This window comes from Aeromonas veronii, from assembly GCF_040215105.1.
GTDB classification, from domain to species: domain Bacteria; phylum Pseudomonadota; class Gammaproteobacteria; order Enterobacterales; family Aeromonadaceae; genus Aeromonas; species Aeromonas veronii_G.
The window spans coordinates 3,253,328-3,367,099 of sequence record NZ_CP157875.1 but is presented as its reverse complement, the minus strand read 5'-3'; the positions used below and the strand labels follow the sequence as shown (position 1 = coordinate 3,367,099).

Below are 113,772 nucleotides of genomic sequence, written 5' to 3'. Positions count from 1 at the left end.
GTGAGCGACATCGACGGCGCCGTCCACGCGATAGTGCAATCCGCCTTTATCACCTCGGGTCAGCGCTGCACCTGCTCGCGCCGCCTGTTCGTGGAGCGTGGCACCCAGGGCGATGCCCTGGTCAAGCGCCTGGTGGACGTGGTCGGCCAGATCCGGGTCGGCCTGTACGATGACGCGGCTCAACCCTTCATGGGGGCCATGATCAGCGAGAAGGCGGCCCTCGGCATGGTGGAGGCGCAGGCCAACCTGCAGCGCCTCGGCGGGATGAGTCTGCTTGCCCTCAAGCACCTGGAAGCGGGTACCGGCTTTGTCTCCCCGGGCATCATAGATGTAACCGCCGTGAGTGACCTGCCGGATGAGGAGTACTTCGGTCCCCTGTTGCAGCTCATCCGCTACGACGACTTCGATGCCGCCATCGAGCAGGCGAATGCCACCAGCTTCGGCCTGTCGGCCGGCCTGCTCGGCGACAGCGAGGCGGACTGGAATCACTTCTTCAAGCGGATCCGCGCCGGTATCGTCAACTGGAACAAGCCCATCACCGGTGCCTCCAGCGCCGCGCCCTTCGGTGGCATCGGCGCCTCCGGCAACCACAGGGCGAGCGCCTACTACGCCGCCGACTACTGTGCGTACCCGGTTGCCTCTGTCGAGGACAGCAAGGCGAGCATGCCGGATCAGCTGTCGCCGGGTTTGACCTTCTAATCACAAAGGGGCACTGAACTGGTGCCCTTGTCTGTACCCGCAATCAAAGGAAAGAGAGATGCAAAAGGATATCGAGACCCTGTTTGACCATCTGTGGGACAACTACATTCAAGTCACCCCCAGTGCTCACAAGGTTCATCAGCTGCTGGGCGGCGGTGCTCCCATCATCAACGATCACGTCGCGTTTCGAACCTACAACCTGCCGGGTCTGGGGCTGGAGAGGCTGGCGGCCCACTTCCGTGCCCTGGGGTACGAGGAGAAGGGCGAGTATGTGTTCAAGGCGAAGAAGCTCTACGCCAAGCACTTCGAACATGCCGATCCGGACGCCCCCAAGGTGTTCATCAGCGAGTTGAAGGTGGAGGAGCTCTCCGAGCCTGTCCAGGCCATCATCCACAGGCTGGTGGCCCAGGTGCCGACGCACCTGACCGATACCCAGGCCTTCCTCTACGCCGGCGCTCCCTGGCAGGTCTCCTGGGCCGATTACCAGACCCTGCTGGCCGAGAGCGAGTATGCGGCCTGGATGGCGGCCTGGGGTTACCGCGCCAACCACTTCACGGTCAATATCAACCGCCTGGCGGACTTCGACACCATCTTGCAAGTGAACGCTGCGCTCAAAGCCGCCGGTTTCGTGCTGAACGGCGTGGGCGGCGAGGTGAAGGGGGACGCCGAGGTGATGCTGGAGCAATCCTCCACCATGGCGGACAAGGCCGATGTCGCTTTCAGCGATGGTGTGCGTCCCATCCCGAGCTGCTTCTACGAGTTTGCCCTGCGCTACCCCCAGGCGGACGGCGTGCTATACCCGGGCTTCGTGGAAGCCTCGGCGGACAAGATTTTCGAATCCACCAACGCCATGTAGCAGTCATTGATGCTAAAAAACGCCCCGGTGGGGCGTTTTTTTATGGCAAAAACCGGGATCAGGCGGGTTGCAGCTCCCCCTCGGTGGCCAGCATGGTGCTCATGCCACCGGCCTTGCCCGCCTGGATGCCGATCAGGGTGTCCTCGAACACCAGACAGTGGGCAGGGTCGGCCCCCAGCTGCTCGGCCACTTTCAGGAAGGTGTCGGGATGGGGCTTGTGATTGACCACGTCGTCCGCGCTCACCACCACCGAGATATAGGCGTCGAGACCGGTGCTCTTGAGGATGCGATCGGCCTGATTGCGCGGCGACCCCGTGCCGATGCCCATGGGGATCTTGCCGTGGTGGCGCTTGACCAGATCCCACATGGCCGGGAAGACGCTGACCTGGTCAATGTGTTCCAGATAGAGCGCAATCTTGCGGCGGGCGAAGGCCTCGACGTCGATCTCCAGCCCATGCTGTTTGGCCAGGATAGCCACTATCTTGCGGGTGGGGATGCCGCCATAGGCGTTGAGAGTCGTTCTGTCGAACGGCAGGCCGAACTCGGCGCTGGTGATCTGCCAGGCATCCAGGTGCTGGGGCATGGAGTCCACCAGGGTGCCATCCATGTCGAAGATGAGGGCGTCGTATTGCTCGAAGTGGTGCTGCTCAGTCATGGGCCTGATTCCTCTTGGGCGAAAATCCCACCCTACCAGATCTGGCGGCCAGATGCCGTCTTTGTGGCCAAAGCGGCCATTTCTTCACACATCTCAGGCCTCTTTACGCCCCGTCTGGGCCTCCAGCTCCTTGCCGAGGAAGTAGTTCAGGAAGGTGCGGATCACCGCGATGATGGCGAGGCGGATCAGCTCCTCCTTGCTCGGCGCCACCGTGGTAGCCAAGATGTCAGCGGCGAGCTGGAACTCCAGCGCCAGGATGAGCCAGCTGCCGAAGCAGAGCCGGATGCGCGGGAAGCCGGGTTCTTGATCCCGCACCCGTGCCGCCAGCCAGAGGGTCTTGCCAAGGCCGATGACCACGCAGGCGATGGAGATGAGCTCCAGCAGCAATTGGAACAACTCGACCCCGTGCATCATGACTTCCCGCAGGCTGGTTATCTCAAGCACGTTCGGCTCCTTATCGATTCAAAAGAGACACTTTTAGCACAATGGCCGGAGGGGGCCAACTCAGAGATGCCGCAGCAAGGTGGCCACCTGGTCGATGGCTTGCCGTGCCGCCGGGCTGATGCCCGCCAGCTGGAAGAAGCCGTGAATGACGCCGAGCTGACGCTGGCAGCTCGCCTCCACGCCGGCCGCGAGCAGGGCGCGGTAGAGTGCCTCCCCCTCATCGCGCAGGGGATCGTACTCGGCGGTGAGGATATGGGGCGGCGGGAGTCGGGCCAGCTCCGGGTGGTGCAGAGGGCTCGCCTCTGGGTGGACGATGGACAGATCCCCCAGATAGGCGCGATAGCCGCTTTGCAGCATGTCGGCGGTGATGAGGTAATCCTCGCCAAAGCGCCGATAGCTCTCGCTCGTCCCGGCGGCGTCGAGCATGGGGTAGATGAGGCAGAGCGCCGCGGGCAGGGGGGCCTGCATGGCCTTGAGGCGCAGCGCCGTGACCAGGGCGAGATGACCGCCGGCACTGTCACCGGCCAGCATCAGGCGGCTGCCTTGTCCGCCCCATTCGGGCAGGCGATCCATGATGGCGAGGGTGGCTGCCAGGGCATCGTCGTGGGCGGCGGGATAGACATGTTCCGGGGCGAGGCGGGTGTGCACTGCAAATACCAGGGCCTGGGCCCGGTTGCACAGCATGCGCAGTTGGCGATCGTGAGTCTCGAACTCCCCGCTCACGAAACAGCCGCCGTGGAAATAGAGGAGGGCGGGGAGAGGGGTGGAGATGTGTTGCTGCGGCCGGTAGAGGCGCACGGCATACCCCTCCTGCTGCCACTCCTCCAGGCTGCCGACCGCCTCCCGTTCGCCCCCGAGCGGCGCCGAGGCGAGATAGCCTTCCCGCCTGGCCTGCCAGCTCAGTTCACTGGCCTTGGGGCGTCCGGCGGCGATGAAGCCATCGACTATCTCGGCGATGGCGGGTTCGAGAGCGGTGTGCATGGGGTCTCCATAATGGCTGTATATAAATACAGTTATTATGTGCCACCCACCGAGGATGGCAAGAGGGGCGCCGTGAGGAGGCTCACAGCGCGGTGATTAAATCAGCTTGAATTCAATTACATAGAGGGGTGGCAGGGCGGGGTAGATGTCCCGGATCACCTGCCTGAGTTCGGTGAGTGTCATGTTCTCCTGACGGGCATGCTCGTCATTTAGCGCCTCGAAGGAGACAGGGCTGACCGAGATGACTTCGATGGCGCCGAAAGGGTTGTGTTCCGGGTTGGTGAAGAGGGTGAGCCGCTGGCCCGGTTGCCAGTGGGCCTCGCTCTCGTCGCGGATGGTGATGGTCTTGCGGCCCGTCTGAATGTCATCCACGAAGCGGCTGAAGAAGGTGAACTCGGGGTAGGGGGCTGTGTGAGCAGGCATGGGATCTCCGGTGAGAGTGAAAAGAGCGGGTCCGCGAGGGCAGACCCGTCAGCAGCACGCATGATACCGCAACCTTATGCCGCAGCCCCGGTTGGCGAGCGTCTGGCGGCCAGCATCCAGAGGCGGGTGCCGTTGGCGGCGACGAACAGCAGGATCAGGTATTCGAGGGACATGGCATAGACCCCCTGGGCGGCGTAGACGCCGATGCTGATGAGGTTGATGGCCACCCAGAGGATCCAGTTCTCCACGTATTTGCGGGTCATCAGGATCTGGGCCACCACGGAGAGCACCGTCATGCAGGCATCCCAGAACGGGAAGGCATCGGGGGAGGGCTCGGGGAGGGCGAGGTCTGCGCCAAACAGGTTGAGCAGGGCGACCGCGGTACGGGCCAGGGCGGCGAACACGGGGTCGATATAGTGGGTGAGCAGGGCGATGGCGATGACGCTCACCAGTACCGTCAGCAGCAGCTTGGGTCTGCTCAGCCAGCGGATCTGCAGGCTCTCCCCCTGGGCGTTGGCAGGGCGGCTCCAGGCGTACCAGCCATAGAGGTTGGCGCAGAAGAAGAACAGCTGCAGCAGCAACAGGCCGTAGAGCTGGATCTGGAAGAAGATGATGGCAAACAGGCTGACATTGATGAGGCCGAACAGGTAGTTGATGGTCTTCTCCTGACTGGCGAGCCAGATGCAGGCCAAGCCGAACAGGGTGCCGATGGCCTCGATCCAGGACATGGCGTAACCCTCGCCAAGGGGGATGGTCACGAGCGTGTGCTGTATGCTGAACCACTCGAATGGGTGCATGGTCATTTCCTTTGCATGGGGGAAGGGCGAAGCCGGCCTATTTTAGTGGGCAAATGCGGGATGCCGCAGGGTTTTTGGCTGTCAATCCCCGCCTGGTATGGTGGCGTGGCAGCCAAGGGGCTGTGCGGGCAGTATTTTTTGCGGTCGCACACGAGCCCTGATATGCGATGATGGGCCCCCCTTTATTGACATGTAACAAATCGGGGGCAGACAAGCTGTGGTCTGATGGGATCGCCCCGGCCAGGCCTGGGTGGAGCTGAACATAAGGAGCGAGTGTGAATTCCGAGCTGATCTGGGTCCTCTGCATGTTGGTGGGCGCCATCTATCTGTTTATTACCAACAAGGTGCGCATGGACGTGGTGGCCCTCTCCATCATCATCCTGTTCGTGCTGAGCGGCACCCTGAGCCTGCCGGAGGCGCTGGCGGGCTTCAGCGATCCCAACGTCATCCTGATCGCCGCCCTGTTCGTGGTGGGGGAGGGGCTGGTGCGCACCGGCATCGCCTACCAGGTGGGGGATGCGCTGGTGAAGGTGGCGGGCAACAGCGAGACCCGGTTGCTGGTGCTCCTGATGGTGGCGGTCGCGACCCTGGGGGCGGTGATGAGCAGCACCGGCGTGGTGGCCATCTTCATCCCCGTGGTGCTGAGCGTGGCAAACCGCATGGGGATCCCGGCCGGACGGCTGATGATGCCGCTGGGGTTTGCCGGCCTCATCAGCGGCATGATGACGCTGGTGGCGACCCCGCCCAACATGGTGGTGAACAGCGAGCTGATGCGCCACGGCATCCAGGGTTTCGGCTTCTTCGGCTTCACCCCCATGGGGGTGCTGGTCCTGGGGCTCGGGGTGCTCTACATGCTGCTGATGCGCAACCGCCTGGTGCGGGGCGGGGAAGAGGGCAAGGGCAAACCGGCGGGGCGCAGCACATTGCGTGACCTCATTCGTGACTACCGGCTGGCCGGGCGAGCCCGCCGCCTGGCGATCCGCCCCGACTCCCCCCTCATCGGTCAGACCTTGGACGAGCTGCAACTGCGGGCCCGCTACGGCGCCAACGTCATCGGACTGGAGCGCTGGCGCAAGTTTCGGCGGGTGATGGTGACCGTCTCCGGCGTCACCGAGTTCCAGGCGAAAGACGTGCTGCTCATCGACATGTCCGATCCCGAGGTGGATATCCGCGAGTTCTGCAGCGAGGCACGGCTCGAGCCCATGATATTGCGGGGGGAATATTTCTCCGATCAGGCGCGGGAGGTGGGCATGGCCGAGGTCTCCCTCATCCCCGAATCCCGCCTGCTCGGCAAGAGCATCCGCGAGGTGGCGTTTCGTACCCATTATGGTTTGAGTGTGGTGGGGATCCGCCGCGGTGGCGAGGCTCTCGCCGGCAAGCTGGTGGACGAGGAGTTGCAGATGGGGGACAGCCTGCTGGTGGTGGGCAACTGGAGTCTGATCCGCCAGTTGCAGGCCAAGGTACGGGACTTTCTGCTACTGGGCTTGCCTGCCGAAGTGGATGAGATGGCGCCCGCCCGCAGTCAGGCGATCCATGCCCTGATCTGCCTCGGCGTCATGATTGCCCTGATGGTGACGGATCCGGTGCCCAACGTCATCGCGGCGCTCATCGCCTGCCTGTTGATGGGCAAGTTCCGCTGCATCGATCTGGAGAGCGCCTACAAGTCCATTCACTGGCCCACCCTGATCCTCATCGTCGGCATGTTGCCCTTTGCCCTGGCGCTGCAAAAGACCGGCGGGGTGGATCTCATCGTCGGCGCCCTCATCAGCGCCGTGGGAGAGATGGGACCAAGGGTGATGCTGGCGAGCCTGTTCGTGCTGTGCGCCGTCATCGGGCTCTTTATCTCCAACACCGCCACCGCCGTGCTGATGGCCCCCATTGCCCTTGGTACGGCGCAGCAGATGGGGGTTTCTCCCTATCCCTTCGCCATGACCATCGCCATCGCCGCATCCGCCGCCTTCATGACGCCGGTCTCGTCACCGGTCAACACCCTGGTGCTGGGCCCTGGCAACTACAAGTTCGTGGATTTCATCCGCATCGGGGTGCCCTTTACCCTGCTGGTGATGGTGGTGAGCGTCATCGCCATCCCCTGGTTCTTCCCGTTCTGACGGGTGAGGGATAAGAGGCGGCCTGCGGGCCGCTTTTTTTATGGCCGGATGGGAGATGGCGGGAGTGGAGGCGCCGCCGATCAGTCGTTGGCGGGCATGGGTTGAGCGCGGGGGCATGAAGCGGGTTGCCGAAAGACGGGCACAAAAAAACCAGCCTGAGCTGGTCTGTTTGGTACTGCTATCAATGGTGCGGAAGGAGAGACTCGAACTCTCACGCCTAAGCGCCAGAACCTAAATCTGGTGCGTCTACCAATTTCGCCACTTCCGCAAAATTAATGGTGGCTATGACGGGATTCGAACCTGTGACCCCCGCATTATGAGTGCGATGCTCTAACCAACTGAGCTACATAGCCGTTGTCATCGACCACCGGAGTGGAAGAGAACAGAAAAATGGCTGGGGTACTAGGATTCGAACCTAGGGATGGCGAGATCAAAACCCGCTGCCTTACCGCTTGGCGATACCCCAACAGCGATGCCCGACAGAGACTGTCCAACATCTTAAAAAATGGCTGGGGTACTAGGATTCGAACCTAGGGATGGCGAGATCAAAACCCGCTGCCTTACCGCTTGGCGATACCCCAACTGAGATGGTGGCTATGACGGGATTCGAACCTGTGACCCCCGCATTATGAGTGCGATGCTCTAACCAACTGAGCTACATAGCCAACCTTGCGTCCAGTGAGTCGTTGCCTCATCACTGTGCGGCCGGAATTATGCGTATCTGGCTCTGGGGCGTCAACCCTTTTTTCCCCTGAAAAACGCAAAAGCAGTGTGTTTGGCGACTTCTTCGCCCGTATTGAACAAAACCCCAACAATTCGCGGATCTTGGCGACCGGCAAGGTGCGCAAAGAGGGGAAATCAGGGGGCGGTCTGGCCCGTTTCGCGAAGGCCTGGTCCGCGTCACAAAGGTGATAACCTGCGCAGTCTGGCGACTAAATATCATCTAAAATCAGCTTGTTGCTTTATTCGACAATCATTTTTGGCCCTTCATCCTCTGTCGCTTGGTACGGCCTCGCCGTTTCGCAGGCAAGCCCCGACGGATGATGAGAAGGCGTCCGGCTCGGCGGAGCCAAACCCCCATAAGAAGAGGTATTCGCTTGTACGACTGCGCCCCTGGATTGAAGAGGTCTGACTCTCTGCTGCCTGCGAAGGGTCGTGCTTTGCGGCCGGGATATGGCGTCACTCTTCTGTGCGTGAGCCTCCTGTGCGCCAGCCTGCTGATGCTGCTGGCGCCAGGGTCATCTCTGGCCGCCGGGCGTGTGCCCGAGCCCCGGGCCGTGGACGACGCGGGCAAGGAGCCGACAGCGGAACAGAAGGAGGCGGGAGCGGAGACGGCCAGTGCCGATGCGCCGTCGCTGATCCGTGGCGACGATGGCAAGCTGGATGTGAGCCGCTTCATCGATCAGGCCTATGGCTTCATGCCGGTGGTGATCCCCATCACCGAACCGGCCCTGGGGCTGGGGGCGGTGGGGGCCCTGGCCTTCATCGACAAACCCGCCCCGGGCAGCGGCTTCAATCGCCCGAATATCACCCTGGTCGGGGGGCTGGGCACCGATCAGGGAACCCGCGGCTATTTCGGCGGCGACCTGCGCTACTGGCTGGACAATCGCCTGAATACCCACGTGGGCGCCATCAAGACCAGCCTGAACCTCGACTACTACGGGGGTGGGCGAGGAGACAGGACGCCCAGATCCTACGCCTATACCCTGGATCTCACCGGCGGCATGGTGCGGGGGCGCTATCGACTGGGGGAGAGCGACAACTGGCTGGGGATGAATTACCTGTTCGCCAATACCCGGGCCACCTTCGACTCACCCATGGCGTGGTTGCAAAACGATCGTGAGCAGCGCATCAGCGGCCTCGGGGCCAGTTTCACCCACGACAGCCGGGACAACATGTTCACCCCGAGAGCGGGCAGCTATCTGGAGGCCAGCGCCACCCGCTTCGCCCCCGGCCTTGGCAGTGACATCGACTTTACCCGCTATGGCCTGACCGCCATTCAATACCTCCCTCTGGCGCACAACGCCAGTCTCGGGATCAATGGCTCCCTGAGTGGCAATGCCGATGATACCCCCTTCTATATGTCCCCTTATGTCTCCCTGCGCGGGGTGCCGGCCATGCGCTATCAGGGGCAGCGGGTGGCACAGGTGGAAGCCGAGCTGCTGTGGCCCATCTGGGATCGCTACAGCCTGGTGGGCTTTGGCGGGGTGGGGAAGGGGTTTGGCGACTCAGGCAGCGCCCTGTTCGACGAGCGCAGCGTGGCGGCGGGGGGCGTCGGCGTGCGCTACGAGATTGCGCGAAAATATGGTCTGCACATGGGGCTGGATCTGGCCTGGAGCCGGGAGGGGGGCGCCGTCTACGTGCAATTTGGCAGCGCCTGGATGCGACCTTGAGGGCGGGAGGATGAACGCCCTGTCATTTTTTCAGCATATTGAACTGCTATTGTGCTATTTTTATTTTCAATCATGTTGAAAAAATTCAGATTACATCATTTCAAAGCGTATGAATGGCCAATGTGGCAGCGTTTTATCCTGCCATAAAAAAAGCCCGTCCAGAGATGGACGGGCTTTTTGCCGCTCGAAGGGGCAGGCCAGCCTGGCGATGCCCCTTGGGATGGCGCTGTCGTCAGACGTTGAACAGGAAGTTCATGATGTCGCCATCCTTGACGATGTAGTCCTTCCCTTCGGCGCGCATCTTGCCCGCTTCCTTGGCGCCTTGCTCACCCTTGTAGGTGATGAAGTCGTCGAAGGCGATGGTCTGGGCACGGATGAAGCCCTTCTCGAAGTCGGTGTGGATCTTGCCGGCGGCCTGGGGGGCGGTGGCACCGACCGGAATGGTCCAGGCGCGCACTTCCTTCACCCCGGCGGTGAAGTAGGTCTGCAGGTTCAGCAGCTCGTAACCGGAGCGGATCACCCGGTTCAGACCCGGCTCTTCGATGCCCAGATCCGCCATGAATTCGGCGCGGTCGGCATCGTCCAGCTCGGCGATATCCGCCTCGATGGCGCAGCAGACCACGACCACCACGGCGTTCTCGGCGGCGGCGATTTCACGCACCTTGTCCAGGAAGGGGTTGTTCTCGAAGCCGTCTTCCGCCACGTTGGCGATGTACATGGTGGGCTTCAAGGTCAGGAAGTTGAGGTGGGCAACGGCGGCCAGCTCTTCCTTGTCCAGCTTCATGCCGCGGATCATCTGGCCGTTTTCCAGGGCCATCTTGATCTTTTCAAGGGTTTCCACTTCCAGCTTGGCATCCTTGTCGCCGCCCTTGGCACGCTTGGACTGACGGTGGATGGCGCGCTCGCAGGCGTCCAGGTCGGACAGGGCCAGCTCGGTATTGATCACCTCGATGTCATCGGCCGGGGAGACCTTGCCCGCGACGTGGATGATGTTCTCGTCTTCGAAGCAGCGCACCACGTGGCCGATGGCCTCGGTTTCGCGGATGTTGGCCAGGAACTGGTTGCCCAGACCCTCACCCTTGGAGGCGCCCGCCACCAGGCCGGCGATGTCCACGAATTCCATGGTGGTCGGCACCACGCGCTGGGGGTTGATGATGGCCGCCAGGGCGTCGAGACGGGGATCCGGCATGGGGACCACACCCGTGTTCGGTTCAATGGTGCAGAACGGGAAGTTGGCGGCTTCGATGCCGGCCTTGGTCAGCGCATTGAACAGGGTGGATTTGCCTACATTGGGCAGGCCCACGATACCGCATTTAAAACCCATGGATTGTTACCTTACGTGATGGATGCTGTGTGAGGGCCGCAGGACCTGCTCACGCTCTTACTGCGAGGCCGTGATCAAGGCTCATGTGCTGCTCGGAATCCTCACGTATATCTATACGCTCCGGTTCCTGTGCTGCGCTTCACCTTGCTGACAACCTCTCGTTACAGAGAGTGAACAGATTCTTAGGCAGCCCTGTCATATTGTGTGACCCTGGCACTTGCCTGGTGTCCGTATTCAGACTTTCTCGGCCTTGAAGCTGTGCAAGCGGTTCATGGCCTTGGTCATGTCTTGTTTGAACAGGATGTCGGTGGCACGCAGGGACTCGTCCAGTGCGGCCTCGATCAGGTTCTGTTCACTGCTGGGGGCCTTGGTCAGCACGAAGCCGGCCACCAGCTCCTTGGCGCCGGGATGACCTATCCCCAGACGCAGGCGGAAGAAATTATTGTTGTTGCCCATCCTGGCGATGATGTCCTTGAGGCCATTGTGGCCGCCATGACCGCCCCCTTGCTTGAACTTGGCGATGCCCGGGGGCAGGTCCAGTTCATCGTGGGCCACCAGGATCTCCTCCGGGGCTATCTGGTAGAAGCGCGCCAGCGCCGCCACGGCCTTGCCGGAGAGGTTCATGTAGGTGTTCGGGATGAGCAGGCGCACATCCTGCCCTTCCACCAGGATGCGGGCGGTGTGGCCGAAGAACTTGGGCTCTTCACGCAGGCTGACGTTGTGCCAGCGGGCCAGCTGCTCCACATACCAGGCCCCCGCATTGTGGCGGGTCTTGGCGTATTCGGGGCCGGGGTTACCCAGCCCGACAATCAGTTTGATTTGATGCGTCACGCTTGATGTCTTCACTCGCTGGTTGCACTGCTGGTCACCATCAACCGATGGCCCAGGGCAATGGGACGCAATATTCTAGCCGCCGAGTGGCGATCACTCAACCAAAGTGCGGACTTGCGGGGGATTTAGGACGAAGCTGCTGGCAAACGGGCCCTGCCGGGCCCGTGTCGCTTGGCGCCTTTGAGACATCACCGGGCTCGCAGCAGGGTGACCGTCTCCTCGCCGAGCGCCGTCAGGGTCGGCCGCTGCGCCTTCACGTATTGCACGAAGGAGGCCGCATCCGTGCCGCAATCCACGTTGCTGGCCTTGCAATCCAAATCCTGCCCCTCGCCGTAGCGGGCACTGAGCTGGGAGCCCGTTTGCTCCACGCGCTGCACGGGGAAGGCGGTGAGCTTGCCATCGACCCAGGCAATGTCCACCCGCTCGGCCTGCTGCGCCTGGGCGCGAGCCAGGGCCTGCCAGCCGTCGTTGCCATTGGCGCTGTAGGCATTGGTCACCACCTTGTAGCGCTGGCTATCCACGACATCCTGCCACTGGCCATCGACGCCCTGCCATTGCAGCTGGGTCAGATTGCCTTGTTTGCCCGCCACCGTTTCGGTGAAGGTGTAGCGCAGGTGCCCGCCATAGGGGAACTTGCCGGCGTGGGCGCTGGGGGCCAGGGTGGCGGTGATGGTCTCGGTCAAGAGGGCCCGCACGTCGGCGCCAGAGAGGGTCAGCACACTGAGGGGGTTCTTGAACGGCAGCAGGGTGAGGGCGGGATCCCCTTGCCGCAGCTCACCGGCGGGCAGGTCGGCGCGCACGCCCCCCACCGCCAGCAGGGCGAAATCCACCGGGCCGCCGGTCAGGGCCTGCACCGCCGGGGTGTTGGCCCAATAGTATTGCCCCTCGGCCACCAGGGAGGCGACGTCCGAGCCGTGGCGATCGCTGCCGTTGTCACCGGGGCGACGGGCATTTTGCAGCGCCGCCGGCAGGGTGGCGATGACGGGGCCAAACGCCTTGTCCAGGGCCGGTTTGAAGTGGCTGTCGATGAGGCCGCGCAGGCGCGGATCCTCGTCCACCGCCACCAGGTTGGGCTGGGCGTCGATAAACTTGCTCGCCTGCTGGCCGCGCTTCTTGTCGAGTGGCTGTTGGCGAGCGGGATCTGCGAAGAAGTCGCGACTCGCCAGCAGCTGGTTCTGACCCTGGCAGCCGATCACCCGGCCCTGACCGTCGAAGCTGATGCGGGCCAGACCGATGGCCTGGGCGTAGGAGCCTGCCTGCACCACGCAGGTGAGGCCGACCCCGTCCGGGTTGGTGACCAGGGCCGCGTATTCCCCGGTGTTGCCCCAGCCGATGTTGGTGAAGTCGCCGAGCAGACTGTGGGAGTGGCCGCCGACGATGGCGTCCAACCCGTTCACCTCGGCGGCGAGCGCCAGATCCCGGGCATTGCCGATGTGGGTCAGGGCGACGATCTGGTGGATCCCCCTGGCTTGCAGCAGATCCACCGTGGCCTGAGCCGCCTCGACCTCCTTGCGAAAATGGAGATTGCCGACGTTGGGGGAGATGTTGGCCATGTCTTCCAGTACCAGCCCCATGACGGCGACCAGCTGCTTGCCCTGGGGCAGGTGGTCGAGATCCGGGACCGGGCTCTTCTGATGGCCTTCAAAGGCATAGACCACGAAGGGCTTGAGGTTGTCGGCCCGGGCGAGATCCTCGTCATCGCTGGCATCCAGGTTGGCGGCCAGCACCGGGAAGTTGACCCCCTGAATGAAGCGGGCCAGCTTCTGGTTGTCGAGATCGAACTCGTGGTTGCCAAGGGCCATGGCATCGAGGCCGAACTGGCTCAGCAGCTCGGCGTTCGCCATCCCCTCGTTGAGTTTGAAGTAGCCGCTGCCCTGCCAGGCGTCGCCGCCGTGCAGCAGCAACAGGGGTTCATTCTTGGCCAGTGCCTCGGCCTGGTAGGCCTTGGCCATGGTGAGCAGGCGCGGGTAGCCGCCGATGCGGGTATAGAGGGTGGCCTCCTCGGCTGACTTGCCGAAGATGGCCCCCTTGAACTCGGCATTGACCGGATCGAACTGGGAGTGGGTGTCGTTCATGTGCGCCAGGGTGAGAGAGAAGAGCGTGCTCTCCTTGTCGGACAGGCAGGCGGAGAGCAGGGCGCAGAGCGGGAAAACGAACAGGAGACGGGGGCACTTCATGGACAATCCTTAACCTGCGGGGCAGGGCAATACCGGGGAGCTAAAAAGACAAAAACCGCCAGTTGGCGGTTTTTGTCACAACGGGGTCTATCAATGCTCAAACATGGCAGAGATGGACTCCTCGTTGCTGATACGGCGAATGGCTTCGGCCAGCACGGTGGACAGGGTCAGTTGCTTGACCTTGCCGACGGCTTTCATCTCGGCGGTGAGCGGGATGGAGTCGGTGATGATCAGCTCATCGATGACCGAATTCTTGATGTTTTCCACGGCGGAGCCGGAGAAGACCGGGTGGGTCGCATAGGCGAACACACGCTTGGCGCCACGCTCTTTCAGCGCTTCGGCCGCCTTGCACAGGGTGCCACCGGTATCGATCATGTCATCGACGATGATGCAGTCGCGACCGGCCACGTCACCGATCAGGTGCATGACCTGGGAGACGTTCGGGCGGGGACGACGCTTGTCGATGATGGCGATGTCGGTGTCATCCAGCAGCTTGGCGATGGCACGGGCACGCACCACGCCGCCGATGTCCGGCGATACAACCACGGGGGATTCGAGATTCTTGGACATCATGTCTTCGAGCAGCACGGGGCTGCCGAACACGTTGTCTACCGGGACATCGAAGAAGCCCTGGATCTGCTCGGCATGCAGGTCAACGGTCAGCACACGGTCCACACCCACGCTGGAGAGGAAGTCGGCGACAACCTTGGCGGTGATGGGTACACGGGCGGAACGGACGCGGCGGTCCTGACGGGCATAACCAAAGTAGGGGATAACGGCAGTGATACGGCCAGCTGAAGCACGACGCAGTGCATCCACCATGACGATCAATTCCATCAGATTGTCATTGGTCGGGGCACAGGTGGATTGAATGATGAAGATATCGCCACCACGTACATTCTCGTTGATCTGTACGCTGATCTCACCGTCGCTAAAGCGACCTACGGCAGCGTTGCCGAGTTTGATAAACAGGCGATCTGCGATCTTCTGGGCTAGTTCCGGCGTTGCGTTACCAGCAAACAGCTTCATGTCAGGCACGGTTTGAAACCTCGGGGTTGCATCCAGTTTGTGGAGGGTCTGTTTGGACCCATATCGTTCTTTGGCAAACGATTCATAGCGATGACGGGCGAGGTCACCACAGGTTGTCAGCGGTCGGGATTGCAGTCAGCTATCGGTGATGGGAGGTCATCGAGGCGAAAACGGGGCGTTTGACGAGAATGCACTCTTCACACTTCCCGGACCGTCATCGATTGCCTGTCTCATTCACCAAGAGAATGGCTGGGGTACTAGGATTCGAACCTAGGGATGGCGAGATCAAAACCCGCTGCCTTACCGCTTGGCGATACCCCAATCACTGACTTGTTGCAAAGTGGCGAAGAGTGGTGATATGTTCTCGCCCTTGGCGACAAACCCATCCCAGCCTTCCGGCACCTTTGCCAACACCTTCCGAGCAGCCTTTTCGTCTTCAAATTGAGCAAAGACGCAGGCTCCAGTGCCCGTCATTCTTGACGGCGCGTATTCTAGCAACCAGCCGAGCGCATTGGCAACCTCGGGGTGGCGCTTTTTCACCAGTGACTCGCAATCGTTTTTCCACTCCCCGTCCAGCAGGTTGTGCAATGCCATCTTGGGGGTATTTCTCGGCAGGTCCGGATCCTGGAACACGGCGGCCGTCGCCACATGGCAATCGGGTTTGAGCACCAGATACCAGGCGCTCGGCACCTCGACCGGTTGCAGTCGCTCACCCACCCCCTCCGCGAAGGCCGCTCGTCCACGCACGAACACCGGTACGTCGGCACCGAGCTGCACGCCAAGCTCCGCCAGTTCATCTTCGCTCAAACCAGCCTGCCAGAGATGATTCAGGGCCGCCAGGGTGGTGGCCGCATCCGACGAGCCGCCGCCGATGCCGCCCCCCATGGGCAGCACCTTCTCCAGCCGGATATGGGCCCCTTGCGGACTTTGCAACCGCGCCTGCAGCAGGCGGGCGGCACGGATGATGAGGTTCTGCTCATCGGGCACCCCCGGGATGGCGGGGCTCAGGGTGAGCAGACTGGTGCCCTCGAGGGGCTCGAACGTAAGCCAGTCGCCGTGACTGAGGAAGATAAACAGGGTCTGCAGCTCGTGATAACCGTCAGCGCGGCGACCATTGACGTGCAGGAAGAGATTCAGCTTGGCGGGAGCGGGCCAGCGGATGGCCTGGTGTCGGGATGGTTGCTCCATCATGGCACCAGATTCCATTGGTTGATCTGCAGCTTGAGGCGGCTGCCCTGACCGGTCATGGTCAGCAGGTGGGGCAGGCGATAGCCGGCCTGATCCCGATAGTCGCCGTAGACGATCTGCCACTGGCCGTCCCGCACCGAGGCCAGGCTGGCGTCGGGGTTGAGTTCAAACTCGGCCTGACCGGGCAGCCCCTTGATCCATTCGGGCAGCCCTTTCACCGGGATGTTCCAGCCGGTGAGCTGGTAGACAAGCGCCTCGGCATCCTCGCTGCGATGAGTCTTGCCGTCGTTGTCGATGAGGGTCACCTCGCCCCGGGTGCGGGAGAGCTCCAGGATATGGGTGCCGATAATGCTGCTGAGATTGAGGCGATAGTCGTCCCCATTCTGCTGCCAGTTGAGGCGGGCGCTGCCTTTCTGCTGGGGGGTGATGATGGCCATCTTGCCAGACAGCTGCCAGTGATCGAGGCGCTCGAGGCGGGCCCGCTCCTGCTGCCAGTTGACCTGATCCCGCTGGGGGGAGGTGGTGGTACAGCCAGCCAGCACCAGCAGGCAGGCGAGAGAGAAGATGCGCAAGAACAAGGTCAGGCTCCGGACAAGGAATTTGCCACAGTATAAGGGGCGGCCGTATCGCTTTTAAAGACTTACCCTTTCTCGTACAATTGACGGCCTTTACACCCTGTGCACGAAATGATCGCCACCCACTCATGAGTCTGCTTGCCCTCGGAATCAACCACAACACCGCCAGTGTCGCCTTGCGGGAGCGGGTCGCCTTTGGCCCGGACTGCATCGATCGCGCCCTGCGTGAGCTGGTGGATCAACCCGGCGTCAGCGAGGCGGTGATCGTCTCCACCTGCAATCGCACCGAGCTCTATTGCAGCCTGGAGCAGGGAGAGGGGGAGCAGGTGCTGCACTGGTTGCAGCGCTTCCACCAGCTGGATGCGGCCGAGGTAGTCTCCGCCATCTACCGCCACCAGGATGAGGAGGCGGTACGTCACCTGATGCGGGTCGCCTGCGGCCTCGACTCCCTGGTGCTGGGGGAACCCCAGATCCTGGGGCAGATCAAGCAGTCCTACGCCCATGCCCAGCAAGCCGAGGCGGTTAAAGGTTCGCTGGAGCGACTGTTCCAGAAATCCTTCTCCGTGGCCAAACGGGTACGCACCGATACCGAGATCGGCGCCAGCGCCGTGTCGGTGGCCTTCGCCGCCGTGAGTCTGGGACGGCGCATCTTCTCCGATCTTTCCCAGACCAAGGTGCTGCTGGTGGGGGCGGGGGAGACCATTGAACTGGTGGCCCGCCATCTGCGCGAGCAGAACGTCACCCAGATGATGGTGGCGAACCGCACCCTGCAGCGGGCCCAGCTGCTGGCTGAGGAGTTCGGTGCCCAGGTGATGACCCTGGAGGAGATCCCGGACTACCTGCACGAGGCGGACATCGTCATCAGCTCCACTGCCAGCCCCTTGCCCATCATCGGCAAGGGCATGGTGGAGCGGGCCCTCAAGGCGCGCCGCTTCAAGCCCATGTTCCTGGTGGATATCGCCGTGCCGCGGGATATCGAGGCGGAAGTGGACGAGCTGCCGGATGCCTATCTCTACACGGTGGACGACCTGCAGGGGATCATCGAGCAGAACCTCGAGACCCGCAAACGGGCCGCCGCCGAGGCCGAGCTCATCGTGCAGGAAGAGCGTGACGACTTCATGGGCTGGTATCGCAGCCTGCACTCGGTGGATCTCATCCGCGATTATCGCCACCAGTCCCAACAGGTGGCCGACGAGGAGCTGCAACGGGCCCTGCTGGCGCTGCAGCAAGGTGAAAATGCCGAGCAGGCCCTCAAGGCCATGGCGCACCGCCTCACCAACAAGTTGATCCACGCCCCGACCCAGGCCCTGCGCCAGGCAGCCGCCCAGGGGGATGTCCACAAGCTGTCCCAGCTGCGTCAGGTGCTGGGATTGTCACAAGAGTCATAGTTGCGGGCTGGCCAGCCGGCCGTCCCGTCCTCCATCGAGAAACCGAGATTTATGAATCCGTCATTGATCAGAAAGCTGGAAGGCCTCATCGAGCGCCACGAAGAAGTACAGGCCCTGCTCGGCGAACCCGGCGTGGCCTCGGATCAGGACAGATACCGTGCCCTGACCCGGGAATATGCCCAGCTCGAAGACATCGTTCACGCCTTCCAGCGCTTCCGCCAGGCCGAAGAGGATCTGGAGACCACCAAGCTGATGCTGGAGGAGGATGACGCCGATCTGCGGGAGATGGCCCAGGAGGAGCTGCCGCTCGCCAAGGCCGCCTTCGAGGAGCAGGAGCAGGCACTGCAGGTGATGCTGTTGCCCAAGGATCCCAAGGATGACAACAACTGTTATCTGGAGATCCGGGCCGGCGCCGGTGGCGACGAGGCGGCCATCTTCGCGGGGGACTTGTTCCGCATGTATTCCCGCTACGCCGAACGCCAGGGCTGGCGCGTCTCCATCGTCAGCTGCAACGACGGCGAGCACGGCGGCTACAAGGAGGTGATCGCCAAGGTGGATGGCGAGCGCGTCTACGGTCGCCTCAAGTTCGAGTCCGGCGGTCACCGGGTGCAGCGGGTGCCGGAAACCGAATCCCAGGGCCGGGTGCACACCTCCGCCTGTACTGTCGCCGTGCTGCCGGAAGTGCCGGAAGCCGAGCAGATCGAAATCAATCCGTCCGAGCTGAAGATCGACACCTTCCGCGCCTCCGGGGCCGGTGGCCAGCACGTCAACAAGACCGACTCCGCCATCCGCATCACCCACCTGCCCACCGGGCTGGTGGTGGAGTGCCAGGACGAGCGCTCCCAGCACAAGAACCGCGCCAAGGCGATGTCGGTGCTCTCTGCCCGTCTGCAGGCGGCCGAGGATGAGCGCCACCGCGCCGCCGAGCAGAGCACCCGTCGCAACCTGGTGGGCTCCGGCGATCGCTCCGAGCGCATCCGTACCTACAACTACCCCCAGGGACGTCTCTCCGAACACCGCATCAATCTGACCTTGTACCGGCTTGGGGAGATCCTGGAGGGGGATCTGGATTGTGTCATCACCCCACTGGTGCAGGAATACCAAGCGGATCAGCTTGCCTCTCTGGCAGACAACAGCTGATGCAAATTCAGCAGGCGAGAACCCACATCATGACGGTATTGGCCGGGGGCGAATCCCCCCGCGCCGATGCCGATGCGCTGCTCTGCCACCTGCTGGGGTGCCGGCGCAGCTACCTGATGACCTGGCCGGAGCGTGAGCTTGATGCCGATCAGCAGGCAACCCTGCAAGGCTGGCTGGAACGGCGCCTGGCCGGGGAACCCATCGCCCATCTCGTCGGCGAGCGGGAGTTCTGGTCCCTGCCGCTGAAAGTGAGCCCGGCGACCCTGATCCCGCGCCCGGACACCGAGGTGCTGGTGGAGCAGGCGCTGGCCCGCCTGCCGGCAGGCCCCTGCGCCGTGCTGGATCTCGGCACCGGCACCGGCGCCATCGCCCTGGCGCTCAAGTCAGAGCGGCCCGATGCCGATGTCTGGGCGGTGGACAGGATGCCGGAGGCGGCGGCCCTGGCCCGCCACAACAGCGCGGCCCTGGGGCTGCCTATCCAGGTGCGGGACGGCAGCTGGTTCGAGCCGCTGCAAGAGGCGCCGCACTTTGCCATGATCGTCTCCAACCCCCCCTATATCGATGGGGCAGATCCCCATCTCGATGAAGGGGACGTACGCTTCGAACCCCGCTCCGCCCTGGTGGCGGACGAGCAGGGGTTGGCGGATATTCGCCTCATCGTGGCGCAGGCAAGGGCCCATCTGCTGCCCGCTGGCTGGCTCTTGCTGGAGCACGGCTGGGAGCAGGGGAACGCGGTGCGTCAACTCCTGCTGCAACAGGGCTACCAGCAGGTAGCCACGGTGCGGGATTACGGGGATAACGACAGGGTGAGCCTGGGGCAGTGGCCCGGTGAAGGGGCACCCGACTCACACATTGGTAAGGAAAAGTGATGTATTTTGCGCTCAAACATCTGCATCTGGTGCTGATCGCGGCGGCGGTGCTGATGTTTATACTGCGGTTTTACTGGGTGCAGACCGGCTCTGGCCGTGCCTACAGCGGTCAGGTCATGAAGCTTGCGGGCTGGTTGAACGGCCTGGTGGTGCTCTCTGGCGTGCTGTTGTGCATGGTGCTGGATCTCAATCCCCTCAACAATGGTACCCCCTGGCTCAGCGAGAAGCTGACCTCAGTCCTGGTGGTGGCGTTCCTGGCCATGATGGCGCTGCGTCTGGCACGCAGCAACGCCATCCGCTGGTTCGCCTTTCTGGGGGCCCTGGGGTGGATCTTCTTTATCGCCAAGCTCGCTGTCCTGAAACAGGCCAGCCTGTTCGGCTAGGAATGACGAAGATGATGCGTGTGGATGAATGGACCGACTTCGAGGCCCATGATCTGGCCGAGCTGGCGCTGTGCGTCAGCGACGAGATCCAGGGCGGTCGTCGGGACGGTGAGGCACAGCTGGCCTGGCTCGACGCCTGGCTCGACGAGGCGATAGCCCCGGGGGACTGCGACGAGGTGCGCCGCCAGCTGCTGGCCGGTTTTTACCAGACCCTGGGCTTTCAGGGGGACTGGCAGGACTATTTCTCGAGCGAAAACTGCGATCTCGCCAAGGTACTGGCGCGGCGCAAGGGTATACCGGTGAGCCTGGGCATCCTCATCATCCAGCTGGGTCGCAAGATTGGCCTGGATGTGGAGGGGATCTGCTTCCCCGGCCACTTCCTGGTGAGTTTTGCCGGCAGCGAAGGGGAGGTCTATGTGGACCCCTTCAATGGCGATGAGCTGAGCCTGCATCGCATCGAGCTGCTGCTGCGCGGCGCCCTCGGCAACCTCGCGACCCTGAGCGACGATCTGCTGCAACCCTCCGGCCAGTGGGAGATCATCGAGCGGCTGCTCAACGTCAGCAAGGGAGCCTTGCTGCGGGAGGAGCGGATGACGGAGGCGCTGCGCTGCAGCGAGCTGCTGCTGCGCATGAAGCCGGGTGATCCGCTGGAAACGCGGGATCGGGGTTTCATCTACGAGCAGCTCGACTGCCCCCGTTTCGCCGCCGACGATTTCGAATACTTTATTGAACAATGCCCGGACGATCCCGTGGCCGACGTGTTGAAGACACAGCTGGCCGCCCTGGATCTGAGCCCCAAGCCCCTCCATTGAGCGCGCTTGGCAACTGAAACAGAAGCACTCATACACCATGCCTCTTCACCTAAGGAAGCCTGAGATGGAACAGAAAAATATCAAGGTCAACGACATCGACGTGGCCAATGACAAGCCGTTCGTGCTGTTTGGCGGCATGAATGTGCTGGAGTCCCGCGACATGGCGATGGCCGTGTGCGAGAAGTATGTCGAGGTGACCACCAAGCTAGGCATTCCCTTCGTGTTCAAGGCGAGCTGGGACAAGGCGAACCGCTCCTCCATCCACTCCTACCGCGGCCCGGGTCTGGAGGAGGGGATGAAGATCTTCCAGGAGCTGAAAGCCACCTTCGGCATGCCGGTCATCTCGGATCTGCACGAAGTGCATCAGGCCAAGCCGGTCGCCGAGGTGGTGGATGTCATCCAGCTGCCCGCCTTCCTGGCGCGCCAGACCGATCTGGTGGAGGCCATGGCCCGCACCGGCAACGTCATCAACATCAAGAAGCCGCAGTTCCTGAGCCCGAGCCAGATGAAGAACATCACCGACAAGTTCGAGGAGTGCGGCAACGATCGCCTGATCCTGTGCGAGCGCGGCGCCAACTTCGGCTACGACAACCTGGTAGTGGACATGCTGGGCCTCGGGGTGATGAAGAAGACCACGGGTGGCTACCCCGTCATCTTCGATGTGACCCACTCCCTGCAGTGCCGGGATCCGCTGGGTGCCGCCTCCGGTGGCCGTCGTGATCAGGTGACCGAGCTGGCCCGTGCCGGCATGGCCGTCGGCCTGGCTGGCCTGTTCATCGAATCCCACCCGGATCCGAAGAGCGCCCGCTGCGATGGCCCGAGCGCCCTGCCGCTGGACAAGCTGGAAGGCTTCCTCAAGCAGATGAAGGCCATCGACGATCTGGTCAAGGGGTTCGAGCCGCTGGATACCTCAGCCTGACGCGCACGCCTTGCCGACAAATGCCCCGCCATGCGGGGCATTTTTATATCCGCGTCATATCAAAAACATCCTCATTAAGGTCTCAAATAAATCATTGACCAGACACTTATGTGTTTCCGTGGTGTTAATGATGTTAAATATATTGTGTGATTGATGTCCCGAAACTGCTTCTTATAACGTGTGAAAGTGCCGCCGTTGGAATGGCGAAATGGCATGAAACGGGCGAGAGGTATTAATTACCTCGCCCCGGATCCTTGCACGCGTTTTTTGCCATCGCCCGTGTCAATTAATTAACAGGACGTTGAGCATGCACAAGAAAATATTAAGCAGCCTCTACTTTCAGGTGATATTGGCCATCACCGTCGGAGTATTGCTGGGACACTTCTACCCGAGCCTGGGCGCCGATATGAAACCCCTTGGCGATGGCTTCGTGAAATTAATCAAGATGATCATCGCCCCGGTGATTTTCTGCACCGTGGTGACCGGGATCGCCGGCATGGAGAGCATGAAGGCGGTCGGCAAGACCGGGGCCATCGCCCTGGTCTATTTCGAGGTGGTGAGCACCCTGGCGCTGGTCATCGGCCTGTGCGTGGTGAATCTGCTGCAGCCCGGGGCCGGCATGAACGTGGATCCGACGTCCCTGGATGCCAGCGCCATCTCGGCCTATGCGGAGCAGGCGAAGTCGCAGGGCATCATTCCCTTCCTGCTGGACGTGATCCCCGCCAGCGTGATCGGTGCCTTCGCCAGCGGCAATATTCTGCAGGTGCTGTTATTTGCGGTGCTGTTTGGCTTCTCTTTGCACCATATCGGCGAGAAGGGAAAACTGATTTTCAATATGGTGGACAGTTTCTCCCAGGTTATTTTCGGGATCATCAACATGATCATGAAATTGGCACCGGTGGGAGCATTTGGCGCCATGGCATTTACCATAGGGAAATATGGCATCGGCTCTCTGGTTCAATTGGGACAATTGATAGCGAGTTTCTATCTGACCTGTTTGCTGTTTATTTTCCTGGTGCTCGGCAGCATTGCCAAAGCCAATGGTTTCAGCATCTTGCGTTTTATCGCCTATATCCGGGAAGAGTTGCTGATCGTGCTCGGCACCTCCTCGTCGGAATCCGTGCTGCCACGCATGCTGGTGAAGATGGAGGCGCTCGGCTGCAAGAAGTCGGTGGTGGGCCTGGTGATCCCGACCGGTTACTCCTTCAACCTGGACGGCACCTCCATCTATTTGACCATGGCGGCGGTGTTCATCGCCCAGGCAACCAATACCCCGCTGGATCTGTTCCACCAGATCACCCTGCTGGTGGTGCTGCTCATCTCCTCCAAGGGGGCGGCCGGGGTTACCGGCAGCGGCTTCATCGTGCTGGCGGCGACCATCTCGGCGGTGGGGCATCTGCCGTTGGCCGGGCTGGCGCTGATCCTCGGGATAGATCGCTTCATGTCGGAGGCGCGGGCCCTGACCAACCTCATTGGCAACGGGGTGGCAACCCTGGTGGTGGCTCGCTATTGCGATCAGCTGGACGAGGGGCAGATGCAGGCGGCGCTGGCCAAGCCTGCTGCGGTACCGGCCGCTACCCCAATGCTCGATCGGCAAGCCTAGGGGCGACGAGGGGCTTTATCGAAACGGGTGTGGATCGCCCATAAAAAAACGGCCCTGATGGGCCGTTTTTCATGGTCACTTGACCGCAGAGGCTATTACAGGCTCTGGGTGAAGGTACGGGTGACCACGTCACGCTGCTGTTCCGGGGTCAGGGCGTTGAAGCGCACTGCATAGCCGGAGACGCGGATGGTCAGCTGCGGGTATTTTTCCGGGTTGGCGATGGCATCTTCCAGGGTTTCGCGGCGCAGCACGTTGACGTTCAGGTGCTGGCCACCTTCCACCACGGGTTCGGTCTGCACCGGCAGTTCACGGTATTCGAATTGACCCAGGTCAGACAGGGACACTTCCTGGTCGGCGGTGAAGCTGTCGCCCTTGGCGCAGATGCAACGGGCCTGTTGCTTCTCTTCGTCCAGCAGCCAGAAAGAGTTCAGCAGAGCGGCGTTGGCGGACTGGGTGATTTGGATGCCCTTGATCATGGTATGACTCCTCATAGGAAGGGGTTTCAATGGTAAGGAGATACCCCTGATGTTTTTAAACCACCTCGGCAGCGGGATGATTTAAAGGGGGCTTGCCTTACACCTTTACTTCGTTGGGGTCATATATACCACGGAGGTAATAATACGAAAATTGATCTAAATCAAAAAATACGTGAATAGCGCCGTGTGAATGACATTAAATAATTGAGTTTAATCAAAAATATATCATTTTTATGATTTCGTAAGATATATGGATTATGCATTTTATATTTCTCAAATCTAGTAATTTAACTACATCTTTTCGGGTTTTTTGTTGCCGGGATGGCGCCCCATCGGGCAAACACGTGGCCAAGGTGGTCAGGGCGCAGGGATGACAGGGCCTATTCGGGCCAAAATCTATCGATATAAAAGATGGTATCTCTTCTTGTCTATCGTTTAACTGGATGGATTTTGGGGCGAAAGAGAGGCGGATCCCTGTCTGGGCGGGGCCTGTGTTGTCCGGCCACGGTTGCGTCCGCACTCCTTGCCCCCTATTCTGGGCCCCTCGTTTGCGTCCGGGGCCTGCGTGTGTGCACGGGGCGCCCTGGACCGGGTATTTGGGGTATTGAAGAGGAGAGTTGCGTGCAGACCTGGACTGATGTGATTGGATCCGAGAAGGAGCAAGACTATTTCAAGGCGACCCTGGCGAGCGTCAGGAGTGAGCGGGAGGCGGGCAAGGTGATTTATCCCCCCGCTACCGAGGTATTCAACGCCTTCAAGCTGACCGAGCTGGACCAGGTCAAGGTGGTGATTTTGGGTCAGGATCCCTATCACGGCCCGAACCAGGCCCACGGCCTCTGCTTCTCCGTGCTGCCCGGGGTGCGCACGCCCCCCTCTCTGGTCAACATCTACAAGGAGATGCAGCGGGATCTGCCAGGATTTGTCACGCCCAACCACGGCTTCCTGGAGTCCTGGGCCACACAGGGCGTCCTGCTGCTCAACACCGTGCTGACGGTGCAGGCCGGCATGGCCCACTCCCATGCACATCTGGGCTGGGAGACCTTCACCGACAGAGTCATCGAGCAGGTCAACGCCAGCTGCCAGGGGGTGGTCTTCCTGCTGTGGGGATCCCATGCCCAGAAGAAGGGGCGCTTCATCGACAGGCAGCGCCACCACGTGCTGAGTGCGCCGCACCCGAGCCCGCTCTCCGCCCATCGCGGCTTCATCGGCTGCGGCCACTTCTCCGAGACCAACCGCCTGCTGGATGCGCAGGGCAAGGCGCCCATCGACTGGCTCTCGGTCTGCTCGGCGCCCAGCGCCGGTTGAGGATGGCCACGGGTCTGTGACGATGGCCGGCGGCTTGGCTGACTGGGTGGCTAGATGCCTGGTGTGAGGTCGGGTCAACGAGGGGAATTGTCTGCGCCAGATTTGATTGAGTGCAAAGTTGGCGCAATAAATGACCGTATACTCGAGCAAGAACCTTCATCTACCGAGCGCAAGGAGTGCCCATGTTATCCAGTTTGCACAAGGATCACCTCAACATCGCCAAGCTGCTGCAGCTGCTCAAGTACAAGCTTGTCGCCATTCGCGGCGAGCAGCCCGTCAGCTACTTCCTGATCCGGGATGTGGTGGACTATCTGCGAGAGGTGTCTGACAAGGTCCATCACCCCAAGGAGGACATGATTTACGACTACTACCTGAAGTACAGGGTGGTGGAGGGGGAGGTGGCGAACCGCCTGCATGAGGAGCACGCCAGGCTGATGGAGGCGGGCACCGAGCTAAAAGAGATGGTGGAGATGATCCTGATGGATGCGGTCATCCCGCTGGATCAGTTTACTACCCGCCTGGAGCAGTTCATCGATCAGCAGGAGGCGCACATGAACTATGAGGAGGGGGTTATCTTCCCTCACCTGCGCAGCTCCCTGACCGAGGATGACTGGCGCCACCTGGAGCAGCTTTGGCACAACAAAGCGGACCATGACCCCCTGTTCGGGGCCGAAGTGAGCCAGCACTTCCAGGCCCTGGCCAAGCAGCTCTCCCAGCCGCTCTCATCCTGAGCCCCGACAGAAACGACAACGCCCCGACTGTTGCGGGGCGTTTTGTTATGGGGTCTCGCTGGCTGCGCGTGGCTCAGAGCTCCAGATCGTCCGAACCTTCATAGGCGATATCGATGGACTGCAACTCCTTTTGCAGGCGGTGCTTGTCTTTGAGCGCCTCGATCTCGCGCCATTTGCGTTTTTTTCCCGATGTCCCGCGGCTACGTGAACCCAGCTCAACGACCTCGTCAAAATCGAAGTTGAACATGTCCATGGCTCCCTCCTTGGTTTTATGGTTGTCACCATCCGTATAACACGGTGACATTGAAAATAAAACGTTTTTGTGACGACCTTGTGACAACTGAATAAGGCCCATAAAAAAACCGGGCAGCCCTTGCGGGAGCCCGGTTTTTTTCGGGGGGATGCGGCGTCAGTCGTCGAGGGGATCGCTCCTGTTTTTCGGTGTGAAAACAGCGACCTGGCGACGAGCGGGGGACGCGCTCCTCCTTACAGACGACCGGCCAGCATGGTTTCCAGCTTGCCCTGATCGACGGCGAACATGCGGATGCCTTCACCCAGCTTCTCGACCGCCATGGCGTCCTGGTTCAGCTCCCAGCGGAATTCGGCTTCGGTCATGGGGGTCGGTTTGGCCTTGCGCTCACCGGTGTAGTTCAGCTTGCGAACCACGGTGCCTTCGGCCTTGCTCAGCTCTTCCAGCAGGGCCGGGCCAATGGTCAGGCGATCGCAACCAGCCAGCTCGAGGATCTCGCCGGTGTTGCGGAAGCTCGCACCCATCACCACGGTCGGGTAGTCGTGCTGTTTGTAGTAGTCGTAGATGGCGGTGACGGAAACCACGCCCGGATCTTCGCTCGCGGTGTAGTCACGGTTGTGCTTGGCCTTGTACCAGTCGAGGATGCGACCGACGAAGGGGGAGATCAGGAAGGCGCCGGCTTCGGCACAGGCACGGGCCTGGGCGAAGGAGAACAGCAGGGTCAGGTTGCATTGGATGCCTTCTTTCTCCAGCACCTCGGCGGCGCGGATCCCTTCCCAGGTGGAGGCCAGCTTGATCAGGATGCGATCATTGCTGATGCCGGCTTCGTTGTAGAGGCGGATCAGCTTGCGGGCCTTGGCGATGCTGGCCTGGGTATCGAAGGAGAGACGGGCATCCACTTCGGTGGAGATGCGACCCGGTACGATTTTTAGCACTTCCAGACCGATGTTGACCGCCAGCTTGTCGCCCGCGTCGATGATTTGCTGTGCCTTGTCCTGGCTCTGGGATTTGGCCCAGCTGATGGCGTCGTCGATCAGTGCCGCATACTCGGGGATCTCGGATGCCTTCAACACCAGGGAGGGGTTGGTGGTGGCATCGATGGGCTGGTAGCGCTTGATGGCTTCGATGTCGCCGGTGTCGGCAACTACCGTGGTCAGGGCTTTCAGCTGGGTCAATTTATCGGCCATAGCAAATATCATCTCTTTATGCGGGAGCGATCCCGGGGTGGCGGGCGTGAGACGGCAGCTCTGAAATTAAATTACAGGATATCGACGGCTCAGGCTCAGAAAAGCACGATGGACAGGGCCCATCGCCATTGCCTGCCTAATTAATACGGATGTGGCGCATCCTGCAATAGGGGGGGGTGTATGCTTCTCGCGCAGTTGTGGCAAGCGAGGTCGAAGATGAGTGCTAACCATCTGATTAATGGTGGTTTTAACGAATTTCATCCTGGCGGGTTGCAGGCTGAATAAATACAAATTTTTTGGTTGATTATCAAATCTGTTAAGTCGGTCACATAAATACTTTCATCAACCACTTGAAATTTTATTACGTGTAAAACGTTTTGCGTTACAGCCGGTTTGGCCCGCCTCCCTGCAGGTAAACGCTTGTCTCCCGCCCACCGCAGCTCAGCTCAGTGCGTCTCTCCCCAAGGGGGAATTGCGACAGGTATCCTTTTGGCGCTAACTTGTCGATGGATGAATTGCACACCAAAATTTGTTGAAAATTTGCGTGCTAAATGAAGCTTTATTGGGTCAAATCGTTCGTTTTTTGTCTTTGTAGTGAACTGAATCACTATTCCGAACCGTCTCCCTATGCTAGATTCCGCCCCTTTAGCGAAAAGCTAATTCCAACATAGACAGAGAGCGGTCAGCGCAGACTGACCATGGATGTGATAACAACAACGAGAGAATTATGGACACCTTGATCGCAATGATTAACGACCTGATGTGGGGAGCCGTGCTCATCTACCTGCTCATCGGGGTCGGGATCTTTTTCACTTTCCGCCTGGGGTTTATCCAGGTTCGCCACTTCGGCCACATGTTCTCGGTACTGCGCAACAGCCGTAAATCCGACAAGGCCGGCATCTCCTCCTTCCAGGCCCTGTGCACCAGTCTGGCGGCACGGGTCGGCACCGGCAACCTGGCTGGTGTGGCCGTCGCCATCTATCTGGGTGGCCCTGGCGCCATCTTCTGGATGTGGCTGATCGCTTTCATCGGCATGGCAACGGCCTTTGTCGAGAGCACCCTGGCCCAGCTCTACAAGGTCAAGGATGAGGACGGCAACTACCGTGGCGGCCCGGCCTACTACATGGAGCGCGGCCTTGGCATGCGCTGGATGGGGGTGGTTTTCTCCCTCTGTCTGTTGCTGGCGTTCGGTCTGGTGTTCAACGCGGTGCAGGCCAATTCCATCAGCCTGGCCATGAACGTGGCCTTCGGCATTCCCGACTGGGTGAGCGGTCTGACCCTGGTGGTCCTCTCCGGTCTCATCATCTTCGGCGGCATTCGCGGCATCGCCCGCTTCGCCGAGCTGGTGGTGCCCTTCATGGCGATGGCCTACATCCTGATGGCGCTGTTCGTGGTGGTGATGAACATCACCGAGCTGCCCCATGTGTTCGCCCTCATCATCAAGTCGGCATTTGGCATCGAGCAGGCGGGGTCTGGCGCCATGGGGTATGCGATCTCCCAGGCGATGATCAACGGCATCAAGCGCGGTCTCTTCTCCAACGAGGCGGGCATGGGCTCGGCGCCGAACGCTGCCGCTACCGCCACTCCCTATCCGCCGCACCCGGCCTCCCAGGGTTATGTGCAGATGCTGGGGGTCTTCCTCGATACCATCGTCATCTGTACCTGTACCGCAGCCATCATCCTGATGTCCGGCCAGTTTGAACCGGGCTCCGGGGTGACCGGGGTCGAGCTGACCCAGCGTGCGCTCTCCTCCCAGATCGGGGGCGGTGGCAACATCTTCATCGCCGCGGCCATCTTCTTCTTCGCCTTCACCTCCATCGTCGCGAACTACTCCTACGCCGAGACCAATCTGGTGTTCCTCGAGCACAACCACAAGGGCGGCCTGATGCTGTTCCGCATGTTCGTGCTGGGCATGGTGATGTTCGGTTCCGTGGGCGAGCTGCCGACCGTGTGGGCGCTGGCGGACGTTTCCATGGGGATGATGGCCATCGTCAACCTGGTGGCCATACTGCTGCTCTCCGGGGTCGCCATCAAGCTGGCCAAGGATTACAACGATCAGCTCAAGCTGGGCCGGTTGCCGACCTTCGATGCCAACAAGTACCCCGAGCTGCGCAGCCAGCTGGAAGAGGGGATCTGGGACAATCCTCCCAAGAACAAGCAGGCCTGAGTGCCGCGCCGTTCAAAGGCAGAATGAACAAGGGGAGCATTGGCTCCCCTTTTTTTACGCTGGCTGGCCGATGGCGGCCCCGATCATCAGGTTCCCCAGACTTCACAGTGAGCACACGCAACCGGTTTAGGATGGTGTCACTGCCTGCCGTCGAGGCGGCAATCCAAACCGATAGAGAGGAGAAGCGCATGGAACAACGACTGGGGATGAACTGGCTGGCCCTGACCAGCTTGCTGTGGGCCGGTCTGGCTCAGGCTGGTACCGGGCAGGAGGCACTCAAGGCCTCGGTGGACGAGGCCATAGCGCCGGTGCTTTCACAGTATCGGATCCCGGGGATGGCGGTAGCCCTGCTCAAGGACGGTCAAACCCATCTCTTCCACTATGGCCTCGCCAACAAGGAGGCGGGTATTCCGGTCGATGAGCAGACCCTGTTCGAGATAGGATCGGTCAGCAAGACGCTCACCGCGACGCTGGGGGCCTATGGGGTCGTCGGTGGCCATTTTGGACTGAATGACCCGGTGAGCACGCTCGATCCTGCCCTCAAGGGCAGCGCCTTTGATCGGGTGACCATGGGGCAGCTTGCCACCTACAGCGCCGGCGGTCTGCCCTTGCAATTCCCGGATGAGGTGAACTCAGATGCCAGCATGCAGGCTTACTATCGACAGTGGTCGCCCGCCTATCCGGCCGGTACCCATCGCCAATATTCCAATCCCAGCATCGGCCTGTTCGGCCATCTGGCGGCTCGCAGCCAGGGGAGCGCCTTCGAGCAACTGATGGAGCAGACCCTGTTGCCCCAGCTTGGTCTCAGCCACACCTATCTCAGGGTACCCGAGGCGGCCATGGCGCACTATGCCTTCGGCTATGACAAGGCTGACAAGGCCATCCGGGTCAATCCCGGCATGCTGGCCGCCGAGGCTTACGGCATCAAGACCTCGGCGCGGGATCTGCTCCGCTTCGTCGAGGCGAATATGGCCGAGGAAAGCAGGGCCGGGACGAACGAGGCCGGGCAGCCGGGCGAGCGGTTGCAGGCCGCCATTTCCCTGACTCACACCGGCCTCTATTCGGTGGGGCCCATGACCCAGGGGCTGGGCTGGGAGATGTATGACTACCCGCTGAGCCTGGAGACCCTGCTGGCTGGCAACAGCAACGACATGGTGTTAAAGCCCCAGCCGGTGACCCCTGTGCTCAAGCCCGCTCCGGCGAAGGCGAGTACCCTCTTCAACAAGACGGGTTCCACCAACGGCTTCGGTGCCTACGTGGCCTTCGTGCCTGCCAGGGGGATAGGCATCGTCATGCTGGCCAATCGTAACTACCCCAACGAGGTGCGCATCCAGACCGCTTACCGGATACTGCAACAGCTGGACAAGTAGAACGCGCAGACAGGTCCCCTTGGGCGAGCGAAGTGAACACGCTGGCGCCCACGGCAAGGTCCCGCGTGTCAACGGGGCACCTCGAGCCCGTGACCGCCGTGCGGGTCGTGGCGCCGGCATCGCAAAGGGGGAGCCACCGGCTCCCCCTTTGTTTTTCAGCTTCAATTGCGTTGCTGCGTTGTGGTTCAGGTCGGACTGGCCGACGTTGTGCCTATGTGAGAGGCCTGACGGCTGAGGCCGGTTGCCGTGACCTCGGGGCGTTGTGGCCTGGCCCCCAGGTATTGCATGATGCCGGCGGCGGCCTGGCGCCCCTCGGCCATGGCGGTCACCACCAGGTCGGCACCCCGGACGGCGTCGCCCCCGGCGAAGATCTGCGGGTTGCTGGTCTGGAAGGCGAAGGGGGCTGCCTGGGAGGTGGCGATCCTGCCCCAGCGATCGAGACGCACCCTCTGGGCTTCGAGCCAGGGCAATGGATGAGGGTTGAAGCCAAAGGCGATCAGCACCGCATCGGCTGGCATCAGGAACTCTGAGCCCTCGATCACCACGGGACGGCGGCGGCCGGCAGCATCGGGGTCTCCCATGCGGGTGCGCTGCATGCGGATACCACAGACGGCACCCTGTTCATCGGTTTCAATGGCAACAGGCTGCACATTGAACTCGAATTCGGCCCCCTCTTCCCTGGCGTTTTTCACCTCCTTGCGCGAACCCGGCATGTTGGCTTCATCCCGGCGATAGGCGCAGGTGACGCGGGTCGCCCCCTGACGCAGCGCCGTGCGCACGCAATCCATGGCGGTGTCGCCGCCTCCCAGTACCACCACCTGTTGGCCTGCGAGATCGAGATAGGGTTCGTCTTGGGGCTGGGGCAACTGCATCAGATGACGGGTGCTGGCCATCAGGTAGGGCAGGGCGGCATGGACGCCCGGCGCCTCTTCGTTGGGAAGGTTGCCTTTCATGGCGCTGTAGGTGCCCACGCCGACGAAGACCGCATCGAATTCGCGCAGCAACCGGGCGAGGTGATCGTGACCCACCTCGACGCCCAGCCGAAACTCGACTCCCATCTCCGTCAGTAGCTTGCGGCGGCGGCTCAGCACCTCCTTGTCGAGTTTGAACGCCGGGATGCCGAAGGTGAGCAGGCCGCCTATCTCCGGATGGCGATCAAACACCACGGGCGAGATGCCGTTGCGCACCAGGATGTCGGCGCACCCCAGCCCGGCAGGCCCAGCCCCTATGATGGCCACCCGCTTGCCGGTCGGTTGCAGATAGGAGAGATCCGGTCGCCAGCCGAGCGCCAGCGCCTGTTCGGTGATGTAGCGCTCGAGCGCCCCGACCGTCATGGATCCCGACTCCTCCTTGAGGGTGCAGGCCCCTTCGCACAGGCGATCCTGGGGGCAGATGCGGCCGGTGATCTCGGGCAGGCTGTTGGTCTGGTGGGAGAGCTCCACTGCCTCCAGGATGCGCCCCTCGCGAGCCAGCTCAATCCAGTGGGGGATCCGGTTGTGCAGGGGACAACGCCATTCGCAGATGCTGTGGTCGCCGCAGCCGAGGCAGCGCTGCCCCTGCTGGCTGGCCTGCTCGGCCGTGTAGGTGGGATAGAGCTCGGTGAAGGTGGTTTTACGTAGATTGAGGGGGATCTTGGCGGGATCGCAGCGAGGGGCGGTACGCGCCAGCTGGTCGCGCTTGTGGTTAAAGGGGGGGGGTCTTTCCCCAGTGGCGCTGCATTGCTGACGTTGCCGACGCAGCCGTGCGAGCGCCGCGTCGTCCATCAGTTGCAGGGCCTCGCTCGGGCAGGCCGCCACGCAGGCCGGACCCTGTTCACGCCCCTCGCACAGGTCGCATTTGTGGGCCACATGGCGTTGGCTGCCAGCCTGGGGGGCCATTCGCATGGCGCCAAACGGGCAGGCGAGCACACAGCTCTTGCAGCCGATGCAGCGCTCGAGGAGCACTTGGACGCCCCCGTTGCGTTGAATGATGGCCCCGCTGGGGCAAGAGGCGGCGCAGGGAGCCTCGTCACAGTGACGGCAGAGGGCGGCGGTGCGCAGCGCCTGATGGCGGATCACCTGAAGGCGAGGGTGAAAGTCGGCGGCAGCGGCGACGTGCTGCTCCCCATTGTGCGCCATCACGCAGGCCACTTCACAGGCGTGGCAGCCGATGCAGCGGCTGGCATCGGCCAGGACAAATTGGTTCATATCTGGATAGGCCTATAAATTAGAAACGCTGTTTTATAGTTTATCCATTATAAAGGAAGGGGAAATGCCAAACCGGGATACGGGCGACAGAATCGTACATGGCGGGAGGAGTGCGACAGGATGTAACACCGGGAGCCTTGGCTCCCGGTGTGGTCAGTATTGTTCTTCCATCCAGGCTTCCAGGATGAGCTGGGCGGAGACCCCGTCCACGCTGCCCTTGTCCAGCGCCTTGTAGCCGCCGCGCTCGAACAGGCGAGCACGGGCGTCGGTGGTGGTGAGGCGCTCGTCCTTGAACTCCACCGGCTTGCCGAAGCGGCCGTGCAGGCGATTGCCGAATTTGCGGGCGCGCACCGTGATCTCCTGCTCGGTTCCATCCATGTTGAGCGGCAGACCCACCACCAGCAGGTCTGGCTGCCACTCCTTGAGCAGCTTCTCGATGTCATCCCAGTTGGGGATGCCGTCGTTGGCCTTGAGGGAACGAAGGGGCTGCGCGGTGCCGGTCAGCTCCTGACCGATGGCGACACCGATACTCTTGGTGCCGTAGTCAAAGCCCATGATGCTGCGTGATGACATGAGAGTCCTCGAAACTGGGGTACATGAATAGGCGTTCTGACTTCCCTGAAAGCAGAGGGAAGTCAGGACGGCCCGGGGGCTTAGCTGTGTCCCACCTGGCTGGAGAGGTGCAACGGATTGATGCCGATGCTGGCGGCGGCTTGTTGCCAGCGCTGGTGGATGGGGGTGTTGAACACCAGATCCGCGTTGGGGGGGATCACCAGCCAGGCGCCATCCACCAGCTCCTGTTCGAGCTGACCTGCGCTCCAGCCGGCGTAACCCAGGGCTACCAGCCAGTGGCTGGGGGCCTCGTCGGTACCGAGCGTCTCCAGGATGTCCTTGGAGGTGGTGACCATCATCTCGTCGCTCACCTGCAGGGTGGAGCTGAAACCGGGGCGGAAGCTGTGCAGCACGAAGCCTCGATCCGCGTGAACCGGCCCCCCCTGCAGCACCGGCTGCTTCATCTGGGTGGTGTCGGGGGGATTGAGCTTGAGCTTGGTCAGCATGGTATCCAGGGACATGTCGACCGGAATATTGACCACCAGCCCCATGGCCCCCTCGCTGCTGTGCTCGCACAGGTAGACGAGAGAACGTTCGAAGTAGGCATCCGTCAGGCTCGGCATGGCGAGCAGGTAGTGATTTTGCAGTGTTTGCATAGATATCAAATAGTGCAAAGGTATTTGGGGTGATTATGGCAGTTAGGGGCGGTGGGCAAAACCGCTTTTTCACGGCAAGGGCCAGCGTGGCCGAAAGCCTGTGTCCTGGCGCAATGAACACAGGGGCCGCGCGGGCCCCTGTTAGGTGGGAGATCCCTTACTTGCCGAGGCGACGCTCGATGGCGTCCATCAGCATGCCGGTGATGGAGACGTCGAAGGCCGCCTCAATTTCGCGGATGCAGGTCGGGCTGGTGACGTTAATCTCGGTCAGCCGATCGCCGATGATATCCAGACCGACGAAGATGAGGCCCTTCTCTTTCAGGGTGGGCCCGACGGCGCGGGCGATGGCCCAGTCCGCTTCGCTCAAGGGGCGCGCCTCGCCGCGGCCACCGGCCGCCAGGTTGCCACGGGTCTCCCCTTGCGCCGGGATGCGGGCCAGACAATAGGGAACCGGTTCACCGTCCACCACCAGCACCCGCTTGTCGCCGTCCTTGATGGCGGGCAGATAGGTCTGGGCCATGCAGTACTGGCTGCCGTGCTCGGTGAGCGTCTCGATGATGACGCCGACGTTGGCATCATCTTCCTTCATGCGGAAGATGGAGGCGCCACCCATGCCGTCAAGGGGTTTGAGGATCACATCCTTGTGCTGGGCGTGGAAGGCACGCAGCTTGTCGGCGCGACGGGTCACGAGGGTGGTGGGGGTGTGCTCGGCAAACCAGGCGGTGTAGAGCTTCTCGTTGGCGTCACGCAGGCTCTGGGGCTTGTTGACGATGAGGGTACCCTCGTCCTCGGCCCGCTCCAGCATGTAGGTGGCGTAGATGAACTCGGTGTCGAACGGCGGATCCTTGCGCATCAGGATCACGTCCAGGGTGGAGAGGGGCTGATCCACCACCTCGCCCAGTTCGAACCAGTTGGCGTAGTCGTACTGCACCTTGAGGGGGCGCATGGTGCCGAAGGCGCGGCCCGCCTCCATGTAGAGATCCGACATCTCCAGATAGAAGAGCTCGTAGCCGCGTTTTTGTGCCTCTTCGAGCATGGCGAAGCTGGAGTCTTTCTTGATGTTGATGGCCGAAATGGGGTCCATCACGATGCCGAGTTTGATGCTCATCCGAAATTCCTTCTGTGGCTCGATTGGGTTGTAGGGGCGATTAGCGAAGCGTAATCGGCCGTTTGAGGCTGCAATCGTTCGATGATGCCGCCACGCGGCTTATCGACGCTGCCCGATGGCATTAGGCGAGATCGCCAAAGCGGCACTGCAGCGCCGTGATGGCGGTCAGGGCGGCGGTTTCGGTGCGCAGCACCCGTGGCCCCAGCAACATCTCCTTGAACTCTTCCTGCACGGTACGGGCGATCTCATCGCTAGACAAGCCCCCTTCCGGGCCGATCAGCAGGCGCACGCCATGTTCGGGTACCGGCAAGGTGTTGATGCTGTATTCGGCGCGCGGGTGCAGGTTGAGCTTGAGCTCTTTCGTCTCTTCCGCCAGCCAGGCATCCAGCTCCATGGGCATGCGCACCTCGGGCACCACGTTGCGGCCGCACTGCTCGCAGGCGCTGATCACCACCTTCTGCCACTGCTCGCGCTTCTTCTCCAGCCGATCCGCCGGCAGCTTGACGCCGCAGCGCTCGGAGAAGAGCGGGGTGATGCAGGTGACGCCGAGCTCCACGGATTTCTGGATGGTGAAGTCCATCTTGTCGCCACGGCTGATCACCTGGCCCAGATGAATGGCGAGCGGTGACTCCACCGACTGGGTCTCGCAACTGTCGATATGCACTTCCACCGATTTCTTGCCGACGCTGGCGATGGTGGCGGGGTATTGGTGGCCGTCGCCATTGAACAGCTCGAGGGGTTGGCCCGGCTGCATGCGCAGCACCCGGCCGATGTGGTTGGCGCCGTCTTCCGACAGGGCCAGGGTCTGACCGACCTGCAGGGAGGCCGGCTCATAGATACGTGGAATGCGCATGCTGTCTATTTGTCTCTTGGCTGACGCTTGAATGGTTCAGTCTGCTGTCAAACAGCCATTTCATGGTTCAAATGAATCAATAAATCATCATTAGGTAGCATGAAACAGGGTTGTAGATGGCGCCATGAGCCCGCTGGCAGCCGGTCGCGCCCGGAGGGCACCACGGCTGACGAGGGAGGGCCTGGCCCTCCCCGCTAGATGGGGTCACTGGCACTGCTTTTCAATAAAGGGATTGGTATTGCCCTGCAGCTTGCCGATGCGGCGGTTGCGCTCGCACTCCCAGCGATCCGCCGGGTACTGCCTGTCCCAGGCTTCGAACAGTTTACGCTGCTGCGCCGCCAGACGCAGCCCGTACTGCTCCCCCATGTAGAGGTAGGCGCGAGCGATCTGGCCGCGCACTGGCCCCTTGGGCGGCTGCACCTGGCGGGTCTTGAAGTCCACCAGCATCTGGCACTTGCCGTACTGGTTCGGCTTGCCGTTCCAGTCGGAGAAGCCGTAGTTGGCTCTGTCGCCGTTCACCTCGCCGATGGCGGGGAAGAGGTTGTGCATGTCGCCCTCCATCCTGTTGAACTCATCGCTCTTGCCGCAGTTCTTGCGCCCGCCGTCCTGCCAGCACTGCAACTGATGACCGAACTCCCAGGCGGGCACCACGTGCTCCCACTCGATGCGGGCGGCGCGATTGGCCTGCTTGCGGGGCAGGTAGCCACAGCTCTCCCAGTCCGGCGCCATCTTCTTGCCGTTGAACTTGATGTTGCAACCGCAATAGAAGGTGCTGGGATGGCTCTGGTAGAGCTTGACGAGATCCTGCTTGGCGGCGCGGAAGGTCTGGGCTTCCTGGGCCTGGAGCGGGGCGCTGATCAGCAGGGTGAGACCGAGGGAGAGCAGGGGCAGATGAAAAGCAAGCTGGGGGCGAGACATGGGGATCCTTGAAAATGAAACGATGAAGCGACGCCGGGCACCCTATCACAGAGATGCGCCACGGGTTGACTCAATCCGTACCCGGTTGATGCATCAGCGGCTGGCGACAGCGGCGGCAGTGGTAACGGGCCTCCCCGCGCATCACCTTGTTGTGACGGCGAATGGAGAGCTGATGCTGCTGGCAGGCGCAGGCATAGGGCTGGGTATTCTGGTTCAGCACCGTGAGATCGAAGTTGTGGGTGGTTCTGGGTTCGAGGTTGAACACCTCCCGCATCACCGACTGCCACTGGCGGCCGTGGGGCAGCACCCGGCTCTTTCCGCGCCCCTCTCCCCAGAGGGCATAGACCAGCAGATGCGCCACCTCGTGGGGCACCACCTCGTCCATGAAGGCCTGCTGGTTGGCCTGATAGAGGGCGGGGTTGAAGCGCAGCTCCCAGGTCTGCAGCCGCGCCGACCCCGCCGCCCGGCCCCGCATATTGCAGTGGATGCGCGGGCGAGGAAAGGCACGGCCGAGGCGTGCCTCGGCCTGCGTGAAGCAGGCGTCGACCCGCTCGGCGAGCAGGGCATCGGGGGAGGGGAGGGCCGTCATGGGCAATCCTGTCGGTCGGCGGATAAGCAAAAGGGGAGCCAGGCTCCCCTTTTATCACAGGCTCATGCCTTGGGACATTACAGACCGGCGACGTCGCGCAGCAGGGCGGCCTTGTCGGTCTTCTCCCAAGGGAACTCGTCGCGGCCGAAGTGGCCATAGGCGGCGGTTGCCTGGTAGATGGGACGCTTGAGATCCAGCATCTCGATGAGGCCGTAGGGGCGCAGCTCGAAGTGCTCGCGTACCAGTTTCACCAGCAGCTCCTCGGCGACCTTGCCGGTGCCGAAGGTCTCGACGCTGATGGAGGTCGGCTCGGCCACGCCGATGGCGTAGGAGACCTGCACTTCACATCGATCCGCGAGGCCGGCGGCGACGATGTTCTTGGCCACGTAGCGGGCGGCGTAGGCGGCGGAGCGGTCAACCTTGGAGGGGTCTTTGCCGGAGAAGGCGCCACCACCGTGACGGGCCATGCCGCCGTAGGTATCGACGATGATCTTGCGACCGGTCAGACCGCAGTCACCCATGGGGCCGCCGATGACGAAGCGGCCGGTCGGGTTGATGAAGAACTTGGTGTCCTTGGTGATCCACTCGGTCGGCAGCACCGGCTTGATGATCTCTTCGCGCACCGCTTCCACCAGATCGGTGTGGCTGATGGAGTCGCAATGCTGGGTGGAGAGTACCACGGCATCCACACCCAGGATCTTGCCTGCGTCGTCGTAGGCGAAGGTCAGCTGGCTCTTGGCATCCGGACGCAGCCACGGCAGGGTGCCGTTCTTGCGTACTTCGGCCTGGCGCTTGACCAGCAGGTGGGAGTAGGTGATGGGGGCGGGCATCAGCACGTCGGTTTCGTTGGTGGCGTAACCGAACATCAGGCCCTGGTCACCGGCGCCCTGCTCGTACGGATCGGTACGGTCAACACCCTGGTTGATGTCCGGGGACTGTTTGCCGATGGCGTTCAGCACGGCGCAGGAGTCGGCGTCGAAGCCCATGTCGGAGTGGGTGTAACCAATCTCGCGCACGGTGTCGCGCACGATCTGCTCGATGTCGACCCAGGCAGAGGTGGTCACTTCACCGGCCACCATCACCATGCCGGTCTTGACCAGGGTCTCACAGGCGACGCGCGCCTTGGTGTCCTGTACCAGGATGGCGTCCAGGACCGCATCGGAGATCTGGTCGGCGATTTTATCGGGATGGCCTTCGGAGACCGACTCGGAAGTAAACAGCTTTGCCATGTTTGGTTCTCAATCGTATGGGGTTATCGCCGCGGCCATAACCGGAAAATGACAGGTAATCTGTAGAGGTATCTACATCTGGACGTCTATTTTAATTAGCCCCATGGGTGATTGCCAGCACTATTTTGGTTTGGCGCCGCCCGAGTCGGCATCTACCCCATTCGGGGGGAGGGGAGGGCCGAATTGAATCGTTTTCCTGGCCAAGAAAAGCGATTGTGCTCCCAAAGCGGCTTTATTCGCCCAGATAACATTTGCACGCCGCGCGCCCTGCTGGGACAATAACGCGCCTTATTCTTGGCCATCAAATGAAGCAATCGCAGGAGATACAGATGCCTTCTCGTAAAGAGCTTGCCAATGCCATTCGTGCATTGAGTATGGATGCCGTTCAAAAAGCCAACTCCGGTCACCCGGGCGCCCCCATGGGAATGGCAGACATCGCCGAAGTGCTGTGGCGCGGCCACCTCAAGCACAACCCGAACAACCCCAAGTGGGCCGATCGCGACCGTTTCATTCTCTCCAACGGCCACGGTTCCATGCTGCTGTACTCCCTGCTGCACCTCTCCGGTTACGATCTCTCCATCGATGACCTGAAGAACTTCCGTCAACTGCACTCTCGCACCCCGGGTCACCCGGAGTACGGTTATGCGCCTGGCATCGAAACCACCACTGGCCCGCTGGGTCAGGGCATCACCAATGCCGTGGGCATGGCGATCGCCGAGAAGGCCATGGCCGAGCAGTTCAACCAGCCGGGTCACGACATCGTCGACCACTACACCTACGCCTTCATGGGCGACGGCTGCCTGATGGAAGGCATCTCCCACGAGGCATGCTCCCTGGCCGGCACCCTGCAGCTCGGCAAGCTCATCGCCTTCTGGGATGACAACGGCATCTCCATCGACGGTCACGTCGAAGGCTGGTTCACCGATGACACCCCCAAGCGCTTCGAAGCCTATGGCTGGCACGTCATCCCGGCCGTGGACGGTCACAGCCCGGAAGCCATCAATGCCGCCATCGAGGCCGCCAAGGCCGAGACCGGCAAGCCGACCCTGATCTGCTGCCGCACCATCATCGGTTACGGTTCTCCGAACAAGTCCGGCTCCCACGATTGCCACGGTTCACCGCTCGGCAACGACGAGATCGCCGCCGCCCGTGCCTTCCTGAAGTGGGATCACGCGCCGTTCGTCATCCCGTCTGACATCGCCGCCGAGTGGAATGCCCAGGAGAAGGGCACCAAGCTGGAAGCCGACTGGGCTGCCAAGTTTGCCGCCTATGAAGCCGCGCACCCGACCCTGGCTGCCGAGTTCAAGCGTCGTACCACTGGCGAGCTGCCGGCCAACTGGGCCGCAGAATCCGCCAAGATCATCGAAGCCCTGCAAGCCAACCCGGCCAAGATCGCTACCCGTAAGGCCTCCCAGAATGCCCTGGAAGCCTTCGGCAAACTGCTGCCCGAGTTCATGGGCGGCTCCGCGGATCTGGCGCCGTCCAACCTGACCATGTGGTCCGGTTCCAAGTCCCTGACCAATGACGACGCCTCCGGCAACTACATCCACTACGGTGTGCGCGAGTTCGGCATGTCCGCCATCATGAACGGCATCGCCCTGCACGGTGGCTTCATTCCTTACGGCGCGACCTTCCTGATGTTCATGGAATACGCTCGCAACGCCCTGCGCATGGCCGCCCTGATGAAGCAGCGCGCCATCTTCGTTTACACCCACGACTCCATCGGTCTGGGTGAAGATGGCCCGACTCACCAGCCGGTCGAGCAGATCGCCTCCCTGCGTCTGACCCCGAACATGAGCACCTGGCGTCCCTGTGACCAGGTGGAGTCCGCAGTAGCCTGGAAGCACGCCATCGAGCGCACCGACGGCCCGACTTCCCTGATCTTCTCCCGCCAGAACCTGGCCCAGATGGACCGTACCGCCCAGCAGCTGGCCGACGTCGCCAAGGGGGGTTATGTGCTGAAGGATTGTGCCGGTACCCCGGAAATCATCCTGATCGCCACCGGTTCCGAAGTGGAGCTGGCCGTGGCGGCCTACGTTGAGCTGACCGCCAAGGGTCGTGCCGTGCGCGTGGTCTCCCTGCCGGCCACCGACGTGTTCGATGCCCAGTCCGCCGAGTACAAGGAATCCGTGCTGCCGTCCTCCGTGACCAAGCGCGTCGCCATCGAAGCGGGCATCGCCGACTACTGGTACAAGTACGTGGGCCTGAACGGCAAGATCATCGGCATGCACACCTTCGGTGAGTCCGCACCGGCCGAGCTCTTGTTCAAGGAATTCGGCTTTACCGTGGAAAACGTGGTTGCGACCGCAGAGTCCCTGTAACAGCCCCTGTAATCGCTGAACATTGGGCCGCCTGGGCCCAATAGCCAGAACGATAAAACGCCCTCCATCGCAAGATGGGGGGCGTTTTTTATGATGCTAAAAGAAAGTACTGCGAGATATTTAGTGAAATAAAGAAACATCAGATAGTGTGACCGAGATCTTTATTAAATGAATACATATGAGTACTATGTATTTCCACTTTCCCCTGGTTCAGCTTAATGATGAATGGACAATTTCATTCCTGATACTCTAGTGATTAGCGAGCATTTAAGTGAGTGTGAATTTTTATAAAGCGCTTCTTAAATGAACGTTTAGTCGAAAGGGAAAATCGTTTTCTCTAGGAGAAGAGACTTGCATGTCACAATATAAACCCAATCATATATCACTTAAAGTGCGCCTAATATGTCTATTTATAATGTTGGTGTGCATAGCGTACGGTATTGCTGAGTTGGCTAATGGGTATACATACATCCCAGCTAAAAGAGGTGGGTTCTTTATATCTGGGATCCCAACATTAATTATCGCAATAGCGTCATTCTTGTTCTGCATTGTTGCAGCATTAACTATCATAGACCACTATGATAAAAGAAATAATGAAAAAGTTTACTCAATGAGTAAAGGGGCTATATTCCAAACTGCATTATACATGTTCCTGGGGGCACCAGTTGTTGGGATATTAGAGACGGTATTATTAAGGAATGGGATAGATATATTTCCTAAGTTTCATGGTTTTGCTGAGACCTTTTCATACCACAAGCCAGGTATGCAGGAATTGCTTATATATGTAACCCCTATTTCAGATAATGCTCTTTATATTATAGGTGGGGCGTGCTGCTTAGTATTAATCAGCGAGCCCCTCGAAAAATATCATGAAGGGAAATATAAATCGCTGTGTCCTATATTGGGCGGTATTGCGATGATAGGGTTTGGAGTCTTCGTTCTATCTATATCATTGGAGGAGTTACTGTTAGGGCAGGCTGGTGTTGGAAAAGGTCATGCTTATGCTGTTACAGCTATGGATGACCCTGCGAAATTCAATGCGGTCTTACTCACCGGGTTCATAGTCGGAGGGATGTTATTCTTTTTTGGCTGCATTGGTCTCATGGGCTCCTTGATTAAAAAAATGAGGATGTCTCGGCGTAACAAGAGTCAACCCAATGACCCACTCTTTAGATAGCGCAATAAAAAAGACCGGCATATAGCCGGTCTTTTTATTATTTAGGATATGTCTTACACCTGCGGCGGAGTACTTTCCGCATTGGACATCACGGCGTCCATCTGCACCAGGGCGCCGGCGGGCAGCTCGCTCACGCCGATCACGGTGCGGGCGGGGTGATAGCCCGGGAAGTATTGGCTATAGATGGCGTTGACCGCGTCCAGATCCTCGATGTTCTTCAGCTGGATATTGACCTTGACGATATCGTCCATCACATGGCCGATGCTCTCCACAATCGCCTTGATATGGCCGAGACACTGGGCGGTCTGCTCACGAACGCAGCCGGTCAGCACCTTGCCGGTGGCCATATCCAGCGGCAGCTGGCCCGCGATATGGTTGTAGTGGGAGAAGGCGACGGTCTGGGTGTGCATTGCGCTGCGCGGGGCCTTGTCGGTGTTGCGGGCGCGGATCACCAGGTTGTGTCTGTCTTCCACCAGCTGCGGCGGGGTGCCGTCACCGTGGGAGATGACCGCATCCATCTGCACCAGGGCGCCCATGGGCAGGGCGGAGGCGGCTATCACCGAGCGGGCCGGCAGGTAGGCGACGGCGCGGGCGATGGCGGAGTCCGGGAAGAAGGTGCGGTAGACCTCGTCGACGGCGTCGATATCCGCAAGGTTTTGCAGATAGACGGTGACCTTGACGATGTCATCGAACGGCACATCGATGCCTTCAAGCACGGCCTTGATATGGGCCAGGCACTGGGCGGCCTGCGCCTTGATGCCACCCTCGACCAACTTGCCCGATGCCATGTCGATGGGCAGTTGTGCGCCGATATTGTTGTAGTGGGAGAAGGCGACGGTCTGGGTCGAAAGCGGATCCTGCGGCACCTTGTCGCTGTTGCGGGCGAGTTTGACCAGGGGGCAGGGATCTTGCGGGAAGGTGCCTTCCCCGTTGGAGATGATGGCATCCATCTGCACCAGGGCGTTCATCGGCAGGGCGGCCACGGCGAGCACGGTGCGGGTCGGCACATAGCTTGGGAAGAATTCCGCATACACGGCATTGACCGCGTCCAGATCGGCGATCTCCTTGAGGAAGACGGTGACTTTCACCGTGTCATCCATCACATGGCCGATGCTCTCGACGATGGCCTTGATATTGGTGAGGCACTGTCTGGCCTGATCCCTGATATCACCACCGATCATCTTGCCGGTTTGGGGATCGACGGGCAGCTGGGCCGAAATATTGTTGTAGTGGGAGAAGGCCACGGTCTGGGTGTAGGGGCCCAGTTGCTGGGGAGCGTGTTCGGTATTTCTTGCCGCCTTGATAATGATGCCACTCATAGGATGTTCCTCTTCTAAATATTCATTATTGAGATAGGTAGGATCCTGACCAGGGATTGCCGGACGGCGGCCATCCTGGGTCGCCCAATATATTGGCGAGCCCGTTTCGATGAACAACCATCAACGACAACCTTTCCTCGGTTATTGCGGCAATCCACCAGGCAGAGGGATTGGATAAGAGAGGGTTGGTTTGGATTATTTCAGACGGGTGGATTCTAGGAGTGCGTCTGGCCGCGATGCAAACCGGGATCTCAATTCTATGAGATGGCTCAACGCTCTGAAATATCGCCAGATTGCGCATTGATGCACGATAAAAGAGGGTGAAACTCTCCTGAACTAGCATGTTCGACGATGCAGGCCCGCAGGGATTGGGGTTTCATGCTGTCTTGGTGGCCGGTTTCTGTGAATAACAGGTTAAAAATATTCATGCCCTTGCAGATAATAGAATATATGGTGCATGACTATGCATTTCAGCCATCTGACGGGGGCTATCTCGGCGAGGAGAAATATGCTAGCCAGTCACGGCGCCGCCGTTATCACGTCATGCCCTGAAATAGGATTCACCGCTTCTGCATGAGATATTGATGGATGGCGCGCCAATGCCCGATATTCATCGCCCAATATGGAATATATTTTCCGGCCCGCTGGCCGGATATGACCACGAGATACGAATGCCGGCGATACATGTCCGGGGTTGTCACTTTTCGGCAAGAGGGCAACTGGATCTGGCGTCTGCCATGGCGTATCAATAGAGGCTGCTCCGGTGTGGCTGACATCGGCCACCCGAGTGTTTGCCATCCCCTTGTCAAGGAGTTCATTTCATGGAAATCGTCATCGACAGGCTCGACGGCCCCGAGATCGCCGCTTTTTTGCAGGCCCATCTGGATGACATGCGCGCCGTCTCGCCGCCAGAGAGCAAGCATGCGCTGGATCTCGACGGGCTCAGGGCGCCGGCCATCACCTTCTGGTCCGCCTATGACGAGCAGACCCTGGTAGGCTGCGGCGCCATCAAGGAGCTTGACGCCGACGGCGGGGAGATCAAATCCATGCGGGTGCACGGCGCAGCCAGGGGCAGGGGAGTGGGTTCGGCCATCTTGCAGCACCTGATTGCCATCGCGCGGGGCAGGGGCTATCGCACGCTGAAGCTGGAAACCGGCGCCATGGCCTTCTTCACCCCGGCCCATGGCCTCTATCGCAAGCACGGCTTTGTGGACTGCGAGCCCTTCGGGGATTACCAGCCAGATCCCAACAGCCTGTTTATGGCATTAACCATCGAACAGTGACGGTGATGCACGCCATGTCGTCTGCCATGGTGATAAAAGGCAGTGTTTATCGCTGATTGGGTTAAAAAAATTGATATGAACCGCTCCCTCCTCTATGGCCTCGTCTGGTGGTCGGTGTTGTTGCCCACCGCCCTGATGAGCCCCATTTTCCTGCTGATGGGGTTGGCGGCCCTAGTTGGCATGGGCCGCGAGGGGGGAACCACCTCCCTGCTGCTGGGCGCCGCCTTGCTGCTCGGTTGCCTCGGTCTGTTGACGCTCTCCCGTCTTGACCGCCACTTTCGGCTGGGGGCGCCGCTGGGCCATCTCCATTGGTCGCTGGCAGGGCTGTTGGCCGGCACGATAGCCTCGCTATCCCTGCTGTGGCTGCTGCCGGGGCAGTGGCTCTCCCTCTGGCCCCTGCTCGCGGTGGCCTATTTCCTCGCTCGCCTGCTGAGGCGCTGACGCCGATCCAGGGTGGCATCCGGGCGTGGCTCCCTTCATCTGATCAGCCCGTGTGGGGCCAACGGATCCGCTCACAGGACGCGGTCGACAGGCCATCCAGTTCACACTTTTTGACTAAAAAGTTAATAAGTGACTCAAATGGGAGGGGGGTCGCTTTTTGAACTTGTTATTAATCATAATATTAGCTGTGCCGCTAGCACCCCCGACGAGGCGACTGGACGCACAGGTAGAGACTCTCCAGCAGCGGCGCCCGTGATCATCATGAGCTGACTGTGGAGGATTTATGCTGGGTTATATATTGGGTGATATGTACTGTCGAACCTGTACCCTCAGGCCGCCCCCCCGTCTTGGCAAACATTTCCCCCTGGCGCCGGATTACCAGCTGCGTGGCCGTGCCGGTGCCGCCATCATGACCATGGAGACCCTGCTCGATACCCCCTATCCCCAGAAGAAGTACAGATCCCTGGTCTATGGCGCCTTTATCGAGCGTCAGCGCCGTCTGTTTGCCGAACATGTGGTCATCGCCCAGATGGAGGGCAGCCAGGATCTGGAGGTCGCCATCGATCTCTCCTTCATCAGCACGGCGGTGCCCATCGGCCTGCTCGCCATCTCGGAGGAGATTGCCCTGCTGACGACCCCGCGTCCCACCAAAACCCATCCTCACCACGATGTGCTGTGCCAGGTGCTCGACTGCACCGCCATGCTGATGTTCTATGCCAAGGTCATTCGCCAGCGCAACGCCGTGCTGGAGAACATCGGCCACCAGTTTGGCTTTGGACCCGAGCCCGAGCTGGTGGCCCGGGTCGGCAACGGGGGGGAAGAGGACTACGTGGATTTCATGGTCAACATCATGACCTGCATCGCCCACTCGGGCTCCCTCAAAGACGCGCTGGAGAACGGCATCAAGATGGGGCTGCGCGAGCCCGCCTTCTTCTGCATCGTCGGCGCCCTGGCCAGCACCCTCTGGGGGGTGCCCAAGCCCTGGGCCTATCAGGTGTCCCTGTTTATCCAGCGCCATCATCCCCATTATCTGCAGATCCTGCAGCGGGGTGAGGCCAGGGTCGGCCGCACCGAGATCAACCTGGTGCCCCCGAAGCCCCCGCTCTGCGCGCCGGTCAAGCGCCAGGTGAGCCGCTTCCTGAGGTGGGCCTTCTAGGGGAGGCCCTCATACGGAGAGTGGCTGTTCTGGGCCATATAGGGGGGACTCTATGAGGTGCTTGCTCCCTGCGGTTGCAACGCCGGGGCCGCTCGCTTGTCCAGCAGGCTGGAGATGATGGCGAGCACCAAGGCTCCCATCGACAGGGCCCCCCCCGCCCAGTTGGGCGCAGTGAAGCCAAGACCGAATGCGATCACCATGCCACCCAGCCAGGCTCCCAGTGCATTGCCCAGGTTGAACAATCCGATATTGACGGCAGAAGCCAGGGTCGGGGCGCCTGCGGCCTTGGCCTTGTCCATCACCAGCTTTTGGATAGGAGAGACGGTGGCAAAGCCAAAGGCCGCCATCAGGAAGATACAGATGATGGATGCGATCTGACTGGTTGCAACAAAATGGAAAACGAAGAGCACGATGGCCTGGGCCAGCAAGGTGGCATAGAGCATCGGCATCAGCGCACGATCGGCATATCGTCCACCCAACCAGTTGCCCACGAAGAGACCAAAGCCAAATACCATCAGCAGCTAGGTCAGGGCCTCTTCCGAGAAACCGGCAGTCTCGGTCATCATCGGCGCTATATAGGTGATCGAGGTGAAGAAGGCGGCAGGTCCGAGAATGGTGATACCCATGGCCAGCAAGACCTTGGCGTTGCCAAAGGCGGCGAATTCATGAGTGATGCTCCGGGCTTCTGGCTTGGGTGTACCAGGGATCAGTGCCAGAACGGCGATGAAGGTTATCACCCCGATTGCGGTGATGGTGTAGAAGGTTACCTGCCATGAGAACAGTTGACTAAGCCAGGTGCCTGCAGGAACCCCTACCAGATTCGCGACCGTCAAGCCCGAGAACATGAAGGCTATTGCCCTTACGCGTTTTTCTTTCGGCACCATTTCTGAGGCAAGCACCGAACCTATCCCGAAGAATGCCCCATGGGTCAAGGAGGTAATGAGGCGCCCGATGATGGCGACCTGAAAGGTGGGGGCTATGGCCGTGACCAGGTTGCCAATGACGAAGAGCAGGGCCAGGAAGGCCAGCATGTTCTTCTTTGACGTTCTTCTCCCGGCGATAATGAGCAAGGGGGCCCCAACAAAGACCCCCAGGGCGTAGCTGGTCGCCAGATTGGCGGCAACAGGAATGGTGACGTCAAAGTCGACCGCGATGGCGGGCAGCAAACCGGCAATGACGAATTCAGTGGTACCAATACCGAAGGCTCCGACGACGAGGGCCCAAAGTGCGAGAGGCATAAACTTTCCTATGGCTAAAAATGTCTGAGTGGCGCATGTTATGGTTAATTTAATTAGGAAATAAATCTGAAATGCCTAACAAAAATGAAGAAACGAACGCCATTAAGCAGATAAGGCACTTGCCTGCGAAATTGGATGAGGTGGACCGAAAGTTATTAGGCCTGCTGTCGGTGGACAGCGCTCGCAGTTATGTCGATCTGGGTGAAGAGCTGCATTTGTCTGCGCCGGCCGTCCATGACAGGGTCAAGCGTCTGAAACGGGATGGCGTCATCAAAGCAACAGTAGCGAAGATCGACGGATGCAAGGTTGGGCGAACCCTCCTGGCCTTTGTGCTGGTCAACACCAAGAACGTGGTCAGTACCAAGCGGCTGCTGAGCCTGGGGAGCCTGCCCGAAATTGAAGAGATGCACACGGTCGCTGGCGATAGTGGAGTGATGCTCAAGGTGCGGGTGCGTGAAACCGAGGGGCTGGAAGAACTGCTGGGCAAGATCCAGGACATCGAGGGTGTTGATGGCACCCGAAGCTACATCGTCTTGTCCACCTTTGTGGAGCGTGGCCCGGACGCCTCCCTGTAGTGCTCTGGTCCAGTTTGCTGAGCTCAGGCCGCGATGCGGCCTCTATGGAGGCCCCCACCCGCAGTGTCACTGGCATGAATGGGTCTGCTCCATCTGGCGCCAGGCATACAAACAAGCCCGATCAGGTGCACCTGATCGGGCTTGCTCTATTCGAAGAGATGGGATTCGGTGACTCGTCTCAGGCGGGATAGAGGGCGCCCAATACAGTGGGACGGCTGGCGCCGGTGACCGCGGGCAGATTGCCCGGCTCGCGGTGAATGAAGCGCTTTGCCAGCCAGGCGAAGGCGGCTCCTTCCACCCAGTCGGGGGCGAGCCCGAGCGTTGTCGTGCTGGCAATGCGCCACTGGGGCAGGAGCGCGGCGAGTTCGGCCAGCAGCGGGTCGTTGTGGGCGCCGCCGCCGCAGACGAAGAGCTCGGCCTGACCATGTGCCTTGTCCAGCGCAGGCAACTGGTGAGCGACGCTGTGGCTGGTCAATGCCTGCAGGGTGCGCTGCACATCGGCAGGGGCATGGTTCTGACCCGCCAGCGTGCCGTCCAGCCACTCGAGGGTGAACATCTCCCGCCCCGTGCTCTTGGGCCAGGGGGCGGCGAAGTAGGGGTGGCTCAGCAACTGCGCGAGCAAGGTCGGGAGCAGGGTACCGCTGGCGCCCCATTGGCCGCCTGCGTCGTAGTCGCCACCTTGGGGGTGATGGCGGCGATACCAACCATCGAGCAGGGTGTTGGCGGGGCCGGTATCGAAGCCGTAGACCCCAGCGCCGTCAGCTGCGCCCGGCAGTACCGAGATATTGGCGATGCCGCCGAGGTTCAGCACCACCCGCTGGGCCCCCGGACTGGCGAAGAGCGCCTGATGGAAGGCGGGCACCAGGGGCGCGCCCTGGCCGCCGAGGGCCATGTCGGCGGTGCGAAAATCACTGATGACGTCGATGTCGGTGAGGGCCGCCAACAGGGCCGCGTTGCCGATTTGCAGGGTAAAGCCGAGCTGGGGGCGATGGCGGATGGTCTGGCCGTGGGAGCCGATGGCGCGAATGTCGGCGGGGCTGAGCCCGGCCTTGGTGAGCAGCGCCTGGGTGGCAGCGGCAAACTCCCGCGCCACTAGGTTGTCCGCCACTCCCATGCGATCGATCTCCTGCTCACCCGGAGTACAGAGGGCATGCAGCTCGCGGGCGGTGTCGGCGGGCCAGGGGTGGCAGAGGGCCGACTCGACTCGCAGCCTGTCGCCATTCGCTTCGATCAGCACCGCATCGATGCCATCCAGGCTGGTGCCCGACATCAATCCGATATAACGCTCACTCATTCCACGCTCCTTGGCCCGCCATCAGGGCTAGATGTCGTCATTGTCCTGCTTGTGCTGCGCCAGCTGCAGCTCGCCACCGTCGAGTTTGGCGAGCTGGGGCCGACTCTCGGCCTTGAAGTTGGCCAGTGCCCGGCCGCTGAGGGTCTCTGCCTGAGGCAGGGTCAGGGTACGGGGATTCTTGTGCACGCCCCCCACCACGAATTCATAGTGCAGGTGCGGGCCCGTGACCCGACCGGTGCCGCCCAGAAGACCGATGGTCTGTCCCTGCTTGACCCGCTGGCCCTTGTTCACCGTGCGCTTGGAGAGGTGCAGGTACTTGGTCACATAGTTGCCGGCGTGCTTGATGAAGACATAGTTGCCGTTGAACTGGTTGTAACCGGCCGCCACCACGCTGCCGCTGCCCGCCGCCATGATGGGGGTGCCCACCGGCGCCACATAGTCGATGCCATTGTGGGGGCGTACCTTGCCGGTGACCGGATGCAGGCGACGCGGATTGAAGTTGGAGCTGATGTATTTGAAGTTGACCGGCGCGCGCAGGAAGCTCTTGCGCATCGCCTTGCCTTCCGGGGTGTAGTAGTTGCCATCCTCGTTCAAGATGGCGCGGTAGATGGCCCCCTGGTTGATGAACTCGGCGGCCAGGATATCACCGGAGGCGACCCGCTCGTCATCTTGATACTTGTCCTGATAGACCACCCGAAAGCTGTCCCCCGGCTGCAAGTCCTGGGCGAAGTCGATGTCCCAGCCGAAGATGGCGGCGAGATCCATGATCTGATCCTCGGTCATGCCGGCTTCGGCGGCGGCGCCCCAGAAGCTGGAGCGGATTTCGCCGCTGGCTATCTGCTCGCGGGTGTCGAGTTCGAGTTTGACCGGCCTTGCCACGAAACCTTCGGCCTTGCGGCTCACCTTGAGGGCTTGCTCCAGGCTGTGGGGGTAATAGAGGCTGTGCAGCTCGCCGCTGCGGGTGAGCTTGAAGGTGAGTTCCTGACCCGGTTGCAGCATGCGCAGGGTGTTGGCCTCATCGAGCTGATCGATGAGATGCAGATCCGTGGTGCTCAGGCCGAGGCGCTGGAAGATCACCCCCATGTTGTCACCCCGGCGCACCTTGACCTGGCGGGTGACATAGCTCGGCTTGGGGGGCTGCAGTGCCAATGCCTGGGGCTGGGCTTCCCCCTCGCTGAGGGCTGCGGTGTCGAGGGCGGGCGCCTCATCGACCCGGGTCGCCACCGCCTGTTCGCTTGGCCAGGCTGCCAGCATCATCACCATGATGCTCAGGATCAGCACCATCTTGCGGTGCCAGGTAGGAAGAGAGTTGAAGGCGTTCCAAATAATCATCGAGGCAGCAGGTCGAGAGGAGAAAGAGTGGCAGATTTTACAGCCTTTCCAATTGGCCCGCCATTCCAGTAATATGTCTGGCCCTGTGGAATCGTGATTGGAGAGTCAAAAAATGTCCCAGCTCGAGGTGGCGCTAGCCGAGATCAAGCGCGGAGCGGAAGAAATTCTGGTGGAAGAAGAACTGGTCGCCAAGTTGAAGGAAGGGCGTCCGCTGCGCATCAAGCTGGGGATGGATCCGACGGCTCCCGACATTCACCTCGGCCACACCGTGATCCTCAACAAGTTGAAGACCTTCCAGGATCTGGGGCACGAGATCATCCTGCTGATCGGCGACTTCACCGCCATGGTGGGGGACCCTTCTGGCAAGAACGCCACCCGTCCGCCGCTCTCCGAAGAGGCCATCAAGCATAACGCCCTCACCTATGCGGAGCAGGCGTTCAAGATCCTGGATCCCGCCAAGACCCGCATCGAGTACAACTCCACCTGGCTGAGCGAGCTCGGCGCGACCGGCATGATCAAGCTGGCGGCCAAGCAGACCGTGGCCCGCATGATGGAGCGCGACGACTTCAAGAAGCGCTATTCCGGCGGCCAGTCCATCGCCATTCACGAATTCCTCTACCCGCTGCTGCAAGGCTATGACTCGGTCGCGCTGAAAGCGGACGTGGAGCTCGGCGGTACCGATCAGAAGTTCAACCTGCTGATGGGCCGCGAGCTGCAAAAAGACGCCGGCATGGCCACCCAGTGCGTGCTGATGATGCCGCTGCTGGTGGGCCTGGACGGCGTCAAGAAGATGTCCAAGTCCGCCGCCAACTACATCGGCGTGCACGATGCCCCGGGTGAGATGTTCGGCAAGATCATGTCCATCACCGACGATCTGATGTGGAACTACTACGAGCTGCTCTCCTTCCGCCCGCTCACCGAGATCGACGGTTTCAAAGCCGGCATTGCCGCCGGTACCCTGAACCCGCGCGACGTGAAGATCTGGCTGGCCAAGGAGATCATCACCCGCTATCACGACGCCGCGGCGGCCGAAGCGGCCCACGAAGACTTCACCCAGCGCTTCTCCAAGAACGCTATCCCGGACGAGATGCCGGAGGTCGAGCTGGCCCTGGAAGGGGAAGGCCTGCCCATCGCCAACCTGCTCAAAGAGGCCGGTCTGGTGGAGACCACCTCGGAGGCGCTGCGCATGATCAAGCAGGGCGCGGTTAAAGTTGACGGCGACAAGCTGGACGATGGCAAGGCGCTGATCGGTGCTGGCACCGCCGTCTATCAGGTCGGCAAGCGCAAGTTTGCCCGAGTCACCGTCAAGTAAGAGCGACCCTGCTGATAAAAAAGGCCTCCATCCGGAGGCCTTTTTGTTGGCTGATGATCGCTTGGGATCAGCCCTCTTTTTTCAGGAAGTTGCGATAGAGCATGTAGAGGTGGGCCGAGCTCCAGCTGAAGTTGCTGGCACCCTGCATGGCGCCGGTTTCCGGGTTGTAGTTCTCGCGGATGGGGCCGCTGCCCGCCAGCCCCTCGGCATTGGCAAACAGCTTGTTGACCAGCGCCTGGGCATCGCTGCGATAGCCGTAGTTCTCCAGCCCCTTCACCCCGAAGTAGAACTGATCCAGCCAGACCCGGCCACGCCAGTAGATGTTGGGGTCATAGGCCGGGTTGGTCAGCGCCGCCGTGCCGAGCGGCACCTTGGTGTTGAACTCGCCGCTGCTCAGCATCACTTCGCGCACCCGCGTCGCTTTTTCTTTATCCGCCACCTCGGCCCAGAGCGGGCTCCAGCCTTCCGGGCCACGGCCGCGGGCAGTCAGCAGCTTGCCGACGCAGCCGTTGGCGTCCGCCACGTCCCCTTGATGGATCTGGCGATCGTAATAGAAGCCGGAGGCCTCATCGAACAGGCAGGTATTGATGTAACCGGCGAGCTGGGTGGCGCCTTCGCGGTAGCGGCTCGCCTCGTCCGGCTTGCCGAGCAGGTCCGCCATGTCCGCCAGGATGCGCTTCTCCTTGGCGAGGAAGGCGTTGAGCTCCACCGACTCCTGATCGATGGAGAAGCCGATGAGGCTGCCGTCATCCTCGTGGTTCTCGAAAAAGGCGACGTTCCAGTCCTGGCGAGCCTTGGCCAGATCCCCGCCATAGGTCTTGTCGGCGTAGCGCTGCAACTGATCTTGCTCGATGAAGCCGAAGCGGGCAGCGTTGTCCATGCCGGATTCCCAGCCGGCCCCGTGCTGGGCGCCGATGTCCATGTCGCTGTAACCGCCGACGCTCAATACCTGCTGGTAGAGCGGCATGCCGGCGCAGGCGTACCAGCCATCTCCCTCGGCAGTGCAGCTCGACAGGTCAATCCCGGCTGGCACGCTGGTGTACTGCACCTTGAAGGTGATATTGCCGAACTCGTCGTTGTGCTCGACGTGGCGGGTGGCGCCGTATTCGATGATGCCGTTGTGGTTGTTGTCCCGCGCCCGATACCACCAGTCGTGGTAGGCCTGGATCTTCGGGTACATCTCGGCGATGAAGGCCTTGTCCTGGGTCGCGCTGTAAACCTCCCAGATGGCCCAGGCGGAGAGGGGCGGCTTGGTGTCCCGCTCGTTCCAGTTGCCGCCGTCACCGCCCCGATCGGCGAGCTTGTTGTAGAAGACGGCGTCGATCACCATGCCGGCGTCCTGGGGACGTACCGGATCATCGGGCTGAATTTGGTAGTCATACATAGCCCGCACGTTGTTCTTGGCCACCTCAGGGTTGAAGTGGGCCATGGCGTAGACCTGTTTCCAGCTGTCCCAGGCCCAGATGCCGTCAAACCAGCGGGCGGTGTTGGACGGCGTCACCCCGTCGTGCAGGATGGCCCCGGCCGAGGAGCGCCAGTTGCCGTTGAGGGTCTCCATCGCCTTGACCGCGATGCGACGCTCGGACTCACTGATCCCCTGATTGGAGAGGCCGCGCGCCAGATACCCTTCCCAGCGGTGGATGGAGTCGTCGAAATAGCGGGTGGGGTTGGCTAGCAGGGCCTGGCGGCTCTGCTCGAAGCGGCTTGCCTCATCGCTCGAGTGCACATAGCTCTGCAGGGTGAAGAGATCCTGCTGGCCCTTGGCGGCCAGGGTGAGGCTGGCCTCGCTCACATAGCCAAGTGCCTTCTCATCCAGGGTGGTGCGGGTCGGCAGGGTGCGATCGATGCGATAACGGGCGCTGCCGCTTTGCATCATGTTCCAGGTGCTGCGCAGCTCGCCGAACTGGAACTCGACCCCCTGTTCGTTCTGGCTGATGGTGCGAGTCCAGTCCGGGTACTGCTCGGCCACCGTTTTCTTGGCATCCCACTGCTGGAGCAGTTCACCCTGCCAGCTGAGGTTGAGGGTCAGCGGCGCGTCCTGGTTGTTGATGAGGCGGGTGCGAACCAGCGCCGTGCGGGCATCGCCGTAGCGCAGCTCCAGCTCCAGGGTGAAGGGTTCGAACTCGAAGCGCTGGATGAGTGCTCCCGGGATGGCGTGGATGTCGTGCTTGCTGGCGGCGGTGAGCGGATATTGGCGGCCGTCCTCATCGCTCAAGGTCAGCTTGTCCAATTCGCTTGCGAAGAACAGGCTGTACTCCTCGGCGATCACCATGGGGCCGGTGAAGCCGCCCCATTCGTTTTCGCTGGCGGGCAGCAGGAAGCCGTGCCAGGCCCCCAGATCCAGCAGCGGGTTGTACTTGAGATTGGCGTAGCTGTCGAAGTCGCGGAACTGGAGCGGGGTGCCGCTGCGGTCGATCACATCCTGATACTGGCTGGCCAGGGTCGGGGTGGCTGTGGTCGGGGCACTGGAATCATTGCCGTTGCAGGCGGTGAGGCCAAACAGGGCGACGCCGAGGGCGATGGAAAGTAAACTTTTACGAAACATCGAAGCACTCCAATTACGTTTTTGTAGGTTAAAGAAGGTGTTTTTTTATCTTATTTTTAGTGAAATCGTTTGCGCTGGTCATTTTAGGGCAAAGAGTCGGGAAGTTTTGGCGCTGCGTCACACTTCTCAAGCGGGACTGTGTGAGGTGGATCACCTGGTTACATGCTGTTACAGAATAGTTATTTTAGTAACTGTTTTACTCTCGGCGTGTAGCCAAGAGAGGATGAGCAGGCCGACATGGGTAGGGAGAGGGGCAAAACGGCAGGGTGAAGCGGGGGTGAGGGGAAAGCGGAAAACGTCCCGGAGAGGGACTGAAGCCATAAAAAAAACCGGCCTCGAGGAGGCCGGCTTTGATATCTTGCTGCGAGACGATCGTGCTGCTTAGCGCAGGATCATCTGATCGCGACCCGGGCCTACGGAGACCATGGGCACAGGAACACCCAGCAGAGCTTCGATACGCAGCACATAGTGCTGGGCTGCCTTGGGCAGGTCTTCGAACTTGCGGATGTGGGAGATGTCTTCGCTCCAGGCTTCCATGGACTCGTACACCGGCTTGAGACCGGCAGTCTGTGGCCAGATCGGGTTCTCGGTGTGGGCACCTTCGTAGGCGACGCAGATCTTCAGATCCGGCATGCCGGAGAGGCAGTCCAGCTTGGTCAGGGCGATCTCGTTGGCCGCCTGGATCTCCAGACCCTGCTTGGTGGCGACCGCATCGAAGTAGCCGATGTCACGGGGACGGCCGGTGGTGGCGCCGAACTCGTTGGCAAACTTGCGGAACTCTTCCTGATTCTCCATGGCGGTGATCAGGGTGCCGGTACCGACCGAGGTGCTGAACGCCTTGGCCACGGCGATGACGCGCTCGGGGCGCAGGGCCGGCAGACCGCCACCGATACCGGCGTAGGCGCCGGAAACGTGGGAGGAGGTCACCCAGGGGTATTCGCCGTAGATGAGGTCACGGCCGGCGCCCAGCTGGGCTTCGAACAGCAGGGTGCCGTTCTGGGCCTGGATCGCCTTGAGCGGCTCGCTGACGTTGCAGATGGCATCGCGCCAGGAGGCGGACACTTCCAGCAGCCAGTCGGCCATCTCCTGGGCGGTCTGCTTGAACTCGAAGCTCGGGTAGAGGGCTTTGAGCTGCGGCAGTTTCCAGTCGAGGAAGAACTGGATGCGCTCGACCAGTACGTCCGGCTGTTTCAGCCAGCCGACCAGAATCGCCTTTTTCATGACCCGATCACCGTAAGCCGGGGCAATGCCCTGACGGGTGGAGCCATAGGCACCGTCACCCAGACGTACTTCTTCCAAAGTGTCTTCCAGGGCGTGGATCGGCAGGCAGAAGGTGGCTCTGTCGGAGATGGCGAGCTTGGGAGTCACGCCGGCGGCCTTCACTTCGGCCAGTTCCTTGGTGAGGGGCTCGGGGCTGATGACCATGCCAGGGCCGAGGACAACCAGGCAATCCGGGTTGAAGACGCCGCTCGGCAGCTGGTGCAGCTTGAAGGTGCCGAGATCGTTGACCACGGTGTGGCCGGCGTTGTTGCCGCCCTGGAAGCGGATGCTGGCGGCGGATTCACCGGCCAGATAATCGACGATGCGGCCCTTGCCTTCATCACCCCAGTTAGCACCTACGACTACGATAGACGACATGACTCATTCTCCTAAGACGTTAGGCGTTCATCCTAGGAGGCCGGGGTGGATTAGAAAAATTAATTATCTTTATAGTTCCAATAAGGAAGGCATATAATCCAGGTCACTTTATCGGCAATGCCCGTCAGGACGCACCTCGTGCGTCAACGGCAAACGAGAGCGACCCATGCTGGATATCCACTGGTTGAATACCTTCGTCACCCTGGCCCGTCTGCAGCACTTCGGCCAGACCGCCACCGAATTGCACATGACCCAGCCCAATGTCAGCCTGCACCTCAAGAACCTGGAGCAGGCGACCCGGGTCAAGCTCATCGAGCGCAGCCCCTTTCGCCTCACCCAGGCGGGGGAGCGATTGCTGCAAAGCGCCGAGCGCGCCATCAACGAGTTGCAGCTCTGCCAGTCCGATCTCAATGCCCTGAACCAGCACAGCCAGGGCACCCTGGCCATCGCCGCCAGCGACATTCTGTCACGGCTCTTGCTGATCCAGCCGTTCCAGCGCTTCAAGCAGACCTTCCCGGGCATCGATCTCACCCTGTTCAACACCACCTCGGATCAGGCTGCCGAGCTGGTCAAGACGGGGCGGGCGGATCTTGGCTTCGTGATGGCGCAAAAGCGCAGCGAGCCGCTGTCCTATACCGAGCTGCAACAGGTGACCTGGTGCGCCCTGGGGGACGGGCTGGCACGCTGGCAGGCCCGTAGCCAGGCCGGTGAGAGCGATCCGCAGGACGAACCCACCCTCATCTTGCTGGGCCACGACACCCGTACCCGGGCGCTGATCGACCCTTCCCTGCCCCTGCTGGGGCTGCCGAGTTGCCGCATCATGGAGGTGGGCAGCGTGGATGCCCAGCTCGACTGGGCGGAGGCGGGCTTCGGGGTGGCCATAGTGCCGGACTTCTCCCTCCACCCGCGCCTCAAGCTGAGCGCCCCCGTCACCCGGCTGACCGACTTCCCCGGCACCAGCCTGGGGTATGTGGTGCGCCAGAATCAGGTGCTCTCCCGGGCCATCAAGCAACTGTTGCACTGGGTCGAAGAGGCAATTCAGGGACCAGCGCTGGGGCCGTCTCCCCGGGAGTGAGACCGGGAGGGCAGGGCGTCGTCATGAAAAAGGCCACCTGAGGGTGGCCTTCGCGTCTTATTTGTCTGCTCACTGGGCGGGGGTTGCCGGCGCCGGGCTGGTGGTGACGGCGCCACTGGCAGGGGCGTCAAGTGCGGGGGGCTGAGCCGGGGAGGCGGGCTCGGCAGATGAGGGAGCCGGCGCGGTTGCTTGCTCTGTCCCCTCGGTCGCAGGGGGAGCAGTCAGGCCACCATCGGCCAGGGGGGCACCCTGGCTCACGGCGGCCCCTTCCAGCACCTTGGCGGCATCCGGATCTGTGCCTGTCGCCCCCGATACCGTGGGCAGGGTGGCACCACCGGCTTGCTCATGGGCGATGGCGGGCGACCCTTCCGGTGAGGGAGTCTGGGCTTCACCAGTGGTCGCCGTGTCCGATGGGGCCAGGGACTCGGGAGCCAGGGTCGGGGTCGACGGGGCATCCTGCATGCCCGGGTGGAGCGGGATGATGGCCCCCGCCTGCATGGATTCCGGCGTCAGGGTGGTCAGGGCCGGGTGCAAGCGGGTGAACTGCTGCAATTGATTGCTGAGCACGTCTCGTACCGTGCGCACCGTCTCGTCGGGGAGGCTGGCCTCGGCCACCAGTTCGGCGGTCACGGTGAAGGTGCTGACGCTGCCCATCTGCCCCGGATAGAGGTTGGCACCGATGCGGCCACGCTGGTAATAGGGATGCTGCTTGAGCAGGTTGTCTATCTGTTCCCCTTCGATGGGAATGAGGCGAGCCTTGCAGCGCCCGGTCAGATCCCCTATCCCCTGATTGGGGTGGCCGGCGACCAGCAGGGCGGCATCCAGGGTGCCGTTGCACAGCCCTTCCAGCCTGTTGCCCGGCGCGGCGGCGGGGGGCGGCGCGAAGCTGCTCTCCTGCCAGCCCATGGCTTCCAGCAGTGCCTGGCTGGTGACCCTGTCCCCGGAGTCGGGGGCCCCCAGATCGACCCGTTTGCCCTCGATATCGGCCAGGGTGTTGATGTTGCTGGTGGCACTGGCCAGCAGGGTCAGGGGCTCCTGATGCAGCCGGAACAGGCTGCGCAGGGTCTCGTCAGGTGCCTTGCCCGCGAAGGGGCCTGTGCTGTGCACCGCGTGATAGAGCACATCCGACTGCACCAGCGCGAGCTGGACCTCTCCCTTGGCCAGGGCGGCCAGATTGGCCAGGGAGCCCGAGGTGCTCTGCACGCTGCAATGGACCCCGTGGGTGGCGCTGTCGGCATTGAGCAGGCGACAGATGGCACCTCCCGTGGGGTAGTAGACCCCATTGAGCGTCCCTGTGCCTATGGTGAGATAGGCGGGGGAGGCGGCGAGCGGCAATGCCAGCATGGCCGCCAGCCAGGGCAGGGCGAGTCGGGGCAGTGTCAGGAGTCGGCGCGGGAGTCGTGGGTGCATAGGAAACCGGATCAATGGCGGATAACAAGGGATGAGCCCAGCCCATCCCGTCATGAGTCACACCTTATCTATACCAGATATGGGGAAAAATGGCTTTCGCCATGGAGGTCGGGCGCCGGTATCGGCGCCTGTCCCATCAGCGGTTGTGTCGGAGTATGGCTTTTTCCATGCGGGCCAGCGCCTCGACGAGGGTCGCCCGGGTGCAACCAAAGTTGAGGCGCACGAAATGACTGTCCCCGAACTGGGTACCCGGTGAGAGGCCGACACCTGCCTGCTCGAAGAAGGCGATGGGATCATCCAGACCGAGGCCGCTCACGTCGAGCCAGGCGAGGTAGGTCGCCTGATGGCGAGCCAAGGTGACGCCGGGCCAGCGGGCCACAGCCTCTTCTATCAACGCCAGATTGGCCCTCAGATAGTCGAGTTGTTCCACGAGCCAGGGCTCTCCCCCCTCGTAGGCCGCCTCCGCCGCCACGAATCCCAGCAAGTTGACGTCGGCACTGATGCCGCGCATGGCCTGTTGCAGCTTGAGCCGCAGCCTGGCATTCGGGATCACCGCGAAGGAGCAGCAGAGCCCGGCGATATTGAAGGTCTTGCTCGGCGCCATCATGACGGCACTGCGTTCGGCAGCCTGCGGGCTGAGGGCGCCATAGGGAATGTGGCGAGCACTCTTGTCCAGCAGCAGATCGCAGTGGATCTCGTCCGAACAGATCACCAGGCTGTGGCGTTCGGCGATGACATCGATGGCCAGCAGCTCCTCACGGGTGAAGACGGTTCCCCCCGGATTGTGGGGGTTGCAGAGCAGCAGCAGGTCTGCGCTCGGGGCCTGGCGCTCCAGTTCCTCCAGATCCAGCACCCAGCGGCCGGCCTCTTCCACCATGGGGACGGTGAGCAGGGGGCGATCGTTGAAGCCGGGGGCCTGCAGGAAGGGGTAATAGACGGGCTTGGGGGTGATGATGCCACGGCCGTGCTGGCTCCAGGCCTTGCAGGCCAGGTTCAGGCCCGGCACCACGCCCGGCAGGAAGACGATCCATTCGGACTCGATGGTCCAATCATAGCGAGTCTGCAGTCGATCCTGGATGAGTTCAATCAGACGGGGAGAGGGCCGAGAGTAGCCGAAGATACCGTGCGCAACCCGCTGGGTGAGTGCCTCGATGACGGCGGGGGGAGAGGCGAAGTCGGTATCGGCCACCCACATGGGCAAGACATCCTGGGTTTTGTATTTGTCCCATTTCGCGCTCATGGTGTGGCGGCGATCTATCTCCCGATCAAAATCAAACATGTGAAATCCTTGTGCTGGCCAATGGGCTTTCAATGTACGGGCTCGGGCCCGGCCTCGCAAGCCTTGAGATGCCTGTTGATAATGGCATAAGATAGCTGCCGTTATTCTATGCTCCCGCCGTTCTCTGGCGACGTTTTCTCTTCCATATCAATGGTATCTCTCATGCGTTTGCTGACAGCTGTCCGCCAGAGGCCGGATCCCGTCTCCCTCTCTTTCCTGGCGGTAACCTTCATAACCGGGGTCGCGGTGGCCCTGCAGGTGCCCACTTTGAGTCTGTTTCTCGCCGAGGAGGTGCAGGTACGCCCCTTCCTGGTGGGGCTCTTCTATACGATCAACGCCGTCATCGGCATTCTCATCAGCCAGTGGCTCGGTCATCGATCCGACAACAAGGGAGATCGCAAGCAGCTGATCCTGCGTTGCTGCTTCGCTGGCATCGTGCTCTCCCTGTTGTTCGCCTGGAACCGGCAATACTGGCTGCTGGTGAGCCTGGGGGTAGTGCTGGCGAGCCTGACGGCCACCGCCAGCCCGCAGCTGTTCGCCCTGGCGCGGGAGTATGCGGACAGCCGCAACAAGCGGGCCGACATGTTCAGCTCCGTGCTGCGAGCCCAGTTCTCCCTGGCCTGGGTCATCGGCCCGCCGGCGGCCTTCGCGCTGGCCATCGGTTATGGCTTCGAGGTGATGTACCTGGCCTCTGCCTTTGCCTACCTGCTCTGCGCCTTCGTGGTCTGGCGCTGGCTGCCCTCCCTGCCGCTCCCCAAGCCGGGAGGAGAGCAGGAGCGAGTCAGCAGCTGGCGAATGCCTTCGGTGAGGGCGCTCTTCATCGCCTCCACCCTGATGTGGACCTGCAACAGCATGTATCTCATCAACATGCCCCTCTACATCACCCGCGAACTGGGGCTGGAGGAGAAACTGGCGGGCATCCTGATGGGGACGGCAGCGGCGCTGGAGATCCCCTTCATGCTGCTGGCGGGCTACTACACCCGCCGTTTTGGCAAGCGCCCCATGATGCTGGTGGCGGTGTTGGCGGGGGTGGGCTTCTACGTGGGGCTGGTGACGTTGTCGAGCCAGACGGCGCTGATCGCCCTGCAACTGCTCAACGCCATCTTCATCGGCATCGTGGCCGGGATCGGCATGTCCTATTTCCAGGATCTGATGCCGGGCCGGGCCGGGGTGGCGACCACCCTGTTTGCCAACAGCATCCGCACCGGATCCATCATGGCGGGAGCCATCGCCGGGACTGTGGCGGAGATCTGGAGTTTCCACGGGGTCTTCATGGTGGCCACGGCCCTGGCACTGGCGGCACTGGCCGCCTGCTGGCGGGTGCCGAACGTCTAAGGCTTACTTGCCGCGCTCGCCTTGCTGATATTCGTTGCGCAGGCAGCGCAGCAGCAACTCGGCCGCCGGCCCCAGCGCGTCTACCGAGGGGGTGAGCAGGTAGGTATAAAGGTAGCGCTCGCTGCCATCTTCCAGATTGAGCTGGACCAGGCTGCCGTCGGCGAGTTCACCGCGCACCAGATGGCGCGGCACCCAGGCGTATCCGAGACCGAGGCGCAGCATGCTGAGCACCTCGTGGTAGTGGGTCGCCTTCCAGCCGGTGTCGTCCGCATCGTTCCAGTCCACCGAGCGGTGGATTGGCGGGTGCAGGCTGATCTGGTGGTGGTTGCCGAGCTGTTCGGCGGTGACGGGCGCTTCATGACTGGCGAGGGGATGCCCGGCCGCGCACAAGGGCAGCAGACAAACCTCGTCCAGGGGCAGGCCGGTGCGATCCTGAGGCAGATGCTCGGAGAGCATCAGATCCCCGACCTGCAAGGCGTTGAAGTGGCAGTGGATGCGCTCGTGAAGATTGATGCGACAACCGCGGCTGCGGGGGGAGAAGCTGGCCAGGGCGCGGTAGAGGCGCTCCCTGGGCTGCAGGGCCGAGACATAGAGGTTGATCTGCGGCTCCCATTGCCGCTCCAGGTTGTTGGCCAGATTCTCCAGCTCTTCCACCTGCTGGCTGAGCTGACGGGCCCGCTTGAGGAAGATCTCCCCGGACGGCGTCAGGACGGCCTTGCGCCCCCGCACTTCCAGCAGGGCCACCCCCAGACTCTGCTGCAGCTTGGCCACCGCATGATTGAGGGACGATTGGCTCTTGTTCAGCGCCTCGGCGGCCTGAGCATAACCGCCGCAGTCCACCACGGCCTGAAAAATCCGCCATTGCTCAAACGTGCTCTTGGGACGAAACATAGTTCAACCTGTCAGGGGAGGATGGGGGCAACAGAGTCCGTTGTTGCCCTCATTGACTGTAACCCCATTTGCCTAGTTTGTTGATTTATTTGGGTTGGGCTACGAAGGTCTGTCCGTTGTTGCCCCGGCTGTCGCTGCCCATCAGATAGAGATAGAGCGGCATCAGGTCGGCCGGCGTCTTCAGCACCTGGGGATCTTCTGCCGGGAAGGCGCTGGCCCGCATCCTGGTGCGGGTGCCGCCCGGGTTCAGGGTGTTGACCCGCACCGCAGTATTTTCCAGCTCGTCCGCCAGCACCTCCATCATTCCCTCGATGGCAAACTTGGAGATGGCATAGGTGCCCCAGTAGGCACGACCCTTGCGACCCACGCTGGAAGAGGTGTAGACGATGGAGGCATCGCCGTGCGTCTTCGCGGTCTGGCGAATGAGGGGCAGCAGGGCCTGGGTCAGCAGGAACTCGGACTTGACGTTGACCTGCATCACCTCGTCCCACTCCTGCTCGGGGATCTGCTCGAAGGGCGACAAGGTGCCGAGCAAGCCGGCGTTGAACAGTACGCCGTCGAGACGGCCGAACTGCTGGGCGAAGGTCTCGGCCATGCCGAGGTAGTGGCTCTTGGTGGCGCCTTTGAGATCCACCGGCACGATGGCGGGCAGGGGGTGCCCGGCCGCTTCAATCTGGTCGTAGACGGCCTCCAGCTTGGCGCTGGTGCGCCCGAGCAGGATCACGGTGGCGCCGTGGGCCGCGTAGGTGAGGGCCGCTTCCCGGCCGATGCCGTCACCGGCACCCGTCACCAGAATGACCTTGTCCTTGAGCAGTGCCCGGGGGGCCTGATAGTCGAGCATGTGGACTCCTGTTAACAATGTGGGCGGCCTCATGGCGGCAATGGAGGGCAGTGTACTGATCCGGCCCCGCCCTTGACCAGTGCGAGAGGGGAAAAAATGTGAAACGAGCCGCGGGATTGTGTCGACTTATCAGCAGATTGGCGACTGCACGCAGAGTTTTTGCACCCTGTAGCCAAACTCCTTACTATGTGAAAAAACCGAACATAGAGCGGAGTATCGAGTGACATTTTTGACCGAATACGGCCTGTTTCTGGCCAAGACTCTCACCTTGCTGCTGGCCATTGCCGCCGTCATCCTGATGGTGGTGAGCAGTCGCCAGCCCAAGGCGCGCAAGGGGGAGCTGGTGGTGACCGATCTCTCCAGCGAACTGGAGCAGGGTCGCTACCAGTTGCAGTCGGCCCTGGCCGACAAGGGGCAGCGCAAGCAGCTGGAGAAGGCGCGCAAGGCCGAACAGAAGGCGCGCGCCAAGGCCGATGATGAGCGCAGCCGGCTGTTCGTCATCGATTTTCACGGCAGCATGGATGCCAAGGAGGTCACCTCCCTGCGGGAAGAGGTGAGCGCCGTGATCGGGGTCGCCAAACCCGGTGACGAGGTGCTGCTACGCCTCGAGTCCGGTGGTGGCGTGGTGCACGGCTATGGCCTCGCGGCCTCCCAGTTGCAGCGCCTGCGGGACAGGGACATCAAGCTCACGGTGGCCATCGACAAGGTGGCGGCGAGCGGCGGCTACATGATGGCCTGTGTGGCGGACAAGATCCTGGCGGCGCCGTTTGCCATCGTCGGCTCCATCGGGGTGATTGCCCAGATGCCGAACTTCAACAAGCTGCTCAAAAAGCACGACATCGAGTTCGAGATGCACACCGCAGGTCAGTACAAGCGCACCATCACCATGTTTGGCGAGAATGACGATCTGGGGAGGGAGAAGTTTCGCGAGGAGCTGGGCGCCATCCATGAGCGTTTCAAGGCGTTCGTGGCCGAGCACAGACCGGCCCTCGATATCGATGCGGTGACCACGGGAGAACACTGGCTGGCGAGCGAGGCCAAGCAGCTCGGGCTGGTGGATGCGCTCAGTACCAGTGATGACTACCTGCTGGCCCAGGCCAGCCATCACAAGGTGATCGGCATCAGTTATCGCAAGCCCAAGAGCCTGACCCAGAAGCTGGGCCAGCAGGGCGCCCAGGCGCTGGAGGGGGCGATCGGTCGCCTGTGGCAACAGAGCCCCTGGCGCTGAGTCGTGGCAACGTAGCACCAAATGAAAAAGCCGGGCATTTGCCCGGCTTTTTGTTGTCTTCGCCTCAGCGCTGGAAGGGGTAGACGGATCCCAGTTTCAGGATCTGGGTCAGCTCGTCCAGGGCGGTGCGGCTCTCCAGCACCAGGGCCGGATCCCGCAAGTCGTCCAGGGCCAGGCTGTCGCGGTAGTGGCGCTCCACCCAGTTATCCAGACGGGTGAACTGGTTGTCGTCGATGAGACAGGCCGGGTTCACCGCCGCGAGCTCGGTGTCGTTCATGGCGACTCGCAGCCGCAGGCAGGCGGGGCCACCGCCGTTTCGCATGCTCTGCTTCACATCCATGAAGTGCACCCCCTTGATCGGGGTACCCAGCGTCACCAGCTTGGCCAGATAGGCGGACACGGCCGGGTTGCCCTGGCATTCAGTCGGGGCGATGATCGCCATCTCGCCGGACGGCAGGGTCAGGATCTGGGTATTGAACAGGTAGGATTTCACCGCATCCTGCACCGACACCTCGTTGGTGGGCACCTCGATGAAGTGCAGATCGCCGTCACCGAACTTGGCGCGTACCTCGGCCAGGGCCGAGGCGGTATTGAGGAAGGCCTGCTGGTGGTAGAACAGCACGTTCTGGTTGCCCACCGCGATCACGTCGTTGTGAAACACCCCCTGATCGATGACGTCCGGGTTCTGCTGGATGAAGACGGCGCTTTCCTCGCCAAGGCCGTGCAGGCGGGCGATGGCCTGGCTCGCCTCCAGGGTCTGGCGGGCCGGGTAGCGTTTGGGGGCGGGCTGGGAGACGTCGAAGGCGCTGCGGCCATAGACGAACAGCTCGACCCCGGCCTCGCCATAGGCGCGGCACAGTCGGGTGTGGTTGGCGGCCCCTTCGTCACCGAAGTGATCGTTCTCCGGCAGATGGGCGTGGTGATAGAAGTGGCGATCGTTGTTGAACACGGCGCGCAGGATGCGCCCCGTCACCTCGGGTTCGAGGGAGCGGTGGAACTTGTTGGTCAGGTTGGCAGGGGTGAAGTGGATGCGGCCGTCCTGGGTATCGGCACTCGGCGAGACGGTGGCAGCGTTGGCGGTCCACATGCTGGAGGCGGAATAGCAGGCGGCCAGCACGGCGGGGGCCTGTTTCGCCGCCTGGGCCAAGACGCTGGCATCTGATCCGGTGAAGCCGAGGCGACGCAGGGTGGCGAGATCGGGTCGCTCCTGGGGAGCCAATACCCCCTGCACCATGCCGAGCTCGGTCAGCGCCTTCATCTTGTGCAATCCCTGCTTGGCGGCCTCCTTCGGATTGGATGCCGCCGATGCATTGCTCTGGGAGGCCACGTTGCCATAGGAGAGGCCGGCATAGTTGTGGGTGGGGCCGACCAGGCCGTCGAAGTTGACCTCGAAGTGCTTCATGATGACATCCTTTCGATTTTTATATGGGTTGCGAGTCCTTCCGCGCACAAAGCTGCGGCGAGTGGCCATTATAAAGAGATTTCATCCTTTGTAACAAGCTGATAACCCTGGTGGTTTTTTATGTAACAAGGACGGCTGGATATGTCATTTCCAATCTAAAAAAGGGGGGTATATGGCATAAAAACAAAAAAGCGGTTGATTCCCTCGCGTCGGCTTCGCATTAATAAATAAAGAGTCGGTAGGGGGCGTATGGGTCAAGCAAATTTGTCGCCAAGATTGCTTTTTCCCGTCAAATCTCTTATACAGCCCCACAAAACCGCACGCCAACCCCGTCGGGTGCAATGAGGATAATAGTTACAGCATGGGCAAATCACTGGTCATCGTGGAGTCTCCGGCCAAGGCCAAGACCATCAACAAATATTTGGGCAAGGACTACGTGGTCAAATCCAGCGTAGGCCATGTGCGCGATCTGCCGACCAGCGGCAGCGCCAGCACCGAACCCAAAAAACCTGTCATTCGCGGCATCAAGCTCAGCGAATCCGAGAAGGCGGCCAAGGATCGCAACGCCCTGTTCGCACGGATGGGGATCAATCCGACCGCAGGCTGGCAGGCCAACTACCAGATTTTGCCCGGCAAGGAAAAAGTGGTCAGCGAGTTGCAAAGTCTGGCCGCCAAGGCTGACACCATCTACCTCGCAACCGACTTGGATAGAGAAGGGGAAGCGATCGCCTGGCACCTGCGGGAGATCATCGGCGGTGACGACAACCGCTACAAGCGGGTGGTGTTCAACGAGATCACCAAGACCGCCATCCAGGAAGCGTTCGCCCAGCCGTCCGAGCTGAACATCCATCGCGTCAACGCCCAGCAGGCCCGTCGTTTCCTCGACCGGGTGGTGGGCTACATGGTTTCCCCGCTGCTCTGGAAGAAGCTGGCTCGCGGTCTCTCCGCCGGCCGGGTACAGTCCGTCGCGGTGCGCCTCATCGTGGATAAAGAGCGCGAGATCAAGGCCTTCGTGCCGGTGGAGTTCTGGGATCTCAACGCGGATCTGCTGACTGGCGACAAGAGTGCCCTGCGCATGGAAGTGGTCAGCCGCAACGGTACCGACTTCAAGCCGGTCACCCAGGCCGAGACCTTCGCCGCCGTCGCCGCCCTGGAAGGGGTCGACTACAAGGTGGTGAACCGGGAAGACAAGCCGACCGGCTCCAAGCCTTCCGCCCCCTTCATCACCTCCACTCTGCAGCAGGCGGCCTCCACCCGTCTGAGCTTCGGGGTGAAGAAGACCATGATGATGGCCCAGCGCCTCTATGAAGCGGGTTACATCACCTATATGCGTACCGACTCCACCAACCTCAGCAAAGAGGCGGTGGAAGCGGTGCGGGAATACATCGGCGAGCAGTATGGCGCAGCCTACCTGCCGAGCGAGCCGAACCTCTACGGTGCCAAGGCCAACGCCCAGGAAGCGCACGAAGCCATTCGTCCCTCCAGCGTGCAGGTGACCGCAGAGATGCTCGAAGGCATGGAGCCGGATGCGATGCGGCTCTATGACCTCATCTGGCGTCAGTTTGTCGCCTGCCAGATGACCCCAGCGCAGTACGACTCCTCCACCCTGACCGTCAAGGCCGGTGAATTCGAGCTGAAGGCCCGTGGCCGTACCCTGCGTTTCGCCGGTTGGACCAAGGCCCTGCCGCCCATGGGGCGCAAGGGAGAAGACAGCCAGCTGCCGGCGGTCACCGTCGGCGAGATCCTCAAACTGGTCAAGCTGGATCCCCGTCAGCACTTCACCAAGCCGCCCGCCCGCTTCACCGAAGCGGCCCTGGTGCGCGAGCTGGAGAAGCGCGGCATCGGTCGTCCTTCCACCTATGCCTCCATCATCTCCACCATCGTCGATCGTGGCTATGTGCGGGTCGAGAGCCGCCGTTTCTTCGCCGAGAAGATGGGGGAGATCGTCACCGACCGCCTGGTGGAGAACTTCGTCGAGCTGATGAACTACGAGTTCACCGCCAAGATGGAAGACAAGCTCGATGGCATCGCCGAGGGGAGTCTGGAGTGGAAGAAGGTGCTCGACGCCTTCTACGCCGAGTTCACCCAGGAGCTGGAGCAGGCCGACAAGCCCCACGAGGAAGGCGGCATGCGCGCCAACCAGATGGTGCTGACCGACATCGACTGCCCGGACTGCGGCCGCAAGATGGGGATCCGCACCGCCACCACCGGCGTCTTCCTCGGCTGCTCCGGCTATGCGCTGCCCCCCAAGGAGCGCTGCAAGAAGACCATCAACCTGGTCAGTGCCGACGAGTTCGTCTCCGCCACCGACGACGGTGACGAGGCAGAGACCGAAGCGCTGCGGGCCAAGCATCGCTGCAACCTCTGTGGTACCGCCATGGATGCCTACATCATCGATGACAGCCGCAAGCTGCACGTCTGCGGCCGCAACCCGGATTGCGATGGCTACGAGATTGAGCAGGGTCAGTTCAAGCTCAAGGGCTACGAAGGGCCGAGCATCGAGTGTGACCGCTGCGGAGCCGAGATGCAGCTCAAGAACGGCCGTTTCGGCAAGTACATGGGCTGCACCAACGAGAGCTGCAAGAACACCCGCAAGATCCTGAAAAACGGTGACATCGCGCCGCCGAAGGAAGATCCGGTGCCGCTGCCCGAGCTGAAATGCACCCAGTCCGACGCACACTTCGTGCTGCGGGACGGCGCCGCCGGCCTGTTCCTCGCCGCCAGCAACTTCCCGAAATCCCGTGAGACTCGTGCGCCTCTGGTTGAGGAGCTCAAGCGCTTCCGTGACCGCCTCTCGCCCAAGCACCAGTACCTGGCGGATGCGCCGGCGTCAGATCCTGACGGTAACGCCTCCGTGGTGCGCTTCAGCCGCAAGAGCAAGGAGCAGTACGTGATGACCGAGGTCAACGGCAAGGCGACGGGCTGGACGGCCCATTACGACAACGGTAAATGGCAGGAGAGCCTGGCAAAGGCGAAGAAATCCTGACCGCCGAGGTTCACACATTGATGAAAGAGGCCCCTTGCAGGGGCCTTTTTATTGGGAGAAGGGGATATACTGAATTGGCTGCATGGATGGCAGCGCAAGACACGGAGGTTGTCATGGAGATACATGAAATCCGGCCGGGCATGACCTGCCTGACCCGTGAAGGAACGGCCTACGTGCTGGAAGTGGACAGACAGAGTCTGCTGGTGCTGCTGCAGCGGGAAGATGAAACCATCCCGGTGCAGGTGCGCAGCGACGAGATCCTGGGCCCCCTCACCAGTGAATGAACGGGATCCCTAGAAGGGGATGAGAAAGAGCAGCTCGGCCAGGTCGGGCTGCCACTGCCACTCCCGCATCCTGACCCGCCCCCCGACGACCACTACCCCCTCCTCCTGCAATCGCCCCGTCTGTTCATCGAATCCCGCCGACCCCTTCGGCAGCGAGATGGTTCCTCCTGCCCCCAGCACCCGGTGCCAGGGCAAGGTCTTGTCGGTCTCTCTCAGTACCTTGCCCACCAGGCGGGCGCGCCCCGGCAGCCCGGCGAGATCGGCAACCTGTCCATAGCTCACCACGCGACCGGCGGGGATCAGGGCCAGGATCGCCTCGATACGGGCGACCTTGCCAAGGGAGGGGCTGGGGGGATCCATCATGGCATTGTCATCGCTTGAAAGAGGGGAGGCGCCATTGTGGCGCCTCCTTTGTTTGCAGGGCAAGGCCTAGCCGAAGGTTTGGCTCAGTCCCCGCAGTTCTCGGGCGCGCTGGAGCAGCGCCTGGCTGGAGTCATCCACCGCCTGCATCTTCTGGCTGTTGGCGCGGGAATACTGGGAGATCTGGTGAATGTTGCGGCTGATCTCCTCCACCACCGCCTGCTGCTGTTCTGCCGCCGCCGCAATCTGGGTGGAGAACTCGGTGACCTGTTCTATCTCTCCCAGCACCAGGTGCAGGTTGCCCGACCCCTGGCGGGTCATCTCGGCGCACTCCCGGGTATGGGCCAGGTTGTCCTGCATCATGCCCTGCCAGCGTCCCAGGGTCTGCTGGATCTGATGGATGCTGCCCTGGATCTGCTCGGTGGCCTTGTGGGTGCGGGTGGAGAGGGTGCGTACCTCGTCCGCCACCACGGCAAAGCCGCGGCCCTGCTCGCCGGCACGAGCGGCCTCGATGGCGGCGTTGAGGGCCAGCAGGTTGGTCTGCTCGGCGATGCCCTGAATTTCCCCCATGACGCTGCCAATTCGCTCGGATTCGCTGGCGAGTTCCACCGCCGAGTGGAAGGCCTGCTCCGCCTGATGCGCCAGTTGTTCCATCTGCCGCTCGGTCTGATCCAGCTGCCTTACCGTGTGTTCGCAGCTGCTGCGGGCCTCGGTCACCTGGCTGTTGGTGTCCTGGATGTTGCGGGCGATCTCGTTGGCGGTGCTGGCCATCTGGGTCATGGCCGCCGCCATCTGCTGGGTCTGGGCATCCTGCTCGTTGATGTCGAGGAAGGCCTGATGGGAGGAGTCCTTGAGGTCGGTGGCCAGGGTCTGCAGCGGGTGAGTGGCATCGTTGACCCGCCCCAGCACGGTACGGATGCGGGCCTGCAGCATCTTCAGGTGGAAGTCGGCGATGGCCCCCGGGGCATCACCGGAGTAGACCAGCCGGGTCAGGCTGTCATATTGCTGGCCGAGCTGTTTGAGGTAGCGCGGCAGCGCGATGATCTCGCGCCAGTAAGTGGCGGTGACGAGGAGCAGGGGCAGCAGCATCAGCAGGACCGTCATCATGCCCTGGGTCGTACCAGCCCAGCCCAGCAGCCCCAGCAGCAGCCCGGCGAGCAGCATGGGCCTGAAGCGGCGCAGGGAGGGCAGGGGGCGGCTCTCTCCCCGCTCTGCCTTGAGCAGGGCCTGATAGGCCTGGCTTGCCACCTGCTTGAGCTGGGGCTCGGGTTTGCAGCGCACGGATTGGTAGCCGCTGATCTGGCCCTGTTCGTAGATGGGGGTGACATAGGCGTCGACCCAGTAGTAGCGGCCATCCTTGCAGCGGTTCTTGACCACCCCGCGCCAGGGGTTGCCCTCCTTGAGGCGATCCCAGAGATCGGCGAAGGCCACCTTGGGCATGTCGGGATGGCGCACCAGGTTGTGGTTCTGGCCGACCAGTTCATCGACCTGATAGCCGGCGATGCGGCAGAAGGCGGGATTGGCGTAGGTGATGACGCCGCGCAAGTCAGTGGTGGAGACGAGTTGTACGTCGGCAGGAAACTCCACTTCGCTGTCTACTATTGGAACCTCAGTGCGAGCCATGCAATAAACTCCGATTTTTGTGCTTAGTTATTATCAGTAGGCCGGACGTTTGGCTGCGAAACAGGCGTCGTCGCCAGGCTTCATCGGGGGCTTATTCTGCCTATAAAGGAGGATAAAAAGTAGGGCTTAGTTGTAATTTTGTTAGCCAGGTAAAAAAACGGCGACCAAAAGGTCGCCGAAAAGAGAAAGATAACACTACCTCTGTGGCACCCGGTAACGCACCTGCAACTGACTAAGAATTTGCAACTGGCCAGGCAGACGGGCGACGAAGTGCTCCCATGACTTGTGGGCAGGGGCACTCCAGGCCACCTCGGCCGTGGCCAGCAGGCGTGGGAACAACATATAGTCGAGCCGATCCCGCGAGATGATCTGCTCGGACCATAAGGGGCTCAGCACCCCCAGGATGTTATCGTTGGCATGGAAATCGATGGGGGCCGGGTCGCAGGCGTAGACCTGCTCCAGGCTGACGGGGCCGGCCCAGTAGAGGCCTGGCTCCTGATAATCATGGTTATAGGCCTGATCCAGATAGAGTTGCTGGGCGGGGGCCATCACCACGGGGTAGCCCTGGCTGGCGGCATCCAGCCCCGCCTGGAAGCTGGTCCAGGCGAAGACGGTGGCATCCCGGCTCACCTTGTCCCCGTGCAATATCTCCTCCCACCCCAGCATCTTCTTGCCCCTGGCGGCCAGGTACTGCTGGCAGTGGCGCAGCACATGGCCCTGCAGTTCACGACAATCCTGATACCCCTCTTGCTGCATCAGCTGCCGACAGGCCGGGCTGTCGGTCCAGACGCCGTGGGGCACCTCGTCCCCCCCCATGTGGATCTGCTCCCCGGGGAAGAGAGCACAGACCTCTTCCATCACCTTGTCGAGGAACTCGTAGGTACCGGGCAGGGCGGGGTTGAGCACGTTGTCATCGAAGAACTGCACCGACAGGTAGCGGGAGCTGTCCGCCTCTTCCCGCAGCAGCGCGGGCAGGGCCTTGATGGCGGCGTGACAGTGACCGGGAATGTCTATCTCCGGGATGATGGTGATGCCAAGCCCGGCGGCATAGGCCACCAGTTCGCGCACCTCACTCTGGGTGTAGTAACCGCCGTAAGGATCCGGCCCGCCGCTCAACTGGGGATCCACCGCCAGGCCGTGACCACGCCAGGCCGCCACTTCGGTCAGTTGCGGGAAGGCCTTGATCTCGAGGCGCCAGCCCTCGTCATCGGTCAGGTGCCAGTGGAAGCGGTTGAACTTGAAGAGGCTCATCTGCTTGAGCAGCCGCTTGATGGTGGCAATGGAGTGGAAGTGACGTGAGCAGTCGAGGAAGATGCCGCGAAAACCGAAGCGGGGCTCATCGCGAAGCTCGAGGCAGGGCAGGCTCTCTCCGTGCTGCAGCGCCCACTGGGCAAGACTGACCAGTCCGTGGCGCCAGCCCGCTTCTCCCGCCGCCTGGATCACCACTTCACGGGGGCTGATGGAGAGCTGGTAGGCCTCCGGGGCGAGGGGGGCCTCGACGAGGTGGATCTCGGCATCGTGATCCTGACTGAGGGCCAGCCCGGTCAGCTCGTTGAAATGGGCAAGCAGGGGGCCAAGGGGCGGGGGGCCGCTGACATGGGCCCGCTCCGCCAGCCGGAAGTTGCCCTCGGGCAGCCGCAGGTGGGCGGGTTGGGGCACGATGCCGTTGGCGGCTTCCACCTCGGGCAGCTCGGGGGTGGCGGCAGGCAGGGGCGGCAGGCCGAGGGCCTGGCTTGCCAGGGTCACCGGCAGCAGCTGGGGGCCGGATCCCGTGTCGCCGAGGCTCAGGAAGAAGCCCTGTGGCAGATCGGAATTACGTTTTATGGGGGTGCTGCGACAGCAAAAACGCAGTTCGCTGCCGCCATCCTGGGGGACAAGCACCTTGTAGCTGCCGCTCTGGCGCTCCAGGGTGCCCCCTTCGACGGAGCTGGCGTCGATCTGCCGCGGCAGGCAGAAGTGCAGCTTCCAGGGGCTGTCCGGCAACTGGCTCAGGGTGAAATGGAACCAGACATCATCACCGTCACGTCGGTCAACTTGGGTATGGATCAGGGGTGCAGACATGGGTATTCCTCTGATTGAGCGAACAAGATGGCACCCTCAAGGGCATCGGCCATGGGGGGAACCAGGTTGAGATGGGCAAGACGGGGGGCCAGACGCGTGCCGACGCCGCCGAGCAGGGCAATCCGGTGGGCCCCGAGCTGCTGCATGCCCTCGAGCAGGCTCTGCAACTGGGCGCAGGTTTCATCCAGCAGCTGACAGGCGAGGGCATCGCCGTCGCTGGCGGCATCGAATACCCAGGGCGTGAAGCGGCCATAGTCCGCCGGGATGGCGCGACTCGCCCAGCGCACCACCTCGGCCTGATCCTGCTTGAAGTGAGCCAACAAACGCTCGGCGAGCAGGCTGGGGGGCAGGATGCCGTCATGGCAGAGCAGGGCCTGTTGCAGGGCGCGCAGCCCGAGCCAGGCACCGCTGCCGAGATCCGAGATGGGGAAGCCCCGCCCCGAGCAGGTGCGCAGTCGCCCCTCCCGGTAGATGAGCCCGGCGGAGCCGGTGCCGGCGATGAGGATGGCCCCTTCCCGGCCACCGAAGGCGCCGAGGCAGGCCCCGAAGGCATCGGAGGTGAGCCGCACACTGGCATAAGGGAAGGGCATGGCCAGGAGGGCGTGGTAGCAATCCGCCAGCTCGGCGGAGGCGAGCGCCAGCCCGACGCTCATCAGCGGTTCCGCCCCCTTGCCAAGACCCGCCTCGGTGCGGGCCAGATCGATGGCGGTCAATACGTGGCGATGGGCCAAGGGAATGCCGAGCTCCAGATTGGAGCCCGCGGCCCGCCCTTCACCCAGCAGCTTCCCCGCCCTGTCGCGGATGCGGGCCCGGGTATGGGTGCCGCCGCCATCCACGCCGACCCAGTATTCAGTCATGGGAGCCTCCGAGGGTGCTCTGCCAGCTGATAGCCAGGGCGAACCAGGCGGACTGCATGGAGGATCCACGGCTCCCCCAGCGCCAGTTTTGATCGAGCCGATCCTTGTACGTCTCAATCATGGGAACCTCCGAGGGTGCTCTGCCAGCTGATGGCCAGGGCGAACCAGGCTGCGTGGGGGATCCACTGCTCCCCCCAGCGCCAGTTCTGATCCAGCCGCTCCTTGTAGGCATCCGGGATGAAGGCGATGTCTGCCTCGTCATCGAAACCGGCGGTGATGCCGTTGCAGATCCCGCCCGGCGCATTGGGGTAGCCGGCGGTGTAGCTCGGGTTGTTGATGCCGTGCCCCGCCAGCATGCAGGCGTTGAAGGGGTTTTGCCCCAGGATCCAGTCGAGCTGGCGCTGGCCGAAGGCCTGTAGTGGTTTGCGCTGCTGTGGCAGCACAGATGCAGCGGAAAATGTCATGGCGGCGAGGGAGGCCAGTCTGGCGTTTTCTCCCTGCCACCAGTAACCGGATTCGTTGTGGTGGGGCATGAAGAAGCTAATGCGGGGCTCCTCGCCCACTCCTTTCACATACTGACGGGCGAGGGCGAAGGGGTTGCCCGCCTGGGCGGCCAGCGCCAGCTCGGCCGCCAGCGCCTGTTGCACCACGGCCTGCACCTTGAGTTTGCGCGCGGGATCCGGCTCCAGGGCCAGGTATTCCAGCAGGGCCAGCACCGGCAGGCCCGCCTCGGCGGCGTGATAGTAGGGGCGCGCCCCGTCGTCATCGGCGGCCCAGTAATGGCCGAGCTCCGGATGGGGATGCTGACGGGCACAGAGCCGGGCAGCCCTGTCTCTGGCTTCGCCGAGCCACTCCTGGCCCAGGGTGCGGGTCAGCTCCACGGCGGCGAGCAGGGCGCAGTAGTCGTCGATGATGTTTTCGCGACAGTCGTCCAGATAGGCGAGGTTGTGCTCACGCAGGTGCAGATAGCCGCGGCGGGCGGCCTCGGCGTAGTGGCTGGCATCAAAATCACCGACCGCGGACTCCCGCGCGGCACGGGCCAGGGCGGCGATGGTCATGCCCCCCCCTTGCCGGAATCCCGCCTGCCAGTCGGCGGACTTTAGCCCCTGCTGGGTGGCGTAGGCGCACAGCTCCCGCTGCTCGGGATCCTTGCTCCACTTGTCGAACAGGGTCATGTAGAAGAAGCCACTCTCGTCCTGCATCCGGCAGAGGAAGTCTGCCCCGTGCAGGGCCTCGTCGGCGAGCCGTTTGCACAGGTTCAGGCCGTCGATATCGGTGCGTGTGCCGAGCAGATCCCGGCACTTGAGCAGGGCCCAGACCACCAGGGGGGTCTGCTGGGGGTTGAGGTAGTTGGCGTACGAGAGGTGGCTCAAGTACTTGCTCATGTCGCCGCTGGCATCGAACCAGCCACCGCGCACATCCCGGCGCTGCTCGGTGCCAAACTGGCGGGCCTGGCGATCGGCCTGATCGAAGGCACCGCTCGCGCGCTGCCCCTTGAAATAGTGAATGACATCGGACAGGCAGGTGCGACTCAGCAAGCCAGGGCCGATGGCAAAGCGGGGGGAGCGGGTGACGGAGGGGGTCGCCTCTCCCTCGCGCTGGGTGACGGCTTCCAGCCGATAGTGGCCGGGCTCTTTAAAGGCGCTGAAGTCGGCGCGCCAGAAGTGGCGACCCTGCCAGCCAGGAACCTTACCGGCGGCCTGCAACTCGGTGTCGAACAGGATCTGGCCATCGTCCAGACGCAGCAGCCGCACCCGGCCGCTGAGGGGCTGTTCAAAGGCGCCTTGCAGCAGGGCCACCTTGTGGCCATCGCAGTCGTAACCCACCTGATTGATCAAGAGTTCCATCGAAGAGTGACTCCCCTGGCCTGCCGCAGCAGGCGAGGCGGTTGGCGGGCCCGCAGGCCCGCAGTGAAGCGAGAGGCTGGCTCAGTCGTACAGGTAGCAGCGCACGAAGTGGTTGTCGGCGAGCTTGGTCACCGGCGGCAGGCTCTCCTTGCAGCGGGCCATGGCCTGATGGCAACGACCGGCGAAGGGGCAACCGCGAGAGTGCGGGGTCCAGAGCGGGATCTCTCCCTTGCGGCCCCCCTCCAGCTCGGTGTGGATGCTCTTCTCCGGATCCGGCACCGCCGAGATGAGCAGCTGGGTATAGGGGTGCTGGGGGTGGTGCAGGATCTCGTCCACCTCGCCCCACTCCACCATGTGGCCCACGTACATCACCGCGAGATCTTCGGCCACATAGCGGGCGGTGGCGATGTCGTGGGTGATGTAGAGCATGGAGACGCCGAGTTCGTTCTTCATCTGCTCCATCAGGTTGAGGATGCCGATGCGAATGGAGACGTCGAGCATGGAGGTGGGCTCGTCCGCCAGCACCACTTCCGCCTCCACCGCAAGGTTGCGGGCGATGTTGACCCGCTGGCGCTGGCCGCCGGAGAGCTGGTGCGGATACTTGGCGGCGGTGGCCTTGGCCGGGGTCAGTCCCACCTTCTCCAGCAGGGCGTAGACCATGTCCGGCAGATCTTTCTTGTCGAGCACCTTGCTGTGCAGCAGCAGGGGGCGGGCGATGTGGTGGTAGATGGTGTGGGTCGGGTTCAGCGAACCGAACGGGTCTTGCCATACCATCTGCACGCTCTGGCGGTAGTCGAGCAGGGCGGTGCCCTTGTCGAACTCCTCCAGATCCCGGCCGCGGTAGAGGATGCGGCCGCTGGAGAGCTTGTACATCTTGGCGATGATCTTGGCGATGGTGCTCTTGCCGGAGCCGGATTCACCCACCACCGCCAGGGCGCGGCCCCGGTGCAGGTTGAAGGTGATGTCGGACAGGGCCCGCATCTTGCCACTCTTGATGGCGTTGGAGTTGACGGGGAAGTCCTTGTAGAGGTGCTGGACTTCGATGATGGGGGCGTCGGTTTTGGCGATTTGCATGACAGACATCCTTAACAGCCAGCGGCCTTGTCCAGGTAGATCGGAAGATCCGGTTGTTGCTCCGCCACGCCGTAGAGGTGGCAGGCGGTCTGTTGTCCCGGCCGGATCTCGGCCAGCTTGGTGTATTCCTGACGGCAGCGATCATGTACCCGGCTGCAGCGGGCCTGGAAGCGGCAGCCGACCGGCACCTCCAGCAGATTGAGCGGGGTGCCGGGGATCCCCTCCAGCACGGTTTTCGGGCCGTGCAGGGGCGGGAAGGAGTTGCCGAGCCCCTTGGTATAGGGGTGCAGCGGCGCGGTCAGGATCGCCTTGGAGGGGGCAATCTCGATGAGCTCGCCGGCGTACATGATGCCGATGCGATCGCAGAACTCGACCATGAGGGAGAGGTCATGGGTGATGAACAGGATGGAGAAGTTGAATTTCTCCTTGAGCGCATAGACCTTCTGCAGGATCTCCCGCTGCACCACCACGTCCAGCGCCGTGGTGGGTTCATCCATGATCAGCAGCTCGGGGTTCAGCGCCATGGCGATGGCGATCACCAGCCGCTGGCGCATGCCGCCGGAGAACTGGTGCGGGTAGTCCTTGAGCCGACTCGGGTGGATGTCGACGATCTCCAGCAGCTCCTTGGCGCGCTTGATCGCCTCATAGCGGGTCAGGCCGGGGTTGTGGGCCAGCAGCACGTCACAGAACTGCTCTTCCATGCGCAGCACGGGGTTGAGCGCGTTCATGGCGGACTGGAACACCACGCTCGCCTGGCGCCAGCGGTAGCTGCGCAGCCGCTCGTCGTCAAAGTGGAGAATGTTCTCCCCCTTGAAGAGGATCTCGCCGCCGCTGATGTAGGCGGGCGGCTTGTGCAGCCTGGCCACCGAGAAGGCGACCGTGGATTTGCCGCAACCGGATTCACCGGCGAGGCCGAATACCTCTCCCGGCATGATGTCAAAGCTGACCGAGTTGACGGCGCGCACGTCGCCGTTCTCGGTGATGTAGTCGACGCAGAGCTGGCGCACCGACAGCAGGGGTTGTTGCGAGGTCATGCTGTCTTCTCCTGTGCGGCCATAGCGGTGACTGGGGCGGGGGCGGCGAGTTTCTTCCAGCGATTCAGACCCTTGTGGGAACGCAGCTGGGGGTTGGCTATCTCGTCGATGGCGAAGTTGAGCATGGCGAGGCCGGCGCCCAGGGTCGCGATGGCGAAGCAGGGGGCCAGGATCTCCCACCAGGCGCCCACCAGGATGGCGCTCGAGGTCTGGGCGTTGTAGAGCATGATGCCCCAGCTCACCACGGTCGGGTCGCCAAGACCCAGGAACTCCAGGGTCGCCTCGGTGACGATGGCGTAGATGATGGAGCCGATGAAGCTCACCCCGATGATGGAGATGAGGTTCGGCAGTATCTCCACCAGGATGATGCGCCAGGCCGGTTCACCCAGCACCTCGGCGGCGATGACGAACTCCTTCTCCCGCAGGGCCAGGGTCTGGGCGCGGATGACCCGGGCGCCATAGGCCCAGGAGGTAAAGCCTATGATGAGGGCAATCACCGTCGGTGACGCCTCCCCGATGAAGCTCGCGAGCACCAGTAATAAGGGGAGGTTCGGGATCACCAGCACCACGTTCATCAGGAAGGTGAGGCACTCGTCCACGATACCGCCGAAGTAGCCGGCGGTGATGCCTACCGTGATGGCGAGGGCGCAGACCAGGAGGCCCGCCCCGAAGCCCACCAGCAGGGAGATACGGGCGCCGTGGGTGAACTGGGACCAGAGATCGTGCCCCATGCGGTTGGAGCCCATCACCAGCTCCACGCTGGGAGGCTGGTGCGGGCGGGCGACCCGCTTGGTGGGTTCGTTGCTGGTCAGGAGCGGGGCAAACAGCGCCATCAGCACGAAGGTGACGACGATGGCGAGGCCGAAGGCCGCCTTCTTGTTGCCCAGCAATATCTTGAGAATGGTCGGCATACGCATCTTATTTGCCTCCTGTACGCAGACGGGGATCCAGGAAGACATAGAGCACGTCCGCCAGGAAATTGAAGCTGAGCATGGTGATGGTCATGATGAGCAGTTGGCCCTGAATGAGCGGGTAGTCACGGGCGAGAATGCCCTGATACAGGGTCAGGCCCAAGCCCGGGTAGTTGAAGATGACTTCGGTGATGAGGGAGCCGCCGATGACGAAACCCAGCGCCATGGAGAGGGCGGTGACGCTCGGCAGCACGGCGTTGCGGGCGCCGTAGTTGAAGATCACCCGGTTGCTGGAGAGCCCCTTGGCCTTGGCCATGGTGATGTAGTCCTCACCCAGCAGGTTGATCATGTTGTTGCGCATGGTGATGAGGAAGCCCCCCACCTGCACCATGGCCAGGGTACCCACCGGCATGATGGCGTGCAGCATGATGCTCTTGATGTGTTCCCAGCCAAAATCGGCCTTGATCTCCGGGCTGTAGGCGTAGCCAATCGGAAGCCAGTTGAGGCTTACCCCGAACAGGAAGAGGGCGAGCAGGGAGACCACCACCGGCGGGATGGCCTGCATCACCAGGGTGAGCGGGGAGAGGATGCTGTCCATGCGCCCCCCCCGGTACCAGGCGGCGAAGATGCCGACGATGGAGCCGATGGAGAAGCTCAGAATGGTGGAGGTGCCCACCAGGAACAGGGTCCAGCCGATGGCGCGGCCGAGCACGTCGGCGACCGGCTGCGGGTAGTAACGCACCGAAGTGCCGAGATCCCAGGTGAAGACGCTCTTCACATAGGTGAGGAATTGGGTGCCGATAGGACCGTCAACGAAGCCGAAGGTGGCTTTGAGGGCTTCCAGGGCGGCGGGCTCCATCATGGCACCGGCCCGGGCGAACATGACGGAGACGGGATCCCCTGGCATGGCTCTGGGTAACAGGAAGTTGATGGTGGCGGCCACCAGAAAAGCGACCAGATAGAAGGAGAAACGTCTGAGTATAAATCCCATGGTGATACCTTTTACTGCAAGCCTGCCCCGCGCCGGGCAAAGCTACCCCAACCCCGTGAGGTCCGGGGGATGAAGTGAGGGCGGGGAAGAAGGCCCCCCGCAGGGGGCCGAGGTGATTAGCTGTTTGGCTTGAGTGACAACACGTGCAGCAGACGCTCCGGGGTATCCGGGTGAACCTGCGGCTTGGCGACCGGGTTGTCGGCACTGAACCAGCCATTGAAGCGCTTGGTGCTGTACTCGTACCAGGTCGGGTTGTTGAACACCGGGATGATGGTCTGGTTGGCCCCGACACGCTCCTGGATGGCAAACATGATCTCTTTCTGCTTGGCCGCGTCGGCGGTCTGGGTGAAGTCGTCGATCAGCTTGTCGAGTGCCGGATCCTTGTAGCGGGGCGCCGCGAAGCGGTTGCCACGTTCACCCATGTTGCGGGAGTGGAAGGCGGTCTCGAAGTACTTGTGCGGGTTGGCACCGGCGAAGTAACCCTGCAGGGCGACGTCGAAGTCACCGGTGATCAGGTTCTCGGTCCAGACGGTAGCTTCCGGGGTGGAGGTCTTGGCGTTCAGACCCAGGGCCTGCAGGCCTTCGACCCCGATCTGGACGGTGTTGACCCAGTCGGTCCAGCCGTTCGGCACCAGTACCTTGAACTCGATCTTCTTGCAGCTCGGGGTGTCCAAGAACTTGTCGCCGTCACAATCCTTGTAGCCCGCCTGTTTCAGCAGCGCCTTGGCGCCTTCCAGGTCGAACTTGTTGTATTTGCCGTACTTCTTCTCGACTTCCGGGTTGTCCCATGAGGCGAATGCCTTGCCAAGACCGGACGGATACTCGTTGACGGTCGGATAGCCGTAGCCCGCGATGTCCACCATGGACTGGCGGTCCATGGCCATGGAGAAGGCGCGGCGGAAGTTGATGTCGTTGAAGGCTTCGTGGTTGCCCGGGTTCTTGCTCTGGAAGTTGACGTTGAACGCCACGGTGCCGGAGGCGGGGAACCAGTACTTGTTGTTCTTCGGATCGTTGCCGACGTAGAGACGCTCGATATCCGGCACGAAGGAGCCGAACCAGTCCACGTCACCCTTCATCACGGCGGCCAGCACCTGGTCGTTGGTGGCCATCTGCGGCATGCGCAGGCAGTCGATAGAGAGGCTGGCGTTATCCCAGTAGTGCGGGTTGCGGCACTGGGTATAGAGCTGGGCGGAGAAGTTGTCCACTTCGGTGAAGGGACCGGTACCGACCGGCTTGTCGTTGGTGAAGGCAACCGGATCCTTGACGGACTTCCACTGGTGCTCGGGCACGATGGGCACCAGCACCAGGTCGTTCACCACGTTGGTGTTCACTTCGGCCAGGTCGAACTTGACCTTGTGATCCCCCAGCTTCTCGACACCCTTGATCTGGGTCCAGATGGAGCGCTCGTCCAGCGCCTTGTTGGCCTTGACCAGGTTGAAGGAGAAGAGGATGTCGTCGGCGGTGAAGGCTTCACCATCGGACCACTTGACCCCTTCGCGCAGATCGAAGGTGACGGACTTCAGGTCATCGCTGAAGGCGTAGTGGGTCGCCAGACGATAGACGGGTTTGCCACCCTGCATATCGTTGAAGATCACCAGCGGCTCATAGATGAAGTGACGGGTCGTGTGCAACAGACCAGCCTGCAGGAAGGGGTTGAAGTTTTTCACCCATGCGGTTTCCTGCTGGGCAACCAGGGTCAGCACCGTCTTGTTCTCGGCGGCCATGGCAGTGCCGGTCATCCCGGCGAGCAGGGTCCCCAGCATGACTGAGGTAGCGATTTTGGATACTTTGGCAAGCATATTTTTTCCTTTCTTATTGGTCTTCCATGGTTTTGGAATGGAGCACCGACATCGCATGCTTGGACACCGGCCCTCTCTGTTGGTCAGGTTTTGCACCCTTGTAGTTGTGTCGTCCAACGCCCTTAGAAAAGCAGAGTTAACAGGAAAACAACAACTCTTCATTTCGTCGATATCGTAAAAACCCAATGACGCTCGTCAATCTCGTCAAAGTCTATTTTTAATCCTTTATTATTAGACTGTTATGTTAATTATCACAGAGCATCAAGTCACCCTTTGACGTCGGTGAAAAGTGATTATGTGAACTGGATCGTGCTGGTTTTTGCACTCGCCATCTGGCTTTTTTTTGAGCATGAAGCAAGCGGCCGGGAAAGCGGCCCGGGTTTGTGCGCTGGGTCACGAAGAGAAATGAAAGCGTTTTCTTTTCCGCAGGCAGAGATCTGGAGAGCCGCAACAGCGTGGTGTGCCGAAATGGATGAAGGAGGGCCGGTACGATTTCGATGGGCGTATGGTGGCTGGCTGACGGCGGGCAATAAAAAAGCCAGTCAGCAGGGCTGACTGGCTTTCGGGCTAAGCGGCGGGTTTAGTTCACCAGACTGGCCCAGAGGTCGTATTCGTCCGCCTCGTCGATGCGTACTTTGACCATGTCGCCGGGCTTGAGGCCGGTCTCGCCGTTCAGGTAGACCAGGCCGTCGATCTCGGGGGCATCGGCGGCGGAGCGGCCGGTGGCGCCCTCTTCGTCCACTTCGTCGATGAGAATGGTCATCTCCTGACCCACCTTGCGGGCCAGCTTGCGGATGGAGACCTGCTGTTGCAGCTCCATGAAGCGCTGGAAGCGCTCTTCCTGCACCTCGGCCGGCACCGGATCCGGCAGCTCGTTGGCCTTGGCACCCTCGACCGGGCTGTATTTGAAGCAACCGACCCGATCCAGTTCCGCCTTGTCGATGAAGTCCAGCAGCATCTGGAACTCTTCTTCGGTCTCGCCGGGGAAGCCGACGATGAAGGTGGAGCGCAGGGTGATCTCGGGGCAGATCTCGCGCCACTTCTGGATGCGCTCCAGGGTGCGCTCGACGGTGCCGGGACGCTTCATCAGCTTGAGGATGCGCGGGCTGGCGTGTTGCAGCGGGATATCGAGATAGGGCAGCACCTTGCCGTCGCGCATCAGCGGGATGACGTCATCCACGTGCGGATACGGGTAGACATAATGCAGGCGTACCCACATGCCGAGTTTGGCGAGTTCTTCGCACAGGGCCACCATGCTGGTCTTGACCGGCATGCCGTCGTAGAAGCCGGTACGGTGCTTGACGTCCACGCCATAGGCGGAGGTGTCCTGGGAGATCACCAGGATCTCCTTCACGCCCGCCTCTTTCAGGCGCTTGGCCTCGGCCAGCACCTCGCCGATGGGGCGGCTCACCAGATCCCCGCGCATGGAGGGGATGATGCAGAAGGTGCAGCGGTGGTTGCAGCCTTCGGAAATCTTCAGGTAGGCGTAGTGACGGGGGGTCAGCTTGACCCCATGGGCCGGTACCAGGCTGGTAAAGGGGTTGTGGGTGGGCTTTTCCACGTACTTGTGGACGTGGCCCAGCACCTCTTCATAGGCGTGGGGGCCGGTGATTTCGAGCACCTTGGGGTGGATCTCGCGGATCTGGTTCTCTTTGGCGCCAAGACAGCCGGTGACGATCACCTTGCCGTTTTCGGACAGGGCCTCACCGATGGCTTCCAGCGACTCTTGTACTGCGCTGTCGATGAAGCCGCAGGTGTTGACCACCACCAGCTCCGCATCGTCATAGCTGGGCACCACATCGTACCCTTCGGTACGCAGCTGGGTCAGGATGCGTTCGGAATCGACCAGGTTTTTGGGGCAACCCAAGGAGACGAATCCTACTTTGGGGGCCTGTTTTGTGTTGGACATCGCTCAATCACTCTTAGGTGGCTCTATTATAAGGGCGCGGATTTTACCGGAATGGCTAACCAAAAACTATACAACCGGGGGGGGCTGGCCGAACAATATTTACGGGTTCATCCCCTTTGCATCGGCAAGGGCGAGGGGGATGGGCGCCTCTGCGGGTGACAGTTATCGTCCGACCACGGCAGCCTCGCTTCCTCAAGCAGAGTGCGGCAGGAAACGCCTTGCTCACCCGGCGATATGGGCGAAAGAGTGACGCAGGTGGTTGAGTCGCAAGGCATAGTCGTGAACGGGACTGTTATTGGCGTACGATTAAATCTGATAGGGTAGTGATCCGCTGACGAGCAGAAGAAGGAGCAGACCATGAAGAGCAAACCCTGGCTGATTGCCGCCGCCCTGTTGCTGGCATCCACTCCCAGCCATGCCGACTGGGCCAAGCTGAAAGAGGCCGCCTCCGATCTCGGCACCGCGGTGAGCGACACCAGCAAAGAAGCATGGAAGGGGATCACCGATTTCTCCAAGGAGACCTGGGAGTCCGTCTCTACCTGGGGAGCCGATGCCTATAACAAGGCCGGTGCCTGGACCGAAGAGAGTGCGGCCACCGGCAAGGAGTGGCTGGATGCGGCGGACAAGAAGCTCGACACCATGTTGGAGCCCAAGACCCCGGAAGAGGCGCGCACGGCCCTTGATACCATGGCCGACACCGCCCTGGTGCGGCTGTTCAACGATCAGCCCTCCGCCAAGCTGCTGTTTGACCAGGCCTATGGCTACGCGGTGTTCGATTCGCGCAAGTTCTCCCTGATGATCCATACCAACCAGGGGTCGGGGGTTGCGGTCAATCGCAAAAACGGCAAGCACACCTATATGAAGATGTTCGGGGCGGGCCTCGCGGCCGGGCTCGGCGGCAAGTTCTATCAGCAGGTGATCCTGTTTGAAGACCAGACCCACTTCGATGCCTTCGTCAACAAGGGCTGGGAAGCCACCTCCGAGGTGGGGGCCGTGGCAGGCAAGGAGAGTGCTGAGCTGACCGCCAAGTACAACGGCGGCATGGCCATCTACCAGATTGGCGAGAAAGGGCTGCTGCTGGATGCCAATATTTCCGGCTCCAAGTACTGGCTTGACGATGATTTGAACAAGTGACACATCCATCTTCGTCCGACAAGTTCTTTTTCTTCTATCAGATTGAAATACAGTCTGTTTAATTGACGAGACTTGCAGTAAAAAGAGGGCCTTCGGCCCTCTTTTTCATGGGCGCGGATCAGAGTCGTGGGACAAGGAGAGGGATATGGCGCATGAGCCCGGGCAAGATGTGATGGCGGCCCAGAGCCGGGAGTGGGAAAAACAGAGCATCTATCTGCGGTTGCAGGAAGGGATCCCCACGGCGTTCTGGGTCTGGGGGGATCTGGTGGCACCGCTGGAACCAGCCCTGTCGCCAGAAGCCTATGCGGGCCAGTTTGGTTGGGGAGAGGCCGATGAGGCCTGCCTGGCCCTCTCCCACGCCATCATCGCCAAGCTGGTGGCCGTGGGCTTGGTGACCCCTGAGCAGGCAAGCGTCAAGGCGCACTACCTGCGTGATGAGGTGCTGGCCAAGCTGCCTGCCGACGAACACTACGATCTGCATCTGAGCTACCTGCGGTTGCTGCTGGGCAAACAGCCCTGGCCCGCGATCTGAATCCGTGACGGCCGGTGGCACCGGCCTGATCACGCCCCTCTTTCACTTCTGATCTTCTCTATTCGCTCTGGTTGGCACCCTTATTGCTTTAAGCCTGTCAGCGTCAATGATTTGTCTGGGGATGAAAGATGGAAATAAGTGCAAGCAGCCTGATGCAAGAGATGCAGGCACTCAAGGTCGAAGCGGGAGCCACTCCGCTGGCCCAGCCTGGTCGCCCGGTCAGTTCGGATTTCGGTCAGATGCTCAAGCTGGCTCTCGACAACGTCAACGAGCTGCAGGGCAGCGCCAACGATCTGCGCACCCGCTTCGATTTGGGCGACAAGTCGGTGGATCTCTCCGAGGTGATGATCGCCGGCCAGAAATCCTCCATCGCCTTCGAGGCGACCGTCCAGGTGCGCAACAAGATGGTCGATGCCTACAAGACCATCATGAACATGCCGGTATAAGCACATCCATGGCGACTGAGCATCATGAACATGTCAGCAACAAGGACATAAACCGTGGCTAACGATCAAAACGGCGATCTGCTGATGAACAACGAAGGGGCGGCGACCCTGGACGAGCAGGAGCAGAAGAGCTCGGCGCTGGGCTTCCTCTCCAACACGGATGTGCTGCGCCAGATCACCCTGATCCTGGGGCTGACCATCTGTCTGGCCATCGCCGTCTTCATCCTGTTGTGGGGCAAGGAGCCGGAGATGCGTCCCCTCGGCACCTTCAATACCCAGGAGCTGGTCTCCACCCTCGACTACCTCGATCAGCAGAAGATCCCCTATCAGGTGGACGGCAAGAGCGTGCTGGTCAGCGCCGAAAACTATGCCGATATCCGTCTGCGCCTGACCCGCGCCGGCCTTGCCAGCAGCAGCGACGTGAGCAACGATGGCGAGTCCATCCTGCTCAAGGACTCCAGCTTCGGCGTCAGCCAGCGCATGGAGGGTGAGCGTCTCAAGCTCAGCCGCGAGCGCCAGCTGGCGAGCGCCATCGAACAGTTCCAGAACGTGGCCAAGGCCCAGGTGCTGCTGGCCATTCCCAAGGACAACGTGTTCGCCCGCAACGAGCGCAAGCCGAGTGCCACCGTGGTGCTGAGCCTGCGGGGCAGCGCCCTCGGCCAGGGGGAAGTGGACTCCATCGTCGACATGGTGGCCTCCGCCGTCCACGGCCTGGAGCCGACCCGGGTCACGGTCACCGACCAGAACGGCCGCCTGCTCAACTCCGGCTCCCAGGATCCTCTCTCCGCCCAGACCCGCAAAGAGTTTGCGATGCAGCAGAAGCAGGAGCTGGAGTACAAACAAAAAATTGACGCCATCCTGATCCCGGTGCTCGGGGCGGACAACTACACCGCCGAGGTGGATCTCTCCCTCGACTTCTCCCAGCAGGAGCAGACCCGCAAGACCTTCAACCCGGACTTGCCCGCCGTGCGCTCCGAAATGACGGTGGAGGAGAACAGCTCGGGTGGCAGCAACGGCGGCGTGCCCGGCGCGCTCTCCAACCAGCCCCCTGCCGCCTCCAGCATTCCCCAGGAGGCCACGGCCGCCGAGGGTGGCAATGCGGCCAGCGGCCGCTCCCGCAAGGAGGCGACCCGCAACTTCGAACTGGACAGCACCATCAGCCATATCCGGCGCCAGCAGGGCGGCATTCGCCGCATGACGGTGTCGGTGGCGGTGGATTACAAGGCGACGCCTGGCGCCGAGGGTGCCATCACCCGCGAGCCCCGCACCCAGGCCGAGCTCGACACCCTGCGTCGGTTGCTCAGTGGCGGCCTCGGCTTTGACGTGACCCGGGGGGATACCCTGGAAGTGGTCGCCATCCCGTTCAACCGTCCCGAACTCGAGGCCGTGGCGGACATCCCGCTCTACGAGCAGCCCTGGTTCTGGCGCGCGGTGCGCATCGCCGCCTCCGTGCTGGTCATCATAGTGCTCATCGTCACCGTGGTGCGCCCCATGCTCAAACGCCTGCTCTACCCGGATGCGAGACCGGAAGGGGAGCTGGATCTGGACAACAGCATAGTGCTGGGCGGGGATGACGAGCTCAGTCTGCTGGCGGCCCAGGCGGAAGCCGAGCCCATCTTCGGGGTGCGCGATGGTCACCTGAAACTGCCGGATCTGCACAAGGATGAAGACTTGCTCAAGGCGGTGCGTGCGCTGGTGGCGAATGAACCGGATCTGGCCGCTCAGGTCATTAAAGAATGGGTAACGAACCGAGATGCCTGAAGAGAACAAGAACCAAATCACCGGTAACGAGATTACCGACAGCCAGCGCCTGCTTCTGGATCAGATGAGCGGGATGGAGATGGCGGCCGTGCTGATGCTGAGCCTCAACGAAGAGGACGCCGCCCAGATCTTCCGTCACCTCGAACCCAAGCAGGTGCAGCGCCTCGGCATGTCCATGGCCTCCATGTCGGACTTCAGTCACGATCGGGTGGCGGCGGTGCATCGTCAATTTATCGACGACATCCAGAAATACACCAACATCGGTATCGGCAGCGAAGACTTCGTGCGCAAGGCCCTGGTGGCGGCACTCGGGGAGGACAAGGCCAGCAACCTGGTGGATCAGATTATTCTGGGGTCAGGGGCCCGCGGCCTCGACTCCCTCAAGTGGATGGATGCGCGCCAGGTGGCCAGCATCATCCAGAACGAACACCCGCAGATCCAGACCATAGTGCTTTCTTATCTGGAGCCGGAGCAGTCGGCGGAGATCCTGAGCCAGTTCCCGGAGCAGGTACGCCTGGATCTGGTGATGCGTATCGCCAACCTGGAAGAGGTGCAACCGGCGGCGCTGCAAGAGCTCAACGACATCATGGAGAAGCAGTTCGCCGGTGCGGCCGGGGCTCAGGCCGCCAAGATGGGTGGCCTCAAGGCTGCCGCCAACATCATGAACTACCTCGACACCAACATCGAAGGCCAGCTGATGGACTCCATCCGCGACTCGGACGAGGAGATGAGCCAGCAGATCCAGGATCTGATGTTCGTGTTCGAGAACCTCATCGACGTGGACGATCGCGGCATCCAGACCCTGCTGCGGGAAGTACCGGGGGATCTGCTGCAACGGGCCCTCAAGGGCTCGGACGATCAGATGCGGGAGAAGGTGTTCAAGAACATGTCCAAGCGGGCCGCCGAGATGCTGGCGGACGATCTGGAGGCCATGGGGCCGATCCGGGTCTCCGAAGTGGAGGCCGCCCAGAAGGAGATCCTCTCCATCGCACGCCGTCTGGCGGATGCGGGCGAGATCATGCTGGGGGCCGGTGGTGGCGAAGAGTTCCTCTAACATGTTGGCCTTTCACCATGGTGTTGTATTGTCATGCCACCCGTTTTTGGTGAGGAGTGCTACTAGAGCATGAACAGCAAGAATAACAAGCTGCGCGGTTACGTCCGGCCCGAGCCGGACGAGTTGCCGGCGCAGGCCTGGGGCTGGCCCGAGATGGAAGTCGAGTCCGAGATCCAGAGCAATGCCCTGGGGCTCAGCCCGGACTGGTATCGGCAGGAGCAGGAGGTCGAAACCCCTGATCCCGAGCCGGAGGAGGAGCCCGCTCCCAGCATCACCGCCGAGGAGCTGGAAGCCATTCGCCAGGCCGCCTGGGAAGAGGGGATGAGCGAGGGGCGTGAAGCGGGCTTTGCCAAGGGATTGGAGGAGGGCAAGCTGGAAGGCTTGCAGCAGGGCCATCAGGCGGGTCTGGAGCAGGGCAGGGAAGAGGGGCTCGCCATGGGCCGCGAACAGGTGGAGCAGCAGATTGCCCACTGGCAGGGGCTTGCCGATCGCCTCGCCAACCCCCTGAGCGAGCTGGACGCCGCGGTGGAGCAGCAGCTCATCAGCCTGGTGCAGCAGCTCGCCCGCGCCCTCATCCGCCATGAGGCGCAAACCTCGCCTCGGCTGCTGCTGGAGGCGCTCAAGCAGGGGCTCTCCCTGCTGCCGGCGGCCGAGCACGGGGTCACCCTGATGTTGCATCCGGATGATCTAGCCCGGGTCGAGGAGGCCTTCGGCGCCGAGGAGTGTGCCAGGCGCCACTGGCGGTTGCAGGCCGAACCCACCTTCTCCCCGGGGGATCTGCAGCTCGCCACCGAGCTCTCCAGCATCGATCTGACCCTGGCGGGGCGCATCGAACAACTGCTGCGCAGCTTCCTGCGGGACAACGCGGACTGATGGTGCTGCATCGCCCTGCACCTTCTGGCGCCGCCGTATTCAACATCAGGGCCGGGATGGCGTCCTGTTCGCCCCGGCTCGCACTCTTCACCCCTTCGGAGGCCTCATGACCGCGTCCTTGCTCAATCGACTGCAAGCCTACCGCGTGCGCGAGAGCGGCCCCACGCCGCCGGTGGCAGGCAAGCTGACCCGGGTGGTGGGGCTGACCCTGGAGGCCATCGGCTGTCGCGCCGCCATCGGCGCCCTGTGCCGCATCGATACCCAGGAGGGGGCGCTGGAGGCCGAGGTGGTGGGCTTCTCCGGGGATCGCCTGTTCCTGATGCCGAGCGAGCAGCTCAAGGGGGTCATCCCCGGAGCCCGGGTGGTGCCCATCACCGAGGAGCATGGCATTCCGGTGGGGATGAACCTGCTCGGCCGGGTCATCGACGGCATCGGTCAGCCCCTGGACGGGCTAGGCCCCATCCTCGCCTCCCAGACGGTGCAGTTTGCCCAGCACCGCATCAATCCGCTCGCCCGTCGCCCCATCCATCAGCCGATGGACGTGGGGGTACGTGCCATCAACGCCGTGCTCACCGTGGGCCAGGGCCAGCGGATGGGGCTGTTCGCCGGCTCCGGCGTCGGTAAATCCGTGCTGCTCGGCATGATGACCCGCGGCTCGGTGGCGGACGTGGTGGTGGTGGGGCTCATCGGTGAGCGGGGCCGGGAGGTCAAAGAGTTCATCGAGGAGATCCTCGGGGCCGAGGGGCGCGAACGAGCCGTGGTGGTGGCGGCGCCTGCCGACGCCTCGCCGCTGATGCGCCTCAAGGGGTGCGAGACGGCGCTGGCCATCGCCGAGTATTTCCGGGATCAGGGGCTCAACGTGTTGCTCTTGATGGACTCCCTCACCCGTTATGCCCAGGCCCAGCGGGAAATCGCCCTGGCAGTGGGGGAACCGCCCGCCACCAAGGGCTACCCGCCTTCGGTATTTGCCAAATTGCCGGCGCTGGTGGAGCGGGCCGGCAACGGCAGCGACGGCCAGGGCTCCATTACGGCCTTCTTCACCGTGCTGACGGAGGGGGACGATCTGCAGGATCCCATCGCCGACGCGGCGCGGGCCATCCTCGACGGTCACATCGTGCTGGCGCGGGAGCTGGCGGATGCGGGCCATTACCCGGCCATCGACATCGAGAAGTCCATCAGCCGGGTCATGCCCATGGTCACCTCGCCGGAGCACATGGAGCTGGCGCGCACCTTCAAGCAGTTTTACTCCCTCTATCAGCAGAACCGGGATCTCATCACCATCGGCGCCTACAGCCAGGGCTCGGATCCCCGCATCGACCGGGCCATCATCCAGAAGCCCTATCTGGATCAGTTCTTGCAGCAGAAGATGCGCGAGGTCATTCCCTATGATGAAGGCCTGCAATCCCTGCACATGGTGGCCATGCCCCTGATGCGTTGACGAGATGAATCGGGAGCCAATTGATGAGTAAAGGACTGGAGTTGCTGTCAGCCAGGCTGGTGGAGGCCGAACATCAAGCGGCCATGGCGCTGGCCAAGGCCCAGCAGGACTTGAAGCTGTTCATGGATCAGCAAAACGCGCTGAACCAGTACCGCCAGATTTACCACCAGCAGTGGACGGATCGCGGCCTGCAGGGGATCAGTCCCCAGCAGAACAGCCAGTATCACGCCTTCATCAACAAGCTGGAAAATGCGGCGACCCAGCAATACGAAGGGGTGTTGCAGGTGCGCGAGGCGCTGGCCCAGTGCCGCACCCAGTGGCTGGAGGCCCAGCAGCGGCGCAAGGCCGTCGAGCTGTTGCTGGAGAAGCAGGCAGACAAATTGCGCCTGAAGGCCCAGCGCCAGGAGCAGAAGATGCTGGATGATTACGCCATCCAGCGACGCTATCACCACTCTGGCCTGTAATTTGCTTCTCTTCGGTCAATCACTCGATTCATCGACCGCCCCAGCCCCAGGCCGCGCGGTCATCACCGGATTGTCGTCAGGGATCCCAGCATGATACAGACCCAGTTGATTACAGCCTCTGCCCAGGCCAAGTCGGTCGATGGTGCCGCCACCCCGGCGTTGCCTGCGCTGGGTGGCGAGGGGGATCTGCCACTGCCGGGAGAGGGCAAGGCCCTCTTCGCCGATGCCATGGCCCGCCAGCTCGGGCAACAGGATCCCGCCCGTCAGGGGGATGGCGCACTCAAGTCTCCGCTGGATGCCAAATCTTTGGCGGCGAGCGAGACGAGCCAGAATGCACCTCATCAAGTAGAGAAGGCCGACGAGGCCGAGCTTCCCCCCGACGATTTCCTGCAGCAGCTGCAAGCCTCGCTGCGCCAGGACACCACCCTGGTGGCGCAGGTGGCGACCCCTCCCCAGGCTCCGCTCCCTGCCGCCCATCCGGACGGCAATGACTTGCCGCCCGAGTCGCCCTCCATCGCCGGAGTCCCTGGCAAGGACGCCGTGGCCGGTGCCGGGCAGCAAGGGACTTTGCCCCAAAACGACCTGGCCCAGCGCACGGAGCTAGCAGCGGCCTTGGCGCCATCCGGCAAGGGGACGGGTGATGCCGCGAACAGTGCGGCGGAAAAAAGTGCGGCACATGGCGCGGCGTCCCCGGATGCCCTGGGCCGCGTGGCCGGCGCCGATGCCGCCCTGCCGGGCAAACAGGCTGCATCCCCGGTGGCGGACGGGGTTGACAGCCGCGAGACTGGCGCAGACCTGAACGCATCAGAGAAGTCTGTGGCCGACAAGGGCGTCGCTGCCAAAGAGACCGGATCCAAGCCGGAATCCCAGCCCCTCTCTGGCCCCGAGCGAGCAGCCCAGCTGGCCAAGGTGGTGACGGGAGAGACCGATGGCGCGAACAGGGAAAACCTGTCCGCCGCGCAGACCGCCAATGACAAGCAGGCCGGTGTGGCCAGGGTCTTTGGAGAAGGGGTGGCCAGTGCCACTATGGTCTCTGCCGATCAGCCCGCAGCCAGTGCCGAGGGCAAGGCTGACGGGCGCTCACCAAGCGGGGCGGATGCCAGCGCACAGGGCGCAGGTGGCGTGACGGCCAGCACCGATGAGGCATCAGGTCAGGCCCGCACAGGGGGCAGGGCGCAAGAGAGCGGCACTGCCCAGGCTTCCGTCGCCAAGGCCGATGGGGGTGCGAGCAGTCAGACTCCAGTGGTGGCTCCTGCCGGAACGGCTCAGGTGAGCGATCCCCAGACCCCGGCGCTGGCGGCGCCGCAGCAGGTGCTGGCTCGTCACGAATCTCAGGGGCCACAAGCCTCACTGGCGGCCCTGTCCGCCGGCATCCAGCAGATGGAGAGTGCCCCGGCCGTGGTGGTCAAGGCCAATAGCGAACTCAGAAAAACCGAATTGAAGGGATCCCTGGACGAGGTCGGCAAGAGTGCGGGGCTGGAGGCCAAGTCCGCCCAGCAGGCCGAGGCGGGTGCCACCACCCAGCAGCTGGCCTTCCAGGGGAGTAACGAGTCGAAGTCCGTTGCCGAAACCGGCGCCAGACGGGATGCCCAGAACCTGCCGCACCTCAAGCTGGCGACGCCAGAAACCCCGACCCAGTTGCACCAGAAAGTGAATCTGATGTTGACGGACAAGCTGCAGCAGGCGGAGATCCAGCTCGATCCCCTGGGGCTTGGCAAGATGAAAATCCAGATCCAGATGGGGGCGGACAGTCAGGCCAGCGTCAACTTCGTGGTCCAGCATGGCCAGACCCGGGAGATGCTGGAGCAGGCCATGCCGCGCCTGCGGGACATGCTGGGGGGGCAGGGGATCCAGCTTGGGCAGACCCAGGTGCAACAACAGCCTCAGTCGCAACAACAAGCACAGCAGCACTCCCAGCTGGCACAGCAGCAATCCCAGGGGCAGGCGAGCTCCGGGGGCGAGGGCCGGCAGGGGAACGGTAGCGCCGGTGGCCGCGGTCAGGGAGAGAGCGAGGGTACGGCCCACACTCTCAGCCTGCTGGTGGAATCGGCAAACGATGCCGGAATTGATTTCTATGCTTGATGCATTCTTAAGTAAGTTTATGATACCGAACAAGTTTGAGACTAGGGTGGACGAGGGATGGCAGACGATAACGAACTGACGCTGAAGGATCCGGCGGCAGCCAAGAAAAAGAAGCTGATCATGATTATCGCCCTGGCCGTTGTCCTGCTCGGGGGCGGGGGGGTCGGTGCCTGGTTCATGCTCTCCGGTGGTGACAAGCCCGCGGCCGATGCCGCCGAGGCCAAGCCCGCCGACAATGCGCCCCAGCCTTCGCTTTATGTGGGCATGCCACGTCCCTTCGTGTTCAACGTGGCGGGTGGCCAGCGGGATCGACTGGTGCAGATCAAGATCCAGCTGATGGTGCGGGGCGCCGCCGACGAGACCCTGGCCAAGCAGAACATCCCCCTGATCGAGGGGACCCTGCTGCGGGTCTTCAGCGCCGCGACTGCCGAGCAGCTGATGACCTTCGAGGGCAAGGAGAAGCTGCGCAAGGATTCACTGGAGGAGTGTCGCCGGGTGCTCAACGATCTGGTTGCTACCCCCGTCATAGAACAAGTGTTGTTTACCGGCTTCGTGATGCAGTGACGAGCCGACCAGTCATGGATAAAGGTGAAGCGTGAGCGATCTGTTAAGTCAGGACGAAATTGATGCCCTGTTGCACGGTGTCGATGATGTCGAAGAGGAAGAGTTAGGGGCGGCCGGGGATCCCGGGATCGCCCAGTTTGACTTCTCCTCCCAGGACCGCATCGTCCGTGGCCGCATGCCGACCCTGGAGCTGGTGAACGAGCGTTTCGCCCGTCATATGCGCATCAGCCTGTTCAACATGATGAGACGCACCGCCGAGGTCTCCATCAACGGCGTGCAGATGCTGAAATTCGGGGAGTACGTGCACACCCTGTTCGTGCCCACCAGCCTGAACATGGTGCGCTTCCGCCCCCTCAAGGGAACGGCTCTCATCACCATGGAAGCGCGCCTCGTCTTCATCCTGGTGGAGAACTTCTTCGGTGGTGACGGTCGCTACCACGCCAAGATCGAGGGGCGCGAATTCACCCCTACCGAGCGACGCATCATCCAGATGCTGCTCAAGCTGGTATTCGAGGATTACAAGGATGCCTGGGCCCCGGTGATGGACGTGGGCTTCGAGTACCTCGACTCCGAAGTGAACCCGGCCATGGCGAACATCGTCAGCCCCACCGAGGTGATCGTGGTGAGCTCCTTCCACATCGAACTGGACGGCGGTGGCGGTGACTTCCACGTGGCCATGCCCTACTCCATGCTCGAACCCATTCGCGAGCTGCTGGATGCGGGGGTGCAGAGTGACAAGGGGGACACGGACGTGCGCTGGAGCAAGGCCCTGCGCGACGAGATCATGGACGTCAAGGTGGAGCTCAAGGCCAAGCTGCTGGAGACCGAACTGACCCTGCGGGATCTGATGGAGCTCAAACCCGGTGACATCATCCCGGTGGAGATGCCGGAGAACCTGCTGGTCTATGTGGAGGATCTGCCGACCTTCCACGCCAAGATGGGGCGCACCAAGGAGAACGTGGCGCTCAAGATCACCGACAAAATCAAGCGCCCTGACGGGGTCAAGACAGAGATGCATCTGGTGACCCGGGGGGGCGTGCGTATCGATGGCGAAGCCGAGCTGGAAGAGCTCGAGCGCAGCATCGCCGACAAACACCCCTGATTGACGGCCCGTCATCACGGGCATGAACAGAAGCATTTAGCAGCATAAGGAATTCGAGATGAGCGGAACCGATGACGAGCAGGATCTGATGGCTGACGCCTGGGCTGCCGCGCTGGAAGAGCAGGTGACGGCCGAGGCCAAGCCGGCCCCTCTGGAAGAGCTCAAGGATGACGCCCCCATCAGTGCCGAGGAGCGCCGCAAGCTGGATACCATTCTGGACATCCCGGTGACCATCGCCATGGAGGTGGGTCGCAGCCAGATCAGCATCCGCAACTTGCTGCAACTGAACCAGGGATCGGTGGTGGAACTGGATCGGGTGGCCGGCGAGCCCCTGGACGTGCTGGTCAACGGCACCCTGATCGCCCACGGCGAGGTGGTGGTGGTGAACGACAAGTTCGGCATCCGCCTGACCGATGTCATCAGCCAGATTGAGCGGATCAAGAAACTCAAATGATCCGCGCTCTCGCCCTGATACTGTTCGCCTCTCCGGCGCTGGCGGAGGGGGTCAACCCTCCCAGCATCACCTCCTGGCTGCTCTCCAGCCTGATGGTCATCGGCCTCATCCTGGTGCTGGGCTTTTTGCTCAAGAAGAGCAAGCTCACCAGCGTCATGGGGGGAGGCCAGATGAAGGTGATCGCCACCCTGCCGCTCGGTTACAAGGAGAAGCTGATGGTGATCAAGGTGGGGGAGCAGCAACTGCTGGTCGGGGTGACCCCGCAGCAGGTCAACTTCCTCTACCGGCTGGAGGAGCCGCTGGACGAGAGCCAGCCCCAGGCTTTCTCCCAACAGCTCGGCAAATTGATGGGCAAGCATGAAAAAAGCTAACTGGATCTGGCTGTGCCTCAGCTTGTTTGCCCCCCTGGCTCTGGCCCAGGACGGCATGTCGGCCCTCACCGTCAAGACCATGGCGGATGGCTCCCAGGAGTACAGCCTGACCCTGCAGGTGCTGGCGCTGATGACCGCGCTCTCCTTCCTGCCGGCCATGGTCATCATGATGACCTCCTTCACCCGCATCATCGTGGTGCTCGGCATCTTGCGCCAAGCCATCGGTCTGCAGCAGAGCCCCTCCAACCAGGTGCTGATCGGCATCGCCCTCTTCATGTCGTTCTTCATCATGTCCCCGGTGCTGGATCGCATCAACGAGGAGGCGCTGCAGCCCTATCTGGCGGAGACCATAGGACCCAAGGAGGCGCTGGAGAAGGCTGAACTGCCCATTCACCAGTTCATGCTGGCCCAGACCCGGGTCAAGGATCTCAACACCTTCATGGAGATAGCCAACGTGCAGGTGGACAAGCCGGCGGACGTGCCCCTGCGGGTGCTGATCCCGGCCTTCGTCACCAGCGAGCTCAAGACCGCATTCCAGATAGGCTTCATGTTGTTCCTGCCCTTCCTGGTCATCGATCTGGTGGTGGCGAGCATCCTGATGGCCATGGGGATGATGATGCTGTCACCCATGCTGGTGTCGCTGCCCTTCAAGCTGATGTTGTTCGTCATGGTGGATGGCTGGAACCTGATCCTGGGGTCCCTTGCCAACAGCTTCGGACTGGGCGCGGGTTAGCCGGTCAATCGAGAGGATCCGACACATGAGTCCTGAAACCTTTGTCGACGTGTTTCGCGAGGCGCTCTGGCTGGTGACCATCATGGTCTGCGCCGTGATCCTGCCGAGCCTGATGGTGGGCCTCATCGTTGCCATCTTCCAGGCGGCGACCTCCATCAACGAACAGACCCTGAGCTTCCTGCCCCGTCTGGTGGTGACCCTGCTGGCCCTGGGGCTCGGCGCCCACTGGGGCTTGCAGAGCCTGATAGACTTCTTCCAGCTGATGGTCAGCCAGATCCCCGAGGTGGTGGGGTAATGCCTGTGGGCGCAGGCGCCTGGCCACCGTGCCCGCCCGTTGCAGGGACGCGGTCATGACTTACACCACGGCGGTGATCATGGAGTGGCTGGCCTCCATCGTCTGGCCCCTTGCCCGCATCAGCAGCCTGCTGATGGTGATGGCCGTGTTCGGTAGCCGCCTGGCCCCCGCCCGGGTGCGCATGGGGCTGGCGCTCGCCATTACCTTCATCATCGCCCCCCTGTTGCCTCCCATGCCCAAGGTGGAGCTCTTCTCCGTCGGCAGTTTCCTGGTGCTGGGACAGCAACTGCTCATCGGTGTGGCGCTCGGTCTGATGACCCAGTTCCTGCTGGAGACCTTCGTGATGGCGGGCCAGGTGATCGCCATGCAGACCAGTCTGGGCTTCGCCACCCTGGTGGACCCCATGAACGGCCAGTCCGCCCCAGTGGTGGGCCAGTTCTACCTGATGCTGGCGACCCTGGTGTTTCTGGCGGTGGACGGGCATCTTTTGATGATCAAGATGGTGGTGCTGAGCTTCGAGACCCTGCCGGTATCGGATCAGGGGCTCTCCCTGCCCGCTATCCGCAGCCTGGTGAGCTTCCTCGGGGTCATGTATCAGGCCTCCCTGGTGATGGCGCTGTCGGCCATTGTCGCGCTGCTGCTCATCAACTTCGCATTCGGGGTCATGACCCGGGCCGCCCCCCAGCTCAACATCTTCAGCATCGGCTTTGCGGTCAGCATGATGTCCGGTCTCTTCATCCTCTGGCTCACCATCGGCGGCTTCATGGGGCACTTCGAGGCCATCTGGGAGCGGGTGCAGGAGACCAGCTGCGAATTGATCGATGTGCGCTGCTTCGGGGGCCAGAATGGCTGAGCGTACCGAGGTGATATCCTTCGCCCTGATGGTTGGTCTGGGCGGCATGCCGCCAGGAACGACCTGCCTCGGAGGTCAGCATGGCTGATACCGATCAGGAACGCACAGAACAACCCACGGGCAAACGACTGCAACAGGCCCGGGAAAAAGGGCAGATTGCACGTTCCAAGGAGCTGGGTACCGCCAGCGTCCTGCTGGCCACCGTCTTCGGTCTGCTGATAATCAAGGAGAGCCTGGCGGGGGCCATGATCAAGGTGCTCACCATGGGCTTCACCCTGGAGCGGGAGCAGGCCTTCGATCCCAATGCCATGGGGGTCATGCTGCCGACCCTGCTATGGGAGCTGGTGCAGCCGCTGGGCATGCTGTTCCTGCTGGTGGCCATCGCTGCCTTTGTCGGCAATACCCTGCTCGGCGGGATGAACTTCTCCTCCGAGGCGATGTTACCCAAATGGAGCAAGCTCAGTCCCTTGAATGGCCTGAAACGGATGTTCGGGGTGCAATCCCTGGTGGAACTGCTCAAATCCATCGCAAAAGTGCTGTTCATTAGTCTGTTCGCCTGGTGGATGCTCTCCAGTCAGTTCAATCATCTGTTGAATCTCTCCCTCGAGGGCTTCCCCGGCGGCATCATCGATGCCCTGGATCTGCTGCTCTGGATGCTCATCATCCTCTGTTGCGCCCTCATCCCCATCGTCGCCATCGATGTGCCCTTCCAGACCTGGAACCACACCCGCCAGTTGAAGATGACCAAGCAGGAGATAAAAGACGAGTTCAAAGACAGCGAGGGCAAGCCCGAGGTCAAGGGCAAGATCCGCCAGTTGCAGATGCAGATGGCGATGCGCCGCATGATGGGGGATGTGCCCAAGGCCGACGTGGTGATCACCAACCCGACCCACTACTCGGTGGCGCTCAAATACGACGCCAGCAAGCCCGGGGCGGCCCCCAAGGTGCTGGCCAAGGGGGCGGACGAGGTGGCGATGAAGATACGGGAGATCGCCCGCGAGTACGACATCCCCATCATGGCCTCGCCGCCGCTCACCCGTGCCATCTTCCATGCCACCGAGATAGGGCAGGAGATCCCGGAGGGGCTGTTTGCCGCCGTGGCCCAGGTGCTGGCCTATGTCTATCAGCTCAAGAAGTTCCGCCGTGGCCGTGGTCGCCGACCGACCCCCATCGCCACTGAGTTGCCGATCCCGCCGGAGTTTCGCAAGTAGCCTTGCCACCATGGGCTAAGTGCTAGCCTACGTCTCTCCGCTCAAGACGTTCCGCCGTGGTCGCCGACCGACCCCATCACCATGGAGCTGCCGATCCCGTTTGCGTTATGTCGGTGATGAAAGATTCACCAACGTCGAACTTCTGACAGCGTCAAAACAAAATCCTTTCATATCAACAGTTTGAATTGTTGGCTTGATGTTTGCTTTAATCCGGAAACTGGCAGTCGATAACCGAGAACAGCGATGGGATTCAAGGCAGGATTGGGCCGTTTAAAAGAGTACAGGTGGTTGCTTGGCAAGGGGGTAGGGACCCCGCTGCTGGTGCTCGCCTCCCTCGGCATGGTGGTGCTGCCCATTCCGCCCCTGATGCTGGATATCCTGTTCTCCTTCAACATCGCCCTCTCCATCGTGGTGCTGCTGGTGGCCGTCTACACTCGCCGTCCCCTGGAATTTGCCGCCTTCCCCACCGTCCTGCTGATTGCGACCCTGCTGCGTCTGGCCCTCAACGTGGCCTCCACCCGGGTGGTGCTGCTGGAAGGCCACAACGGCAGCGCGGCTGCCGGCCACGTGATCGAGGCCTTCGGCAACGTGGTGATCGGCGGCAACTATGCGGTCGGCATCATCGTCTTCATGATCCTGGTGATCATCAACTTCGTGGTGGTCACCAAGGGTGCGGGCCGGATCTCCGAGGTGAGCGCCCGCTTCACCCTGGATGCCATGCCCGGCAAGCAGATGGCCATCGATGCGGATCTCAACGCCGGCCTCATCAATCAGGAAGAGGCCAAGAAGCGCCGCCAGGACGTGACCCAGGAAGCGGACTTTTACGGTTCCATGGACGGTGCCTCCAAATTCGTGAAGGGGGATGCCATCGCCGGCATCATGATCCTCTTCATCAACATCATCGGTGGTTTCATCATCGGCATGATGCAGCACCAGCTCACCTTCAGCGAGGCGGCCCAGGTCTACACCCTGCTCGCCATCGGTGACGGCCTGGTGGCCCAGATCCCCTCGCTGCTGCTCTCCATCGCCGCCGCCATCATTGTGACCCGCCAGAACACGGATCAGGACATGGGCACGGCGGTGCTCGGCCAGTTGTTCGAAAACCCCAAGGCGCTGGTGATCTCCGCCGGCATCCTGCTGTTGATGGGCATAGTGCCCGGCATGCCGCACCTGGCGTTCCTGAGCCTCGGTGCCATCGCCGCGGTCGGCGCCTGGTGGCTGCTGCGCCGTGACAAGCTGCGGGCCGCCAAGGCGGCCAGTGGCGAGTTGTTGCCGCAGGCGGCCGATCAGCCTCATGAGCAGAAGGATCTGAGCTGGGATGACGTCATGCCGGTGGATGTCATCGGTCTCGAGGTGGGTTACCAGCTTATTCCGCTGGTGGACAAGAGCCAGGGCGGAGAACTGCTCAACCGGATCAAGGGGGTGCGCAAGAAGCTCTCCCAGGAGTTCGGCTTCCTGGTGCCTGCCGTGCATATCCGGGACAACCTGGATCTCGCGCCGAACCAGTACCGCATCACCCTGATGGGGGTGAGCACAGGGGAGGCCACCGTCTATCACGACAAGGAGATGGCCATCAATCCGGGCCAGGTGTTTGGCCAGATCCAGGGTATCGCCACCCAGGACCCCGCCTTCGGGCTGGAGGCGGTCTGGGTCGCCAAGGAGCAGGTCTCCCAGGCCCAGACCCTGGGCTATACGGTGGTGGATGCCGCCACCGTGGTCGCCACCCACATGAGCCAGATCCTCTCCAACCATGCGGCGCTGCTGTTGGGTCATGACGAAGTGCAACAACTGCTGGATATGATAGGGAAGCACCAGAGCAAGCTGGTGGAAGGTCTGGTTCCCGAGGTGATCAGCATGGGCAATCTGGTCAAGGTGCTGCAAAATCTCCTCAATGAAGGCGTGCCAATTCGCGATATGCGCACTATCCTGCAGACCCTCGTGGAATATGCGCCCCGCAGCCCGGATCCGGAAGTGCTGACAGCCGCCTGTCGTATCGCCCTGCGCAGACTCATCGTGCAGGAGATCGCAGGCCCCGAACCGGAGCTGCCGGTGATCACCCTGTCGCCAGAATTGGAACGTATATTGCATCAATCCCTGCAAGCAGGTGGGGGAGATGGCGCCGGCATAGAGCCGGGACTGGCGGAGCGGATGCAGCGCTCCCTGGTGGAAGCCACTCAACGACAAGAACTGGAAGGCCAACCGGCCGTGCTTCTGACATCGGGGATACTGCGCAATACCCTGGCGAAGTTTGTCAAGAATGCCATTCCTGGATTACGCGTGCTGTCCTATCAGGAAGTGCCTGACGACAAGCAGATCCGCATCGTCAGTGCGGTAGGACAAGGCTAGTTAGCGGAGATGACGGGTGAAGATTAAGCGGTTTTTTGCCAAAGACATGCGTACTGCGCTGGCCGAGGTCAAGGAGACTCTCGGGCCGGATGCTGTCATCATGTCCAACAAGAAGGTCACCGGTGGGGTGGAGATAGTCGCAGCCGTCGACTACCAGTCCCAGGTGCCCGGACCCAAGGATGCGCCGGTTCGCCGTCAGTTGAACGATGAGAGCGTCAATATCTCGTCTGCGGGCAAGCAGATGACGCGCCAGGCTCCCAAGGAGCAGAACGAATATTATGCCGATACCCTGGCCGCCCTGCTGGCGCGCCAGCAGAAGCTCAACCCCGCCAATCCGGCAGGGGAGAGGGGCAACAGCAATCAGTCTGCCGGTCTGGTGTCGGCCACTGCCGCCCCCAAGACCCTGGCGGAACAGGGCCAGTGGGGGGCAGCCCCCGAGCCTGCCAAGCCCAGGCCCCGTCCCACTTCCCCGTCCCGCCCGGCTCAGGCTCCCCAGCGGGATCAGGAGATGGAAGGGATGCGCAAGGAGATGGCCAGCATCCGCAAGCTGCTGGAGCACCAGATCTCCGGTCTGATGTGGCAGGAGGTGGAGCGCCGCGAGCCGATGCGGGCCCTGCTCATCAAGGAGCTCAAGAAGATGGGCTTCGATGACGCCTTCTCCGATCAGCTGGCGGGTCTGATCCCGGAAGACATGCCCATCCATCAGGCCATGGCCCAGCTGGCCGAGGTACTGACGGCCCAGCTCAAGATCAGCGAAGATGACATCTTGCGCCAGGGCGGCGCGGTGGCCCTGCTCGGCCCGACCGGGGTCGGCAAGACCACCACCATCGCCAAGCTGGCGGCCCGCTTCGCCATGAAGTACGGTGCCGAGCAGGTGGCACTCATCACCACGGACAACTACCGGATCGGGGCCCACGAGCAGTTGCAGACCTATGGTCGAATCATGGGTTGCCCGGTGCGCCAGGTGCGGGATGCCGAAGAGCTGGCCAATGCGCTCTACCAGTTCCGCAACCGCCGGCTGGTGCTCATCGATACCGCCGGGGTGGGGCAGCGGGATGTCCGTCTGACCGAGCAGCTCGATACCCTGGTCAAGAATGCCAAGATGCGGATTCGCAGCTATCTGGTCATGTCGGCCACCTCCCAGCGCCGGGTGATGCAGGAGGCGGTGGATCACTTCCGGCGCATTCCCCTGTCCGGCTGCATCCTGACCAAGCTCGACGAGAGCCTGAATCTGGGGGAAGTGATCAACGTCTGCATTCAAAATGCCCTGCCCATCAGCTACATCACCGATGGACAACGGGTGCCGGAAGACATTCAAGTTGCCAATGCGGCGCTGCTGGTCGGCGCCGCCATGGGTTCGCTGGAGCGAGAAGCGGAAGACCCCTATTTCTGGGGGGCGGGCTTTGGCGAGACCGAGGATTCGGAGTTTTATGAGTAACATGTATATGGATCAGGCGAGTGGTCTGCGCAAAATGCGTCAAAACAATAGAGTGAAAGTGATCGCCGTGTCCGGAGGCAAGGGGGGCGTGGGCAAGACCAACGTCACCCTGAACGTGGCGGGAGCCATGGCCGCCCAGGGCAAGCGGGTGATGGTGCTGGATGCCGACCTGGGTCTGGCCAACGTCGACGTCATGCTGGGGCTGCGGGTGCATCGCAACCTCTCCCACGTGCTGGCCGGCGAGTGCACCATCGACGACATCATCGTCGAGGGGCCCTACGGCATGATGATAGTGCCAGCGACCTCGGGCACCCAGTCCATGGTGGAGCTCTCCCCGGTACAACACGCCGAGCTCATCCGCGCCTTCGGGGAGATGAAGACCCAGGTGGACGTGCTGCTGGTGGACACGGCGGCGGGGATCTCCGACATGGTGCTGAGCTTCACCCGCGCCGCCCAGGACATCATGGTGGTGGTGTGCGACGAGCCCACTTCCATCACCGATGCCTATGCGCTCATCAAGATCCTCTCCAAGGATCACGGGGTGTTCCGCTTCAAGGTGGTGGCGAACATGGTGCGTTCCCTGCGCGAAGGGCAGGAACTCTACGCCAAGCTGACCCGGGTCACCGATCGCTTCCTCGACACCTCTCTGGAGCTGGTGGCCTGCGTGCCTTACGACACCAACCTGCGAGCCGCCGTGCGCAAGCAGAAGCTGATCGTTGAGGCCTTCCCCAAGTCGCCGGCAGCCCTGGCGTTTCGCGCCCTGGCCAACAAGGCGGCGAGCTGGCCCATTCCGAACCAGCCAGGTGGTCACCTCGAGTTTTTCCTCGAGAATTTATTGCAAAAGCCGGTCATAGCACAGGAAGAGTCCCGTGAATAAAGCCCAAGCATACTTGCGTCATCAGGATTCCTACGTGCTGGTGGAGCGTCACGCTCCGCTGGTGAAACGGATTGCCCAGCATCTATTGGCTCGCCTGCCAAGCAGTGTCTTGCTGGATGACCTGATCCAGGCAGGTATGATTGGGCTGCTCGAAGCTTCCCGAAACTTTGACGGCAGCAAGGGCGCCAGCTTTGAGACCTACGCCGGCATCCGCATCCGCGGTGCCATGCTCGACGAGATCCGCCGTGGCGACTGGGTGCCCCGTTCGGTGCATCGCAACAGTCGCGCCATCGCCGAGGCCATCGAAAACGTGGAACAGGCCCACGGCCGTGATGCCAGGGATACGGAAGTGGCCTCCCAGATGGGAGTCTCCCTCGGTGATTACCACGCCATGCTGCAGGATGTCTCCTGCGGCAAGATCATCGGCATCGAGGATCTGGGGGTCAGCGAGGATGTGATAGGCCATCCCGATGACATCAGTCACGGCGGTTACGACGATTTGGCGGCCGAGCGCTTCCAGGGGGCCCTGGCGGAGCACATCGCCCGCTTGCCCGAGCGGGAAGCCCTGGTGCTTTCGCTGTATTACGACGAAGAATTGAACTTGCGTGAGATCGGTGAAGTATTGAGCGTGAGCGAGTCTCGCGTGAGCCAGATCCACAGTCAGGCCATGCACAGATTGCGGGCGCGCCTGCGAGATTGGAATTTATAAGTGGTTGTACTGGCTACACTGAGACCCAACTCTAAGGCATAATCCGCACCATTAACGCTACGTTCAGCATCATGTAAGTGAGCCGTCCTGACGGCTAATTAGGAGGGAATTTTGGACAAGAACATGAAAATCCTCATCGTCGATGATTTTTCAACGATGCGCCGGATTATCAAGAACTTGCTGCGTGACCTGGGATACAACAACACCCACGAAGCAGACGACGGCAACACGGCGCTGCCGATGCTCAAGAATGGCGACTACCAGTTTGTGGTCACCGATTGGAACATGCCGGGCATGCAGGGCATCGACCTGCTCAAGGCCATTCGCCTGGATGACAAACTCAAGCACCTGCCGGTCCTGATGGTCACTGCCGAAGCCAAGCGCGAGCAGATCATCGAAGCCGCTCAGGCCGGGGTCAATGGCTACATCGTCAAGCCGTTCACTGCCGCCACCCTCAAAGAGAAGCTCGACAAAATCTTCGAACGAATCGGCTAAGGAGTGGCAGGGATGAAGGCCAAAACGAGTGCCATGATCTCGCTCGAGCAGGCAAGGATGCTGGTTGCCCATCTGGAGCGCGAGGAGTTTGAACAGGCCGATACCATTCTCGCCGATGTGTGTGCCCCCAATGCGGCGACCCTGTTTGACAAGGTAGGGCAGCTGACCCGCCAGTTGCACAACTCTTTGCAGGACTTTCGCCTGGATCCCCGGATCCCGGATCTCGCCACCCACGAGATCCCCGATGCCCGGGAGCGCCTGAGCTATGTCATCGACATGACGGACAAGGCGGCCAACCGCACCATGGATGCGGTGGAGGCCAGTCTGCCGATCGCCGATCGTCTCAACGACAACATCCAGCTGGTGATGCCCAATTGGAATGCCTTGATGAGCCGGGAATTGGAACTGGGTCAATTCAAGGCGCTCTGCCATCAACTGAATGATTTCATTAAGGCTTCGGAGTCCGATGCCGATAAGTTACGTCAACTGCTGACGGAAATTCTGATGGCACAGGATTTCCAGGACTTGACTGGCCAGATGATCCGCAAGGTCATCAAGCTGGTGCAGGAAGTGGAAACAAAATTGATAGAGATGCTGACCATGTTTGGTGAGGCCGCCGGTGAACAGGTCACCCGCAGCCAGCCCGTGAGTGGCATCGAGGCAGAAGGCCCCATCATGAACCCCCAGACGCGGTCCGATGTGGTCAACGGTCAAGATGATGTGGACGATCTGCTGTCTAGCCTGGGATTTTAATGGAGTGACGCATGGCCTTCGAAGTTGATGAAGACATACTGCAAGACTTTTTGGTCGAAGCATCAGAAATATTGGAACAGTTGTCTGAACAACTGGTCGACCTGGAAAAGCGACCCGATGACAAGAATCTGTTGAATGCCATTTTCCGCGGCTTCCATACCGTCAAGGGCGGGGCCGGCTTCCTCTCCCTGACCGAACTGGTGGACGTCTGCCACGGCGCCGAGAACATCTTCGATATCCTGCGCAACGGCAAGCGAAGCGTCACCGCCGAGCTGATGGATGTGATCCTGCAGGCGCTGGATGCCATCAACGTCATGTTCGCCCAGGTACAAAACCGGGAGCCCACCAGCCCGGCCTCCGCCGAACTGCTGCACGACTTGCACGAGCTGTGCAAACCCGAGGGCCAGGAGCAATTACTGACCGCCCGCGCTGCCGCTGTGCCACAACCCGAACCCGAGCCCGAACCGGAACCCGTCATGGCAGCCCCTGAGGCCCCGACCGCCGTCAATGGCGGCGGCTCCATCGACGAGATCTCCGCCGATGAGTTCGAGCGCCTGCTGGACGAACTGCACGGTGTCGGCAAGGCGCCGACCATCTCCGCGTCTCCGGTGCTGAGTGACACAGGCGATATCACCGACGACGAATTCGAAGCCCTGCTCGACCAGCTGCACGGCCAGGGTCAGCACGGCGGCAAGCCGGATCTCGCCCCGCTGCAATCGGTGCAGCAGGAGGTGGACGACCTCATCGGCGACGACGAGTTCGAGCGCCTGCTCGATGAGTTGCATGGCCGTGGCCAGAGTCCGCAACATAGCATGGCTGCTCCGGCTGCTCCGGCTGCTCCGGCTGCTCCGGCTGCTCCGGCTGCTCCGGCTGCTCCGGCTGCTCCGGCTGCTCCGGCAGCGACAACCCCACCGCCCGCCGCAGCTCCCGCCCAGGCAGCCAAACCGGCTCCCGCCGCCAAGCCTGCGCCAGCGCCGGTGGCCAAAGCTCCCCAGGCCTCGGCTGCAGCCAAGCCCGCTGCACCCGCCGAGAACAGTGCGGTGCAGAGCGATACCACGGTACGGGTGGATACCAAGACCCTGGACGTCATCATGAACATGGTGGGTGAGCTGGTGCTGGTGCGTAACCGCCTGGTGAGCCTCGGCATCGCCAGCAATGACGAAGAGATGTCCAAGGCGGTGGCGAACCTGGATGTGGTGACGGCTGACCTGCAAGGGGCAGTCATGAAGACCCGCATGCAGCCCATCAAGAAGGTGTTCGGCCGCTTCCCGCGGGTGGTGCGCGACCTGGCCCGGACCCTCAAGAAAGATATCGAACTCATCATGGTCGGTGAGGACACTGATCTCGACAAGAACCTGGTGGAGGCCCTGGCCGATCCCCTGGTTCACCTGGTGCGCAACTCCTGCGATCACGGCGTCGAGATGCCGGATGTGCGGGAGAAGGCGGGCAAGCCCCGTCAGGGGACCATCACCCTGAGCGCTTCCCAGCAGGGAGATCACATCCTGCTCTGCATCGAGGACGATGGCGCCGGCATGGATCCGGAGAAGCTGAAATCCATCGCCATCAGTCGTGGCGTGCTGGACGCCGACAGTGCGGCGCGCATGAGTGATAACGACGCCTACAACCTGATTTTTGCACCCGGTTTCTCTACAAAATCGGAGATTTCCGATATTTCCGGCCGGGGTGTCGGCATGGATGTGGTGAAAACCAGCATCGTCAGCCTCAATGGTTCCGTGCATATCGACTCCACCTGGGGCAAGGGCACTCGCCTCGAGATCAAGGTGCCCCTCACCCTGGCCATCTTGCCGACCCTGATGGTGGAAGTGGGTCAGCAGACCTTTGCGCTGCCCCTTGGCTGCGTGAACGAGATTTTCCATCTGGATCTGAAGAAGGCCAACATGGTCGACGGTCAGCTCACCATCATAGTGCGCGACAAGGCCATCCCGCTGTTCTACCTGCACAAGTGGCTGGTGCGTGGCGCCAAGTCTGCCCGCCAGGACACCGGCCACGTGGTCATTGTCCAGATTGGCACCCAGCAGGTGGGCTTCGTGGTGGACAACCTCATCGGCCAGGAAGAGGTGGTCATCAAGCCCCTGGACAACCTGCTGCAAGGCACCCCGGGCATGGCGGGGGCCACCATCACCAGCGATGGCGGCATCGCCCTCATTCTGGATGTGCCCAGCCTGCTCAAGGCCTATGCACGTCGTCACTGATCGGTCTGGCCCAAGGAGTTAGAAAAAGCACAATGGCAGTCAAGGTATTAGTGGTCGACGATTCGAGTTTCTTCCGCCGCAGGGTGAGCGAGATCATCAATCAGGATCCCCTGATGACGGTGATCGACACGGCCCAGAACGGGCGGGAGGCGGTAGACAAGGCGCAGCAGTTGCGGCCCGATGTCATCACCATGGACATCGAGATGCCGGTGCTCGATGGCATCAGCGCCGTGCGCGAGATCATGGCCAAATGCCCGACGCCCATCCTGATGTTCTCCTCCCTGACCCATGACGGCGCCAAGGCGACCCTGGATGCGCTGGATGCCGGTGCCCTCGATTTTCTGCCCAAGAAGTTTGAAGACATCGCCCGCGACAAGGACGAGGCGGTCAGCCTGCTGCAGCAGCGGGTCAGGGAAATAGCCCGCAAGCGCTTCCTGATGGCGGCCAGGCCCAGAGCCCCCGAACCCGTGGCACGCCCCGTGCTGGGCGGCGCAGCCAGTGCCACCGCCGCTGGTGCGGCCGTGCGCCCCGCCGAGCCGGTGCGAACGCCAAGTGCCCCCGCCAGTTTCAAGCGCAGTGGCAAGAGCTACCAGCTGGTGGCCATCGGGACCTCCACCGGTGGGCCGGTGGCGCTGCAAAATGTGCTGACCAAGTTGCCGGGGGATTTCCCCCATCCGATTTTGTTAATCCAGCATATGCCGGCGACCTTTACCGCCGCCTTTGCCGCCCGCCTCAACGGGCTGTGCCAGATCGGCGTCAAGGAGGCCGAAGATGGCGACGTGCTTAAACCCGGTCATGCCTATCTGGCTCCCGGTGGCAAGCAGATGCTGCTGGAGGGGCGTGGCCCCGGTTCGCGCATCCGCATCCTGGATGGCAACGACAAGGTCAACTACAAGCCCTGTGTCGACATCACTTTCGCCTCCGCCGCCAAGATCTACGGGGACAAGGTGCTGGCCATCGTGCTGACCGGCATGGGGGCCGATGGTCGGGATGGGGCTCGCCTGCTGAAAGAGCAAGGGGCCACCATCTGGGCGCAGGACGAAGCCTCCTGCGTCGTTTATGGCATGCCCCAGGCGGTCGCCAAGGCGGGTATCGCCAGTGAATCCCTGCCGCTGGACAGGGTCGCCCAGCGTATCCTGGTCGAGTTGGGCCGCTAGATGGGCATGCTCGGCCTGGTGCTGGCGCTGGCTGCCCTGGCGATTGCCCAGTGGTGGCACGGGGGCAGCCTGCTGACCCTGCTTGACGGCCCGGCCTTCGTCATCGTGGTCGGCGGCACCTGGGGGGCGGTGATCCTGCAAACCCCCCGCAAATACATGCTGGCGGCCTTGAAGCAGGCCCGCTGGATGTTGTTCCCGCCCCAGTGGGATCTCCCTGCGCAGGCCGAACGGCTGCAGACCTGGGCCCAGTTTGCCCGCCAGCAAGGCTTGCTGGCGCTGGAGAACCAGGCGGAGGAGGAGCTTGAACCCTTCACCCGCCAGGGGCTCACCATGATAGTGGACGGGGTCGCCATCGAGGATCTGCGCCGGCTGCTGGAAGCGGACATCGACATCGAGCAGGAGCGCAATGAGCACGCGGCCCGGGTGTTCGAGGCCATGGGGGGGTACAGCCCGACCATCGGCATCATAGGGGCGGTGATCGGCCTCATCCAGGCCATGTTCCATCTGGAGGAGCCGGGTACGCTAGGAGCCGGGATAGCCATCGCCTTCGTCGCAACCATCTACGGAGTGGGGTTTGCGAACCTCATTTATCTGCCCATTGCCAATCGCCTCAGGGCATTCCACTACCATTACGGTCTCTATCAGGAGATGACGCTGGAGGGGCTGCTGGCCATCGCCCACGGGGAGAACGGTCTGCAGGTTGAACGGCGGTTACGGGCTTATCTGAAAGGGGAGTAGTCGATCCTTGGCACTCGTCCAGAGGGAGACCGATTGGCAGCGCAAGGGCGGTTACGGGTTATCTGATTGAAGGGGGAATAGCCATGCGCAAGCGCTACCGTTTGCACCTGCAGGGACGAGAACATCTCGACCGCTGGCTGGTCTCCTACGCCGATTACATGACCCTCATCTTCGCCCTCTTCGTGGTGCTCTACTCCGTTGCCATCGTCAACAAGGAGCAATACCGCGCCGTCATCGAGGGGATGACCCAAGCCTTCAACCAGATCCCGCGCAGCGACGGTCTGCTGGAGGGGCAGGGCAAGTCCCTGCTGGATCATGCGGTATCGGCGGCCCCCAGCCTGCTGGAGAGCCAGGCCTCTCCGGCCCCTTCCCTTGCCCCTATCACCGGTACCCCGGTCCAGCAGGATGGGGCCTCCCTTGCCGCCATCGACGTGCAGTTGCAGCAGACCATGGGCTCCTTGGTGGAGGCGGGGGTGGTCAAGATCACCCAAGATGACAACTGGCTGACGGTGGAGCTCAGCGCTGGCCTGCTGTTCAACAGCGGCAGTGCCTTCCTCGGTCCCAACGCGGCGCCCCTGCTCGATACGCTTTCAGGTATTTTGAAGCCGGTCGATAACTATGTCAGGGTGCGGGGCTATACGGACAACGAACCGATTCACAACGAGATGTTCAGCTCCAACTGGGCGCTCTCTGCGGCGAGGGCCGAGGCCGTGCTCGGGGCCCTGATCACAAAAGGGATAGTGCCCCAGCGCCTCGCCTATGAAGCCTATGGGGAATTCTCCCCCGTGGCCGATAACAGTACTGAACAGGGGCGGCTACAGAATCGCAAGGTGGTGGTCGCTATATCCAGGTTCGCCTGGGTCGCACCTGCTCCCGCCCAGCCCCAGGCACAAGCTCCGGCCGCGATTGTGCCTGCTGCGGTGGACAGCGAAGATGTCAGAGTCGTGACGCTGCCCGGTGGCGGCATACGCATAACAACAAGACAGGATTGATACATTGATCGTTTGGACGGTAGCCAATCAGAAAGGTGGTGTCGGTAAAACCACCACAGTGGTCTCTCTCGCGGGCATTCTGGCTCAGAAGGGCCTGCGCGTGCTGCTGATCGACACCGATCCTCACGCCTCCCTGACCTCTTATCTCGATTTTGATTCGGACCGGCTGGAGGGGACTCTGTACGAGCTGTTCCAGGCAGCCAAGCCGAGCAGTGATCTGGTCAATCGCATGACCCTCAAGACCAAGTTCGAGAACATCAGCCTGCTGCCGGCCTCCATCACCCTGGCGACCCTGGACCGGGTCATGGGCAACCGGGAGGGGATGGGGTTGGTGCTCAAGCGGGCGCTGCTGCGGGTGCAGGATCAATATGACTACGTGCTCATCGACTGCCCGCCGGTGCTGGGGGTGATGATGGTCAACGCCCTGGCTGCCTGCGATCGCATCCTGGTGCCGGTACAGACCGAGTTTTTGGCCCTGAAAGGCCTCGAGCGGATGATGAAGACCTTCGAAATTATGCAGCGCTCCAAGCGGGACAAGTTCCGCTATACCGTGATCCCGACCATGTTCGACAAGCGCACCCGAGCCTCCCTGATGACGTTGCAGTCCATCAAGGAGCAGTATGGCGAGGCGGTGTGGAATGCCGTCATCCCCATTGACACCAAATTCCGGGATGCCAGTTTGCTGCACATCCCCCCGTCCATCTATGCGCCGGGCAGCCGAGGCACCTATGCCTATGAGACCCTGCTCAACTATCTCGACGCCCTGGAGCGTCAACGGAACCATGAGGTGACAGCATGAGAGAGACCACCCAGGTTCGGGCCATGGATGATTACTTCCACTCCCTGCTGCTGGACGATGCCCTGCTGCGGGAGAATCTGGACGATGAGGCTCCGGCGCCAGCCCTGCAGCGTCAGCCCGTCGTGCACAACGAGGTGGCGGCGCCCTATCGGGAGGCCGATACCCGGCTGGAGCAGCTGAGCGAGCTGCTGGCCCAGGTGAGCCAGGTGCAGGACGAGATGGAGGTGCTGAACCATGAGGAGGTCCATGTCGAGGCCTTCCAGTTGGAGGCCAGCGAACAGGCGCTCGTCGAGGAGGTTCAGCCCGCGTTCACACCAGACGCTATCACAGCTGTCATGGTGGAGCCCGTCACCGAGCTGGTGACCGAGCCTGAGGTGGCCCTGGTAACCGAGGTGGCGCCGGCCCCCGCTCAATGGGAAAATCTGGACACCGGCAACGAGTTTCAGGCCCTCTTCTTCGACGTGGCCGGGGTCACCTTCGCGGTGCCCCTGACCGAGCTCGGCGGCATCCATCAGCTGGGGGAGGTGACCTCCCTGTTCGGCCAACCGGCCTGGTATCGCGGCATCATGGCGTCCCGGGAGCAGAAGATGAACGTGGTGGACACGGCGCTCTGGGTGATGCCGGAGCAGACGCTGGAGGTTCCCGAATACAAGTATCTGATCATGCTGGGAGAGTCTCCCTGGGGTCTGGCCTGCCATCAGCTCAAGGGCACTGAGCTGCTGCGCCGGGATCAGGTAAAATGGCGCCATCAGGAGGGCAAACGCCCCTGGCTGGCGGGCATGGTCAAGGAGAAGATGTGTGCCTTGCTCCACGTCAGGGAGCTGCTGGTGCTGCTCGGTCGTGGTGTGAACATTGAAGGTCGCTGATAACATCGGCACTTGCGTGATTTTATTGCTAATTTTACCCGTTGATGGGTTTATAAAAGGATCAGGAACATGACAGACAAGCGCAATATTGCCCAGAATCTGGCGGAAGACGAAGTGCTGCAGTGGGTGACCTTCCAGCTGGAAAACGAAACCTATGGCATCAACGTGATGCAGGTGCAGGAAGTGTTGCGCTACACCGAGATCGCCCCCGTGCCCGGCGCCCCCGACTATGTACTCGGCATCATCAACCTGCGTGGCAACGTGGTGACCGTCATCGATACCCGTTCCCGCTTCGGCCTGCCGGCCGGGGACGTGAGCGAGAACTCCCGCATCGTCATCATCGAGGCAGAGAAGCAGGTGATTGGCATCATGGTGGACAGCGTGGCCGAGGTCGTCTATCTGCGCTCCTCCGAAATCGACGCCGCACCGGCGGTGGGCACCGAGGAGAGCGCCAAGTTCATCCAGGGGGTGAGCAACCGTGACGGCCAGTTGCTGATCCTGGTGGATCTCAACAAGCTGCTCTCCGACGAAGAGTGGGAAGATATCGGTTCCCTCTGATCCCGGCATGAAGGCCACGAGAGCAACGCCCTGGCGCGGCTCTCCACTACAAAGGTGATGGTTTGATGATTGAATTTGCCGCCTTGGGGTTGTCCTTGCTGGCGCTGGTGCTGGCCCTTTACGGGGTATTGGGTCTGCGCCGCGCCCGGCAAGAGTCCGAGGCCAGGGTCGACGCGCTCAAAGGGCAGCTCGAGAGTCTGCGCAAGCAGATGATGGAGTTGCACACCGGTGCCATCGGCATGGGTCAGCGCCTGCAGTCGGCGGAAGGGGCCATGCAGAAGATCCAGGACAGCCAGCAGGAACTGACCCTGCAGGATCCGGAGCGCCGCCTCTACAGCCGCGCCGCCAAGATGGTGGAGCTCGGCGCCGATCTCGACGAGGTGATGAGCGAATGCGAGTTGCCGCAGGCGGAAGCCGAGCTGCTGATCTCCCTGCGCAAGGGTCGCCCCTGAATCCGGAGGGGGA

At 61.9% G+C, this 113,772-nt stretch carries 105 protein-coding genes and 6 tRNA genes (1 of these 111 running past the window's edge); 59 read left to right on the top strand and 52 right to left on the bottom strand.

The genetic code is table 11. The features are described from left to right. Both astD and ABNP46_RS15475 read left to right on the top strand, forming a co-directional pair. A protein-coding gene (gene astD, locus ABNP46_RS15480; RefSeq protein ID WP_349918994.1) for a succinylglutamate-semialdehyde dehydrogenase crosses the window boundary here: on the top strand, positions 1–699 show its final stretch. 768 nt of this gene lie to the left of the window's left edge; the window shows 699 of its 1,467 coding nt (coding positions 769–1,467); its start codon lies beyond the left edge, outside the window; its stop codon occupies positions 697–699. Between the two features lie 58 nt (positions 700–757). Next, positions 758–1,555, top strand: coding sequence for a DUF1338 domain-containing protein (locus ABNP46_RS15475; protein ID WP_349918993.1), 798 nt, complete (start codon positions 758–760; stop codon positions 1,553–1,555). Between the two features lie 58 nt (positions 1,556–1,613). On the opposite strand, the gene ABNP46_RS15470 is transcribed toward ABNP46_RS15475, so the two are convergent. The 5 genes from ABNP46_RS15470 to pnuC all read right to left on the bottom strand — a co-directional run bounded on the left by ABNP46_RS15470 (position 1,614) and on the right by pnuC (position 4,855). Further along, entirely contained in the window at positions 1,614–2,210 is a 597-nt protein-coding gene (locus ABNP46_RS15470; protein WP_349918991.1) for an HAD family hydrolase, read from the bottom strand. 93 nt (positions 2,211–2,303) lie between these two features. Further along, entirely contained in the window at positions 2,304–2,654 is a 351-nt protein-coding gene (locus ABNP46_RS15465; RefSeq protein WP_349918989.1) for a DUF1622 domain-containing protein, read from the bottom strand. A gap of 60 nt (positions 2,655–2,714) precedes the next feature. Then, entirely contained in the window at positions 2,715–3,635 is a 921-nt protein-coding gene (locus ABNP46_RS15460) for an alpha/beta hydrolase (protein ID WP_349918987.1), read from the bottom strand. A gap of 96 nt (positions 3,636–3,731) precedes the next feature. Further along, complete coding sequence (gene yqfB, locus ABNP46_RS15455) at positions 3,732–4,058, bottom strand: N(4)-acetylcytidine aminohydrolase (protein ID WP_349918986.1); 327 nt, start codon at positions 4,056–4,058, stop codon at positions 3,732–3,734. Between the two features lie 74 nt (positions 4,059–4,132). Beyond that, a complete protein-coding gene (pnuC, locus tag ABNP46_RS15450; RefSeq protein ID WP_349918984.1) occupies positions 4,133–4,855 on the bottom strand; it encodes a nicotinamide riboside transporter PnuC in 723 nt (240 codons plus the stop codon). 275 nt (positions 4,856–5,130) lie between these two features. Between pnuC and ABNP46_RS15445 the strand changes: the two genes are divergently transcribed. Continuing rightward, a complete protein-coding gene (locus ABNP46_RS15445; RefSeq protein ID WP_349918983.1) occupies positions 5,131–6,963 on the top strand; it encodes an SLC13 family permease in 1,833 nt (610 codons plus the stop codon). 185 nt (positions 6,964–7,148) lie between these two features. Here ABNP46_RS15445 and ABNP46_RS15440 read toward each other — a convergent pair. The 5 genes from ABNP46_RS15440 to ABNP46_RS15420 all read right to left on the bottom strand — a co-directional run bounded on the left by ABNP46_RS15440 (position 7,149) and on the right by ABNP46_RS15420 (position 7,628). Beyond that, positions 7,149–7,231, bottom strand: a tRNA-Leu gene (locus ABNP46_RS15440). Between the two features lie 8 nt (positions 7,232–7,239). Then, a tRNA-Met gene (locus ABNP46_RS15435) sits at positions 7,240–7,316 on the bottom strand. Positions 7,317–7,354: 38 nt separating this feature from the next. Continuing rightward, a tRNA-Gln gene (locus ABNP46_RS15430) sits at positions 7,355–7,429 on the bottom strand. Positions 7,430–7,469: 40 nt separating this feature from the next. After that, a tRNA-Gln gene (locus ABNP46_RS15425) sits at positions 7,470–7,544 on the bottom strand. Positions 7,545–7,551: 7 nt separating this feature from the next. Further along, positions 7,552–7,628: transfer RNA gene (locus ABNP46_RS15420), tRNA-Met, on the bottom strand. A gap of 528 nt (positions 7,629–8,156) precedes the next feature. Here ABNP46_RS15420 and ABNP46_RS15415 point away from each other — a divergent pair. After that, positions 8,157–9,356: a BamA/TamA family outer membrane protein gene (locus ABNP46_RS15415; protein ID WP_349918981.1), complete on the top strand. Its 1,200-nt coding sequence runs from the start codon at positions 8,157–8,159 to the stop codon at positions 9,354–9,356. A 232-nt stretch (positions 9,357–9,588) separates the two neighbouring features. Here the strand turns inward: ABNP46_RS15415 and ychF are convergent, their stop codons facing one another. The 7 genes from ychF to lolB form a co-directional block, all read right to left on the bottom strand. Next, positions 9,589–10,680 (bottom strand): redox-regulated ATPase YchF, encoded by a 1,092-nt coding sequence (gene ychF, locus ABNP46_RS15410; RefSeq protein ID WP_349918979.1) that lies wholly within the window; start codon positions 10,678–10,680, stop codon positions 9,589–9,591. Between the two features lie 234 nt (positions 10,681–10,914). Further along, positions 10,915–11,511 carry an aminoacyl-tRNA hydrolase gene (gene pth / locus ABNP46_RS15405; RefSeq protein WP_349918977.1) on the bottom strand — a complete coding sequence of 199 codons (597 nt, stop codon included), beginning with the start codon at positions 11,509–11,511 and terminating at the stop codon, positions 10,915–10,917. A gap of 188 nt (positions 11,512–11,699) precedes the next feature. Then, positions 11,700–13,688: a bifunctional metallophosphatase/5'-nucleotidase gene (locus ABNP46_RS15400; RefSeq protein ID WP_349918975.1), complete on the bottom strand. Its 1,989-nt coding sequence runs from the start codon at positions 13,686–13,688 to the stop codon at positions 11,700–11,702. A gap of 90 nt (positions 13,689–13,778) precedes the next feature. Further along, positions 13,779–14,726: a ribose-phosphate pyrophosphokinase gene (locus tag ABNP46_RS15395; RefSeq protein WP_349918973.1), complete on the bottom strand. Its 948-nt coding sequence runs from the start codon at positions 14,724–14,726 to the stop codon at positions 13,779–13,781. A 237-nt stretch (positions 14,727–14,963) separates the two neighbouring features. Further along, a tRNA-Gln gene (locus tag ABNP46_RS15390) sits at positions 14,964–15,038 on the bottom strand. Then, positions 15,018–15,908, bottom strand: coding sequence for a 4-(cytidine 5'-diphospho)-2-C-methyl-D-erythritol kinase (ispE, locus tag ABNP46_RS15385; protein WP_434476154.1), 891 nt, complete (start codon positions 15,906–15,908; stop codon positions 15,018–15,020). Before ispE ends, ABNP46_RS15390 begins: the two co-directional genes overlap by 21 nt. Then, a complete protein-coding gene (gene lolB / locus ABNP46_RS15380; RefSeq protein ID WP_349922511.1) occupies positions 15,905–16,489 on the bottom strand; it encodes a lipoprotein insertase outer membrane protein LolB in 585 nt (194 codons plus the stop codon). The genes ispE and lolB overlap by 4 nt, the downstream gene beginning before the upstream one ends. 119 nt (positions 16,490–16,608) lie before the next feature. Here lolB and hemA point away from each other — a divergent pair, with 119 nt between their 5' ends. The 7 genes from hemA to ABNP46_RS15345 all read left to right on the top strand — a co-directional run bounded on the left by hemA (position 16,609) and on the right by ABNP46_RS15345 (position 23,594). Next, on the top strand, positions 16,609–17,868 hold the full coding sequence (gene hemA, locus ABNP46_RS15375; protein WP_349918969.1) for a glutamyl-tRNA reductase: 1,260 nt from the start codon (positions 16,609–16,611) through the stop codon (positions 17,866–17,868). Positions 17,869–17,919: 51 nt separating this feature from the next. Next, positions 17,920–19,008: a peptide chain release factor 1 gene (prfA, locus tag ABNP46_RS15370; RefSeq protein ID WP_349918968.1), complete on the top strand. Its 1,089-nt coding sequence runs from the start codon at positions 17,920–17,922 to the stop codon at positions 19,006–19,008. Next, positions 19,008–19,877 (top strand): peptide chain release factor N(5)-glutamine methyltransferase, encoded by an 870-nt coding sequence (gene prmC, locus ABNP46_RS15365; RefSeq protein WP_349918966.1) that lies wholly within the window; start codon positions 19,008–19,010, stop codon positions 19,875–19,877. Before prfA ends, prmC begins: the two co-directional genes overlap by 1 nt. Continuing rightward, a complete protein-coding gene (locus tag ABNP46_RS15360) occupies positions 19,877–20,260 on the top strand; it encodes a SirB2 family protein (RefSeq protein WP_349918964.1) in 384 nt (127 codons plus the stop codon). The genes prmC and ABNP46_RS15360 overlap by 1 nt, the downstream gene beginning before the upstream one ends. 11 nt (positions 20,261–20,271) lie before the next feature. Further along, entirely contained in the window at positions 20,272–21,072 is an 801-nt protein-coding gene (locus tag ABNP46_RS15355) for a SirB1 family protein (protein ID WP_349918962.1), read from the top strand. 64 nt (positions 21,073–21,136) lie between these two features. Beyond that, positions 21,137–21,991, top strand: a complete 855-nt coding sequence (gene kdsA, locus ABNP46_RS15350; protein ID WP_349918961.1) for a 3-deoxy-8-phosphooctulonate synthase — start codon at positions 21,137–21,139, stop codon at positions 21,989–21,991. Between the two features lie 307 nt (positions 21,992–22,298). Beyond that, positions 22,299–23,594 carry a dicarboxylate/amino acid:cation symporter gene (locus ABNP46_RS15345; RefSeq protein WP_349918959.1) on the top strand — a complete coding sequence of 432 codons (1,296 nt, stop codon included), beginning with the start codon at positions 22,299–22,301 and terminating at the stop codon, positions 23,592–23,594. A gap of 95 nt (positions 23,595–23,689) precedes the next feature. Here ABNP46_RS15345 and grcA read toward each other — a convergent pair whose 3' ends face one another. Continuing rightward, positions 23,690–24,070, bottom strand: coding sequence for an autonomous glycyl radical cofactor GrcA (grcA, locus tag ABNP46_RS15340; protein WP_349918957.1), 381 nt, complete (start codon positions 24,068–24,070; stop codon positions 23,690–23,692). A gap of 621 nt (positions 24,071–24,691) precedes the next feature. On the opposite strand from grcA, the gene ung reads away from it, so the two are divergent. Next, positions 24,692–25,375 carry a uracil-DNA glycosylase gene (ung, locus tag ABNP46_RS15335; RefSeq protein ID WP_349918956.1) on the top strand — a complete coding sequence of 228 codons (684 nt, stop codon included), beginning with the start codon at positions 24,692–24,694 and terminating at the stop codon, positions 25,373–25,375. A gap of 182 nt (positions 25,376–25,557) precedes the next feature. Beyond that, on the top strand, positions 25,558–26,106 hold the full coding sequence (locus ABNP46_RS15330) for a hemerythrin domain-containing protein (protein ID WP_349918954.1): 549 nt from the start codon (positions 25,558–25,560) through the stop codon (positions 26,104–26,106). Positions 26,107–26,179: 73 nt separating this feature from the next. On the opposite strand, the gene ABNP46_RS15325 is transcribed toward ABNP46_RS15330, so the two are convergent. After that, positions 26,180–26,359, bottom strand: a complete 180-nt coding sequence (locus ABNP46_RS15325) for a DUF3545 family protein (protein ID WP_349918952.1) — start codon at positions 26,357–26,359, stop codon at positions 26,180–26,182. 233 nt (positions 26,360–26,592) lie between these two features. Further along, entirely contained in the window at positions 26,593–27,543 is a 951-nt protein-coding gene (gene tal / locus ABNP46_RS15320) for a transaldolase (protein WP_349918950.1), read from the bottom strand. A 727-nt stretch (positions 27,544–28,270) separates the two neighbouring features. Here tal and ABNP46_RS15315 point away from each other — a divergent pair. Together ABNP46_RS15315 and ampC are read left to right on the top strand one after the other, a co-directional pair. After that, positions 28,271–29,710, top strand: coding sequence for an alanine/glycine:cation symporter family protein (locus ABNP46_RS15315; protein ID WP_349918948.1), 1,440 nt, complete (start codon positions 28,271–28,273; stop codon positions 29,708–29,710). A 188-nt stretch (positions 29,711–29,898) separates the two neighbouring features. After that, positions 29,899–31,080 (top strand): class C beta-lactamase, encoded by a 1,182-nt coding sequence (gene ampC, locus ABNP46_RS15310; RefSeq protein WP_349918947.1) that lies wholly within the window; start codon positions 29,899–29,901, stop codon positions 31,078–31,080. Between the two features lie 185 nt (positions 31,081–31,265). Here ampC and aegA read toward each other — a convergent pair whose 3' ends face one another. The 8 genes from aegA to metK form a co-directional block, all read right to left on the bottom strand. After that, entirely contained in the window at positions 31,266–33,266 is a 2,001-nt protein-coding gene (gene aegA, locus ABNP46_RS15305; RefSeq protein WP_434476153.1) for a formate-dependent uric acid utilization protein AegA, read from the bottom strand. Between the two features lie 153 nt (positions 33,267–33,419). Next, complete coding sequence (gene ruvX, locus ABNP46_RS15300) at positions 33,420–33,839, bottom strand: Holliday junction resolvase RuvX (RefSeq protein WP_349918945.1); 420 nt, start codon at positions 33,837–33,839, stop codon at positions 33,420–33,422. Positions 33,840–33,919: 80 nt separating this feature from the next. Beyond that, positions 33,920–34,474, bottom strand: a complete 555-nt coding sequence (locus ABNP46_RS15295) for a YqgE/AlgH family protein (protein ID WP_349918943.1) — start codon at positions 34,472–34,474, stop codon at positions 33,920–33,922. 157 nt (positions 34,475–34,631) lie between these two features. Continuing rightward, positions 34,632–35,582 (bottom strand): glutathione synthase, encoded by a 951-nt coding sequence (gene gshB, locus ABNP46_RS15290; protein WP_349918941.1) that lies wholly within the window; start codon positions 35,580–35,582, stop codon positions 34,632–34,634. A 121-nt stretch (positions 35,583–35,703) separates the two neighbouring features. Continuing rightward, positions 35,704–36,435 carry a 16S rRNA (uracil(1498)-N(3))-methyltransferase gene (rsmE, locus tag ABNP46_RS15285; RefSeq protein ID WP_349918939.1) on the bottom strand — a complete coding sequence of 244 codons (732 nt, stop codon included), beginning with the start codon at positions 36,433–36,435 and terminating at the stop codon, positions 35,704–35,706. Between the two features lie 204 nt (positions 36,436–36,639). Continuing rightward, positions 36,640–37,353, bottom strand: coding sequence for an endonuclease (locus ABNP46_RS15280; protein ID WP_349918937.1), 714 nt, complete (start codon positions 37,351–37,353; stop codon positions 36,640–36,642). 70 nt (positions 37,354–37,423) lie between these two features. Continuing rightward, entirely contained in the window at positions 37,424–37,942 is a 519-nt protein-coding gene (locus ABNP46_RS15275; RefSeq protein ID WP_349918936.1) for a SprT family zinc-dependent metalloprotease, read from the bottom strand. Positions 37,943–38,019: 77 nt separating this feature from the next. Next, entirely contained in the window at positions 38,020–39,171 is a 1,152-nt protein-coding gene (gene metK / locus ABNP46_RS15270; RefSeq protein ID WP_349918934.1) for a methionine adenosyltransferase, read from the bottom strand. Between the two features lie 329 nt (positions 39,172–39,500). On the opposite strand from metK, the gene tkt reads away from it, so the two are divergent. Both tkt and ABNP46_RS15260 read left to right on the top strand, forming a co-directional pair. Beyond that, entirely contained in the window at positions 39,501–41,492 is a 1,992-nt protein-coding gene (gene tkt, locus ABNP46_RS15265) for a transketolase (RefSeq protein ID WP_349918932.1), read from the top strand. Positions 41,493–41,847: 355 nt separating this feature from the next. Then, positions 41,848–42,669 carry a hypothetical protein gene (locus tag ABNP46_RS15260; protein ID WP_349918930.1) on the top strand — a complete coding sequence of 274 codons (822 nt, stop codon included), beginning with the start codon at positions 41,848–41,850 and terminating at the stop codon, positions 42,667–42,669. A 53-nt stretch (positions 42,670–42,722) separates the two neighbouring features. Here ABNP46_RS15260 and ABNP46_RS15255 read toward each other — a convergent pair whose 3' ends face one another. Then, positions 42,723–43,988 carry a RidA family protein gene (locus tag ABNP46_RS15255; protein WP_349918928.1) on the bottom strand — a complete coding sequence of 422 codons (1,266 nt, stop codon included), beginning with the start codon at positions 43,986–43,988 and terminating at the stop codon, positions 42,723–42,725. 821 nt (positions 43,989–44,809) lie between these two features. Here ABNP46_RS15255 and ABNP46_RS15250 point away from each other — a divergent pair. The 3 genes from ABNP46_RS15250 to ABNP46_RS15240 all read left to right on the top strand — a co-directional run bounded on the left by ABNP46_RS15250 (position 44,810) and on the right by ABNP46_RS15240 (position 46,868). Then, complete coding sequence (locus ABNP46_RS15250) at positions 44,810–45,271, top strand: GNAT family N-acetyltransferase (RefSeq protein WP_349918927.1); 462 nt, start codon at positions 44,810–44,812, stop codon at positions 45,269–45,271. Between the two features lie 75 nt (positions 45,272–45,346). Beyond that, on the top strand, positions 45,347–45,712 hold the full coding sequence (locus ABNP46_RS15245; protein ID WP_349918925.1) for a hypothetical protein: 366 nt from the start codon (positions 45,347–45,349) through the stop codon (positions 45,710–45,712). 283 nt (positions 45,713–45,995) lie between these two features. Continuing rightward, positions 45,996–46,868 carry a hypothetical protein gene (locus ABNP46_RS15240; RefSeq protein WP_349918923.1) on the top strand — a complete coding sequence of 291 codons (873 nt, stop codon included), beginning with the start codon at positions 45,996–45,998 and terminating at the stop codon, positions 46,866–46,868. Between the two features lie 50 nt (positions 46,869–46,918). Here ABNP46_RS15240 and ABNP46_RS15235 read toward each other — a convergent pair whose 3' ends face one another. Both ABNP46_RS15235 and ABNP46_RS15230 read right to left on the bottom strand, forming a co-directional pair. Next, the gene (locus ABNP46_RS15235) at positions 46,919–47,317 is read right to left on the bottom strand and encodes a hypothetical protein (RefSeq protein ID WP_349918922.1); all 399 of its coding nucleotides are present in this window, start codon (positions 47,315–47,317) and stop codon (positions 46,919–46,921) included. 72 nt (positions 47,318–47,389) lie between these two features. Then, positions 47,390–48,106, bottom strand: a complete 717-nt coding sequence (locus ABNP46_RS15230; protein ID WP_349918921.1) for an MFS transporter — start codon at positions 48,104–48,106, stop codon at positions 47,390–47,392. 71 nt (positions 48,107–48,177) lie between these two features. Here ABNP46_RS15230 and ABNP46_RS15225 point away from each other — a divergent pair, with 71 nt between their 5' ends. Next, positions 48,178–48,681: an Lrp/AsnC family transcriptional regulator gene (locus ABNP46_RS15225; protein ID WP_349918919.1), complete on the top strand. Its 504-nt coding sequence runs from the start codon at positions 48,178–48,180 to the stop codon at positions 48,679–48,681. Between the two features lie 178 nt (positions 48,682–48,859). Here ABNP46_RS15225 and ABNP46_RS15220 read toward each other — a convergent pair whose 3' ends face one another. Both ABNP46_RS15220 and ABNP46_RS15215 read right to left on the bottom strand, forming a co-directional pair. Further along, on the bottom strand, positions 48,860–49,975 hold the full coding sequence (locus ABNP46_RS15220) for an anhydro-N-acetylmuramic acid kinase (RefSeq protein ID WP_349918918.1): 1,116 nt from the start codon (positions 49,973–49,975) through the stop codon (positions 48,860–48,862). A gap of 27 nt (positions 49,976–50,002) precedes the next feature. Continuing rightward, positions 50,003–51,307 (bottom strand): peptidoglycan DD-metalloendopeptidase family protein, encoded by a 1,305-nt coding sequence (locus tag ABNP46_RS15215; RefSeq protein WP_349918917.1) that lies wholly within the window; start codon positions 51,305–51,307, stop codon positions 50,003–50,005. Positions 51,308–51,419: 112 nt separating this feature from the next. On the opposite strand from ABNP46_RS15215, the gene tyrS reads away from it, so the two are divergent. After that, complete coding sequence (gene tyrS, locus ABNP46_RS15210) at positions 51,420–52,619, top strand: tyrosine--tRNA ligase (protein ID WP_349918915.1); 1,200 nt, start codon at positions 51,420–51,422, stop codon at positions 52,617–52,619. A 67-nt stretch (positions 52,620–52,686) separates the two neighbouring features. Here tyrS and ygjK read toward each other — a convergent pair whose 3' ends face one another. Then, on the bottom strand, positions 52,687–55,164 hold the full coding sequence (ygjK, locus tag ABNP46_RS15205; RefSeq protein WP_349918913.1) for an alpha-glucosidase: 2,478 nt from the start codon (positions 55,162–55,164) through the stop codon (positions 52,687–52,689). Positions 55,165–55,545: 381 nt separating this feature from the next. Continuing rightward, a complete protein-coding gene (locus ABNP46_RS15200; RefSeq protein WP_349918911.1) occupies positions 55,546–56,802 on the bottom strand; it encodes an adenylosuccinate synthetase in 1,257 nt (418 codons plus the stop codon). Between the two features lie 166 nt (positions 56,803–56,968). Between ABNP46_RS15200 and ABNP46_RS15195 the strand changes: the two genes are divergently transcribed. Continuing rightward, positions 56,969–57,877 carry a LysR family transcriptional regulator gene (locus ABNP46_RS15195; protein WP_349918909.1) on the top strand — a complete coding sequence of 303 codons (909 nt, stop codon included), beginning with the start codon at positions 56,969–56,971 and terminating at the stop codon, positions 57,875–57,877. 69 nt (positions 57,878–57,946) lie between these two features. Here the strand turns inward: ABNP46_RS15195 and ABNP46_RS15190 are convergent, their stop codons facing one another. Both ABNP46_RS15190 and ABNP46_RS15185 read right to left on the bottom strand, forming a co-directional pair. After that, positions 57,947–59,287, bottom strand: a complete 1,341-nt coding sequence (locus tag ABNP46_RS15190; protein WP_349918907.1) for a TAXI family TRAP transporter solute-binding subunit — start codon at positions 59,285–59,287, stop codon at positions 57,947–57,949. A gap of 136 nt (positions 59,288–59,423) precedes the next feature. After that, positions 59,424–60,566: a MalY/PatB family protein gene (locus ABNP46_RS15185; protein ID WP_349918905.1), complete on the bottom strand. Its 1,143-nt coding sequence runs from the start codon at positions 60,564–60,566 to the stop codon at positions 59,424–59,426. Positions 60,567–60,728: 162 nt separating this feature from the next. Between ABNP46_RS15185 and ABNP46_RS15180 the strand changes: the two genes are divergently transcribed. Continuing rightward, the gene (locus tag ABNP46_RS15180) at positions 60,729–61,901 is read left to right on the top strand and encodes an MFS transporter (protein WP_349918904.1); all 1,173 of its coding nucleotides are present in this window, start codon (positions 60,729–60,731) and stop codon (positions 61,899–61,901) included. A gap of 3 nt (positions 61,902–61,904) precedes the next feature. Here the strand turns inward: ABNP46_RS15180 and ABNP46_RS15175 are convergent, their stop codons facing one another. Both ABNP46_RS15175 and ABNP46_RS15170 read right to left on the bottom strand, forming a co-directional pair. Beyond that, positions 61,905–62,792: a LysR family transcriptional regulator gene (locus ABNP46_RS15175; RefSeq protein WP_349918903.1), complete on the bottom strand. Its 888-nt coding sequence runs from the start codon at positions 62,790–62,792 to the stop codon at positions 61,905–61,907. Positions 62,793–62,877: 85 nt separating this feature from the next. Continuing rightward, positions 62,878–63,633 carry a YciK family oxidoreductase gene (locus ABNP46_RS15170; protein ID WP_349918901.1) on the bottom strand — a complete coding sequence of 252 codons (756 nt, stop codon included), beginning with the start codon at positions 63,631–63,633 and terminating at the stop codon, positions 62,878–62,880. 220 nt (positions 63,634–63,853) lie between these two features. Here ABNP46_RS15170 and sohB point away from each other — a divergent pair, with 220 nt between their 5' ends. Beyond that, the gene (gene sohB, locus ABNP46_RS15165; RefSeq protein WP_349918899.1) at positions 63,854–64,861 is read left to right on the top strand and encodes a protease SohB; all 1,008 of its coding nucleotides are present in this window, start codon (positions 63,854–63,856) and stop codon (positions 64,859–64,861) included. Between the two features lie 64 nt (positions 64,862–64,925). Here the strand turns inward: sohB and astB are convergent, their stop codons facing one another. Then, the gene (gene astB, locus ABNP46_RS15160) at positions 64,926–66,263 is read right to left on the bottom strand and encodes an N-succinylarginine dihydrolase (RefSeq protein ID WP_349918898.1); all 1,338 of its coding nucleotides are present in this window, start codon (positions 66,261–66,263) and stop codon (positions 64,926–64,928) included. 361 nt (positions 66,264–66,624) lie between these two features. Here astB and topA point away from each other — a divergent pair, with 361 nt between their 5' ends. Together topA and ABNP46_RS15150 are read left to right on the top strand one after the other, a co-directional pair. Further along, positions 66,625–69,249, top strand: coding sequence for a type I DNA topoisomerase (topA, locus tag ABNP46_RS15155; protein ID WP_349918897.1), 2,625 nt, complete (start codon positions 66,625–66,627; stop codon positions 69,247–69,249). A gap of 113 nt (positions 69,250–69,362) precedes the next feature. Continuing rightward, entirely contained in the window at positions 69,363–69,533 is a 171-nt protein-coding gene (locus ABNP46_RS15150) for a hypothetical protein (protein ID WP_349918895.1), read from the top strand. A 9-nt stretch (positions 69,534–69,542) separates the two neighbouring features. On the opposite strand, the gene ABNP46_RS15145 is transcribed toward ABNP46_RS15150, so the two are convergent. From ABNP46_RS15145 to ABNP46_RS15095, 11 genes are all read right to left on the bottom strand, one after another. Beyond that, entirely contained in the window at positions 69,543–69,896 is a 354-nt protein-coding gene (locus ABNP46_RS15145; protein ID WP_349918893.1) for an MGMT family protein, read from the bottom strand. A 66-nt stretch (positions 69,897–69,962) separates the two neighbouring features. Then, entirely contained in the window at positions 69,963–71,516 is a 1,554-nt protein-coding gene (locus ABNP46_RS15140; protein ID WP_349918892.1) for a methyl-accepting chemotaxis protein, read from the bottom strand. A 195-nt stretch (positions 71,517–71,711) separates the two neighbouring features. After that, positions 71,712–73,577 (bottom strand): beta-N-acetylhexosaminidase, encoded by a 1,866-nt coding sequence (locus ABNP46_RS15135; protein ID WP_349918890.1) that lies wholly within the window; start codon positions 73,575–73,577, stop codon positions 71,712–71,714. After that, complete coding sequence (locus ABNP46_RS15130; protein WP_349918888.1) at positions 73,562–74,434, bottom strand: BadF/BadG/BcrA/BcrD ATPase family protein; 873 nt, start codon at positions 74,432–74,434, stop codon at positions 73,562–73,564. Before ABNP46_RS15130 ends, ABNP46_RS15135 begins: the two co-directional genes overlap by 16 nt. Continuing rightward, on the bottom strand, positions 74,427–74,555 hold the full coding sequence (locus ABNP46_RS15125; protein ID WP_349918886.1) for a hypothetical protein: 129 nt from the start codon (positions 74,553–74,555) through the stop codon (positions 74,427–74,429). The genes ABNP46_RS15130 and ABNP46_RS15125 overlap by 8 nt, the downstream gene beginning before the upstream one ends. Further along, entirely contained in the window at positions 74,548–76,281 is a 1,734-nt protein-coding gene (locus ABNP46_RS15120) for a glycoside hydrolase family 9 protein (protein ID WP_349918884.1), read from the bottom strand. Before ABNP46_RS15120 ends, ABNP46_RS15125 begins: the two co-directional genes overlap by 8 nt. An 81-nt stretch (positions 76,282–76,362) precedes the next feature. Next, positions 76,363–77,355 (bottom strand): ABC transporter ATP-binding protein, encoded by a 993-nt coding sequence (locus ABNP46_RS15115; RefSeq protein ID WP_349918883.1) that lies wholly within the window; start codon positions 77,353–77,355, stop codon positions 76,363–76,365. An 11-nt stretch (positions 77,356–77,366) separates the two neighbouring features. Continuing rightward, positions 77,367–78,389 (bottom strand): ABC transporter ATP-binding protein, encoded by a 1,023-nt coding sequence (locus ABNP46_RS15110; protein ID WP_349918881.1) that lies wholly within the window; start codon positions 78,387–78,389, stop codon positions 77,367–77,369. Continuing rightward, positions 78,386–79,306 (bottom strand): ABC transporter permease, encoded by a 921-nt coding sequence (locus ABNP46_RS15105; protein ID WP_349918879.1) that lies wholly within the window; start codon positions 79,304–79,306, stop codon positions 78,386–78,388. Before ABNP46_RS15105 ends, ABNP46_RS15110 begins: the two co-directional genes overlap by 4 nt. A 1-nt stretch (position 79,307) precedes the next feature. Further along, complete coding sequence (locus ABNP46_RS15100; protein WP_349918878.1) at positions 79,308–80,291, bottom strand: ABC transporter permease; 984 nt, start codon at positions 80,289–80,291, stop codon at positions 79,308–79,310. A gap of 116 nt (positions 80,292–80,407) precedes the next feature. Next, complete coding sequence (locus tag ABNP46_RS15095; RefSeq protein ID WP_349918876.1) at positions 80,408–82,090, bottom strand: ABC transporter substrate-binding protein; 1,683 nt, start codon at positions 82,088–82,090, stop codon at positions 80,408–80,410. A 297-nt stretch (positions 82,091–82,387) separates the two neighbouring features. Between ABNP46_RS15095 and ABNP46_RS15090 the strand changes: the two genes are divergently transcribed. After that, positions 82,388–82,645 carry a hypothetical protein gene (locus tag ABNP46_RS15090; RefSeq protein ID WP_349918874.1) on the top strand — a complete coding sequence of 86 codons (258 nt, stop codon included), beginning with the start codon at positions 82,388–82,390 and terminating at the stop codon, positions 82,643–82,645. A gap of 25 nt (positions 82,646–82,670) precedes the next feature. On the opposite strand, the gene rimO is transcribed toward ABNP46_RS15090, so the two are convergent. Then, a complete protein-coding gene (rimO, locus tag ABNP46_RS15085; protein WP_349918873.1) occupies positions 82,671–83,999 on the bottom strand; it encodes a 30S ribosomal protein S12 methylthiotransferase RimO in 1,329 nt (442 codons plus the stop codon). Between the two features lie 357 nt (positions 84,000–84,356). Between rimO and befA the strand changes: the two genes are divergently transcribed. The 31 genes from befA to ABNP46_RS14930 all read left to right on the top strand — a co-directional run bounded on the left by befA (position 84,357) and on the right by ABNP46_RS14930 (position 113,759). Next, entirely contained in the window at positions 84,357–85,133 is a 777-nt protein-coding gene (gene befA / locus ABNP46_RS15080; RefSeq protein WP_349918871.1) for a beta cell expansion factor BefA, read from the top strand. A gap of 145 nt (positions 85,134–85,278) precedes the next feature. Then, entirely contained in the window at positions 85,279–85,665 is a 387-nt protein-coding gene (locus ABNP46_RS15075; RefSeq protein ID WP_349918869.1) for a hypothetical protein, read from the top strand. A 128-nt stretch (positions 85,666–85,793) separates the two neighbouring features. Further along, positions 85,794–86,111 carry a flagellar hook-basal body complex protein FliE gene (fliE, locus tag ABNP46_RS15070; protein WP_349918868.1) on the top strand — a complete coding sequence of 106 codons (318 nt, stop codon included), beginning with the start codon at positions 85,794–85,796 and terminating at the stop codon, positions 86,109–86,111. Between the two features lie 54 nt (positions 86,112–86,165). Further along, a complete protein-coding gene (gene fliF / locus ABNP46_RS15065; RefSeq protein WP_349918867.1) occupies positions 86,166–87,872 on the top strand; it encodes a flagellar basal-body MS-ring/collar protein FliF in 1,707 nt (568 codons plus the stop codon). Then, entirely contained in the window at positions 87,865–88,926 is a 1,062-nt protein-coding gene (gene fliG / locus ABNP46_RS15060; RefSeq protein ID WP_349918865.1) for a flagellar motor switch protein FliG, read from the top strand. Before fliF ends, fliG begins: the two co-directional genes overlap by 8 nt. 69 nt (positions 88,927–88,995) lie before the next feature. Further along, a complete protein-coding gene (fliH, locus tag ABNP46_RS15055) occupies positions 88,996–89,799 on the top strand; it encodes a flagellar assembly protein FliH (protein ID WP_349918864.1) in 804 nt (267 codons plus the stop codon). Between the two features lie 106 nt (positions 89,800–89,905). After that, on the top strand, positions 89,906–91,237 hold the full coding sequence (gene fliI / locus ABNP46_RS15050; RefSeq protein ID WP_349918862.1) for a flagellar protein export ATPase FliI: 1,332 nt from the start codon (positions 89,906–89,908) through the stop codon (positions 91,235–91,237). 23 nt (positions 91,238–91,260) lie between these two features. Next, complete coding sequence (fliJ, locus tag ABNP46_RS15045; protein ID WP_349918860.1) at positions 91,261–91,701, top strand: flagellar export protein FliJ; 441 nt, start codon at positions 91,261–91,263, stop codon at positions 91,699–91,701. A gap of 90 nt (positions 91,702–91,791) precedes the next feature. Continuing rightward, the gene (locus ABNP46_RS15040; RefSeq protein ID WP_349918858.1) at positions 91,792–93,783 is read left to right on the top strand and encodes a flagellar hook-length control protein FliK; all 1,992 of its coding nucleotides are present in this window, start codon (positions 91,792–91,794) and stop codon (positions 93,781–93,783) included. 57 nt (positions 93,784–93,840) lie between these two features. After that, the gene (gene fliL, locus ABNP46_RS15035) at positions 93,841–94,347 is read left to right on the top strand and encodes a flagellar basal body-associated protein FliL (protein ID WP_349918856.1); all 507 of its coding nucleotides are present in this window, start codon (positions 93,841–93,843) and stop codon (positions 94,345–94,347) included. Positions 94,348–94,378: 31 nt separating this feature from the next. Then, the gene (gene fliM, locus ABNP46_RS15030; RefSeq protein ID WP_349918854.1) at positions 94,379–95,449 is read left to right on the top strand and encodes a flagellar motor switch protein FliM; all 1,071 of its coding nucleotides are present in this window, start codon (positions 94,379–94,381) and stop codon (positions 95,447–95,449) included. 58 nt (positions 95,450–95,507) lie between these two features. Next, positions 95,508–95,903, top strand: coding sequence for a flagellar motor switch protein FliN (gene fliN, locus ABNP46_RS15025; protein ID WP_025326247.1), 396 nt, complete (start codon positions 95,508–95,510; stop codon positions 95,901–95,903). Beyond that, positions 95,900–96,274, top strand: coding sequence for a flagellar biosynthetic protein FliO (gene fliO, locus ABNP46_RS15020; RefSeq protein ID WP_349918853.1), 375 nt, complete (start codon positions 95,900–95,902; stop codon positions 96,272–96,274). The genes fliN and fliO overlap by 4 nt, the downstream gene beginning before the upstream one ends. Next, positions 96,261–97,007, top strand: coding sequence for a flagellar type III secretion system pore protein FliP (gene fliP / locus ABNP46_RS15015; RefSeq protein ID WP_349918851.1), 747 nt, complete (start codon positions 96,261–96,263; stop codon positions 97,005–97,007). The genes fliO and fliP overlap by 14 nt, the downstream gene beginning before the upstream one ends. Positions 97,008–97,032: 25 nt before the next feature. Next, positions 97,033–97,302 (top strand): flagellar biosynthesis protein FliQ, encoded by a 270-nt coding sequence (gene fliQ / locus ABNP46_RS15010; RefSeq protein ID WP_349918849.1) that lies wholly within the window; start codon positions 97,033–97,035, stop codon positions 97,300–97,302. A 55-nt stretch (positions 97,303–97,357) separates the two neighbouring features. Further along, positions 97,358–98,155 carry a flagellar biosynthetic protein FliR gene (gene fliR, locus ABNP46_RS15005; protein WP_349918848.1) on the top strand — a complete coding sequence of 266 codons (798 nt, stop codon included), beginning with the start codon at positions 97,358–97,360 and terminating at the stop codon, positions 98,153–98,155. 80 nt (positions 98,156–98,235) lie between these two features. Then, complete coding sequence (flhB, locus tag ABNP46_RS15000; protein ID WP_349918847.1) at positions 98,236–99,366, top strand: flagellar biosynthesis protein FlhB; 1,131 nt, start codon at positions 98,236–98,238, stop codon at positions 99,364–99,366. 243 nt (positions 99,367–99,609) lie between these two features. Further along, a complete protein-coding gene (gene flhA, locus ABNP46_RS14995) occupies positions 99,610–101,712 on the top strand; it encodes a flagellar biosynthesis protein FlhA (protein WP_349918845.1) in 2,103 nt (700 codons plus the stop codon). Positions 101,713–101,728: 16 nt separating this feature from the next. Continuing rightward, positions 101,729–103,150, top strand: coding sequence for a flagellar biosynthesis protein FlhF (gene flhF / locus ABNP46_RS14990; protein ID WP_349918844.1), 1,422 nt, complete (start codon positions 101,729–101,731; stop codon positions 103,148–103,150). A gap of 1 nt (position 103,151) precedes the next feature. Further along, positions 103,152–104,027, top strand: a complete 876-nt coding sequence (locus ABNP46_RS14985; RefSeq protein ID WP_349922509.1) for a MinD/ParA family protein — start codon at positions 103,152–103,154, stop codon at positions 104,025–104,027. Beyond that, the gene (locus ABNP46_RS14980; protein WP_349918843.1) at positions 104,020–104,736 is read left to right on the top strand and encodes an RNA polymerase sigma factor FliA; all 717 of its coding nucleotides are present in this window, start codon (positions 104,020–104,022) and stop codon (positions 104,734–104,736) included. Before ABNP46_RS14985 ends, ABNP46_RS14980 begins: the two co-directional genes overlap by 8 nt. Before the next feature lie 123 nt (positions 104,737–104,859). After that, positions 104,860–105,231: a chemotaxis response regulator CheY gene (gene cheY, locus ABNP46_RS14975; RefSeq protein ID WP_425266319.1), complete on the top strand. Its 372-nt coding sequence runs from the start codon at positions 104,860–104,862 to the stop codon at positions 105,229–105,231. A gap of 12 nt (positions 105,232–105,243) precedes the next feature. Beyond that, complete coding sequence (locus tag ABNP46_RS14970) at positions 105,244–105,984, top strand: protein phosphatase CheZ (RefSeq protein ID WP_349918841.1); 741 nt, start codon at positions 105,244–105,246, stop codon at positions 105,982–105,984. 11 nt (positions 105,985–105,995) lie between these two features. Beyond that, the gene (locus ABNP46_RS14965) at positions 105,996–108,197 is read left to right on the top strand and encodes a chemotaxis protein CheA (RefSeq protein WP_349918839.1); all 2,202 of its coding nucleotides are present in this window, start codon (positions 105,996–105,998) and stop codon (positions 108,195–108,197) included. Between the two features lie 32 nt (positions 108,198–108,229). After that, a complete protein-coding gene (locus ABNP46_RS14960; RefSeq protein ID WP_349918838.1) occupies positions 108,230–109,354 on the top strand; it encodes a protein-glutamate methylesterase/protein-glutamine glutaminase in 1,125 nt (374 codons plus the stop codon). Next, the gene (locus ABNP46_RS14955) at positions 109,355–110,092 is read left to right on the top strand and encodes a flagellar motor protein (protein WP_349918837.1); all 738 of its coding nucleotides are present in this window, start codon (positions 109,355–109,357) and stop codon (positions 110,090–110,092) included. Positions 110,093–110,175: 83 nt separating this feature from the next. Next, a complete protein-coding gene (locus tag ABNP46_RS14950; RefSeq protein ID WP_349918836.1) occupies positions 110,176–111,084 on the top strand; it encodes a flagellar motor protein MotB in 909 nt (302 codons plus the stop codon). Positions 111,085–111,088: 4 nt separating this feature from the next. Further along, positions 111,089–111,883 (top strand): ParA family protein, encoded by a 795-nt coding sequence (locus ABNP46_RS14945; RefSeq protein ID WP_349918835.1) that lies wholly within the window; start codon positions 111,089–111,091, stop codon positions 111,881–111,883. Next, positions 111,880–112,749, top strand: coding sequence for a chemotaxis protein CheW (locus ABNP46_RS14940; RefSeq protein ID WP_349918833.1), 870 nt, complete (start codon positions 111,880–111,882; stop codon positions 112,747–112,749). The genes ABNP46_RS14945 and ABNP46_RS14940 overlap by 4 nt, the downstream gene beginning before the upstream one ends. 69 nt (positions 112,750–112,818) lie before the next feature. Then, positions 112,819–113,307, top strand: coding sequence for a chemotaxis protein CheW (locus ABNP46_RS14935; RefSeq protein ID WP_349918831.1), 489 nt, complete (start codon positions 112,819–112,821; stop codon positions 113,305–113,307). Between the two features lie 65 nt (positions 113,308–113,372). Continuing rightward, positions 113,373–113,759 (top strand): DUF2802 domain-containing protein, encoded by a 387-nt coding sequence (locus ABNP46_RS14930; RefSeq protein WP_349918829.1) that lies wholly within the window; start codon positions 113,373–113,375, stop codon positions 113,757–113,759. Positions 113,760–113,772 lie beyond the last annotated feature (13 nt).

What these genes read in the sequence shown, in the direction of transcription:
- tyrS (WP_349918915.1), top strand. Translation starts at nt 51,420, where the DNA reads ATGTCCCAGCTCGAGGTGGCGCTAGCCGAGATCAAGCGCGGAGCGGAA.
- kdsA (WP_349918961.1), top strand. Translation starts at nt 21,137, where the DNA reads ATGGAACAGAAAAATATCAAGGTCAACGACATCGACGTGGCCAATGAC.
- ABNP46_RS14940 (WP_349918833.1), top strand. Translation starts at nt 111,880, where the DNA reads ATGAGAGAGACCACCCAGGTTCGGGCCATGGATGATTACTTCCACTCC.
- gshB (WP_349918941.1), bottom strand. Translation starts at nt 35,582, where the DNA reads ATGAGCATCAAACTCGGCATCGTGATGGACCCCATTTCGGCCATCAAC.
- fliP (WP_349918851.1), top strand. Translation starts at nt 96,261, where the DNA reads ATGAAAAAAGCTAACTGGATCTGGCTGTGCCTCAGCTTGTTTGCCCCC.
- fliO (WP_349918853.1), top strand. Translation starts at nt 95,900, where the DNA reads ATGATCCGCGCTCTCGCCCTGATACTGTTCGCCTCTCCGGCGCTGGCG.
- fliR (WP_349918848.1), top strand. Translation starts at nt 97,358, where the DNA reads ATGACTTACACCACGGCGGTGATCATGGAGTGGCTGGCCTCCATCGTC.
- ABNP46_RS15110 (WP_349918881.1), bottom strand. Translation starts at nt 78,389, where the DNA reads ATGACCTCGCAACAACCCCTGCTGTCGGTGCGCCAGCTCTGCGTCGAC.
- ABNP46_RS14935 (WP_349918831.1), top strand. Translation starts at nt 112,819, where the DNA reads ATGACAGACAAGCGCAATATTGCCCAGAATCTGGCGGAAGACGAAGTG.
- ABNP46_RS14965 (WP_349918839.1), top strand. Translation starts at nt 105,996, where the DNA reads ATGGCCTTCGAAGTTGATGAAGACATACTGCAAGACTTTTTGGTCGAA.
- ABNP46_RS15095 (WP_349918876.1), bottom strand. Translation starts at nt 82,090, where the DNA reads ATGCTTGCCAAAGTATCCAAAATCGCTACCTCAGTCATGCTGGGGACC.
- ABNP46_RS15255 (WP_349918928.1), bottom strand. Translation starts at nt 43,988, where the DNA reads ATGAGTGGCATCATTATCAAGGCGGCAAGAAATACCGAACACGCTCCC.
- ABNP46_RS15475 (WP_349918993.1), top strand. Translation starts at nt 758, where the DNA reads ATGCAAAAGGATATCGAGACCCTGTTTGACCATCTGTGGGACAACTAC.
- metK (WP_349918934.1), bottom strand. Translation starts at nt 39,171, where the DNA reads ATGGCAAAGCTGTTTACTTCCGAGTCGGTCTCCGAAGGCCATCCCGAT.
- ABNP46_RS14950 (WP_349918836.1), top strand. Translation starts at nt 110,176, where the DNA reads ATGCGCAAGCGCTACCGTTTGCACCTGCAGGGACGAGAACATCTCGAC.
- fliN (WP_025326247.1), top strand. Translation starts at nt 95,508, where the DNA reads ATGAGCGGAACCGATGACGAGCAGGATCTGATGGCTGACGCCTGGGCT.
- ampC (WP_349918947.1), top strand. Translation starts at nt 29,899, where the DNA reads ATGGAACAACGACTGGGGATGAACTGGCTGGCCCTGACCAGCTTGCTG.
- ABNP46_RS15180 (WP_349918904.1), top strand. Translation starts at nt 60,729, where the DNA reads ATGCGTTTGCTGACAGCTGTCCGCCAGAGGCCGGATCCCGTCTCCCTC.
- astB (WP_349918898.1), bottom strand. Translation starts at nt 66,263, where the DNA reads ATGAAGCACTTCGAGGTCAACTTCGACGGCCTGGTCGGCCCCACCCAC.
- ABNP46_RS15220 (WP_349918918.1), bottom strand. Translation starts at nt 49,975, where the DNA reads ATGAGTGAGCGTTATATCGGATTGATGTCGGGCACCAGCCTGGATGGC.
- ABNP46_RS15400 (WP_349918975.1), bottom strand. Translation starts at nt 13,688, where the DNA reads ATGAAGTGCCCCCGTCTCCTGTTCGTTTTCCCGCTCTGCGCCCTGCTC.
- prmC (WP_349918966.1), top strand. Translation starts at nt 19,008, where the DNA reads ATGCAAATTCAGCAGGCGAGAACCCACATCATGACGGTATTGGCCGGG.
- ABNP46_RS15125 (WP_349918886.1), bottom strand. Translation starts at nt 74,555, where the DNA reads ATGATTGAGACGTACAAGGATCGGCTCGATCAAAACTGGCGCTGGGGG.
- aegA (WP_434476153.1), bottom strand. Translation starts at nt 33,266, where the DNA reads ATGAACCAATTTGTCCTGGCCGATGCCAGCCGCTGCATCGGCTGCCAC.
- ABNP46_RS15195 (WP_349918909.1), top strand. Translation starts at nt 56,969, where the DNA reads ATGCTGGATATCCACTGGTTGAATACCTTCGTCACCCTGGCCCGTCTG.
- topA (WP_349918897.1), top strand. Translation starts at nt 66,625, where the DNA reads ATGGGCAAATCACTGGTCATCGTGGAGTCTCCGGCCAAGGCCAAGACC.
- ABNP46_RS15275 (WP_349918936.1), bottom strand. Translation starts at nt 37,942, where the DNA reads ATGACGGCCCTCCCCTCCCCCGATGCCCTGCTCGCCGAGCGGGTCGAC.
- ABNP46_RS15170 (WP_349918901.1), bottom strand. Translation starts at nt 63,633, where the DNA reads ATGCTCGACTATCAGGCCCCCCGGGCACTGCTCAAGGACAAGGTCATT.
- ABNP46_RS15105 (WP_349918879.1), bottom strand. Translation starts at nt 79,306, where the DNA reads ATGCGTATGCCGACCATTCTCAAGATATTGCTGGGCAACAAGAAGGCG.
- ABNP46_RS14955 (WP_349918837.1), top strand. Translation starts at nt 109,355, where the DNA reads ATGGGCATGCTCGGCCTGGTGCTGGCGCTGGCTGCCCTGGCGATTGCC.
- ABNP46_RS14930 (WP_349918829.1), top strand. Translation starts at nt 113,373, where the DNA reads ATGATTGAATTTGCCGCCTTGGGGTTGTCCTTGCTGGCGCTGGTGCTG.
- ABNP46_RS14970 (WP_349918841.1), top strand. Translation starts at nt 105,244, where the DNA reads ATGAAGGCCAAAACGAGTGCCATGATCTCGCTCGAGCAGGCAAGGATG.
- ABNP46_RS15130 (WP_349918888.1), bottom strand. Translation starts at nt 74,434, where the DNA reads ATGACTGAATACTGGGTCGGCGTGGATGGCGGCGGCACCCATACCCGG.
- ABNP46_RS15175 (WP_349918903.1), bottom strand. Translation starts at nt 62,792, where the DNA reads ATGTTTCGTCCCAAGAGCACGTTTGAGCAATGGCGGATTTTTCAGGCC.
- pnuC (WP_349918984.1), bottom strand. Translation starts at nt 4,855, where the DNA reads ATGCACCCATTCGAGTGGTTCAGCATACAGCACACGCTCGTGACCATC.
- ABNP46_RS15355 (WP_349918962.1), top strand. Translation starts at nt 20,272, where the DNA reads ATGATGCGTGTGGATGAATGGACCGACTTCGAGGCCCATGATCTGGCC.
- ABNP46_RS15245 (WP_349918925.1), top strand. Translation starts at nt 45,347, where the DNA reads ATGAACCGCTCCCTCCTCTATGGCCTCGTCTGGTGGTCGGTGTTGTTG.
- flhA (WP_349918845.1), top strand. Translation starts at nt 99,610, where the DNA reads ATGGGATTCAAGGCAGGATTGGGCCGTTTAAAAGAGTACAGGTGGTTG.
- ABNP46_RS15325 (WP_349918952.1), bottom strand. Translation starts at nt 26,359, where the DNA reads ATGGACATGTTCAACTTCGATTTTGACGAGGTCGTTGAGCTGGGTTCA.
- ABNP46_RS15200 (WP_349918911.1), bottom strand. Translation starts at nt 56,802, where the DNA reads ATGTCGTCTATCGTAGTCGTAGGTGCTAACTGGGGTGATGAAGGCAAG.
- ruvX (WP_349918945.1), bottom strand. Translation starts at nt 33,839, where the DNA reads ATGTCATCACGCAGCATCATGGGCTTTGACTACGGCACCAAGAGTATC.
- rimO (WP_349918873.1), bottom strand. Translation starts at nt 83,999, where the DNA reads ATGTCCAACACAAAACAGGCCCCCAAAGTAGGATTCGTCTCCTTGGGT.
- fliQ (WP_349918849.1), top strand. Translation starts at nt 97,033, where the DNA reads ATGAGTCCTGAAACCTTTGTCGACGTGTTTCGCGAGGCGCTCTGGCTG.
- ychF (WP_349918979.1), bottom strand. Translation starts at nt 10,680, where the DNA reads ATGGGTTTTAAATGCGGTATCGTGGGCCTGCCCAATGTAGGCAAATCC.
- ABNP46_RS14985 (WP_349922509.1), top strand. Translation starts at nt 103,152, where the DNA reads ATGTATATGGATCAGGCGAGTGGTCTGCGCAAAATGCGTCAAAACAAT.
- fliE (WP_349918868.1), top strand. Translation starts at nt 85,794, where the DNA reads ATGGAAATAAGTGCAAGCAGCCTGATGCAAGAGATGCAGGCACTCAAG.
- fliG (WP_349918865.1), top strand. Translation starts at nt 87,865, where the DNA reads ATGCCTGAAGAGAACAAGAACCAAATCACCGGTAACGAGATTACCGAC.
- ABNP46_RS15460 (WP_349918987.1), bottom strand. Translation starts at nt 3,635, where the DNA reads ATGCACACCGCTCTCGAACCCGCCATCGCCGAGATAGTCGATGGCTTC.
- ABNP46_RS15135 (WP_349918890.1), bottom strand. Translation starts at nt 73,577, where the DNA reads ATGTCTGCACCCCTGATCCATACCCAAGTTGACCGACGTGACGGTGAT.
- ABNP46_RS15150 (WP_349918895.1), top strand. Translation starts at nt 69,363, where the DNA reads ATGGAGATACATGAAATCCGGCCGGGCATGACCTGCCTGACCCGTGAA.
- prfA (WP_349918968.1), top strand. Translation starts at nt 17,920, where the DNA reads ATGAATCCGTCATTGATCAGAAAGCTGGAAGGCCTCATCGAGCGCCAC.
- ABNP46_RS15360 (WP_349918964.1), top strand. Translation starts at nt 19,877, where the DNA reads ATGTATTTTGCGCTCAAACATCTGCATCTGGTGCTGATCGCGGCGGCG.
- ABNP46_RS15120 (WP_349918884.1), bottom strand. Translation starts at nt 76,281, where the DNA reads ATGGAACTCTTGATCAATCAGGTGGGTTACGACTGCGATGGCCACAAG.
- tal (WP_349918950.1), bottom strand. Translation starts at nt 27,543, where the DNA reads ATGGCCGATAAATTGACCCAGCTGAAAGCCCTGACCACGGTAGTTGCC.
- ABNP46_RS15280 (WP_349918937.1), bottom strand. Translation starts at nt 37,353, where the DNA reads ATGTCTCGCCCCCAGCTTGCTTTTCATCTGCCCCTGCTCTCCCTCGGT.
- befA (WP_349918871.1), top strand. Translation starts at nt 84,357, where the DNA reads ATGAAGAGCAAACCCTGGCTGATTGCCGCCGCCCTGTTGCTGGCATCC.
- cheY (WP_425266319.1), top strand. Translation starts at nt 104,860, where the DNA reads ATGAAAATCCTCATCGTCGATGATTTTTCAACGATGCGCCGGATTATC.
- ABNP46_RS15295 (WP_349918943.1), bottom strand. Translation starts at nt 34,474, where the DNA reads ATGCAAACACTGCAAAATCACTACCTGCTCGCCATGCCGAGCCTGACG.
- ABNP46_RS15100 (WP_349918878.1), bottom strand. Translation starts at nt 80,291, where the DNA reads ATGGGATTTATACTCAGACGTTTCTCCTTCTATCTGGTCGCTTTTCTG.
- ABNP46_RS15240 (WP_349918923.1), top strand. Translation starts at nt 45,996, where the DNA reads ATGCTGGGTTATATATTGGGTGATATGTACTGTCGAACCTGTACCCTC.
- grcA (WP_349918957.1), bottom strand. Translation starts at nt 24,070, where the DNA reads ATGATCAAGGGCATCCAAATCACCCAGTCCGCCAACGCCGCTCTGCTG.
- ABNP46_RS15345 (WP_349918959.1), top strand. Translation starts at nt 22,299, where the DNA reads ATGCACAAGAAAATATTAAGCAGCCTCTACTTTCAGGTGATATTGGCC.
- ABNP46_RS15145 (WP_349918893.1), bottom strand. Translation starts at nt 69,896, where the DNA reads ATGATGGATCCCCCCAGCCCCTCCCTTGGCAAGGTCGCCCGTATCGAG.
- hemA (WP_349918969.1), top strand. Translation starts at nt 16,609, where the DNA reads ATGAGTCTGCTTGCCCTCGGAATCAACCACAACACCGCCAGTGTCGCC.
- ABNP46_RS15075 (WP_349918869.1), top strand. Translation starts at nt 85,279, where the DNA reads ATGGCGCATGAGCCCGGGCAAGATGTGATGGCGGCCCAGAGCCGGGAG.
- ABNP46_RS15185 (WP_349918905.1), bottom strand. Translation starts at nt 60,566, where the DNA reads ATGTTTGATTTTGATCGGGAGATAGATCGCCGCCACACCATGAGCGCG.
- ABNP46_RS15250 (WP_349918927.1), top strand. Translation starts at nt 44,810, where the DNA reads ATGGAAATCGTCATCGACAGGCTCGACGGCCCCGAGATCGCCGCTTTT.
- ABNP46_RS15235 (WP_349918922.1), bottom strand. Translation starts at nt 47,317, where the DNA reads ATGCCGATGCTCTATGCCACCTTGCTGGCCCAGGCCATCGTGCTCTTC.
- yqfB (WP_349918986.1), bottom strand. Translation starts at nt 4,058, where the DNA reads ATGCCTGCTCACACAGCCCCCTACCCCGAGTTCACCTTCTTCAGCCGC.
- fliH (WP_349918864.1), top strand. Translation starts at nt 88,996, where the DNA reads ATGAACAGCAAGAATAACAAGCTGCGCGGTTACGTCCGGCCCGAGCCG.
- flhB (WP_349918847.1), top strand. Translation starts at nt 98,236, where the DNA reads ATGGCTGATACCGATCAGGAACGCACAGAACAACCCACGGGCAAACGA.
- ABNP46_RS15115 (WP_349918883.1), bottom strand. Translation starts at nt 77,355, where the DNA reads ATGCAAATCGCCAAAACCGACGCCCCCATCATCGAAGTCCAGCACCTC.
- ABNP46_RS15140 (WP_349918892.1), bottom strand. Translation starts at nt 71,516, where the DNA reads ATGGCTCGCACTGAGGTTCCAATAGTAGACAGCGAAGTGGAGTTTCCT.
- ygjK (WP_349918913.1), bottom strand. Translation starts at nt 55,164, where the DNA reads ATGTTTCGTAAAAGTTTACTTTCCATCGCCCTCGGCGTCGCCCTGTTT.
- fliI (WP_349918862.1), top strand. Translation starts at nt 89,906, where the DNA reads ATGACCGCGTCCTTGCTCAATCGACTGCAAGCCTACCGCGTGCGCGAG.
- ABNP46_RS15330 (WP_349918954.1), top strand. Translation starts at nt 25,558, where the DNA reads ATGTTATCCAGTTTGCACAAGGATCACCTCAACATCGCCAAGCTGCTG.
- ABNP46_RS14960 (WP_349918838.1), top strand. Translation starts at nt 108,230, where the DNA reads ATGGCAGTCAAGGTATTAGTGGTCGACGATTCGAGTTTCTTCCGCCGC.
- ABNP46_RS15470 (WP_349918991.1), bottom strand. Translation starts at nt 2,210, where the DNA reads ATGACTGAGCAGCACCACTTCGAGCAATACGACGCCCTCATCTTCGAC.
- ABNP46_RS15230 (WP_349918921.1), bottom strand. Translation starts at nt 48,106, where the DNA reads ATGCCTCTCGCACTTTGGGCCCTCGTCGTCGGAGCCTTCGGTATTGGT.
- fliJ (WP_349918860.1), top strand. Translation starts at nt 91,261, where the DNA reads ATGAGTAAAGGACTGGAGTTGCTGTCAGCCAGGCTGGTGGAGGCCGAA.
- ispE (WP_434476154.1), bottom strand. Translation starts at nt 15,908, where the DNA reads ATGATGGAGCAACCATCCCGACACCAGGCCATCCGCTGGCCCGCTCCC.
- ABNP46_RS15260 (WP_349918930.1), top strand. Translation starts at nt 41,848, where the DNA reads ATGTCACAATATAAACCCAATCATATATCACTTAAAGTGCGCCTAATA.
- tkt (WP_349918932.1), top strand. Translation starts at nt 39,501, where the DNA reads ATGCCTTCTCGTAAAGAGCTTGCCAATGCCATTCGTGCATTGAGTATG.
- fliL (WP_349918856.1), top strand. Translation starts at nt 93,841, where the DNA reads ATGGCAGACGATAACGAACTGACGCTGAAGGATCCGGCGGCAGCCAAG.
- ABNP46_RS15190 (WP_349918907.1), bottom strand. Translation starts at nt 59,287, where the DNA reads ATGCACCCACGACTCCCGCGCCGACTCCTGACACTGCCCCGACTCGCC.
- rsmE (WP_349918939.1), bottom strand. Translation starts at nt 36,435, where the DNA reads ATGCGCATTCCACGTATCTATGAGCCGGCCTCCCTGCAGGTCGGTCAG.
- ABNP46_RS15315 (WP_349918948.1), top strand. Translation starts at nt 28,271, where the DNA reads ATGGACACCTTGATCGCAATGATTAACGACCTGATGTGGGGAGCCGTG.
- ABNP46_RS15040 (WP_349918858.1), top strand. Translation starts at nt 91,792, where the DNA reads ATGATACAGACCCAGTTGATTACAGCCTCTGCCCAGGCCAAGTCGGTC.
- ABNP46_RS15225 (WP_349918919.1), top strand. Translation starts at nt 48,178, where the DNA reads ATGCCTAACAAAAATGAAGAAACGAACGCCATTAAGCAGATAAGGCAC.
- ABNP46_RS15215 (WP_349918917.1), bottom strand. Translation starts at nt 51,307, where the DNA reads ATGATTATTTGGAACGCCTTCAACTCTCTTCCTACCTGGCACCGCAAG.